The following is a 115,343-nucleotide window of genomic DNA, read 5'->3' on the forward strand; positions in this document are numbered from 1 at the left end:
TCTTTCTAAATCAACTATAGAAAAAATTGAAGTATATATTCCAAAAAAAGATGAACAAGAAAAATTGATGGGTTTACTTTCAGCCTTAGATGGAAGGATTCAAACCCAAAACAAAATAATTAGGGAATTAGATGTATTAAAAAATGTAATTTCACAAAGAATCTTTTCACAAGAATTAAGATTTCAAGATAGTAATGGATGTGATTTTCCTGCATGGGAAACGAAAAAATTAAAAGAAGTCTGTGATATAAATCCAAAAATCAAAAGTGTTCCGAACTCATTTTATTATATTGACTTAGAGAGTGTAGTAAATGGCCGTTTATTAAAAGAAGATAGAATTTTAAAAAGCGAAGCACCGAGTAGAGCTCAAAGGGTTTTAGCAAAGAATGATATTCTGTTTCAAATGGTTAGACCATATCAAAAGAATAATCTTTTTTTTGATAAAAAAGGAGAATATGTTGCATCAACTGGATATGCACAAATCAGAACTAAACAAAGTTCTCGATTCATTTACCAATACTTACATAATCGAAGATTCGTTGATAAAGTTATTGAAAGATGTACAGGAACAAGCTATCCAGCTATTAGCTCTACTGATTTTGGGAATATTGAAATAGATTGTCCAAGCCTCTCCGAACAAATCAAGATTGGTGATTTTCTTGCATCAATTGACACTAAAATAGATTTGGAAAATCAGCTTTTAAAAAAAATACAAGATCAGAAAAAACACTTGTTAGCAAACCTGTTTATATAAACAAATTTTGAAGTAAATATTGTTTTTGAACGTGATACTTTTTTAAAAGGACCTTTTCTATTTCGATCTTTTCATCTATTGAGAAAAGAAAATCGACGATCAGCGTTTGTTCGATCAACGTAGGAATGGGTAAAGTCAATTTAGATAATCTAACAGGTGCAATACTTAAAACTTTCGATCCATGAGCCTCCTTTTGTATTTGCTGCCTTACTTTTTCAGATCGGAATAAATATCCGCAAAAACCTATAGCGAAAATATTTTTTAGAGGTCGAGCTAATATAGTATGTAACCCCGATAATGTTTTCTGATCTTTTAAATTTACAATCTCAATACTTTTGCCTACATCCTTCAAATCTTCTGAAGCGTCTGCCAATATCAAATCTCCGACTTGGCAATAACTTTCTTTATTTATACTATTAGTGTTCACTTCAAGATTAATATATGGGGTATGTTCTTTTTCGACATTAAATAAGGTCCGATATTGGGTATGTATGTCGCCGTAATGAATATTTTTTATTATCCCTTCCGAATAGTTTAATTTTTCTCTTGAATAGGAGTTGGTTACTTTAAATTCAAAAACGTCTCCCATTTTTGTTTTATCCCATTCGGGAAAGACGTTCTCATCCGCCTTTTTAAATCTGAGTTTTCGACTAAATATTTCTTTAGTGAGAATTTGCATTAAAGTTTGTAGCTCTTCAATTATTTTGTTTTGAGTTTCGATACGTTTATTGAGAAGCGAAAGAAAAGAAGCAATTTTTAGCTGTTCACCAGCTACGGGCATTTTAAGTATAATCTTTTTTATACTGTCAAAGTTCAACCCTTCTCGACCACTGCCGGTTTGTAAGCTTTCAAAAATTGACTGCCCTTTAGCTGAGGAGAAAATCGGTTGGAGAAATCGAGGATTATAATTTTCTTTTAATCGAATGATGCACACATGCTGATTTACATTACCCAATGCAAAATCATCTGGAACCACACAACTACGTCCCAATGACGCACCAGTAATGTTTAACAAAATATCATTCGGTTTAACCACGCTGTTTTTCATCGTGGCATTTACCTCTTCAGAAATATAAACTGGATTTTCAAGTTCTAATTTTTCATTATTGACATTTTGACTTCTTATAAAAACTATGCCTTCAGACAGATAAACAGATTCTCCGCCTAATGGAGTTTTACCGCTATTTATTTTTTCAGTGATGTCTACCAGTTTTATCTCTTCCCACTTCTCAGTAAACCCTGGGAATCTCAAATTTGGAACCTTAAGGAAAGAACTTCCTGTTTTTAAATACTCTTTTTTACCTTTTGAGATTAATAATAACTTTTAAATCAATCTCATGAACGAACAAAAAACAATTGCCCAAGTAATTAATCTATGGAAGACCGACAAAAAACTATATGTTAAAAAGTCAAGCTTCTCAGCTTATGTACTTTTAGTTGAAAATCACCTGTTACCCGCTTTTGGCGACAAAAAAACAATTGAGGAAGCCCAAGTCCAGGCTTTTGTACTTCAAAAATTGGAACAGGGACTAAGCCAAAAGACTATTAAAGACATTTTGATAGTGTTAAAAATGGTGTTAAAATTCGGGGCCAAAAACAAATGGTTGGAGCATCAGCCATTCGATATCCAATTTCCTACAGAGAGGGAGAAACACAACATTGATGTACTGAGCAGAACGAACCAGAAAAAAGTGATGAGTTATATAGAAACACACTTTACGTTTCGCAATGTAGGTGTCTATATTTGTTTAAGTGCGGGCATACGCATTGGTGAAGTTTGCGCCCTTACATGGGAAGATATTGATACCGATAATGGTGTTATAAATGTAAGAAAAACAATACAACGGATTTATTTGGTAGAAGATGGCGACCGCAAAACAGAATTGATTCTGGATACTCCTAAAACCAAAAACTCGATCAGGGAGATACCTATGAGCAGGGATCTACTGCGAATGTTAAAACCTTTAAAGAAAATTGTAAACAATTCTTTTTTTATATTAACTAACGATGCGAAACCTACCGAGCCCCGAACTTATAGAAGCTATTATAAAAATTTAATGAAACAATTAAATATGCCCGATCTGAAATTTCATGGCTTACGACATAGTTTTGCCACCAGGTGTATCGAAAGCAAGTGCGATTATAAGACAGTCAGCGTGCTGTTAGGGCATTCAAACATTACTACTACGTTAAATTTGTATGTACATCCTAACTTAGAGCAAAAGAAAAAATGTATAGATCAAATGTTTAAGGCGTTAGGGTAACTAATTTGCCGGTTCGTAATTGGCTGTATTTGCTATCTTTAAAGGCTTTATCATAAATATGCCAAAACAATCCGAACAAATATTAGAAGAACAATTGATAACCAACTTGAAAAAGTTAGGTTATCAATATGTTTTATTATCCAATGAGTTAGCGTTGGTTCAAAACCTAAAAACACAGTTAGAAAAGCACAACAATATTAATTTTTCAGTTGGCGAGTTTGATAAGGTACTCAACATCCTTAACAAAGGCACTATTTTCGAGAAAGCCAAAACATTGCGCCAAAAACAGCACATTATTCGCGACAATGGCGAAAACCTTTATTTTGAATTCTTAAACACCGACCATTGGTGCCAAAATCAATATCAGGTAACCAACCAGGTTACACAAGAAGGGAAATACGTAAACCGGTACGATGTCACCCTTCTCATCAATGGGTTGCCATTGGTTCAAATAGAGCTAAAACGTAGGGGTTTGGAAATGAAAGAGGCTTTTAATCAACTTAATCGTTACCAAAGGCATTCATTTAATGCCAATTACGCCTTGTATCAGTACGTACAGGTATTTGTAATAAGCAATGGAGTAAATTCTAAATACTTTGCTAATAACCGTTACCAAGACTTTAAACAAACTTTTTATTGGACTGATAAAGAAAACAAACGCCTTACCAATATATTAAGCGACTTTACCGATGCTTTTTTAGAGCATTGTCATATCAGTAAAATGATATGTAAATATATCGTGCTTAACGAAGCCAATAAAATACCGATGATATTGCGCCCGTACCAATATTATGCTGTGGAGGCATTAATTGAACGGGTAAAGATCAGTAATAAAAATGCATACATCTGGCACACTACAGGTTCCGGAAAAACTCTAACATCATTTAAGGCCAGTCAAATATTGATGAATCTTCCGCAGGTTCATAAAGTGGTTTTTGTGGTTGATAGAAAAGATTTGGATTATCAAACCGCTAAAGAGTTTAATAGCTTTCAGGAAGGAAGCATCGATGGTGCTGACAATACCAATAATCTGGTAAAGCAGTTTACCGACACCTATGCTGACAAAAAGGGCGAGCATAAAAGTTCAAAACTTATCATAACAACTATTCAAAAACTAAATACTGCAATCAGTAAATTAAGATACGAAAGTAAAATGGCTAACTTAAAGGATAAACGAATCGTGTTTATCTTTGATGAATGCCACCGCAGCCAATTTGGCGAAACTCACCAACGTATAAAATCCTACTTTAACAACAGCCAATTATTTGGTTTTACAGGAACGCCAATATTTGCTGATAATGCTAATAAAAATGAATTAGGCAAGCGCACTACAAAAGATTTATTTGAAGATTGTCTGCATAAATACGTGATCACAGACGCTATTCGTGATGAAAATGTATTAAAGTTTTCGGTCGAATACGTAGGTAGATACAAACATAAAGATGGCCGTGAAACTGCTATAGATATTGAGGTCGAAGATATTGATACAAGGGAGTTAATGGAAGATGAAAATCGCTTAACAAAGATTACGGACTATATCATCGCGCATCATGACCGAAAAACACAAAGCAAACGTTTTACAGCGATGTTCTGTGTGGATAGTGTGAAAACATTGATTAAATATTATGGCCTTTTTCAACGTAGAAAAGAAGAGGGAGCCCATCAATTAAAAGTAGCTGCTATTTTTAGTTATGCGAATAACGAAGAAGATGCCGAAGCGAATGGTTTTATCCCCGAAGAAGTTTCGGTAGTTCAGGAACCGCAAGCTATTTACAATTTGCGACCACACGCCAGGGAAAAGTTAGACGAGTTTATTAATGATTACAATCAAATGTTTGGCTGTGCCTACAGCACGAAAGACAGTGAAAGTTTTTACAATTATTACAATGATATTTCCAAGCAGGTAAAGGACGGTAAAATTGACATATTGTTAGTGGTGAACATGTTTTTAACTGGTTTTGATAGTAAAACGTTAAATACGTTATACGTAGATAAAAACCTTAAATATCATGGTTTAATCCAAGCATACAGCCGTACCAACAGAATATTAAATGAACAAAAATCCCAAGGAAATATCGTTGCCTTTCGTAATCTCAAAAACAGAACCGATGAAGCTATAGCCTTATTCAGTAACAAGGATGCTATTGAAGTAATCATTATGCAGCCGTACGAGGATTATGCAAAAGAATTTGAAGAAGCTTTTGAAAAGCTAAAGGATATTACATCATCGCCAAATGATGTAAATGATCTACAAAGTGAAGATGACAAGCTGGAATTTGTAAAAGCCTTTCGAAATTTGATGAGGCTTAAAAATATCCTTACCTCTTTTGCGGATTTTACCTGGAATGATCTGCAAATGCCTGAGCAGGAGTTTGAGGATTTTAAAAGTAAATATCTTGATATTTACGAAGGCACCAAAGAAACGAAAGAAAGGGTCTCTATTTTGGAAGACGTAGATTTTGAATTAGAGCTTATACATCGCGACGAGATAAACGTAAATTATATCATTCAATTACTGATTAAACTCAAGTCACAGAATAAAGGCGATACAGAAAAGACGAAAAGAGAGATTGCTAATTTATTGTCTACTGAAACTACGTTACGTAGTAAACGTGAATTGATAGAACGTTTTATCGAAGAAAACCTACCACTGATTTCAGATACTGATGAAGTGACTACAGAATTTGACAGATACTGGGATAAAGAACAGAAGCTGGCTTTTGAAAAAATAATCATTGAAGAAAATCTTTCAAAGGCAAAAACAGAAAAATTGATTGAAGATTACCTTTTCGCAGAAAGAGAGCCATTAAGGGATGATTTACTGGATCTAATTGAAGGGGAAAAGCCAAGCATACTACTACGTAAAAAAAGAGGAGATAGTATTTTAATACGCATAAAAGATTTTGTAGAAACCTTTATTAACGGGATGGTTGGTTAAGTTAATCATCTTATATGTATTAAGGGAATCAAATAACTTGATTATCTGATTTGTTTTAAAGTTGTGTTAACCAATTAATAAGATGACAAGACCATATTTGAATTTTAGTATACAGGAGCTTGAGAATCGTTACATAGTTATTCACGACAACAAATCGGAGATAGAAGTCTTATTACGTGAATTGGATATCCGTACCACTTCACGTGCTAAAAAGTTATCTGAACAAGCTCGGCGTCGTGTGCAAGAATTATCATATGTAAAACCGTTTGTTAAAATTAAAGACGTTGTGTTACCTATAGGTCTTCCTGTTGACTTTCCACCGTTTATTGAAGTCAAACAAGTAAATAGTGACATTAACGCAGTGCGGATTCTTAACGCGTGGACGGCGCTAGAAGTATTATCTCCACAATCATTTCTTAAACCTGAACAATTGGCTCAGAATGGTGACCGAACATTAATTAAGTCGGCAGGGATTGGGCTCTTGCCTTGGGATGGCGACGGAGAAAAATCAAAGCCGGATTACAAGCTGTTTTATCATATCGTATTGGGCACAGTTAAAATGCCGGAAGCTGTCGCTGCGTTAATGGAGAAGTTTCCTGACAGTCGCGCAGAACGCCCTGTAAAGGCTGGCGAAGCCGTACTTGCTTCCTTATTGGTGGATCGTAATGGTTTTCTGGTAGATGAAGGTGCAGCGGTTATATCCAGTTTCGGTTGGGGGGTATCAAATGTTCTAAAAGGAAATCTTCGGCAACTTGGCGATTGGGCCGTGGTTGAGCCGAAGTTGACAAGCGATTTCTATAATTTTATTAATCGAAAGGATGACGAAGGAAATCCCTTGTCAGTTAGTAGTGCACTGATTGGGCAAGCCTACCATTGGATCAAAGAAAAATTCGATTTGCCAGATGGTTTGTTGAAGCAAGCTCCTTTTACGGTGAAGGTTTATCATTACATGCGTAACGCTGGACCGCCCGACCCATTACTACTAAATAGTTTTTTTGTTGCGGATCTTACTGCCGCAAAACAAGCATTTTTATCGGGTAAGCCTACATCCAATCTTACCCGTTATCTCGGAGGCTTGGTTCCCGATAGAACTTACGATTTGCTTGTCGAAAATGATATTCTCGAACAGATCGTAGCACCAGAGAACTTCCCTCCAGCCCGCTGGCCGGGTAAGGGTAGGCACCCTTTGGTACTGTTACAACAGGCAGCTGTGAATTTATCAGTAAATGGATTGAGGGGTAATGGTATTTTGCCGGTCAACGGCCCTCCGGGAACAGGTAAAACTACTTTACTGCGCGACATTGTTGCAGGATTGGTCACAGAAAGAGCAAAGCAAATGGTATCTTTTAATGATCCTAAAACTGCGTTTACTCACTCAGGCGAGAAAATTAATGTCGGAAATGGTTGGCTACATTTATATCAATTAAATGAGCGCTTAAAAGGGTTTGAGATGTTGGTTGTTTCATCTAACAACAAAGCGGTAGAAAATGTAAGCGCAGAGTTACCTTCGCTTGATGCTATTGCAGATGACGCGACCGATCTTCGATACTTTAAGACACTTTCTGATGCGGTTCATCAGAAAGAAACTTGGGGAATGTGTGCCGCCGTCTTAGGTAACGCGCTCAACCGGGCGACTTTCATGCAGCGTTTTTGGTGGGATAAGGAAACAGGTTTCCGTACCTATTTGGCCGCGGCATCGGGCATCTCGCAGAATTGGGAAGAAACGGATTCAAAAACCGGCACTGTTCGCATAAGAACGCCGCATATTATTGAAGTAGAAAATGCGCCAGCTAGTCCTGAACTGGCCTTGGTTGCCTGGCATCAGGCACGTCAACAATTTCAATCGGTTTTGCAGGCTGTTGAAGATAGGAAAGCAGAATTAGCAATCGTTCGGGCGAAGGTACGTTCTCTTCCGCGATTGATGACTGAAGAAAGAGACTTGGCAAAGGCAGCAAGTACAGCAGCATTAAATTTGGAACATGCTCAGGCTGATCTGCACAACGTAAGTAGTCTCTTAGCATCAACCATAATTCGGAAACAGCGGGCAGAAAACCAGATTACAGCACATCGTCAATCGCGACCGAGTTTTATCGCACGGCTTTTAAATACTACTCGTTTCGTAGAATGGAAAACTGTTAACCAAACTTTACTGAAAGATTTGTCGGATATATTGGAAATGCAAGTAAGGCAACTTAAAAGTGAACAAGATGTTAAGTATGAACTTGCAAAACGGAAAGATCAATCTCTAAAAGCCACAAAGGCAAATAAGGATACTTTGAAAGTATTAAGTGATGCACAAGCGGTGATTGCGCAATTTCAGTCAAAAAGCGGAACCCATCTGGTCGATGCCGATTTTTGGCGCAAACCTCATGCCGTCAAGCAGCTGACATCGCCATGGTTCGACGCTGCCGACCAGCGTTTACGTGATGCATTATTTATTGAAGCTATGAATGTACATAAAGCATTCATTGATGCCTCGGCACAGTATTTCCGGCATAACCTCGGCGTTCTAATGATGGCATTATCAGGGAAAGACTTTTCTGATACGAAAAAGCAAGTTTTATTACAGGACATGTGGGCCTCTTTGTTTCTGGTTATCCCATGTATTTCTACAACATTTGCATCAGTTGGCAGGATGATGAAAGAACTGCCTCCAGAATCTTTAGGCTATCTTTTAGTGGATGAAGCCGGGCAAGCTTTGCCACAAGCGGCCATTGGCGCCCTGATGCGTACTAAACGAGCGATCATTGTAGGCGATCCGGTTCAGATTGAACCTGTTGTGAGTTTACCAGATAGTCTAACACGAAGCATTTGTGGTGAATTTTTGGTAGAAGCAGATCGTTATAACGCGCCGGAGGGTTCAGTACAGACATTAGGAGATCAAACGTCTGCTTTTGTCGCTGATTTCGTGGCTCCTGGAGCCGTCCGCACGGTCGGAGTGCCTTTATTAGTACATCGGCGTTGTGCCGATCCGATGTTTTCGATTTCAAACAAGATCGGTTATGGTGGGCAGATGGTTCAGGCAAAGCGCCCTTTATCTTCATCAATACGAGATTTGTTCGGCCCTTCACGTTGGTTTGATATTGCAGGTCAAGCACAAGACAAATGGTGTGCTCAGGAAGGTGATTGGGTGATAGGGATGCTGCAACAATTGAAAAGCTCGGGTATAAAGCCCGATCTCTATATTGTAAGTCCTTTTGTAATAGTCGCGGATAATTTACGTATGCTGCTTCGTCGTACCGGTATCCTGCATAACTGGGTCGATAACCCGGAAAGTTGGCCATCGGAGCGCGTAGGCACTGTACACACAGTACAGGGCAGAGAAGCGGAAGCGGTGATATTTGTTCTGGGAGCACCGCTTCCCGCACAAAGTGGCGCTCGGAATTGGGCTGGCAAAAAGCCTAATTTATTGAATGTCGCAGTAACGCGATCAAAAGAGGTACTATATGTTGTTGGAAACAGGAGTTCATGGAAATCTGCTCACCTTTTTCAAGAATTACACAGGAGCCTTTCGGATATACTGTAGTTAAAATTAAATACTTAGTAAAAGGAGCAAAATAATCATAGATCTGACAACAAAAGCTTCATTAATTGGAAGACATATTGAATGAAAAACTCTGTTGATACTGTCATTCAAGATTTGTAAATAAAAATTGTGAGTTATTAACATTTTTTACTATATTATATATCTGTTACTTATTTGTTACTAAAACTCTGTAACTTTATGATATTCAGCCAATTGGTAGTTCCTGTATCGGAAAATAGTCAAACCTAAATCTTCTTGAATACTAACAATTGGTCATCAAAGTCTTCAGGCTGCTTATAATTTGCAGTTTAAAATCACAGATGAAAAGGGCTGCTTATGCCGCTTGTTAGGGATAGATCATAATCTAAAATATGAATTTTCTCACCTGCCCTGAGCGAGTTTTTAGCCCTTCCTAACAATAGAATGTTTTTGCATTGGTAGCCAGGAATTTCTCTATGGAATTATCGCAAATTAAAATTATGTTTATTAGAAAGTTTTAATGCAAATTATGCTACACCAAAAGACTTTTGCCCGGTAGGGCAGTAGTAATTATCAGCCCGTTTCTCCGGCGGCCTGTATTTGGTGATTTTTGAAACTGCCTGTTAATTATATATGAGCAGTTTATGCGGTCATCTTATATCGCATTATAAAAAGTAGCTAAAATAAGCCTATACAAGGGTAATATATGATAAAGCAACAAAGCCACAGGGATTAAATTTGTTGAAACGATTAAATAGATCTATTTAGCTCATTTATTCGGTTAGGAGATAGCTATTTACATTAACTGTAAAATTTACGCATGGCGTATTAGTTTTTTGTCTCGGTATCCTACGCTATAAACTTTAAATAATAAGATATGATGTAACCCAGGCAAGCAGGCTAACCTGCAATCAACAGCGGTGCGTTAGCACATACAAAACAATATTTAAAACTTAACCCTATATTAATGAGAAAACTTATACTTTATCTTGTACTGAGTTGTATATTATATACTTTACCCCATCTATCGTATGCGCAAACACCCATCAGAGTGGCACAGGGGCAGGTAAATGATGCTGAAGGCAAATCGGTAGCCGGTGCAACAATATCAGAAAAAGGTGTACCTGCAAACGGCACCATTACTAATGCCGATGGCCATTTTGAACTTAAGCTTAAAGGCCAGCTTAATACTTTGGTTATAAGCCTGCTTGGCTATAAGCGGGTAGAAGTAAAGGCTACCGAAAAAAGCACTACTTACACGCTCCAGATTGATGAGCATTCCTTAAATGATGTTGTTATTGTAGGCTACCAAAGCCAGAACCGGAGAGAGGTAACTGCTTCGGTATCCTCGTTAAAAGGTAAGGACATTGCAAATATACCCGCAGCCAGTTTCGATCAGATGCTGCAGGGCAGGTTACCTGGTGTTAGTGTACTTTCCAGTACCGGTGAGGTGGGCGCAAAGGCTAATATCGTAATTCGCGGATCAACCAATGTTGATTTTGGAAATGCCAATGGCGGTAATTCCGGCCCTTTGTATATTATAGATGGGATTATATTTGATGTGAATGCCATTGGGACAGCTTATGGTAACAACAACCCGCTGGCTTTAATCAATCCGGCCGATATAGAATCTATAGATGTACTGAAAGATGCTTCTGCGGCGGCCATCTATGGTGCCAGGGGAGGAAACGGGGTTATAATTGTAAAAACCAAACAGGCTAAAAGAGGCAGGCCGCAAATATCTCTTTCGGCGTTTGCAGGGGTAACTACATCGCCAAATTTAATTAAGGTAACAACAGGCGCTGCAGAACGCGCTTTAAAATTAAAGTTGTTATATAATCAACTTGGGTATAATAATATCCAAACAGGTGTAATACCAAGGCAATTAACAGATAGCTTAAACCCGGCTTTTAATAATGATGTAGATTGGCAGGGGCTGTTAATCAGGAAAACTACACTTGTAAATAGCCAAAGCGCTGCGATTGCCGGTTTTGCAGGTACAACATCATACCGTTTATCAGTAAACCATTATAATGAGCAAGGGGTATTAAATGGTTATGGCTTAGACAAAGTAACCCCGCATCTTAACCTGAATATCCAACCATTCAAAAAAATGTCTCTTGCGGTTGATCTGTTAATGAGTTCGCAAACGCAAAGCCACGGTGTGGGCGGTGCCGGTGCTAATTTATTCACCGCCTGGAATTTCCCAAGCTCATTTTTGCAGTTAAGCCCGGAACAGGTGGCCGTTTACAGCGGTAAGAAAAGTTACTACGATGATAACAGGACACTTACCCTGGTAGGATCTGTTAATTTGACAGATACATTGTCTAAAAATTTAACATTCAACAGTACTTACGGCGCAACAAACTATATTGATAAGTATGATTATTTTTCGCCGCAATTACTTAACGGTACGCTAAACACTGCTTATAGTAATGTTAGCAGTAGCCCGTCATGGTCGTTCGAGAATTTTCTTCAATACAACAAGGATTTTGGCAAACACCGTTTTATTTTTGCTGCCGGAGGCTCGCTTTACAGTTATGAAAATAATTATAATTACTCATCAGCAGCGGGTATCAATATTTCAGGTATCTATACTGTTCAATCTGTACCGCCGGGTATTAATTTAAATACCAATACCAGTTATTTGCGTAAAACCACACAATCATATTATGGCAGGATAAATTATGATTATGCAGGTAAATATTTGTTTACGGCCAGTTTCAGGAGGGATGCCACATCCATTTATAGCCCCGAATACAGATGGGGAACCTTTCCGGCTATGGCCGCTGGCTGGATAGCCTCAGATGAGTCGTTTTTTGCTCCCCTAAAAAATGTGGTTAACTTTTTAAAATTCAGGGCAAGCTATGGTATAGTTGGTAAAGACCCCGGTCAATGGTATTCAAAGTACCAAACATTAACTAATGATGCAAGCGGTTTTGCCAGTACCAATGGCACCATTAACCCCAACGGTTATCTGGGGGGCACACCAACTACCTACAATGGCACTACTGTAGTTTCACCATTCCCGTATTATAATTATTTTTTAAGCTCCGGTGTGCAATCAAGCAACAGCGTACGTTGGGAAAAGGATGCTCAGATAGATTTTGGCGGCGATATAGAATTGTTTAACAGCCGCGTGAACATCACGGTAGACTGGTACCGCAAAGATGCTAAAGATGTGTTTTTTTATAATGTACCGGCACAAGCAACAAGTGGTTATAAATTCTATTCGGGTAATTATGTCGACATCCGTAACCAGGGTTTTGAATTTGCTGCAAATGTTAATGTTTTGGGCCCTAAATCGCCATTTAAATGGAATTTTAATTTTAACGTATCCATAAATCAAAACATGGTTACCAAACTGCCCAATAATAACCGGGATTTTCTTTTTGGCGATTCGTGGTTCTACAAAACACTTACATTGGGCGAGCCTTTGTTTAGCTACAGGGTGTTTCATACTAACGGTGTTTATGCAACTAACGCTGATGTGCCAACAGACCCTACCACCGGGAAAAAACAAACTTATTACGGTGTGCCCCTGCAGGCAGGCGATCCTAAATACGTTGACGTAAACGGCGATTATAATATTACCAATGATGATAAGTACATAGCCGGTAACCCAAACCCCAAATACACAGGTGGCTTTGGCAGTACCTTTAATTATAAACGTGTTACTTTAAGCTTTTTTGCCTCGTTTGTTGCGGGTCGTAAAATATTGAACGGCTCCTTATCTGATGCCCTTAACGGAACCCGTAACATTGGTGGTTGGGGCACTATTGGCGGCGTAGCCACTTATACCAATACCTTAAACCAATTTTGGCAGTTACCGGGCGATAAAAGTACTTATGCGCGCCTGGTATATCCCAACGGATCGCAAACCGACCCGTGGAATATCGGTACAGACTATTTTATCAGGGATGGCAGTTTCATCAAATTAAGGAATGTATCGCTTGGGTATGATCTGCCTGATAAATGGATCAGATCATTAGGCCTTAAACGCGTAAACGTGTACGTTTTGGGGGATAACCTGGCAATCTGGAAAAAGGCAAAGGACATTGCAGACCCAGAACTGGTTGATCCGACCACCGGTTCCTCTAATGTGATCTATCCAACCGCCGCTAAATATACATTAGGTTTTAACATTGATTTGTAGGGTGGGGTACAACCTAAACTTGCCTGCCACATTCTTTAATCTAAAACTTTAACAATCAAAATAACGTGAAAATGAAAGCTAAATATCAACTATTATATGTAGCAGTGATACTGTTATTATTCACTTCCTGTAAAAAGTTTCTTGATCAGATGCCCATCAGTACGCCAACAGATCAAACTACCTGGCAAACAGAGGGCGACGCCAATGCCGGGGTTGCTGCCAGTTATTCGCTGCTTAGGTCGGCCTTTAATGCATCGCTTGCTTATTACAGCTATGGAGACCTTGCCTCCGGCGAATTTTTAACTGCCGAAGATCCGTCGTTCAGTAATGTGCTGAATGTGCGCTGGGGCACAGCCGTACAAAGTTCTTTTACCTATGATCCGCTTTTAAAATTACGGATCTATACACCGTTTTATACCGCAGTTGCGCAAAGTAACCGTTGCCTTAATAAGATCAATAACATGCCGTTAAGTGTTTTTACAGGGGATAATACAGTATCACAAACTGCAGCAAAAAACAAGTATCTGGGCGAGGCTTATTACACCAGGGCTTTTGCTTATTTCATTATGTGCCGTGTTTGGGGGGATGTTCCGCTTGTATTAGAGAACACCGAGGCCACTGTTAACCAGCAATACGGGCGAACCGCACAGGCTGTAGTATTAAAACAAGCTATAGATGACCTGTCTAAAGCTACACAGTATTTAAATTTAAAAGATAATTCGTCGCCCGATAGGGCGGTGCGTGCCGATAAAGGTGCTGCATATGCTTTACTTGCGCATATCTATGCCTGGATGGGAGATTATGATAACTGCAGCCTTGCATGCGACAAGGTGATCAATTCCGGGTCGTACAGCCTTACCAATGCTGCAAATTTTATGGATATTTATAAAGGCCAGTCGCAGGAAAGTATTTTTGAGATAGCACAAAATAATATAACTGAAAGCATTGATGCCAATAATGCTTATACCCTTGCAGGTGCAACGCTTACTACGCCTTACATTAAGCGTACGGTGCCTGCCTGGGTGCTCGACGGAAGCAAGGTAACCGCCTTATATACCGATACCAACGATGTGCGTTTAAAAAAAGGATTCGTAAAAATTTCAAGCGGTACTACATCATTTTACGAGTGCATCAAGTACGCAAACATTGTAAATGTAAATGGTAATCCTAATTACCAGGCATCCTTAAACAATATCGTAATTTTCAGGCTGGCGGATATCCAGTTGTTAAAAGCAGAAGCACTTTGTGCAAAATCATCTGCCGAATATAGCTCTGCCTTATCAATCGTTAACAACTTGCGGTTGTACCGTGGTGCAGCCCCTATAACGGGTGTATCTGGTGCTGATGTGTTACAAGTGGTTAATGACGAACGCGGGCGCGAACTGTTTTTAGAAGGGCATCGCTTTTATGATCTGGTGAGATTAGAAAGGGTAAATCATTTACAGCAGTTTGATAATATCTCATCAGCTGAATTTGCTGCAGGCAAATACTACTGGCCGCTTGACCCAACACTGTTTATAAACAATTCTCAGCTTACACAAACCCCGTTTTGGGTTGGTAAAGTGTTTAATTGATATCTGATTTAAATAATAGAAGCTATGAAACAAATTATAAAAAGTAATATACCGGTTGTATTGGCTATTTTCCTGGCGTTTGGTATGGCGGCTTGTAAAAAAGACGCATACTTAACAGACGGGGGCTTAAGTAAAGTTAAAACCTCTTACTCTACCTATGATTATCTTAAAAATAATCAGTATCACCAGTTTGATACGGTAATGACACTTATCGATCATTATCAGTTAAAAAACACCGTAAACAATGCCAAAACGTTTTTTGCATTTACAGACATGTCTGTAAACTTACTGATGAAGTCGTTAAAGGTCACTACCATCGATCAGCTTACAGATTCGGTAAGTGCCAAGCTTTTTACCCAGTACATGTTTAATAAAACTATAACACTTGATGATGCTACGCTAACTGCTGTGCCTTACACTAATGAAGTAGGTTCCGCAGCGCCATCTGCAATTAAGAAGGTAAGTACAGGTGTGCCGGTTTATCTGGCCAATAGTGCGCCTGTTTTTAATTATTTCACGCTGGAGTATGTTAAGATCAACGGTGCCGTAGACGGTTCGGCAGGTACACCTGCTAATGATCTGATAGATCTGGTTTTGCAGTGCCAAACCACCGGGATACAAACCAGTACAGGTACAACCCTGCATGTATTGGTAAATAATGCAGCGCTCAACAAATTATAATAATGATATATACCCTATAAAATCATAACATGATGTTAAAAAATACAAAGTTGGGATCTGTGGTGCTTATGCTCTCCTTTTTCCTGTTAATTGTGTACGGTTGCCAAAAAATACCCAAAGGATTTATAAGCGATAGTATATTTTATAATCTTAACCCTTTTACAGTTTCGCAAGGGATTACAACCGTATCAACAGGTTTGGTTATTGATGGGTCTACAACGCCTATGAATGTTAAACTTTTAGTCGTACGGGATATGGCCACAGGTAAAGATGCTGCAAACATATTATTAAAGCCCGATACCATAAGGCTTTTTAAAGGCGCAGTAGATTACAATGACTCTACAGAAGCTATGCTTAATCTTAAATTAAAAGATAGCACGCTTGCGCCTTTTAGCATAAATAATATTGGCGGCAGGATGCAATTTACCCAGGCAACTAAGTTTGTACCTGTTGGTAATTATAATTTCGATATTGAGGTTTCTAACATCCGGGGTACAAAGATCATTAATAATGCCTGTAAAATTATTGTGCAGGGTGCATCGCCCGATACGCTTAGTTATTTAGCTTACAATCAATCGGATAGTAAATTTACAAGTTTTGTTACTAAGTCGGCTTCGTTATTAGATGTTAAAATAACGCATAACGCCGCCGGGCCGGATAAGATCATATACGTATGGAAAGACAAGAACGGAAAGCCGTTTGATCCATCTAAGGGTGAAGTAACAGCCCGGCCGGGGCGCCCTACCTGGGCAGATTGGGACCCATATTATCCTCAGTTAAAAACCGATACTTCTTTTGAATACCGTTACCCTTCGGGCGTGCCACAAATGCCTGTATTTAGCGCCGCAAAAAAGTATCCCGGTTTTGGAACAGGAATTACCTATTATTCTGTAGCCGGTACACATAATGATCTGGGCGTAAATGCAAACACTACATTTACCATTAACTATAATCTTACCAAGGGGACTTTTGTGGTAGTTATTACCGTGAAAGATCTGGTAAGGGTGCCTTAAACACTCTCTTTAAAAAATGCCAGAAGCTGTTTGTATAAAAGCAAACAGCTTTTTTATTGAGTTGTATTTTTTTGTTTGCAGCATAAATATGTACGCACCCTAATTCAATACTATTATAGATAGAGTTATTTAGGTCGCTGCTTTATCATCAAATAAGCTATACTAACCAAAGCGTTATACATCTAATGTGTTAAAATAGATTTACAACGTGCTAAAATCTTGCTGTTAACAGGCTATCTGGCCGTTTAATTTTGATTGCCAATTATTTAACAATATCAATTATTAATATTAACTAATTCAAACTTAGTGTTATGAAAAGCAATTTCTTTTTTGTTCTGATGATTATCTCCTGCTATGGTTTTTCGGCATGTAAGCGGGATACTATCTCACCCGTTGTGCCAAATGCCGGTAATGATTCATTAAAGCTTGCGGCCACATCAAAAACAATTTATTACCCGGCAAGCGCATTCCTGGTTCCGGCCAATAACGATTATACTAATAGTAACAGCGAATTTAGCAATTCAAGAAAATCAGAATCTGCTAATCTGGCCATGTTTTGGGCAAAGGAGTACGGTAGCGACCCATCCACCTATTCAGATGCAACGCAAAGGTTTAACCCCGCAACTGCATTAACTGCCCTGGAGCGATTTTATACCTGTTACCGGGATACGTTAAAATTTGTTCAGAAAGGAAACTCCTTAACCGACCAATACAAAATGCTGACTTATGCCTTTTACAGCAGCACTGACGGCACTGCATACGGCGGTGGCGTTGATAATAAAATAGGTGTGTTATGGACACCCGGTGTCAGGATGAATGCAGCTCCTTATGGTGCACTCGCCCATGAACTTGGGCATTCTTTTCAATACATGGTACATGCAGACGGGGCGTGGGGATATACCACAGTGCCATCCGGAAGCAATAGCCAAACAATTTTTGAAATGACCTCGCAGTACATGTTGTTTCAAAACTATCTTAACTGGATGACTTTTGAGAATTACCACCTAACAAGTTTTATGCAACAAACCCATTTGGCATTTTTACATGAAGATAATCAATATCATTCTCCATATGTGTTAGAGTATTGGTCTAATAAAAGAGGGCGGGATTTTGTTGGCAAACTATGGCGCAGCGCAATACAGGGGGAGGACCCTGTATTAACCTATCAAAGAATAACAGGCTTAAATCAGGCGCAATTTAATGACGAAATGTTTGATGCATACAGGCATTTTATAACCTGGGATATGGCCCGGATAGCCATCGCCGCTAAACCCTACGCGAATCAGCATGTTAGTACACTAAACGCTGCTGGTAACGGCTGGTACAGAATAGCCGAAAGTAATTGTCCGCAAAACTATGGTTATAACGGTATAAAGCTGAACGTTCCTGCCTCTGGAACTGTTTTAACATTAAACTTTCAAGGGCTTGCAGGAGCCGCCGGATACAGATCAATAAAGGTAGATAAAGCAGGTTGGAGATATGGGTTCTTAGCGGTAAAACAAGATGGTACAAGGGCGTATGGAACAACCTATTCAAATGCTACAGGTACTGCCACTTTTACTGTGCCAGCCAATACGAGTTACTTATGGCTAATTGTGAGCGGAGCGCCAACGCAGCATTGGGAACACCTTAATGATGGGCAGGTAAATAATGATGAGCAATGGCCTTATCAAGTGAAAATAACCGGTACCACTATTAATAGTGCGATGATCAAATAAGATAGTTTTTAATAAATGATCAGAATAAATTAATTAACAGGCATTGCGTATTGCAATGCCTGCTTTTTTTAAATAGAATGGTTTACTGGCAGATGATTTTCTTTAAATACTTTTAAAAGTAGGTTTTGGTTAATATGCAATTATCTTAGGCTAATTTACAACCAAACCGGAGCGTGGCTGAAGATATCTTTACTAATTGATTATTTATAACCTCAATTGTAAAAACTATGTACATTAAGCCATTCGTAAAAAAAGTGTTGCTGACGCATTTGCTCCTGTTCGGAACAATACTCACGGTTCTTGCTCAAACAGCGTTAAAGGGCCATGTGGCAACTGAAACTGGCACTGCAGTGCCAGGAGCCGTTGTAAAAATAAAAGATAAGCCGGGCGTGACAATAACAGATGCAAACGGAAATTTTTCTGTAAGCTATTCAAAGCCGGCTGCACTAACCGTAAGTGCCATGGGTTACGCTGCATTCGAAACGGTTTTAAACGCTCAAACGTCGATAGAGATCGTACTGAAAGAGCAAGTTACACAGCTTAATGATGTGGTGGTTACGGCTATAGGGGTTAAACGCGAAAAACGCTTGCTTACCTACAGCACACAGGAAATTAAAAGTGAAGAATTAACACGTGCCAAAGAGCCCAATGTGATAAACGCCATGACGGGTAAACTTTCTGGGGTACAGATCACGTCATCATCAGGCACGGCCGGCTCATCAACAAGGATTGTGGTTCGTGGGGCTGTATCTGTAAATGGCAATAACGAAGCGTTATTTGTGGTTGATGGAGTGCCGGTAGATAATTCAGAAACGGGTAATATTGGTGGTGGTGCTGCCGGTGCGGGCAGCAGCAGGATAATTGATATTGACCCTAATAATATAGAAAGTGTAAACGTTTTAAAAGGTGCTGCTGCAACAGCTTTATATGGTTCAAGAGGCGCCTCAGGGGCGGTGCTAATCACCACTAAGAGCGGTTCGCTTAATAAAAAAGCATCTATAACGTTTACTTCTGATTATTCTTTTGAAAAGGGTTTATTCCCCCAAAATCAACATTTATACAGCCAGGGTACCGGCGGTGTATTTTACAACGGGGAAGATCGTAAAACCAGCGCATCGTGGGGAGCCCGGATGGACACGCTTTTGATAAACGGTAAAAAAGCCCCTGTTTATGATCCTTTCTCTTACTTCAGAACAGGCCATACTACCAATAACACGTTAAGTATTGGTGGCGGCAACAACAATTCTACCTACTTTATTTCCTACTCCTACTTTAATCAGCAGGGCATTTCACCTAATAACGATTTTAAAAGACATTCGTTTTTCACAAAATACACCACCAATATTGTAAAAAACCTTACTACTACCTTTCAACTTGGCTATACAAATTCTGCTCAGGAACGCTTGCCGGAGGGGGCGAGTAACGGGCCGTTATTTGTAGTGCTTGTGCAACCCATTTCATGGAACCCATATCCTGTACTTAACCCGGATGGTACTCAGCGTTTATACAGATTTTCCAGAAATGCGCCGCTCTGGACGCTGGATAACATAAGTAATACTGCCATTGTTAATCGTTTTTTACCCGTAACAACTTTTAATTACACAGCCAATAAATGGCTTACGGTTACAGAAAGGTTAGGAGCGGATATTTATACGGAACAAGATAAATATACAGAAAATCCCAGTGCCGCCATTGGTTTAAAGGGGCAGATCAAAGACCAGGTGATCAACTATCGCCAATTTAATCATGATTTGATTATCAACGCCAATCAAAAATTCGGAAAGTTTGATCTGAACCTGTTATTGGGTAATAATTACAATTCTATTTATTCGCAATACACCAATCTTACAGGTACGGGGTTGGTCATAAAAGATTTTTACAACGTGTCTGCCGGTTCAACTTTAACAGGGTCTGAAGGGCATAGTTCTCAGCGTAAGATCGGTTTTTATTCGCAGGCTAATATGGAGTATGATAAATTCCTAATCTTATCCTTAACAGGCCGCTATGATGGTAGCTCGGTACTTTATCAGCAAAAACAATTTTATCCTTACGGGTCAGTTGCCGGTGGGGTTATCTTTACACATTTCCTGCCCGAAAATGTAACTCAGGTATTAAATTTTGGTAAGGTGCGCCTGTCTTATGCAACGGTTGGTAACGATGCGGTAGGTCCTTATTCGCTTAATACACCGTACATTCTGGCCGGAAGGAATACCAACGCAGGCTATTTTCCATTCCCTTACCAGGGCCAGCCCGGCTTTTTACAAAGCGCAACATTAGGCAATCCCTACCTGCAAAACGAAAAGTTAAAAGAGTTTGAAACAGGTTTAGAGCTTAAATTCTTAAATAATCGCATCAGTTTTGAAGGTTCTTATTTTAACAGAAAATCAATAAATGGCATTATACCAGGCATACAGATTTCTAACGCCACAGGCTATGGCGGTACAACAGTAAACTCGGCCAGCATAAGTAATAAAGGTGTAGAGCTTTTGTTAAATGCAACTCCTGTACAATCAAAAGATTTTAGCTGGGATGTATCTGTTAATTTTACCCGTATTAGAAATAAAGTACTTGAAATTAACAACGAAAAGGGCATCACTCAATTAGGAAGGGTTATTGTTGGGCAACCTTATAATATTTTTTATGGTGTAAGATATAAGCGAAATGCCGGTGGCCAAATGTTAATTGATGATGCCGGTCTTCCTGTTGTGGATTCTGAGCAAGGTGTAGTTGGTAACGCAAACCCTGATTGGACTGGCGGTATCACCAATTCATTTAGGTACAAGCAATTTGGTTTAAGCTTTTTCTTTGACGTAAAAATGCATGGCGATGTACAAAATGATGTAGAAAGTGTAGCGTTTTTTTACGGAACAGCAAAAGTTACCGAAAACCGCGCACCATTTGTAGCAAGCGGCGTTAACGAGACCACCGGTTTGCCAAATACGGTAAAGGTAGATGCACAAACTTATTATCAAAGCAGGCAGTATGAATCATCTATTCAGGATGGTACTTATGTAAAGTTAAGAAACGTAAGCCTGTCTTATCAGCTATTGCCGGCCACCATTATCAAAACACCTTTTAAAAGTGCGTCTTTAACGGTTACCGGCAGAAACCTGTGGATTTACAGCCCGCACTTTACCGGTGCCGACCCGGAGGTTAGCTCTTACGGAAGTTCAAACGGGGCACAGGGTATATACGCTTTTTCTACTCCAACAGCCCGGTCATTTAATCTTTCTTTAAAACTTGGTTTTTAAGTTTTTTATTAAAATATAAGATAAAACAAATGAAAAAAATTTATATATGTTTCGCATTGCTGTTGGTGATTACCGGTAGCTGCAAAAAAGTACTGGATATTAATAACGATCCAAATAATCCGAACGATGTTCAGGAGCCCTTGTTACTGGCACCGATTGAGTTGAATATTTCAGATCAGATATATGCCGGGAATGCAAGCACCATTGTGCAAAATTTTATGCAGGTGATAGCTGCCAATCAACCCAATCCCGGCTTGTGGAATTACCAGCTTTTTAATATTGATATGGATGGCGATTGGTATAATTTTTATGTAAATGCCTTAAATAATTTAAGAATTTTAGATACTAAAGCAACCGCTAAACAAAGCTATAATTATGCTGCTATCGCCAAAATTCTATCAGCTTATACCTTAGGTACAGCTACGGATATTTGGGGAGACATACCTTATTCTGAAGCTTTAAAGGGAAGTAATAATTTAACACCAACTTATGATAAGCAGGAAGATATCTATAAAGCTGTGCAGGCCCTTTTAGATAATGGAATTGCAGATATCAACAAAAATAGTATTACGATACCTGGTGGCGACGACTATTTTTACAAGGGTGATATGGTAAAATGGAAAAAGCTGGCATACACTTTAAAAGCACGTTATTATATGCACCTTGCCAAGGCACCGGGTTATACCGCCGCCGCGCAGGCTGATCTTGTACTAAATGCGCTTAACAATGGTATGGCTTCTAATGATGATGATTTAACGTTTAAATATACCGGGTCTGCCGGTGGTGAAAACACGATCAATCTCACATTTTCGCCGGTTACCACATATGTGCTTAATTCCACCTATGTAAACGGTTTTAAAAGCAGGAACGACCCACGGCTTACCAAGATCATTAAGCCCGCAGCATCTACAAACCTTTACAACGGGCGTACAATAGGCGAAGTTACTGGTGATCTGTCTACCTACTCTTATCCCGCTGATTTTTATGCAGGCGCAGAGTCACCCAATTATATTATGAACTTTTCTGAAGCTTTATTTCTTAAGGCAGAGGCATTATTTATTAAATCAGGAGCAGCAACGGCTCAACCTGTTTATCAGGCTGCAGTTAAATCAAATTTGGCTAAATTAGCAGTAAGTGATGCAGATGCAGCCACCTATCTTAGCCAAAGAGGCACGTTAACAGCCACTAACGCTATCCAATTGATCATGGAAGAAAAAAGCATCGCGAATTTTTTTAATATAGAAAATTTTACCGATTGGAGGCGAACCGGTTATCCTGCTATTAATAAGGTAAATGGTGCATTATCTGAAATACCAAGGCGGCTACTTTATCCACAAAGCGAGATATTAACCAATGCCCGGCCGCAGCAAAGCGCTAAACTTACAGACAGGCTTTGGTGGGATGTTCAATGATCTGCAAATTGCTGACAAGTTAAATTTGAAATGTAAAAACAACCCGGATGACTCTAATCATCCGGGTTGTTTTTTACACATAGCAATTATAGTATAACTAAAGCCAGTCATCTAAAATTGGTTTGCCAGGCATATTTCGTTTTGATGCAGATAAGGCAGCTATCTTTATTACTCTGTTTGTTGCTGTAACTCATCTTTTATTCCTGTTGTTACATGTTAGCAGCTATATTTTGGATGAATTTTTGAAATATTACATAAAAAAGGAGGGGTTGATCTTTAAAGATCAACCCCTCCTTTTTTTTACTTGGTTAAGTTTATTTAACCGCCCATTCATGGATGCCGGTAGCATTATCTACCGGTAGCTGTATCACCATTTTTATTGCTGTGGTAGTTATAGGCTCAAATTTTACTACGTTAAAAGCATCCTTACTTATGGTGTAAGGGGTGGTATTTTTTACCGGGATCCACTGCCCGTCTTTTTGGTAAAATAATTTATAAGATGCCGGAATACGGCATCCGCCCCATGGCCCGTCATCATACCAATACACCTTTGATTCGCCGATGGTTTGTGCAGCATCAAAATTGTACTGTACAAATTCAGTGGTGTTTTTAGCCGGCCACCAATGCATGTATGGGTAGTTGGTGTCTTTAGAATCCGCCGGGTCATACTGGTCTTTAATAGCATTAAACATCCGCTCGTTGGCAAGTGATGCGCTCACTTTGCTTCTGCTGGCAATAGTTGGCGCCGGTTTTGGCCTTGCAGCAGATGCCTCGTAGGGTATCCACACGGTCATTTCGCTTGGCCCGCGGTTTGCCCAGGCGTAATAAGGGATAGCTTTGATCTGCTGGTCTGTTTCTAACAGGCTATCGCTTTTTACCTGGCGTTTGGTGCTTTTTCCATCGGCGCTGATAATATCTATTCCATTTAAAAGGTCGGCCTGATAATTTGCCTTTGCAATAGCGTTTTTGTCGATCAGAATATTCTGCACCAGGCTGTCTTTATTATCCGGGCCTTCCAGGCAATAAACAATAGGGCCCTTTTCAAATGCAAAACGGCCGCGGTCGTCCCGCACATTTGAGTTGGCAATTACTTTTTCTGTTTCCATTGGCAGGTATAAGCTTACCTTGTCGCCTTTTTTCCAGCTTCTGTTTAACACGGCATAGCCTTTTTCTGTAGTAAAATTAACGGCTTTGCCATTTACCGATAGTGTTACAGGTAACTGGGTTTTATTCATGTAACTATACAGATCGCCCGGTACCGGCTGTTGTTTTGCCCATCCGGGGATGCGTAAACGTAAGGTGAAATTGCTTAGTTGTTCGGGGTTGATGGTAAAATCTATTTTTCCTTTCCATGGATAATCAGTCGACTCCACAATATTAACCTTGCCTGATGTTAGTTGAATTGTGCTTACGTTACTCATAAACAAATTCACATACAGGTTATTGCCGTTTTTGGCGTAAACATAACCGGGCAATGAGGGCAGAAAGCGGGTCATGTTGCTGATGCAGCAAGCGCAGCTGATCCAGGCGCTGCGCTGGTGCTGAAACATAGAAGCCAGCGGGTTAGGGTAGAAGAACCGGTCTCCGCTTAAAGATACGCCTGATAATAGGCCGTTGTACAAAGTGCGTTCTAAAACATCAATATATTTTGAATCGCCATGTAACAAAAACATCCTGTTATTCCAGTACACGTTCCCGATAGAGGCGCAAGTTTCGGCATAGGCCGACATGTTTGGAAGCTGATAGGCCTCGCCAAAGGCTTCTCCGGCACCGGTAGCACCAATACCACCTGTGATGTAAAGCTTTTTATTCACCACATCAGTCCAGATATCGTCAATAGCAGTAAGGTACTGGGTGTTGCCTGTAAGGGCGGCTATATCTGCCATACCGGTGTACATATAGGCAGCCCTTACGGCATGGCCTTCTGCTTCATGCTGATCCACCACTTTTTTGTTTGCCTGGTTGTAAGAATCTCCTTTAGGCCCCCTTACATCCAAAAAGAATTTGGCAAGATCAAGGTATTTTTGGTTACCTGTTACCCGGTACATTTTTGACAGGCCGATCTCTACTATCTGGTGGCCCGGGTATTCCTCTAATTTGCCGGGGCCAAATACTTTTACCAGCAGGTCGGCATTTTTAATGGCTATGTTTAATAAGGTGCGTTTTCCGGTAGCCTGATAATGGGCTACTGCAGCTTCGTATAAATGGCCGCAATCATACAATTCATGGCTTAAAATCTCTTCTTTTTCCCAGCGTTTATCACCTATCCATTCGTGTGGCTTTTTAGCATGCACGGTGCGGAACGTATAAAGATAACCATCGGGTTCCTGGGCAGCGCCAATAATATCAATAAGCGAATCAATTGCGCTTGAAAGTGCCGGGTTACTTTTATTTTGTATAGAATAAGAGGCCCCTTCAATCGCTTTATATACATCTGTATCATCAAAAGGGAATTCGCTTAACTTATCGCCGGGGATGCGTTTAGCTGCCCGCAGAAAGTTATCCATACGGCCATTTGCTTTACATTGCGCCAATACGTATGGTATGGTTACCCTGGCGTTCACTTCCATTTTTGGTTGCCAGAAATTGTCATTTACGTGCACATTAGTAAAAGCTACCGGTTGTATGGGGTAATCTTTCTGCTGCGCAAAAACGTTGGCCGTTAAGCTTAACAGGGTAAGGGAGAGCAATCCTGTTTTTGCATTCTTTTCTATCTTCATTTTTTATTTATATAATATTTTAGTTAATCCTTTATAATACGGGTGCCATAAACCGGCCCTGCGCTATTATCTTTTTTGGGCAGCAGTTTTATGGTTATTTTTTGTTTGCCTTTGGTTAATTCTATAGGTATTACGTAAGGTATTTCATAAAAGCGGCTTTCTTTGTACTTATTTAAATCTTCGGTGTCCAGCTTAGTGCCGTCAACTAATATATCAAACACCCGGCCCCGGTTATCCATACCCCAATAGGTATTAATAAGCGTATTTTGTAAGTTAGGGTCAACCTTAAGTTCATATTGAAGATACCCTCCATTTTCTGTCGACCGCCATTTCTTTTGATGATCTTCTCCTGTTATAGCATTTTCTCCGCTAAAATTATGGTCGCGCTCCGGCTGCATTTCTCCAATCCGCAAAATATCGGTGGTTTTCAGTTCCTGTTCCTGTTGCTTTTTCTTTTTGGCATCATATGCTTTTTGCTGTATTGCCCAATCCTCCGGTGTAAATACATCCCAATATACCGAGTAATATTCATTTTTTGTTTGGTTGAAAGGTATCAGCCTTACTTCATCGGGCCGCGAGATATTCAGGGTGCGGAACGATAATTGTTTTTTATCAACCATCTGCAGCCACTTATTAGGGTCTTTTTCATTCGTTACAAAAACAGGTACCCCTTTAAGCGGGTCGGGTTCCTGATCTCCAAGCACACCTGCAAGTAAAACAGGCCCGTAAAAAACAGCCATGCGGGATGCATTGTCAGGCATAGGTTCTACATGTATTTGTTCCGGAGTGGTGTAACCTATTACATCGTTGTTACGCCATGTGCGTTTAATAACCAGGTATCCTTCCGTATCCGGGGAAACCTGCTGTATTTTTCCATTTACGGTTAAGTTGTACCCTGTGGTCCAATTTGGTTTTCTGATCCTGATAGCAAAGGTTGCAGGTTTAGCAGCAGTTATTTTGAATGTAATATGATCATTAGCCGGTAAACCACCCTGCTGTGTGATTTTAACGCCCTTATCGCGCCAGGTTAATACCGAAGGAATAAATAAATTGATATACAGGCTGCCGTCTGCCCCTCTGAAGTATATGCTTTCATTATATTTTACATGGTTTTCCATTCCCGATCCTACACAGCAGGTAAAATCATCAAAAGGGGTGCTGTAATGCTTGGTGCCACCCATCCGCAAAGGCACAAAGTAACACATCATCCCTGTTTGGTGGTTTTGCGAGGCAAGGATATGGTTATAGAGTGCCTTTTCATAATAATCCATCAACTGTACAGAGGGGTTTACCGCAAACAAATGCCTGGTTAGTTTAAGCATATTATAAGTATTGCAGGTTTCCGTCGTGTTTTCGGTTAACTGGCTGTTCAGTTTACCAGGTTCTCCCAGGTATTCATAATTGCTGTTTCCGCCGGTTGCGTAGGAGTGATTACGCACAACGGTTTGCCAAAAAAAGTCGGCTATGGCTTTATCTTTTTTATCACCGGTAAGCTCAAAACGCCTTGCACTTGCTATAACTTTCGGTATCTGTGTATTGGAGTGTTTACCGGGCAGGATGTCTTCTTGCTTGGAAAGCGGATCTAAAACTTTTTTATCATAAAATTTGTAGGAAACTTCAAGATACTTTTTATTACCGGTTAAGGCGTACAGATTTGTAAGCGTTTCGGCCATGCCGCCATACTCGCATAGCAGCATTTGCTGCAATTTCTCATCATTCAGGTTTTTAATGGTTTTTCCGGTCCAGTTTGCCAGTTCTTCTGCCTCCTTTAACGCTTGTTTATTATGGGTATATAGATAAGCATCCAGTAAACCAGCCATTACTTTATGTACTGTGTACCATGGCGACCAGCCTCCGTTAAGGTCAAATCCTCTTGATCTGATGTTGCCTTTAGCTACCTCGGCCCAAATCGAATCCTCTTTGGGGATAGCGCCAATATATCCCGTTTTGCGGGCGGTTTGGCAAACCCCCAATTCCTTTACCATATAATTTACACGGCGTAAATACTCGGGTTTGCGGGTTGATGCATAATGCATTGAAACGGCTGACAGGTAATGGCCAAGTGTGTGCCCCGCCAGGCCGGATGATTCCCAGCCCTCATATTGTTTTGCTTTTTGTTTTAAGCCGGAATGTGTGCGAAAGGCAGACAGTAAGCGATCAGGTTCCAGTGATAACAGGTAAGATTCATCAACTTCCATAGCCTGTTTAAAAGGGCTCTCTAACAATTTTACGTCGGTTAGATCAAACGAGTAGGCTTTAATTGCTGTTTGCATATTTACCTTCATCCTTTTATCACGCCATTCGGGTACATAAGATTGCGCCTGTAACACGCCAATGTGCATGCCCATGGCCATTGTACAGCATAAAACTATTTTCCTGTTGATCATAAATTTTCTGTTTTCAGTTTATTTTCCAATCACTAAATTATCTTAATGATTTGGATGTTTATGAATGATAATTTGCCGGTATAAGCAGGATTTTAACATAATTGATCATTTGCAACCCAAAAAACAAGTTAAACAAGTTCCCCGTCTGCATTAAGCACATATTGTATCTGCAACTTTAATTTTGTTCCTGGATATTAATGATAGCTATAGTTTGCCATTGATATAATAATAGCAATGATTATATCAATCAACTCCTTTTTGGCCATATTAAGTATTGCATTAGCAATATATTACCCCTTTGTAATTATAATTTACCTACTTGATGTTAATATTTTGTAAATAAAAAATATTAACTGTAGATTGAACATTTATAAACCAAATATTATGAAAGTATTACAGTTCACCATCCCTGTGCCTCATGATAAAAGTGTAATAGCCGAAAAGGTTTGCCAGGCACATCACTACCCTTATTTACACCGGCATAAAGAAATCCAGATCACCTGGATACAAAAAGGAGAGGGCACATTGATTGTAGGAAATAATATGCATGATTATCAACCCGGTGATATGTTTTTGATCGGCGCAAATATGCCGCATGTTTTTAAAAGCAACCCCGAGTATTTTGTACCAAACTCTGGTAAAAGGATAGAGGCGCTGACCATATTTTTTAATTTCGACGGGGTGTTATCTCATATGTTTAACCTCCCGGAGATGAAACATAGCGCCCATTTTATTCAACAGCACCAGCAGGGTTTTAAACTGCCCGATCATTTAACTTATAAGGTATCTGAGGCTATGCTTCTTTTGCAAAAAGAAAACGGCCCCGACCAGCTGATTGCATTTTTTAACCTTATTAAATATCTTACAGCCATAAAAACCAAGCTCGACCCGCTATCCACTTACGGTAATTTGCCAGAGATCACCGAGAATGAGGGGATCCGGATAGGTAATATCTATAATTATATTATACAGCATTATGGCGAGGATATTACCCTGGAAGATGTGGCTAAGGTAGCTTTTATGACACCAGAATCTTTTTGCCGCTATTTTAAAAAGCATACGGGGCATACATTCGTGGCCTTCCTGAACGAGGTGCGCATTAACGAGGCTTGTAAAAAGCTTATTAACCATCGTTTTGAAACCATTAATACCATCGCCTATAAATGCGGGTTTAAAAGTATCACCAATTTTAACCGGGTGTTTAAACTTATCATCAGGAATTCGCCGCGTGGCTACCTTGATAATTATCATAATAATATTGTAAGGCTTTCGCGTACGGCAAGCTAACAGCCGGTAACTATATATCCAATTAAACCTTTATAAATGTTTGCATCTTTATTTAAAAACTTCATCATTTTTATATTCCTGCCGTGGCTGATATTGTTGTCTTATCGGGTAAAGGCACAGCCGGGTCAAAAACCTTCTGCGCTTTATGAACAGGCCAGCGAAGTATCTGGCAAAGTAATTCAGTATGGTTTGGATATAAACGCTGTTAAAGATTTCTATTCTCCATACAGCGTTAATCTTCATGGCGAGGATCAGTATGTTTTACACGGGCTTAACTCGCCCGAGCAGAGAAAGAGGCTTGTTGAAATAGATCATGATTACCTTAAACAGCTCGAGATGTCAGATTTTGAGGGTATCAGCATTTACGGGCAGGTTGATTATCTGCTTTTAAAAAAACGCATCAACAATGATCTTTACGATCTTGAAAAGGAGGATAAGCAGTATTTGGCGGTATCTAAATATTTAACCTTTGCAAATGATATTTACGCGTTAGAGCAACAACGCCGCCATGGCGCTTTTACAGATGGCGAAAAAGTTGCGTTACAGCTTACAGCCACTCTTAAACAACTAAAAAACGATTCTGTACAGTACAGCAAACTACCGTATATAGATATGGCTTTGGCCAAAACAATGCAGCAGGCGCTGCTGGGGTTAAAAAGCCGGCTGGCCGGTGTATATGATTTTTATAATGGTTATGATCCTATGTTTAGCTGGTGGGTGCCAAAGCCCTACCAGGTGCTTATTAATTCAATTGCCGCCTACAGTAATATGGTTTTAAGCAAAGGGAAGCTTGCAACAACCCAAAAGCCCGATAGCAGCGGGATAAAGGGAGTGCCCATAGGCCGCCAGGAGCTGATGAGGCAACTGCAGGCAGAAATGATCCCTTACACACCGGATGAATTGATTGTATTAGCCAATAAGGAATTTGCCTGGTGCAATAAGGAAATGCTAAAAGCATCCCGGGAGATGGGTTTTGGGGATGATTGGAAGAAGGCTTTGGAAAAAGTAAAGAACAGTTATGTGCCTGTAGGGCATCAACCAGAGCTGATCCTGAAACTTTATAATGATGCTGTGGGCTTTATAAAAAGCCGTGATTTGATCACCATCCCTCCGCTGGCAGAAGAAACCTGGGGTATGGTAATGATGTCGCCGGAGCGCCAGCTGGTCAATCCTTTTTTTACAGGAGGTAAAGAGATCAGTATATCTTATCCAACCAACACTATGCAAATGCAGGATAAGCTGATGAGCATGCGCGGTAATAATCCCTATTTTTCCAGGGGGACGGTGCAGCATGAGCTTATCCCGGGCCATAACCTGCAATATTTCATGAATTCGAGATACAAAGCTTACCGACAGGATTTTGCAACCCCTTTTGCAGGCGAGGGGTGGGCGCTTTACTGGGAATTATTATTGTATGATAAAGGTTTTGCCAAAACCCCGGAAGAGCGTGTGGGTATGTTATTTTGGCGAATGCACCGGTGTGCCAGGATAATATTTTCTCTTAATTATCATTTAGGGAACTGGGCACCGCAACAATGCATTGATTTTTTGATCAACAGGGTGGGCCACGAAAAAGCCAACGCCGAAGGGGAAGTAAGGCGGTCTTTCGAGGGCGGTTACAGCCCTTTGTACCAGGTTGCCTATTTACTTGGAGGGCTTCAGATCATGGCCTTAAAAACCGAATTGGTAGATAGTGGTAAAATGAGCTATAAAAGCTTTCATGATGCCGTAATGAAAGAAAATCTTATTCCGGTTGAAATGTTGCGTGCTACACTTACAAACCAACATTTATCACGTGATTTTACCACCAGCTGGAAATTTTACAACTTTAATTAGGCTAAATTTTATTCAAGCAATCATATTATCATGCGTCGTAAAGATTTTTTTTGCAGCCTGCGGATCTTACTTTTATCAGGTCTTTTATTTCAGATAAACTTTATTTACGGGCAAAACAGCAACTTTATTCCACTTACTACAGCAAAGTTTTCTATAGGTAATAATGCCGCATGGGCGCAACCGGCCTTTAATGACAGCAGCTGGAACGACTGTAAATTAGGTGATACCTGGCAAACCCAGGGCTTTGCAGATTACCATGGCTTTGCCTGGTACCGCATCCATGTTAACATCCCGTCTGCGTTAAAGAATAAGGCTGTTTGGCAGGATAGCCTGCGGATATTTTTGGCCCATGTAAATGATGCCGACGAAACCTTTTTAAATGGCGTACTAATAGGCAAAACCGGCGCCTTTCCTGAGGATAAGGGTGGGTATGTAAGCAAATGGCCTGCAGTACGTAATTACTGTTTGGCGGTAAATAATCCTGCTATATTTTGGGATAAAGAAAACGTAATTGCAGTTAAGGTGTACGATGGCGGCGGCTCTGGCGGTATATTTATGGGCACCCCGTTTGTAGATATGCTGGAGAAGTTTGACGGGATAGATTTTAAATTATCTGATATAAATTTTAATAGCAGCCCCCGGACCGAAAGAAAATTATCGATTACAAATAAATTTAATACTACGGTAAGCGGTGTGTTTCATTATCGGGTAACTGATGAGGTTAACGGGAAAATTATTGAACAACGGTCGATACCCGTGTCTCTTGCTCCCTTTTCTGTGCATGATTGTTCCTTTTACTTCCCGCACCGGGAGGGAATTAAGCTATTGTATGATTTTAAAGAGAACCCGTCCGGAAAAGTAAAGAGCTTTGCCGAAACCGCTCCTTACATTTTAACACCGCAAGAAAAACTCCATCCCGTTATCAACGCGCCGGATGTGGTAGGTCTGCATCCTGGTTCTCCGTTTATTTTCCGCATCCCTGTAAGCGGTAAGCGGCCCTTTAAATTTACATTGAAAAACCTGCCCCCCGGCTTGCATGCTGATTTACATCAGGGTATCATCACCGGTATGGTCAAGCAAAAGGGCAATTACATAGCCAAAATATTTGTAAAGAACAGCCATGGCGCAGATTCAAAAAGTATTGCCATTAAAGTTGGGGATCGCCTTGCGCTGACTCCCCCGATGGGGTGGAACAGCTGGAATTGCTGGGGCTTGGGTGTAAGCTATGATAGAGTGAAAAGTTCGGCTAACGCTTTGATCGAAAAGGGGCTTGCCGATTACGGATGGAATTATATTAATGTGGATGATGGATGGCAGGCAAAAAACAGATTGGCATCGGGCGAAATTTTACCCAACGAAAAATTTACAGATATGAAAGCTTTGGGTGATGAATTGCATAAAGAAGGGTTGCGGTTTGGTATTTATTCTTCGCCGGGTAACAGTACCTGCGGTGGTTTTCTGGGTTCTTTAGGGCATGAAAGGCAGGATGCCAATACTTATTTTAAATGGGGGGTAGATTACCTGAAATATGATCTTTGCAGTTATTCTGATAACGTTGCAGGCGATACTACATTGTTAGCACAGCAAAAGCCATACATGGTGATGCGCGACGCCCTTAAGCAGCAGCAACGCGATATTATTTACAGTATTTGCCAATATGGTATTCATGACGTTTGGAAATGGGGCGATGCTATGAACGGGAATTTATGGCGCACAACCGAAGATATTACCGACACCTGGGAAAGCTTATACAATATCGGCTTCAGCCAAACAAATAATGCAGCATACGCCCATCCCGGCGGGTGGAACGACCCTGATATGCTGATTGTGGGCCGTGTTGGCTGGGGAGAGGGACTGCACCCATCAAATTTAACCCCGCACGAGCAATATACACATATCAGCTTATGGAGCCTGTTATCAGCCCCGTTACTGATAGGTTGCGATATCAGTAAGCTTGATGATTTTACGCTTAACCTTTTAAAAAACCGCGAAGTTATTGCCATCGATCAGGATGTGCTGGGGAGCCAGGCCATCCGCATAAAAAACCGCGATCAAATTCAGGTTTGGCAAAAAAAGCTGCATGCAGGGGGCAGGGCTATCGGTATATTTAACTTAAGCAATGCTTATAAAACCTATCGCTTTACCATACCCAATGCCCGTAACAAAAGTTACCAGATAAGAGATGTTTGGGCGCAAAAAAATATACCGAATAAAAGCGGCACTGTGGTGTTTCAAATTCCTCCGCATGGTGTAAAACTAATTAAAATATAGTTGCTTGCTGTTTTAGGGTAATTAGTTGCCATTACAGGCTAATTTGTGCCGGTCGCGGTCGCTGCTTACCCTTAAATTAGCGTTAAATTTAACAAGATGAATTCTGTTTTTAGATCCGTAGGTGTATCAGTACTTTACATTGTAATTTTTGCAGGCACATGTTTTAGCCAAAAGGTTTTAACTCCTTACATGCCGTCACATCAGCAATTGCTTCAATCTTACCAGGCAGCAGATCTGCTCGATTCTGCATTGAAAAAAGTTGCTGTAGTAAACCGGATAAAGCCAAACTGGGCGCCGGCCGGCAACGGGTTTTGGTATGCTAAGGCTTTAAATAACAATGATGTAAGTTATTTATTTGTAAATGCATCAACCGGAGATAAGCGGCAGCTTTTTGAAACCCAAAGGCTTCGCGAAGCTTTAGAGAAGCTTACCGGTCTTAGCCAAAAAGAACGTTTTTGGATCACAGATATGTTTACCGGAGATCAGGATCGCAGCATTACCTTCAAGGTAAACGATAAATGGTTTTACTGCGATTTAAAAAGCTATAAATGCATGCCGGCAACTGATACTACAATGAAGCATTACGACCCGGAAGCCCCGCTTCAAACCCGCCGTTACAGGTGGGAAGAATGGACAACCGATTCGGCTTCGGCTGATAAAAAGCGGGTAGCTTATATAAAAAATGGCAACATCTACATCAAATCGTTGTTAAATCAGGCCGAAGTTCAATTAACCACAGATGGAACAACCGATAAGCCATGGGGAAATGTAACCTGGTCTCCGGATAATAGCCATGTGGTAGCTTACCGTATAGACCCCAGAAAGTCTAAAAACGTGTATTATGTTCTAAGTTCGGTACCGGGAACAACCCGCGGCGAACTAAAGTCTCATGAGTACGACCAGCCCGGTGACGAGTTTACAACCTACCAGCAGTATCTGTTTAATGTGGATACCCGTACAAAAATTAAAACAGAAACCGATAAAATTGATTTTTTTGGTGCACCGGTGCTGCATTGGCGCAAAGGTAACAGCCGGTATTTTACTTTCGAGAAAGCGGATAGGGGGCACCAGCGTTTCAGGGTTATACAGGTAGACGTTACTACCGGTGCAACACGCAATATTATTGACGAAAAGACCAAAACCTTTATTTACGAACAACGCATATACACCTATTACTGCCCCGATACGCATGAGATAGTATGGATAACGGAGAAAGATGGCTGGCGGCATATTTACCTGGTAGACGAATTAACGGGTAAAGAGAAGTTGGTGACCACGGGTAACTGGGTGGTAAGGGATATAGACAGTGTGGATACCAAAAAAAGAATGATATGGTTTAAGGGCAGCGGGAAAAATGCAGCAGAAAATCCTTACAATATGCATTTTTACCAGATTGGCTTTGATGGTAAAAACCTGGTAGACCTTACGCCCGAGAAAGGTAACCATCAGCTTAGTTACTCGCCGTATAGAAAATATTTTATCGATACCTATTCCGAAGTGAATACTGCACCTGTAATTGTTCTGAAAAGAATGGGCGCTCCAAAAGCGGTGCATATGTTAGAGCATTCGCCGGTTAACGATTTGTTGGCTACTGGTATTAAGCTGCCGGAAGTTTTTGTAGCCAAGGCAAGGGATGGTAAAACTGATATTTGGGGCGTAGTTTACCGGCCCGCTAATATGGACCCTGCTAAAGCTTACCCCGTGATAGAAAACATTTACGCAGGCCCGCAAGATTCATTTGTGCCCAAAAGCTTTTCGGTGATCAACGAGATGCAAAGTATAGCACAGTTAGGGTTTATTGTGGTACAAATAGATGGCATGGGTACGGCAAACAGGTCTAAGGCTTTTCATGATGTTTGCTGGCATAACCTGGCGGATGCCGGGTTTGAGGATAGGATTTTATGGATGAAGGCGCTTGCCGCCAAATATCCGCAGGTAGATATAGCAAGAGTAGGCGTTTACGGCACTTCGGCCGGTGGGCAAAATTCCGCAGGCGCGTTGTTGTTCCATCCTGAATTTTATAAAAGTGCCGTATCTGCATGCGGCTGCCACGATAACCGGATAGATAAGCAATGGTGGAACGAACAGTGGATGGGCTATCCGGTTGGCCCTCATTACGAAGCACAGTCCAACATTACCAATGCCGGTAAACTAACCGGAAATTTGCTGCTGATTGTTGGTGAAGCTGATAATAATGTACCGCCCGAATCAACATTCAGGTTTGCAGATGCGCTCATTAAAAATAATAAGATGTTTGATCTGCTGGTAGTACCGGGTATGGGGCATAGCGACGGCGGTAAATATGGCCGTTTAAAAAAGAGAGACTTTTTTGTGAAGCATTTATTGCAGGCAGACCCGCCGGAAAGAAACCGGGGCGAAAAGGCCGTTTTATAATTAACGATATAGGTTTTGATAGTGTATCGTTCTATGCCGTTAAATCCTTGTCTTATTATTTTTGATAACTTATAATTATGTATCGTTTCTTTACAGTGGTTCTTTTTTTAAGTATCTGTTTTTTAGGTTTTAAGGCCCGTGGGCAGCAAGCAACCGAAAATAAAGCAGGCAGTGGTAACCCGCTGCTACCGGGCTATTTTGCAGACCCTACCATCAGGAAATTTGGCGATACCTATTACATATATGCAACAACAGATGGCAATGGCGGGGGGCATGGCCCATCGCAGGTCTGGGCATCTAAAGACTTTTTGAACTGGCGCATGCAAGATATGAACTGGCCCGGTACCAGGTATTATTGGGCGCCGGATGTTATTAATGCCGATGATGGCAAATACTACATGTATTATTGCCAGCCGGTAGAGATCTACGGCGCATCCTCTACAAGCCCCGTTGGCCCCTGGGCACCGCTTTTGCCGGATGGCAAGGCTATCATCCCCAATTATTTTATCCCGGGGGTAATAACTTTAGATGGGCAAACCTTTAAAGATGATGATGGAAAAATATATATGTTTTGGGGAACCTGGGGCATCTATCCGGATCATGGCTGCGGTGTAGGCTTGTTAAACGCTGATATGCGTTCTTTTGCAAAAACCGCCAAAATACCTAATATAGTTGCCAAAGAATTTTTTGAAGCACCGTTTATGTTTAAACGCAAAGGCATCTATTATTTAACCTATTCTTCGGGCGCATGCGAAAACGAAACCTACAGGGTGCAATACGCTACCAGCAAAACCGGGCCTATGGGGCCGTTTGTATTTGGTAAAAATAACCCGGTATTAGCCACCAACGCCGATGGATCTGTACATGGGCCGGGCCATCAATCGGTTGTACAGGTTGGTAACGATTATTACATGGTTTATCATCGGCATAATAACCCCCATTCCAACGGCGGCTATCACAGGCAGGTGTGCGCAGATAAACTGGTTTTTGACGGGGATGGGAATATCGAAAAAATGGTCCCTACACATTCCGGGGTTGGGCTGCTTGGTAAAAATACCATCACATCTCCAAACCTGGCTTACCAAAAAGCAGTAACCGCCTCGTCCAGTTACAGTAACAACTATTTGCCGGCTTTTGCAGTGGATGATAACAATGGAACCTTATGGAAACCGGCCGACAATAGCACTAAGCCTGCACAGCTAATTATTGACCTTGGAAAGCAGCAGCCTGTAAAACAAATTTTAACATCATTTGAATACGCAACCTGGTATTATCAATACTATATAGAGGCATCTGCAGATGGCAAAAGCTGGACGATGTTTGCAGATAGAAGGCTTAACCACCGGCACGGTTCGCCAATGGTAGATAACGGCAACAGTAATGCGCGGTTCATACGCCTTACTATCAGCGATACGGAATACCCCGGCTTATATAAAGCTTTGTGGAATATAAAGGTGTATGGCCGGGAAGTGATCAAAAGCGACACGGCCCTGTATGCTAACGGCAACAAGCAAAAAAATAAAGATGCCAATGCTATGGATAGTGCCGGGATTAAAAACAGCATCGCCAAAGATCCCAAAATGCCGTTGATTGATATCGATGCCGCTTCGTTACCGCTAAAAGCATCGGTTATTGCGTGTACAAATAATGGCAGTTGCGGCGGCGTGTTTAAAACAGATGGCAAACCGCCCGTAGTTGATATTGTTGCCGGTAAAAAGGCATTCGTTTTTAACGGCACCCAATCTTTACAATCTTCGGCCGGGGTGCCGGTTTCGCTTTGGGGTAATAACAGCTATACCGTTGATTTTTGGGCTTATTGCAAAGTATTAAAGGATGAAAACCCGTTAATTAGCTGGACTGACGGCGACGGTGACCACACCGGCGCTACTTTTGGATATGGGGATAATAAGGCTTATGGGGCAGCCCAGCATTTCGGCGTATCCGATTTTCCGTATGCTGCTACACCCGGGCCAGAAAAATGGCATCACATTGTAATTACTTTTGATGGCAGCTTTGAAAAGGTTTTTGTAGATGGTTTGCTAAACAATCAAGAAAATAAAATGCTTTTTTTAAAGCCCACCGGTAAATTTGTTATTGGTGCAAAAATGGATAGTTCTGCCTATTTTTCGGGCGCGTTATCAGCGCTTAAAGTTTATGATTATCCCGTGGCAGATGCTGCTATTGCCAAAACTGCGGCATTAAATGTACCGGCAGATGTGGCCATATATCTTGATGCAGCAAAATTAAACTATGGCCCCGTACAGCTTTGGCCCAACGATGGCGATACAGGCGGCGGCTTTGCGGCTAAAGCCGGCGTACCCCCAATGGTAAAAGATGTTGATGATAAAATTGCGGTAGCGTTTTCTGGCGGGCAACAACTGCAGTTTAATAAGGCAGCTGCCGGTGTTTTAGGCAATACTATGGCGTATAGCATTGCTTACAGCATTTACAATAGCAGCCCGCAACAGGATAACGCCCTTAACGGCTGGTTTACAAACACGGCTAAAAATGATAAATTACTAAGTGCAAAGATGTGGCATTACGTAGTTAAGTGTTTTGACGGTAAATTGCTTAAGCACTATGTAGATGGTTACTGCATCGCTACCACACCGGTTGCCAAAGCCGAAAGTATTGCGGAGTTTTTGAGCATAGGGAATTTAAATAAAGACAAAACTGATGCACAGGTGGCTATATCGAGCCTGGTATTGTACAGGCACAGCTTGTCACCGCCTGAAATTGAAGAATTAACAGGTGATTGGAAAAAGAACAGGCATCCTCTTTTGGCGATCAGGCCATCGTTTAAGATAAGCCCGCATGCCATTACACCCGGCATCGTTCAAATGGAGGCCGCTACAGCCCCGGAAATAAAAACATCGCTTCAATATAACTTTATCGAAAAAGATGGCAAGGCCAAGCCCAGCGGTTGGGCAAACAGCCCGGTTTATACCGCTTATGGCCTTGGCCCTAATCAGCAATATCATTATCTGGTTAAAGTAAAGGATGATTTTGGGAATGTTAGTTCGGTTTCGGCTGCTTTTTTGGCTAATACATCAACCCGTAATTTTTTAACCCGAACAGATAATTTTACCAATCCAAGAAATTTTATCACTCAGGGTACCTCCGGTACGTTATGGCAGGGCTTAATGGGTTTGAGCGCTGAGGCACAATCAAAAATAAAGGTGGATAGTGGCAGCCTTTTATTACAATCAAAAGGCACCAATTGGGATGGTAACAAGCCATACGGGCCATTTTTATACCAGCAGGTACAGGGCGATTTTGTTGTTGAGGTAGAGGTTATTGATTTAAGCGGCTTGCAACAAAAAAAAGTGACGGGCAATAACGATATTGGAATAATGGTTAGGAAAAAGCCCTTTACAGATACTGTTGTAACCGACGAGCAACTCATTCAAAACAGCATATTCCCGGCCTGGAACTGCGGTAACTTATTTACAAACTTTAAAAACGGGCAGCGAATGCAGGTAAATACACAGGCAGGATGGAACTACGATAGATTCCTCCAGATCCAGAAAGCCGGCGAATTATTCTACATCCGTAAAAGCAAGGATGGGATATCCTGGACAGATATGCCTAACAGCCCGGTTACCCGGCCTGATTTGAAAAGCGCCCAGCTCCAGGTAGGGCTTTATCAAAGTTCTTATGGGCCGCAGCAATCGTACGCACGTTTTGCAGGGTATAAGCTATATATACTGAAATAAATGTGTAGCAAGCATACCCCTATCAAATGTATAATTGATAGGGGTACTGCGTTAATTATTTAAAGTACCAGCAAAACCAGGATATGTGCGCCGGTCATTACTATGGCGCCTAATTTTAAAAATTGCCAGGCGCTTACTTCCAGCCCTTCGCGGCGTAAAGCCACCAGCCATAGTATCGTAGCTAAAGATCCCGTCATTGATAAGTTGGGGCCTAAATCAATGCCAATCAGCGTAGCACTTTTTACCATATCGGGTACGTGGCCTGCCTGTATCACGTTGCCGGCAATTAAGCCTGCGGGCAGGTTATTCATTAAGTTACAGGCAAAGGCAGTACTTAAGCCGCTAAACCAGGCTGCTGCATTAACATTGGTAGCTGCACTGTGCTGCAAAATTGCAGTAAGCCTTTCGGTGAGGCCGGTTTTGTTTAAGCCTTCAACAATTACAAATAAGCCTGCAACGAGTGGCAAAACCGCCCACGAAACGCCCTTAATAACCGTCCATGGGTTTTTACGTGCGCTTAATATAACTATTGCCGATGTAAGCACACCGGTTATGGCTGTGGGTAAACCCAGCTGTATATTCAGGGCCGATGATACCAGTAAAATTATGGCGGTAGCGCCAATCCCTATCATTGCAGTTTTGCCGCCTGCAGATAGCTTTGGCAAAGTGATATTCGTTTCTATCTTCTCTGTCAGATCATGGCGCTGGGTAGCGAATAGTAAAAAGTAGGTAGCTGCAACTGATACCACAGAAGGGATCAAAAAGTGCGACAGCCATGCTAACAAGGTGGGCATATGGTCGCCATAGATCACCAGGTTGGCCGGGTTAGATATAGGCAGTACAAATGATGCCGCGTTTGCTATAAATGCGCATATAAACAGGTAGGGTAACGGTTTATCAACTTTGGCAGCTTTAACGGCAGCTGCAACAGCAGGGGTAAGCACTACCGCAGTAGCATCGTTTGATAAAAAGGCTGTTACAACAACTCCCACCAGGTAAATCAATAAAAACAACCTTTTAGGCGATCCCTTTGCCATACGCGTTGCATGCGCTGCAAGCCAGTCGAAAAGTTTTTCTTCCCTGGCCGTTTCGGCCAGCAGCATCATACCGGTTAAAAACAAGTAAACATCTGTGCCTTTTGCTACGCCGGTAAGGCCGTCATTAAATGTAATTAACCCAAAAAGTATTAAAATAACTGCGCCTGTTACCGCCCAAATTGCTTCAGAAACTTTAAACGGGCGGATGATGACCCCGGCAATGGCTAAAAATGAGATGATCCAGATAAATATGTTAGTCATGTAAAATAAGCGTAATGATTTTAAGATGGTTTGCCGTTGCTGTTGGGGCCTAATTGTGTGCCAAATATGCCGTTTTCCGGCCATACGCCAATGCTGTCAGCATCGCTTCCGTTGCAGATACGCTTTGGTTGATGATTAGATGCCCCGCGCAGTTCAATAGTATGTATGCCCGGCCGGCCGCTTTCATCAGTGGCCATCACTGTTAAGGCAGAGGCATCGGTATGGGTTATCTGAGCGGCCCAGGTGATTTTATCTTCGCACAGGGTCATGATGGTCCATTCTTGTTTGTCTGCACGGCATTTTACTTGTTTCACGGTGCGCCGGCCAAAAACAACCGCGTGTACTTCAATAAATTCGTTTTGCTGCGGCAGGCTATCTGGCTGTAAGCGATGATCGGCAGGCGAGGTGATCATCACAAACGGAAAGGCATCGTGCAGCGGTTTAAAGCGCCAGCCTACGCTGCCGTTATCTACAGACACTAAGGAGTAACCCACCGGCCCTTCTTCTATCTGCCCGGTAGAGCGTGTGGCTGCAAATATGGTTTTCCCGTTATTAGCCAGGTCATTATAGTGGGTGTGGCCCATATCTACCAGCAGTACATCATTTGCATATAGCACATTGTTAAGCAGCCGGGCTTCGTTGCTGTCCTTTAAATCGGCGGGGTAAGTATGTGTAAAAACTACGGTTTTTTGATCGTTGCTTTTCGCATTTTCTAAATGGCTGGTAAGCCATTCTGCCTGCGGCTTACCCAGCCTGAAATCTGGCCCGCCGCTGCCGGGCCCGCAAACGTCTAAAAATAAGCAATTAATACCTTTAATGTTTAGTGCCTTAGGTAGCTGTTGTGCCGGTAAGGTATGGTAAAAATTGGCAAGGCTGCCTTGTTCCATATCATGGTCGCCGGTAATGATATGTACCGGAATGCTCAACATTTTTAAAGCCGTGGCTATTAATTGATACTGTTCGGGCAGGCCGTTATCTGCATTATCGCCGGGCAGATAAACAAAGTCGAGTTTATTGCTGCATTCCGTTTCAATTTGTGCAATAATGGATAGCAGGTCGATATAGTTCTGTTCTTTAGCGCTGGTGATGTGGAGGTCGCCTATGTGTGCATATATCATCGGGGTAGGTACGTTCATGGCAATATCAGGCTAAGTTTAACTTCATATCTTTATTCCCCGGCTTTTCATCCGCACACGATACCGTTTCTGGCATCATAGCCCAAAAAAGAAGAAAGGCAACCAGTGCTAATGCCGATAATACATAAAAGCCAAAATTAAAACCGCTTGCCTTTACAATGTACCCGCTGATGACGTTGCTTAACGATGCGCCCAAACCTATGGCGGCGGCCAGTATCCCCTGGGCAAAATTATCCTTGCCGGTACCGCAAAACAGATCGGATACGATAAGGATAGAAACCACGCTGAATATACCGCCGGCAACACCATCCAGGATCTGGATACTCACCAGGTAAATGGCCCCTTTACCGAAGGTGTAGAGTATGCCGCGAATGGGCAGGATAAAAAAGGCGATCATCATCAGTTTTTTGCGCCCGGTTGCAGCCCACCTGCCGCTCATGAAAGACATAGGCACCATTACCAGCTGTGCCAGTACGATACAGGCCGACATGTAAAGCGAGGCGTTGGAAGTGCGCGCCTTGCCCAGTTCCTGACCTACCAGGGGCAGCATGGCCGCATTGGCAAAATGGAACAGTACGGCAGAGAACAGCAGGATCAAAAAGCCTTTGTTTTTGAGCATATCTAAAAACGAGGTTTTTTTAGGTTCCGTGCCTTTTTTATCCCCGGCAGCGCTTGCCGCTTCGTGGTTGATGTCTTCCTCTTTGATGGATAGCGAGAATATGATACTCATAAGGCAAAACAAGGCCAGGCCATAAAATATGCCTGCATTATGTGTTAACTTACCCAATACACCAATTAATATTGCCGAAACCACGTTGCCTGCATGGTTAAAGGTTTGGTTTTTACTTATGGTGTTATCAAAATTATTACGGCCGGCTATCCCCATGGCCAGGGCAATTAATACCGGTGCAAAAAATGCTGCCGCCACGCCAATGGCTATCTGGCAAATAATAACCGCATAAAAGTTTGGAAAAAACAACATGCAAAAACCGGCTATGCCAATGGTGATAGAAACCACCACAATGCCTAAGCGCTTTTTTTTACTTACATCGCAAAGCCAGCCGGCCGGCGATTGTGCAATTACGGTTGCAAAGCTCATTGCGCCAATGGCCACACCAATTTGCGACGGGTTCCAATGCAGGTTGGAGGCCAGGTAAACAGCCAGAAACGGGCCGAGGCCTGTAGCTACATCTGCCGCAGAAAAATTGAGCCAGTTGAGGCAATTGAGGCTATGCTTTTTAGTATTAGTAGGGGTTTTACTATTCATAAATTAAATTGATGTTATAACATATTTGATATATTTGAGAGGATAACCACACGCCTGTAATAATGTTTAGTGGCATGTTATATATGAAGAAAAATTAATATGGCCTTTTATTAAAGGCCCGAAACGAAACGTGCAATGTTTATTATATAATGCTGGAACGGGCTGCCGTTATACCAATGGGTACCAAGCCGCGTTTAGGTAGTGCCGAAGCGGGCAAAATTCAGATATAACTATGAAAATAATTACCAATAGCCTGTTCATCGGCTTATTGATGATGTTGTTTACTACACTTGCCGGTGCGCAGGAAATCCCCGTAAAAATCAGCAGTATCAGGTCATCAAAAGGAAGCGTTGTGGTAAGCGTGTTTAAGGATCAGGCAAGTTTTGATCAGGAAAAACCTTATAAGAAATTTACTTTCGATAAAACATCGGTTAACAACGGGGCGATGACAGTAAAGTTAGCTATCGAGCCCGGCATTTATGGCATCACCCTGTTTGACGACGAAAACGGGAATGGAAAGATAGACAAGAACTTTATTGGCATACCCAAAGAAGGGTTCGGGTTTTCGAACTTTTTTATGGAAAAGCTTAAAAAACCAGGTTTTAATGATTTTAAGGTTGATGTAAAAAACGTACCTAATATCCAGATCAGGGTAAAATATCTATAGCAGCAAATTAAACTATGCCGAATCTTATGCGCGCTTATTTTTGATGTTTTGCTGTATCCGGGCCTTGTGGCAGTGGGGCGCCGTTTACGGTATCCTGCTGGGTAAGGGTAGAGTCGCCTACGGTACCAGCGCCGGCCGATCCGGTGCCTGATCCTGGTGCGCCGTTCCCATCGTTAAGTCCTTTAGTACTGTCTGATGAAGAAATATCACTTTTGCCGCTTGTACTTCCGTTTCCTTTACATCCCCCTATAGCTACGCAAGCAGATAGCGCGCCGATAATTATTAACTTTTTCATAGGTTAAAGCTTTAGTAACTGTTGTTTAAACAGCAAGGTTTAAAGAGTGTTTTAATTATTGATTAATAATATTTCTTTATTTAATATACTTTCAGATATGCGGCGGATTATTTTGTGGCAAATGATACGTAAGCCTTTTGGAAAGCAGGTGCACCTTTAAGTTTTCTACAGCAATATAGTTATCGGTGTTGGTATCATAAACATTTGAAGCGGTAATACCGTTCCCGTCAATAACAATAACAACGCCGCTGCCTATAATTTCGGCTTCTTTTCCGTTGCGTACAATAATCGCCGTATTTTCTTCAATACCGATGCCTATGCAGGTTGGGTTGGTGGCAACAACCTGTGCCATTCTAACAAACCTGCTTCTGTCTACAAAGTGTGTATCTATACATACATCCTTCAAAAATTCCAGGCCTACCGTTATTTTTACTTCGCCGGTAAGCTGCTGTACATTTTTATTGCCTGCATAAATCATCGGGGTCGACATGGCCATTGCGCCTGCGCTGGTGCCGCCAATTACTATTTTTTGGTGTATGTATCTGTTTTTCAGCAGCAGCAGTAAATCTGTACCGCCATATATCGAAGTAAGTTTTAGTTGGTCGCCTCCTGCAAAAAATACACCGCCGGCATTATTTAAACGGTCTTCAAAGTTGTTTTTAATGGCATCAAGCCTGCTGGTATGATGGATATGGCCGATATTTTTTACCCCTAAATTAACAAAGGCCGATCTGTAATCCTCAAATAATTCTTCGGGTACAGAACTGGCCGTAGTGATCACTTCTATCACACCATCCTTACGGTCCATAAGGTCGATAAAACCTTTCAGGATCTCTGGCGGCCGGTTCTTATCATCCGGCCCGTCTTTGCTTTCGTGCCCGCCTATTATCAATAATGTGCCGGTTGGAACAGGGCAGTTATTATTTTTTTCGCTCACTATTCATCCATTTTTATTTTATGAGAATGATTTTATCAGATGATTTGTTTTTACTTATTATTAATTTATTATCTTATTAAAACAATTTTGTATGAATATCTATTTTCTTATTAAACAAAATAAGAATATGCGAGCAGTGCTGAATTTAATCAGAGATTATCATCATACCAATAGCCTTAAACATATTTACCGGGTTAGGGCAGTAAAAATTCCGGTATTACTGCTGCTGTCTGGCATTGCCACAGCTGCATGCTATGTACTTGTTAACGGCGCTGCGGCAAAGCCATCAGCTCCGCCGGTAATTACCAGGGGGAAAGTAAGCGTTTGCGGACCGGCACAAAGTTTTAACAAAAACGGCAGGTAACTGATGGGGAAGGCATACCAATATACCAACCCGTTAAGATCATTTTGGATGGCGGGGTACGAGTGTTCTGATAAATTAAATGCCGGCCGCCAGCGGGTTGATCTGGCAACGATAACCGGCCATTTAGATAGGGTAGATGCAGACTATAAACTGCTTGAAGCTTATGGGATAAAAACCGTACGGGAGGGCATAAGGTGGAGTTTTGTTGAAACAAAGCCTTATCAATATGATTGGGCGGTTGTAAAGCAGATGATAAAAAGCGGCAGGGATAACAACATCCAGCAGGTTTGGGATCTTTGCCATTTCGGCTTTCCGGATGGGCTATCGCCGTTAGACGACGATTTTACTCCGCGTTTTGTAAGCCTCTGTAAAGAATTTGTGAAGTTGTACAGGGCTGTAGCCTTAGATGAGGAGCTTATTGTAACACCTATAAACGAGGTGAGCTTTTTATCGTGGTTAGGCGGCGAGGCCGCAGGTACGGTACCCTACCATACCAACAATGGCTGGGCAGTTAAGTATCATTTAATGAAAGCTTTTATTGCGGGCGTTGCCGCTATGCGGGCAATAGACCCCACCATCCGCATCTTAACCACAGAACCTTTGGTTGATATGGTGCCCCAATTGCCGGTTACCGCAGAAAGCGAACTGCAGGCGCGCTATCAAAACGAGCTGCAGTACCAAACCCTGGATATGTTATGCGGCAGCATTTGCCCCGAACTTGGCGGCAGGCCCGAATATCTGGATATCCTGGGTTTTAATTTTTACTACAATAACCGGTGGGTGGTTGGCAGTGCGGAGTTTTTACCCTGGGTTAACGAAGATGACGACCCCAGGTGGAGGCCCTTAAGCGAGATGCTGGCCGGGGCATACCAACGCTATAACAGGCCCTTTGTGATCACGGAGACCAGCCATCCGGGCGAGCACCGCCCCAACTGGATGGCCTCGATTACCGAAGAATGCGGTATTGTACACTCATTGGGTTTGCCGCTATGGGGGGTATGCCTTTACCCGATCATTGACCGGCCCGACTGGGATAACCTTACTTGCTGGCACCACCCGGGTTTATGGGATAACTTATCCGGTAACCCGGCAGAGCGCATACTGCACCAGCCTTATGCCAAAGCCCTGCACAGCGCAATAAGTAAAATAAATAGCGGCTTAAGTACGCCAGATCCGCATCCGGATGCCGGGGAGATAGCGGATGCAGACTTACAATACAAATTATATTAATTACACACAGGTGAAAAAATACGATTATTTAATAGTGGGCAGCGGTTTGTTCGGCAGCGTATTTGCCCACGAGGCTGCAAAGCGGGGTAAACGGTGCCTGGTGATCGATAAACGGCCACATGCAGGCGGCAATATCTATTGCGGGCGTAAAGAGGGTATCAATATACATCAATATGGCGCGCATATATTCCACACCAATGATAAAAGCATCTGGGAGTATGTAAACTCATTTGTTGAATTTAACCGCTATACCAACAGCCCCATAGCGTTTTATAAGAACGAGGTTTACAATATGCCCTTTAACATGAATACCTTTTTCCAGTTATGGGGGGTAAAAACACCTCGGGAAGCTAAAGAGATCATCCGGAAACAAATAGATAGCCTGGATATTAAAGAACCGGCTAACCTCGAAGAGCAGGCCCTGTCGCTGGTTGGGGTTGATATTTATGAAAAGCTGATAAAAGGCTATACCGAAAAACAGTGGGGCAGGCCCGCTACCCAGCTGCCTGCCTTTATCATTAAACGTTTACCGGTTAGGTTAACTTATGATAATAATTACTTTACAGACCGGTACCAGGGCATCCCGATAGGTGGTTACAATAAACTGACCGAGGGCCTTTTAAAAGGTATAGAACTGCAACTGGGTGTTGATTATTTTGAACACCGCAAACAATTTGATGCGCTGGCTAACTACACGGTATTTACAGGGAAGATAGACCAGTACTATCATTACAGGTACGGGCAGCTGCAATACCGGAGTTTAAGATTTGAGCATCAAACATTAGATACCGATAATTATCAGGGCAATGCTGTGGTGAATTATACCGAGGCAGAGGTGCCCTACACCCGCATTATCGAGCATAAGCACTTTGAGTTTGGCACGCAGCCAAAAACCGTTATCACAAAAGAGTATCCCGAAGAATGGACGGCAAACAAAGAGCCTTATTATCCCATCAATGATGAACGTAATAACACCATTTTTAAAAAATATAAGGCATTGGCCGATAAGGAAACTGATGTAATATTTGGCGGCCGTTTAGCCGAGTATAAGTACTATGATATGCATCAGATCATCGGCTCTGCGCTGAAAAAGGTATCCGGTCACTTTGATGCACCTGTTTTACAAACCTGCTCCAATTTTGTTTAAATTAATTAATATATAATTTATTAATTATTAGATAAAAAGGCATTGTAATTGCGGCCTAATTAAAAACAACAATAATGAAAGTTACAGGAATTAAAAAAAAGCAGCATGTATTTGCCGATTACAGCTATGTACCGCTTGTGTTAGCAGCGCCTAAAATTGCCGGTTTTAAACACAACTTACCGGCGGCGGTTGTATGCCGCTCATTTGCATTAACTGCTTTAGCTTATAGCTTGTGTACAAAAGCCAGCTGGGGCGTAATAAAGCTCATCCCCTACAAGGTACACGCCGGTTTAGACGTGGCCTCGGGGATACTGGCATTTGCTGCCGGCGCAATGCCGGGCATCCGAATGATAAACCTGCCAGAAACACCTTTATACTGATGGGTATTACCGGCCTTGCAGTAGGCGTGCTTTCGCTGCTTGGTGCTAAAAGCACTAATAACCACAACAAATAATGTAATGTAAATATTAATTAACAATAAATCAGAATGATATGTTAGCAATGAATTACCGCGGGCCATACCGCGTCAGGGCAGAACAAAGGCCAATGCCCGAGATCCTTCACCCGGAGGATGCCATCGTAAGGGTAACCAGAACCTGCATTTGCGGGTCAGATCTTCATTTATATCACGGCATGGTGCCGGATACGCGCGTGGGCTCCACTTTTGGCCACGAGTTTACCGGTATAGTAGAGGAGGTAGGCCCGCTGGTGCAAAAGCTAAAGGTTGGCGACCAGGTGCTGGTGCCGTTTAATATTGCCTGCGGCAAATGTAACTTTTGTAAACAAGGCCTGTACGGCAATTGCCACGAATCTAACCCTATGGCTACTGCCGTTGGCGGCATTTTTGGCTATTCGCATACGGCGGGCGGGTTTAATGGCGGGCAGGCAGAGTATGTGAGGGTGCCTTATGCAGATTTTGGCCCAACCGTTATACCACCCCAAATGGACCCCGACGATGCCGTTTTGTTGACCGATGTTGTACCAACCGGGTACCAGGCAGCAGAAATGGGCGGCATAAAAGAGGGCGACACGGTGGTTGTCTTCGGCGCCGGGCCGGTGGGTATTATGGCTGCGCGTTGTGCCTGGTTCTTTGGGCCATCCCGTGTAATTATTATCGACCATGTTGACTATCGCCTGGAGTTTGCCAGAAATTATGCCCATTGCGAAGCCTACAATTTTAAAGAAATGGCAGACCCCGTAGTGTTCTTAAAAAAAGCGACAGACTGGTATGGCGCCGATGTATGCATCGATTGTGTGGGCTGCGAAGCCGAAGGGAATACTTTGCAAACGTTTAGCGGGCGGGTGGCCTTAATGCAGGCCGGGGCAGCAACAGCCTTGCAATGGGCCATTAATTCTGTTAAAAAAGGCGGTATTGTATCGGTTGTGGGCGTTTACGGGCCGCCGTTTAACCTGGTGCCTTTTGGTAATATTCTTAATAAGGGTATAACGGTAAGGGCTAACCAATCATCGGTTAAACGGTTATTGCCAAGGTTGATAGACCATGTTATGGCTGGCCGTTTAAACCCTAAGGGGCTTATTACCCATCGGGTACCATTAGAAGAGATCTCTGATGCCTACCGCCTGTTTTCATCAAAACTTGATAACTGTATAAAAACCGTGCTGATCCCATCGGCCAAACATTAAATATCATGAAAGCTAAGAACGAGGAATACAAAAATATCCCCGGCTGGGGCATGGATGCCGACCCGGAGAACGAACCTACCTACCCGATGAAAAACTACACGGGAGATGACCATAAACGCATTAATTACGAACGCTCTGAACAGCAGCCACAAACGGTTGAGATACTGATGTCTAAAGAACGGCCTGTGATAACCAGGGTGTTCGGCACATCGGCACCGCCCTCCGGCCTCAGCGGCGTCATCCGCAGGTATGCTTTTCAGCACAGTGAAGACAGGTACCGGCACTGGGTGCCGCTTATACTGGCCGACCGTATCAATATGTTTGAAGGATTGATAGATGATATTAAGCAGGGCCGGTTGCCTAATATCATCAAAGAACGCGGCCTGGCTATGGAATGGAAATATAACCGCACCAACGTTATTAAAAAAGCAGTTGAGTTGGCCGCTACCGGTATAATCTTGTATGCGCTTTTTAAAAGGAAAAAGTAACAGGGCAATAAGCGGTTGCCTGGTTTAAAGCAGCAGTATAATTTATAACTCAATATCATGGGAGCAGTATGAACAGATACGAGATCCATTTAAAGGATATCGAACGAATATTATTGGGGCAAGCGCCGCCCATATTCCTGCTCGAAGTGTTTTTTCGGGCATTAGTAACCTACACCCTGTTACTGTTCATTGTACGCTGGCTGGGTAAACGAATGACCGGGGAACTCACACTGATGGAAATGGCGGTTATGGTAACCCTGGGGGCAATCGTATCCACCCCTATGCAGGTAGCAGAGCGGGGTATTTTGCAGGGCCTCGTGCTGCTGCTATGTGCTGTAGGTTTACAGCGGGGGATCAGCTACCTGGGTTATCGTAGTCATAAAATAGAGAACCTGACACAGGGAAGGCCGTCGCTAATGGTTAAGGATGGCGTTTTTCAGCTAAGGGTAATGGAAGATGACCGCATCTCCCGCGAACAGCTGATCGCGGAATTAAGGCAGCAAAAAATATTGGGCCTGGGCGCTGTAGAACGGGTGTACCTCGAAGCCACCGGCACATTCTCTGTTTATCAGTATGATAAAAAACAGCCCGGACTGCCGCTTTACCCAAAGGGAGACGAGGTGATAAAAGAAGAAGGGCAGGGTATGATAAAGCCCGAGCCTGATTTTGACGCATGTGTTAATTGCGGGGCGGTTAAGCAAAAAAGCAGGGCAGGCGCCTGCAAAAACTGTAATTACGATCAGTTTACAACAGCAGTAGTGTAATGAATAAGCAACAAATCAAGTTAATGGATTTTAGGCGGATCTGGTTAGGAGATGTGCCCGTTGAATTTTACCTGGAATTGATCATCAGGGCGTTATTTGTGTACCTGCTGCTGATGGTTGCCATGAGGCTTATTGGCAAGCGCATGTCATCGCGCCTGGGCCGTACAGAACTGGTGGCGCTGGTAACGCTTGCCGCCACCATCGGTATCCCCCTTACCGCGCCGGAACGCGGCCTGCTGCCGCCTGTAATTATTGCCATTCTTGTAGTGATCATCAGCCGCTGGATAGCGGCAAAAGCATTTAAAGACCAAGCCTTTGAAACGTTTGCGCTGGGCGGCATAAGCACACTGGTAAATAACGGCGTAATGGATCTTGACACGATGAAGAAAGTAAGGCTAACGCGCGAACGCCTGGTAAGCCAGTTACGGCAAAGCGGCATCAAACAGCTTGGCGAGGTAAAACGCCTTTATATGGAAGCCAACGGGGGCTTTACGCTTATCCCAAATGAAAAACCATCGCCCGGCCTTTTTATCATCCCCCGGTGGGACAATGAACTTTACCGGCGCTTTATAAGGGATGATAACCGCCTTACCTGCGAAAATTGCGGCTTTACGCGCCAAAAACCAATAGAACAAAATAAACAACAGTGTAAAATGTGCGGGCATAATACGTGGACACCCGCAGTAACTAAATCTTAAGCCAATGCAACAACAAGTAACAACATGGGCGCTTAACGCATCCCCAAAAATTTTAAATGATAAAAGTGACCCGATATACCGGCACCAGGCCGGCCCTCTAAAATTTAAGATACAATTACTGGATGATTCGTTGTGGATCATTACCGGGGTAAATGATAAAAGTTGTACGGCCTTCCGTACGGCTTTTGCACCGGGCGGGATGACGGTGGATAAAATTGATGAGTTTGATAAGGGTGTAAATATAAAGCTGACTGGAAACAGCGGTGAGTTTAACGTAACTGTTGATTTCCCTGCGGGTGAGCATCCTGTTTTGCATTATCTGGTTAAGTTTAAGCCAAAGGCAAGCCTGTGTTTGCCGTTTTGGCCAAAAGATATATTGTTTGTAAAAAAAGGGGAGGAGCCGGAAGAAACGGATGGCGAATTATTTGTTAAACAGATAGGGATCCGTAGCGGGGTGGTTTATGCGGGTATAAAAAAACCGGGTAAAGGTTCGTTCCTGTATTTTCAAAACCTTACATCCCTGAATGATTATTGCATAGAAACAGAAACATCAGTTGCCGAAACGGTTGGCGGTAAATGGCCGGAATTTGGCTATTCGTTACCGGTTACTAAGGATAAACCATTGCCCGCCGGCATAGAATTTATTATTTCTGATGCCTATGTTTCATTCAGTACACAAACACCGGCAGATCAGTTTGAGGTTGCTAACGGCTATCTGGATCATCTTGCCGCTATTTACAAACTGATACCCAAGCCGAAAACCAAATACCAGCCTTTTCAGCAAATTGTTAATTATTCGTTAGCAGATCTGGAAAGTAATAAAGGCTGCTGGAGCCAGCATAAGGGCTGCTCGTACCTAAACGCTTACGTATGTGATTACAGCACCCCGCCCGAAATAATGGTGCAGTTAGCCGTATTACTGCCCATTTGGGATTACCAGGATTGGAAAGGCGAGCAATTTACTGTCGCTAACCAGATCTATGATAACATCCAAACTTTTTGGAATGATGAGTTACAAACCATTAAGCGCTGGCTGCCTTCTGTAGAAGATGAGCTGGATGAATCTGAAGAGCAAAAGGTACCTAACACCATGGATTCCTGGTACCTGCACCACCCGCTGTTAAACCTTGCCCGTATGGCCCTGGCGGGCGATGAAATGGCAAAAGATCTTTTTTTAAGATCTATAGATTATGCCATAAAGGTGGCCCATCATTTTAATTATGAATGGCCGGTGTTTTATAACATGAAAACGCTGGAGGTTTTAAAGGAAGAAACCGAGCCCGGTATGGGCGGTGAAAAGGATGTGGCCGGTGTATATGCGCAGGTAATGCTGCAGGCCTGGGACCTGACGGGCGACAGGCGCTTTTTAGAGGAGGCTAAGGTGGCAGCCAAATCGCTTATTAAGTTTGGGTTTGATATATTTTATCAGGCTAACAACGTAGCATTTTCAACTAAAGCTTTTTTAAGGCTTTATAAAGATACCAGCGATAAAGTGTATCTGGACCTTTGCCACTTGTTTGTTGCCAACATGCTTAAAAATGTTGCCATTTGGGAATGTGAGTATGGCTATGGCAAAAACTTCCCTTTGTTTTTCGGCCTTTTCCCGCTTAATAATGCACCCTATCTGGCTGTTTACGAAGAGCAGGAATGCTTTGCATCTATCCACGATCTGCTGGCCATGGCCGAAGGTACCGATTTTTCTGAAAGCGCAAGGCTGCTGCTTGGCGAGTATGTTAAGTATATGACTAACCGCGCGGTATATTATTACCCGCCTATGCTGCCAAAAGATATGCTATCCGAAGAAACAAAAACCGGTGAGATAGACCCTAAGCTGTGGATAGCATTGGAGGACATACATGATGGCTGGGAAAAAGCCGGCGTTGTAGGCCAGGAAGTTTATGGCGCGGGGATGTGTTTTGGGATTGTACCGCGGCACTACACCCGCATACCGGGCCAGGATTTTATGGTTTATATAGAATACCCTACAGGGCGTAAAAAAATAACGGAAGATACCTTAACCATAAAAGTATTAGGCAGCAAAGAGTTTACCTGCAGGCTATGTATTGTGCCGGTAAATGAGGATACAAAGCTGCCGCAAATAAATATTTTGTGCGGCAATAGTAACGATCAGGAGCAATTTGATCATCAGCCGCTTAATACGGGTAATACAGAATTTACGGTACACGGCGATCAAACCATTATTATTAAATGGGCCGCTGATAAAAATAAACGGAAACAATTAAGCTATGGAGCAAAAAATGAAAGCAGCGTTTAAAACGCTTGAAGGGACTTTTGAGCTTGGCGAGGCCAAAGCCCCCGAAATTACACAGCCCGACTGGGTGATAGCAAGGGTTAAGGTTGCCGGCATATGCGGTACCGACCTAAGGCACTGGAAAATAGAAGAACCCGAACTGAAGTGCAAGATAATGGGGCACGAACTATCTGGCGAGGTGGTAGAAGTTGGCCCGGCGGTTACCCACGTAAAACCGGGCGACAGGGTAGTTATTGAAACCTTGCTTGGTGATGATACCTGCGAATGGTGCAACATACAGCAATACAATATTTGCCCCAATTTATACCCGGTACGCATGAAAACCATATCGCAGGCTTTTGCGCAATACGTGGCGGGGCCATGCCGAAAGTTCTACAAACTGCCGGATCATGTAAGTTTTGAAGAGGCTACACTGCTGGATACCTTTTCGGTATGTATGCATGCCATACAGTTAAGCGGCATCAAAATAAACGATAAAGTGGTGGTTATTGGTGCCGGATGCATAGGCCTGGGGCAGCTGCAGCTGGCCAAAGCCTGCGGTGCCGATGTGCTGATCACCGATAAGGTAGCTTCGGCGCTAAATGTGGCCAAAGATTTAGGGGCCGATGAGATTGTTCATACAGATACGGAAGACGCGCATAAAAAAGTAATGGAGTTTACCGGCGGGCGCGGTGCAGATATTGTTTTTGAATGCGCAGGCGGGTCGGCAATGCCCGTTACTTTGCCCCAGGCGGTTTCATTTACGCGTATTGGCGGCAAGGTGGTGGTAGTTGGCGGCTTTGAAAAAGACCAGAAAAAGATTGAACTGGATTGGGCGCAAATGCAAAAATCAGAGATAAAGCTGATCCTCAGCGCCAGTTATTCTTATTGGGGAATATACCCCGAAATGCAAATGACGCTTGACCTGCTGGCCAAAGGCAAGCTGAATGCCCAAAAACTGATCACACATAGTTTTGCTTTGGATGATATTAACCAGGCCTTTGATACCGCCCGGAAAAAGGAAGAAACAGGGGCCATTTTTGTGGCGCTAAAAATATAAACATTTAATAATTAAGCATATGAATACAGCTGATTTAGATTTAAATACCCCCGCCCAACTGAATGGTATGGGGGTTATGATAACCGGCGGTACAACCGGCATTGGCCGGGCCACCGCTATTTTACTGGCGCAAAAAGGCGCTGATGTATTAATAGTTGGCAACAGCCAGGATCATTTGGATGATACGCTGAACAGCATGCAGCAGGCCGGGTTGCAAAGCCGGTGTACCGGCATCAAGGCCGACCTGGCAACGGCAGATGGCATACAGCAAATTTTTACAAAGGCAGATGAAGTACTTGGCAAAGTAGATGTACTTATTAATAATGCAGCGTTGGCGCATCAGGATGTAAACGATGGTAATTACGAGGATTGGGAGCGGGTTATAAAAACCAATTTGCTTGGCTATATCGCCTGCACCAGTTACGCGGTTGACCGTATGGCGCCCAATGGGCGCGGCCATATTGTTAATGTAGGATCGATGAGTGCAGATGTACGCGAAAAGGGCAGTTCGGTTTATGTGGCCACAAAGGCGGGTATCCAGGGCTTTTCTGAAGCCCTGCGTAAAGAAATTAACGAACAAGGCATAAAAGTTACGCTGATTGAACCGGGCGCAGTGGGCACAGATATGCAGCCTGCTGCCCCGGAAGAGCAGCAGCAAAAACAAAAGGACCTGGAGATGCTGACGGCCGAAGACATTGCAGCCGCCATTGTTTATGCGCTTGAACAACCACTGCGCTGCGATGTGGTAGAATTAAAGTTAAGGCCTCACTTACAAATTATTTAATGGCGGGAATAAAAGACGAATACCGCTTTTTTTGCAGCCAGCCCCGGGCCATGCGTACGCTGCTGCTTACTAATATGGCCTATGCTTTTGCAATACCCGTTATCGAATTGTTTATCGGTGCTTACATCATCAGGAAATCTGATGATGTAAGCCTGGTTATGGTTTATCAGCTGGCACAGGGGTCGGGTATCCCCGTTACTTTTATCCTTAACGGATACTTACTGCGTATTATGCCTATTGGCTGGCTTTATGCCGCCGGGATGATCATCAGCGGGCTGGATATGGCTGTTATGATGCTGCTGCCGCAGTTAGAAATGGCCGGCATAGCACTTATCGGCTTTATTATGGGGCTGTCTTACGGTTTTTTTTGGGCAAACAGGGTATCGCTTGCTCTTACCAGCACGCGTGATACCAACCGCAATTACTACTACGGCCTCGAATCATTTTTTTTCACGGTGGCCTCTATCATCATGCCTTTATTGGCGGGCTATTTAATTGCGGCTACGCAAAAGCTGGGATGGCTTGGCGGTAACATTAACGGCGCATACCGCATACTTACCGGCCTGGTTATACTGCTCACTTTAACAGCATCATCCATTGCCATTCGCGGGAAGTTTAAAAACCCGCCGAGTGCGCGTTTTATCTACTTTAAATTTCACCGCCTTTGGAACAAGCTGCTTGCCATGGCTGCGCTTAAAGGTGTTGCCCAAGGGTTTATAATTGCAGCACCGGTTATGCTGATCATGAAACTGGTAGGCAGCGAGGGGTCTGTGGGTTCTTTCCAGTCTGCAGGGGCTTTGCTATCGGCGGGGATGCTTTATATCCTTGGGCGCAAAACGTCCTCCAGGCATCGCAACGCTATCTTTACAGCCGGGTTGGGGCTGTTTGTAATAGGGGCGGTGGTAAACATGCTTTTATTTAACGCTGCCGGGGCTATTGTATTTGTTGCCTGTATGGTATTCTCGCGCCCGCTGCTTGATCTGGCTTACTTCCCTATACAGCTTGGTGTAATTGAATGTGTTGCCTCTAAAGAACGCCGCAATCAGTTCGCCTATATCTTTAGCCATGAGGTAGGCATATACGTGGGGCGTTTGTTTGGCTGTATGTTATTTATCCTTGTGGCCCGTTTTATAAATGAGGATGCTGCTTTGCGCTATGTGCTGCTGGCCGTTGCGGTAGTGCAGTTTGCATCTATACTGGTTGCCCGGTCTATCCAGAAAGATCAGGAATGGTGCGAGGTATCAGGCGGCGAGCCGATAGTGCCCCAGCAATTAAAAGAACCGGCCGAACTTTAAAGCCTTGCAAGCCTAAACAAACAGGCCCATACTTTTGCAGGGTATTTAAATTAACAAAAAAGAGCTGATCGTCAGCTCTTTTTTGTTAAAAAACTAAACTCTATTTATCGTAAGCGATGCCTAACTGATCTGCAATTTGCTGTATTGCCGTGTAGTGCTGCCTTAATATGGGCAGCGTTTTAGCAGCAAAGGCTTTAAGGTCGGGGTCGGGCAGGGTTTGGGCGGCATGTTCAAACAGCATTACCGTTTTTTTGTGGTCTTTAACCATCATGTTTACATAGCTTCTGTCAAAATCGGCCCCTTTGCTTGTTGTCAGCATGGCATCGGGTGCAACAAGGGTTGGCGAAGGTTCGGGAATGTTCCAGTTTTTAGCCGCTACAATTGATTTGAGTTCGGTGTTGGCTTTGGTATGGTCCGTGATCATCTGAGCGCCAAATTTTTTCACTTCATTGCTTTTGCCTTTTTGCGTAGCAAGTTTCCCGGAGTTTACTTCTGTAATGCCCCCTTTGGCTGCATGGGTTACAAATTAATAACAGCCGTATCGGGTTGGGTAGTTTGTGCCTGTGTACTGATCCAAAAAACAAAGGGCGAGCAGGGTCATTATAATTTTTTTCATTGATGTTTTAAGTAGATGGTTAATAAATGGATAGTAACAGCATGGCTAACCAATGCTGTTACTATAATTAACGTTGCGGGGTAGTGCCCGATGCTGCAGCAGTATCCTGCCTGTTGGCGCTGGTATCCCCGGCAGCGGCACCGGCCTGTGATGATGCGCCGCTTGTTGTACCCGAGTCTGCCCCCGTTGCCGAACCGGTACCGGTGTTGCTCCCGGTGCTGTCCTGGCTCATCGAACTGCTGTCGGTAGTGCCTTGTTTATTGCTGCCGCTGCAGGCAGCAAACAGCGTAAGGCTTGCACAAATGGCTGCCATAAAAAAGCATTTTTTCATAGTTGTTTATTTTGTTGTTATTTGTTTAAAAAATTATCTGTTCCCTCTTTCATCGAATAACTCCAGGTGATACAGAGGCGAATGAGCGGTAAATAAACCCGCAAATAATGATAGCATCCCCAGTAGCAAATGCGGTAAAAACACAAAGTGATAAAAACCGTATATCCATGGGGCCGCAATAAGTATTATACCGGCAAACATATCTATAACCAAATGCAGCTGCATCGGGAAAACCTTGTACAACCCCAATGGATGATTGCTGAAGATGGCCATAAGCAATTGCATACTGCCAAGTAACAGGGGCAGGTACAAAGGCGCGCCGCCCAGGCTTGCAAAGCCGAATACCCATGGGGATGCTGCTGTTAACAGGCCGCCTGTATAATCTAAAATACCGTGTGTTTTTAAAGAGATCAGGGGTTTCATAATTATCATTGGTTCATGCTGTCTGTTATAAAGTGCCTGCAATTGCAGGCACCCATAACAGTATCTAACTAAAAATGAAAACAGGTTTTAATTTTATTACGGTAATATGGTATCCTTTATATTTTCTAATATCCCTTTGCCTTCGCTACCGGTTAACTGCTGCTCCTGGGCATAACCTTTAATATCTGGCGGGCCCAGTACCGGCTCCTGGCCCTGGGGCTGTGCATGTACAAATGTAAACTCGCCCTTGCCGTCAATAGATGGTCCGCTTGCCCACCGGCCGTCCGGCGCTTCGGGCCTTTCTATATTTGTGCTTACAAAGGCATACTCAAACGCCCTGATCTGGTCACTCATCGGGAAGGTATTAGGGATGGGCAGGTTTGCGTTTACGCCACCCAGATCCTCAATAACCGCCAGCCATTGATTTTGGTGCATGGTATCCCTTGCTATTAAAAAGGCCAGCATATCTTTCATACCGGGGTCATCGGTTAATTCCCAAAGGCGTGTAGCCAGCACCCTGCCGGTAGATTCGGCCATTACATTGGCATACATATCAGCTGCAATATTGCCGCTGCCTACCACCCACGAGCCATTGAACGGAACACCGTTACTATCCACGGCCATGGCCGCCAAACCCGATGACAGCACATGCCTGGGGTCCATTCCGCCCATAATGCTGCCAACAATGGGGTTTTCGCCCGCAATTTTATCTTTCAGATCATTGGTAGCGCCTTCCAGGTTCAAGGCAACGGCGGTACTTAGCATTTCGATATGCGAGATCTCTTCGGTACCGGTATCCAGCAGCATATCGCGGTATTTTACCGGCCCGCGGCTGCCCCATGCCTGAAAAAGATATTGTAGGCAAACCCTTATTTCTCCTTCAATCCCACCTATAGCCTGTTGCAGTAATTTGGCATAGGCCGGGTTAGGGTTTTCTACACGTACCTGGTACTGTAGCTTTTTGTCGTGATAGAACATTATTTAACCTCCTTTGATTATGATGTGACTTTTGTTGCTTTAAAAAAGACCGGGTAAAATGGACAGACTTATGCTGTAAAGGAGCGGGTGCGAATGTTATTAATTATACAACATGTTGCCTGTAATTATGTTTTACAAATTAATAAAATTAATTAAAAAATATTAAAAAAGGATATTTAACTATTTGATTAATTATAAATTAAACATTTTTAAATCTGGATAGTTTCTTAATTGTGGTGATACACTGGTTTACCCCAAGTATTGCCGCTGATAGGATAAGGTATTAGTATCAATAAATATGACATGGTTAAACAAACAAACCCCTATCTGGATATGGGTGCTTGGTATGGGGATCTTGTTTCTGGCACTTTTTGTTTTGTGCTGGTGGCTGTATCATAAAAATTAAATAGCAATAGTATGGCAACAGAAAACAATATGGCCCCGGGCCAGCAAAATGCCCCCGAGAATGGCAAAACAGTTTACCGGCCCGATCAGGCAGATGGCAGTGAAATTATCAGCGGGGCCCGGCAGGAGGATCAGTTGGATAAGCAAAAGCAAAATGCAGCCAGCCAGCCTGATGAACATCAAACCGGCGCCTCCCCATCAAAAAATACGCTGACACAGCAGGATTTTGCCGGTGAAGTGAAAACCTTTAGTCCCCCGCAGGCCGGGCGCCCTGCGCTCGAAACCGAAGATGGTAAGAACAATGGCGCCCTGCCCGAAGCTTTTAAAAACCAAAAAAGTAATCACCCCTAAAAATAAGATCATGGATAACAGCACAGGATATGTAAAGGGCCAGAAGGTGATCACCCCGGCTGGCGAAGGCCAGGTATTGGATGTTGCCGGCGATGAGGTAACGGTGCAATTGGAATCTGGTGTGGAAAAAAGTTTTTCGGAAGCGGATCTGCAAGATGATTCTGACGCCGGATAGTAAGATCTTTAAAATAAAAATGATAAAATATGGCAGCAAATAACGATCCGACAAAAAAATACAGTAACGATGCGTTTCCGCAACAGCAGCAGGATACGCCCGGTACCGAGCAGCAGATGAGCCCCAAGGCCGATCATGGAGAAACGTCTTACTATGGCTGTAACAAACTTGCCGGCAAAAAAGCTATCATAACGGGTGGCGATTCGGGCATTGGCAGGGCTGTAGCTATTGCTTTTGCCCGCGAAGGAGCAGATGTTTTGATCGCTTACCTGGATGAGCACCGGGATGCAGCAGAAACCGCTGGTTATATTGAAGCTGCGGGCAAAAAAGCCGTACTGGTTAGCGGCGATATTTGCGAAGAGGCCCATTGTAAAAAGATAATAGATACCGCTGTGGCCGAATTGGGCGGGGTAGATATCCTGGTTAATAACGCCGCTTTTCAAATGTCGCGCAACTCTTTACAGGAAGTATCTGCAGCAGAGTGGGACCGTACCTTTAAAACCAATATTTACCCCATGTTTTACCTGTGCAAACTGGCCGAAGAGCATTTAAGGCCCGGCAGTGCGGTTATCAACACTACTTCGGTAAATGCCTATAAGCCCCGGCCAACGCTTATTGCTTATGCGGCTACTAAGGGGGCCATACAAAACTTTACCTCCAATATGGCGCAGCTTTGGGGCGAAAAAGGCATCAGGGTTAATTGTGTAGCCCCCGGCCCCGTCTGGACGCCGTTAATACCGTCTACCATGTCTGCAGAAGAAGTAAGCTCGTTTGGGCAGGATGTGCCTTTACAAAGGGCCGGGCAGCCTGCAGAATTAGCGGCAGCGTATGTGCTGCTGGCATCTGATGATGCCAGCTATATCTCGGGCGCTACCATACAGGTTACGGGTGGTTCGCCAACTATATAATTATGTATTAAAGCCATGAAAAAGTTAACAGCAATATTATTAATAGCCGTTAGTGTAACTGCTATAGCCTGCAAAGGCAACCCGCAGGGGGCAATGGGGGCCAATGATAAGCCCGATACCACCGCCTTTGATAAAGAAGATGATGAAACCGGCCGGCCGGCAGCTACCAAAAACGACACGACCGATAAAAATATCGGCCCCGGTAATGATAAGAACCACGTTGCCGATTCGGAGCATAAAAAAAAGCACTGATAAAGCTATTGCATGCCGCCCCGGCAAATTTGTTTTGATGTTGCCGGGGCACAAAGCGGGTAACACCTGGTAGGGTTACCCGCTTTATTTTTAATCTGATGGCCGGTACACAGGCCTTTTATTAACTATTTTAAAGCCCGGCTGCGCTCAGCTTCAGGCGGTTTTAGTTGATGGTTCTATGTCGAAAGAAAAATCCGAAATGTCAAAAAGTATAATTTAATTACAGCATCCCCGCAATGTTAACCTGGCCAAAGCGGCAATATTTATAGTATAGATTAAATAGTTTCCTTGGATACGGATGGCTTTTAAAAACGTAGTTAAATTATCATAAATAGGCTGTCAGGGATAGGGGATTTATAAATATCAAAATGTATAATTCATATTCTTGCTATTCTCATATTATTGTTACATAATATGATCGCCGCCCTTAAAAATAAAGTTCGAGATATTTCGATATCAAAAAAATTATATTTTACCATCGCTATTATGGGCCTGCTGATCATCGTTGAGCTATGTTCCCTCTTTTTTGCCATTACCACATTATCTTCTGTAAGGGCATACGTAGCAGGCGAAGGCTTATGGTCTAAAGCGCAAAAAGATGCCCTGTTTAACCTGCACGTATATGCTTACTCGCATGATGAAAAGGATTACGCCGCTTTTGAGGAATTTATAAAAGTACCGCTGGGCGACAGAAAGGCACGGGTAGAACTGGAGAAGCCAAACCCCGATCTGGTTAATGCCCGGCAGGGGCTGCTGGAAGGCCGCAACCATCCGGATGATATAGACGGGATGATAAAGCTGTTGATGCGGTTTCATAACGTGTATTACCTGGACAAAGGCTTTAAGGCCTGGACAAAGGCCGAGACGATGCTTATCCGGCTTTTGCCTATCAGCCAAAAGCTGCATGCCATGGTAAAGGCTAAGGCTTCGCAAAAACAAATTGATGTTTTAGTGGCGCAAATAAAGCGTGTAAATGCAGAAGTTACCCGGTCTGAAGATGAATTTTCGTTCACCCTGGGCGAGGGCGCACGGTGGCTGGAGGGCCTTGTGCTGCGAATTTTGCTTACGCTATCACTCACTATCGGCACTACCAGTATCCTCATCACCGTATCGGTAAGCCGGGGTATCGAGCGGGGCATTAATGCCATTATTGATGGCGCCGATTTAATAGGGCAGGGTAACCTGAGCACCCGCGTTAAAATTTATGCCAATGATGAAATTGGGATGCTTGCTGCCTCTTTTAACCACATGGCTGCCGGGCTGGAGCGTAATATAACCGACCTGAAAGAAACGGAGGAGAAGTTGATTCTGGCAAAGAAAAAGGCCGAATCATCTGAAAAGGCCAAACGCATCTTTTTGGCCAACATGAGCCACGAGATCCGTACCCCGATGAATGCGATACTTGGCTTTGCCGGCTTGCTGCAGGAATCTGACATGGATGAAGAGCAGCGCCGGTATATCGATATCATCAGGCAATCGGGCGGTAATTTGCTGGTGATCCTGAACGATATCCTTGATTTTTCAAAAATTGAGGCAGAAAAAATATCTTTTGATTCTGCACCGTTCCATCTTAGGGATATGGTAAGCTCCACCATAGAATTGCAGGCAGAAAGGGCCACGCAAAAAAGCATCAAACTCATCGCTCATTTTGATGACCGCATCCCCAGCATTATTTGGGGTGATGCGGTGCGGCTTAACCAGATCCTTTTAAACCTGATATCAAACGCAGTAAAATTTACGGTTGAAGGTGAAATAAATATTTTTGTTAACCTGATTGAAGACAAAGCCGAAGAGGCGTTGATAGCGTTTGTGGTTAAGGATACGGGTATAGGCATCTGCGAGGATAAGCAGGAGAAGATATTTGAGGTTTTTGAACAGGCATCCACAGCCACATCATCAAAATTTGGCGGCACCGGCCTGGGGCTTAGTATTGTAAAAAAACTGGTTGAAATGCAGGGCGGCAGGGTTAGTGTTAAAAGTATGCCCGGTAAAGGCTCGGTATTTAGCTTTACCATGGCCTTTAAAAAAGAAGGCAGTAACGATACGCAAGATAAAAAAACCGAAATATCTTTAGTAAAACATACAGATGATTTACAGCAAGGTGAAAATAAGCGCGTATTGGTGGTAGAGGATAACCCCATCAATAGTTTGCTGGTAACAAAAGTGCTTAAAAAGCAGGGTTATGAAACTGATCTGGCCGAGAACGGAAAGGTAGCTATAGAAAAATATGAAGTAAATGATTACGATATTATTTTGATGGACCTGCAAATGCCCGAGATGGACGGCTACGAAACAACTATCCACATCCGTAAGTTGGCAGGCTATAAAAAAAATATCCCCATTATTGCCATGACGGCCCATACCATTAAAGGGGAATTTGAGCGCTGTATAGCAATTGGAATGAATAATTTTATATCCAAGCCTTTCCAGCCGAATGACCTGTATGAAAAAATGAATGCGCTGCTGCAAAAAGGTTAAAATATAAATTGCTGAATGGTTGCCCGGCCCATTGCTTGTACCGGTGCCCCATCCATTTTGGCTGCCGGTTACATGGTATTGCTGCTGCAGGTAGCACATAAATAATATTGGCTTAACTTTAGTAACTTTTTCGATATTTAGTTTCGCTAAAAAATGCCAGTATGTTTAAGATAACAAAAGTTTCCGCATTAATTTTATGGTGCCTGTTTTGGGCTGTAAGTTCGTTTGCCCAGCAAAAAGTTAAAAAGGCGCTGTTCATCATTGCAGATGGCATCCCGGCAGATGTTATTGAAAAGCTACCCACGCCAAACCTTAATGCTATAGCCAAACAAGGTAAATACCTGCGCGCCCATGTGGGTGGCGATAAGGATGCCTATAACCAAACGCCCACCATATCTGCAGTGGGTTACAATAGCTTGCTTACGGCTACCTGGTTTAATAAACACAACGTGCCCGATAATGATATTAAAAACCCTAACTACAATTATCCAACCATCTTCAGGCTGTTTAAAGATCAGTACCCTAATAAAAAGATAGCGGTATTTTCCAGCTGGCTGGATAACCGCACCAAGCTGGTTGGCGATGGTTTGGCTGCTACCAATAACCTGCATGTAGATTACCACGCCGACGGTTTTGAACTGGATACCATCAACTTTAAGCACGATGACGAGAGCGCCTATATGCACCGGATAGATGAGATGGTAATTGACGAGGCAGCGGCAACGATCAAAAAAAATGCGCCCGACCTAAGCTGGGTGTACCTGGAATATACCGATGATATGGGCCACCGTTATGGCGATAGCCCGCAGTATTATGCTGCTATACAAATGATGGATAAGCAGGTAGGCCGCATTTGGGACGCGATACAATACCGCCAGAAAAACTTTAACGAGGAGTGGGAGATATTTATCACTACAGACCATGGCCGTGATGAGCGTACAGGCAAGGGCCACGGCGGCCAGTCTACCCGCCAGCGCAGCACCTGGATGGTTACCAACGCCAAAGGCCTTAATAGCTATGCCAGGTATTATTACCCCGGTATTGTAGATATTGCGCCAACCATTGCCCGGTTCATGAACATTACTATCCCGGTAAGATACAAACGGGAGATTGATGGTACACCGCTAACCGGGCCCGTTTCTGTAGCCGAAGCTAAAGCCAACCTGGTACAGGGCAATATAGATGTAAGCTGGAAAGCTTTAAACAAAGGCGAAAAAGTAAAGATCTGGGTAACTGCTGCCAACAATGTTAAGGAAGGCAAGCCCGATACCTACAAGTTTTTAGGCGAATACCCTGCCGATGCCGAACATGCGCTGGTATCTGTTAAAGATATGCCCTCAAACTTTTATAAGGTGGTGATAGAGGGGCAGTATAACACACTGAACCGGTGGATAACGCCCGAGGTGAAGAAATAGATCAAATTAGTGAATCAGAGAAAAGGCCACCGGGATTATTCCGCGTGGCCTTTGTTGTTGATCGTATCAGGGGTATTAAATCTTGCAGCGATGATCTGCTCGCATAGGCCGAAAGATAGCGTCATGCCGTTGCCGCCCAGGCCGTTGATAATGGTAACGCCGGGTTCGGCATCTGCTACCAGTTCGGTTTGGCCGGTGGTCATTTTTGCGTAAATGCCGTTCCAGGTTTGTATTACACGGGTATCTTTAAAGCTGGTAAAGGTTTGCAGGTATTTCAGGATCATCTGGTTAATGAAATCCTTATCAAACGGATCGTGCACCAGGCCGTACTCGTGCGAATCGCCGATGGTTATTTCGCCGGTATTGTTTTGCGCCGCCATCACATGGATCCCCCATTTCAGGTGGTCGGCATATTGCTCCTCATACCGTTTGCGCAGATCGGCCAGGGCGGGGGCCGATTGAAAGCCGGGGTAATGGATCATGCTGAGGCTGCCGCATAGGGCCGGGCCAATGCGCCAATTATCCGGCTGGGCGGCCACCCGCAGCATTTGCAGTTTGCATTTGGTGATGTTAAATGAGGCGAACAATTCCGGGTACAGGGTTTCAAACTCTATACCGCTGCAAATAAAGATCTGGTCGGCGTGATATTTTTTGTTGCCCGATGTTACGGTTGATCTTTCTACCTGGCTGATAGCCGTATTCCAGTAAAATTTTACACCGTGGTGTTCGGCCAAATACCTGGCAACGGCACCGATAGCCTGGCGTGCCTCCACAATCATTTCGGTGCCGCTCCATAAAGCGCCTTTTAATCCGTTTGGGTTTGCGCCCGGCGCTTTTTGTAAAGTTTGCGCAGGGGTAAGCAGTGCGCAATCGCGATGGGGGGCGTTTATAGCCGCATATTGTTCCATTACGTGCAATTCATCGTCATAGTAGGCAAGGTGTAAAGAGCCCACTTCGTCATGCCAGATGCCGCCTTTTACGCAGGTTTCTTTCCAGATGCTGCGCGATAGCATGGCGCGTTCAAAAAGCGGCCCGGTGGGCTGCCCAATCGGCCAAACCATCCCAAAGTTGCGGATAGATGCGCCAACAGCACGTTCGTTACGTTCAAAAACGGTTACCTGGTATCCTCTGGTAGCCAGGGCGCGGGCGGTTGCCAGCCCTACAATGCCTGCACCAATTACAATGGCCGACGGTTTACTCATATGGCAGAAAATTTTAATTCGGTTTTTGATTCCTTGCTTTTGCGGGCCGATTGTAAAAAGTATATCAGCGATAATATACCGCAAATACCGCCTACAAGGGCAACAATAGTTACACCTTCTTTAAAAAAAGTGCCCCAGCTGATGTTTGGGCGGCCCAGTTCTTTCACCAATAATATACTTACGCTGCCCAGGTAACCCATAGAATCGGCCAGGTACATCACAAAGCCAACATTGCTTTTGTAATGGAAGGTGGCTATCATCCGCTCAAAAAATATGGCGTTGTAGGGTACATAACCCAGGTAAAGGCCCAGCCCGGCCATGGTCATCCAGTTAACTGCACTGATCATTTTTAGCGAGTACATCACCGTTGAAGCGCCTATTAATACACAGCCGCCGATAATAAACAGGTGGATGATGCTGAATGCACGCAGGTTTTTCCTGACGAGGATCAGCAAACTCATGGCAACCAGTACGATAACGGATATTTTGGTGTCGATTTTGGTGTAAATGGTACGGTCTTTAATGCCCAGGCTGTTCCAGATCTCTACCTCAAAATTATCACGGATATCGCGCATTATGGTAAGCAGCACATAGATGATAAGCGTTAAGATAATGCCCGGTAAAAAGCGGGTGATAAACAGCTTCCGTTCCTGCGCGTTCATGGGCAGGCGTTCGGCACGCAGGGCTTTGTCCTGCGCGGTTTGCGGGGGCATCAGCTCCAGCATCAGCACAAAAAGTATTAAGGGCAGGGCAAATAAAGCGCCTGTTAAAAAGGGCATGTTGTATTCGCTTACATGGTAAACATGTATCAGTGTTTGCCCGATGGTTTTTACAAAGCCCGAGCCGAATATAAGACTGATAGACAGCACCGCCGCCATAAACTCGGTAGAGCGGCGGCCTTCCAGGTAACCAAAAACCAAGCCCCATATCAGCCCCAGCGGGAAACCGTTAATGAACAGGAAAATAATATTGTAAGGCGCAGGCACCAAAGCAAAACCTAATAAGGCCAGCCAGGCAATCCCAACCAGCACCAAAATAGTTAAGCCGCGTTTGGCCCCCTTAACCTCGGCTATAAAGCGGATGCCGTAAAACTTGCTGAGGGTGTAACCCACAATTTGGGCTATTACCAGCCAAACCTTATAATCTACATGCAAATATTGCTGCCCGGGGTAAGTGCCCGCCGCAAATGCCTTGCGAAACGCATACATAGACGTATAAGCACCAAATGCAGCGATAGCCGCTAAAACGGATATTACAGCATACGGCCACCTGGCAACCTGCTCCCTTAATTTGTGGGTTAAAGCCATGCTGCTTAATTAATGATGTTGATTACATCAGCTATATCATCAATAATATGGGTAGGGTTGTAGGGTTGCAGTTGGGTGCGGGTGAAGGCGCCTGTGGTAACGGCAATCACGTATTTGCAGCCTGCGTTTTGCCCCTCGCGGATGTCTACCTCGGTATCGCCAACTTTGGCAACTTCCAATGGGTCAGTCACGCCGGCAAGTTTCATGAGTTGATGTATCATGGCAGGGTGGGGGCGGCCTTCGGGTACCTCGTCAGATCCTATCAGGTAGTCTATCAAACCTCTTTCTTGCCATTGCAGGCGCTCGATAATCGTTTGCGCAATATCTTTAGAAAAACCGGTGTTGATGCCAATTTTTATACCAGATTGCTTTAGTGCTTCAATCGTTGCCTCGGCATGGGGTAGTGCTTCTAACACCGGGGCGGTTTGGTAGTAATTGATCATCAGGCTGATAAATTCCTGATGGATATCTTTGATCAGCTTCGGGGTTATCTTTTGGGCATCCGGCTCGTGCTGCTGCAGCATTTTGGTAATAGCGATGCTTTTTTCATAACCCATTAAAGGGTTAACATCAGCCACTGTTACCTGGTAACCGTATTTTTGCATGGCCGCGCTAAAGGTATCGGCTACTTTATTCTCGTCTTTGACCGTGGTACCGGCCATATCAAACACAACAAGTTTTATAGGCATTGCTAAATATATTTGTTTAGCAATATTAAACTTTGTTTATTAATTATAAACCATATTTATGTTAAGCTATCTTTAAATTTAATTCTGATCTTCAAAAAAATAGATAACCAGCATAATGGCTTTTTCCTTGCCGTTGTTTTGGGGGGTGTGGGGGATGCGGCCGTCAAACAGCATCGAATCGCCCTGGTTCAGGGTATGGGTTTCTTCGTCAAACTGGTATTGTACCTCTCCGCTCAGGATATACTTATACTCAAAGGCCTCGGTTTGTACCTGGGGGCGGTGCGCATTGGGCTCCAGCTCCAGTATCACAATATCCACAGTAGATTTTTTGATAGACTGGGTAAAGATGCGCTGATAATGGAAGCCTTCGGCATGTTCCTTTTCAAAATGGTGGTAATCGGCCTTACGGCGTATGATCAGCGGCAGTTTGTTACCATCGTGGTTAATATCCTTAAAAAAAGCGTTCAGGTCAATCTCCAGCGCCTTAATAATATCTATCAGTACGATCAACGAGGGGATGGTGCGGCTGTTCTCTATCTGCGAGATCAGCCCTTTGCTTACCTTGGCACGAGAGGCCAGTTCCTGTACGGTGATGTTCTTTTCGCGGCGGCGGTCTTTAATACGGTTACTGATCTGTATCAGTACATCATCTTCCATGGGTAGTTAACATTTGTTGAACGCCGGTAAAGTAGATAATAAATTTAAACGCAGCAAGGTATTTAGCGTAATTTAACATCGTGCAAATTAGATGATGCAAACTTAATTTTAGGATAACATTAAGGCGCTTTTTTTGCCGTAAATATATTACTAATATGGCCACAACTGCATTTACCAGCCCCGAAGAAATTGTTGACGAAGTTTTTGCCCTGTACACGCAGCACGGCGATGAAGACTATATTGGCGAGCCGGTATCGCAGCTGGAGCACATGTCTCAGGCGGCCATGCTGGCCCAGGCCGAAGGTTATGATGATGAGGTGGTGCTGGCGGCTTTTTTTCATGATATTGGCCACCTGTGCGCTGCCGGTGCCGAGGTGGGCAGTATGGATGGTATGGGTAATATTGACCATGAAAAGCTGGGTGCCGATTATTTACTGGCACGCGGTTTTTCGCCGCGCCTGGCCAACCTGGTAAACGGCCATGTAATTGCCAAACGCTACCTCACCTATAAACACCCCGAGTATTTTGAAAAACTATCGCCGGCCAGCAGGGCCACCCTTAATTTTCAGGGCGGAGTGATGAGCGCCGAAGAGGCCGCCCGGTTTGAGCAAAACCCGGATGCCGATCTCATCATCAGGATGCGTTACTGGGATGATGAGGCTAAACTGCAAAACACGCCTGTTAACAATGTGGCACAATTAAAGGCGATGGCGGTAAGCCACCTTAAACGCAGTTTATAGCTGTTTTACAGCGCGGTGTTAACTTATTTTAACCCCTGTGTATCGGCGCTGTTATGAATGATGATGCCGCTTAATTTAAAATCAACAAAGGATTAAAGTTTACTTAATTTAAACTTAGTTTACAAATAATAAACAAAGTTTAGAATTGCCAAATAATTCATCACACAAATTATTTGCAGCAATGAAACACTTTTACCCCAATTTAAAAAGGCTTGCACTCATTATCATGTGCTGCCTTACGCCCCTTATTTTGTTTGCCCAAACAAAAATTACAGGCACCGTAAATGACGAAACCAAACAGCCCCTGCCCGGCGTAAGCGTTATGCTTAAAGGTACCGGCCAGGGCACCACTACCGATGCTTACGGCCGTTTTATCATCAATGCCAGCCCCGGCCAGGTGCTGATATTTAAATTCCTGGGCTTTGCAGACCAGGAAGCCATTGTGGGTACCGGCAACAGCATGATCGTGAACCTTAAGGGCGATAATAAAACACTTAACGAGGTGGTGGTAACCGCCCTGGGTGTTAAAAAAGAAACCCGCCGCATAGGTTATGCCGTATCAACCGTAAAAGGCGAAGACCTTACCCTTGCCCGCGACCCAAACCCCATTACCGGTTTAATTGGTAAAGTGGCAGGTTTATCAGTAGGCCCGTCGGCAGAGCTTTTGGGTGCGCCAAACGTGGCTATCCGTGGTAACAGCATATCTTTATATGTGGTAGATGGTTTCCCAATCAATACCGATACCTATAACATCAGCCCGGACGATATTGAGACCTATACCGTATTAAAAGGCCCTGCAGCAGCGGCGCTTTATGGTAACCGCGCCTCTTACGGTGCAATACTCATCACCACTAAAAAAGGTAACAAAAACAAAAAAGGCCTAACGGTTGATATCAACAGCAGTACGGTAGTAAACAAAGGCTTTTTAGCTTTCCCGCGTGTACAGCATAGCTATGGCGCAGGCGAAAATACCTTTTATGAGTTTGTGGATGGTAAAGGCGGTGCACCGGGTGGTGTAGATGCCGATTACGATATCTGGGGCCCATACTTTAACGGCCAGCTGATTAAGCAATATGATAGCCCGGTTATTAACGGCGTGCGCCAGGCAACACCATATACCGCGCGTGGTGCCAATAACCTCAACAACTTTTTACGCACAGGCTACCAAACCAATAACAACGTAGCTTTAAGCGCAAACGGCGATACTTATACCGTACGTTTCTCTGCATCGCAGCAACACCAAAACAGCTACATACCAGAGCAGTACCTGGATATTGCCAATGCCAACATCTACGCATCGTTTAACCCAAACCCACGCTGGAAATTTGAGGGTAACGTAAACTTTAACCGCCAAACTACCGATAACTTTCCGGATGTGCAGTACGGCCCCAACAGCCTGATATATAACCTGGCTATATGGACAGGCGCCGACTGGGATGTTACCGCACCGGATATTAAAGCGATATGGCAGCCCGGTAAGGTTGGCATTCAGCAGCAGTTTGCCGAGTACACCCGTTACCACAACCCCTGGTTTATGGTTAAGGAGTGGACCCGCGGCCATTACAAAAATGATGTGTACGGGTATTTATCAACCAACTACAAAATCAATAATAACTTAAACGCAACCTTCCGTTCGCAAATTGATACGTACAATATTTTACGTACCGAAAAAATGCCTTTCTCGGCCCACCCATACGGCCGTGAAGGTAACGAAGGCGATTACCGCGAAGACAGGCGCGACCTGTTTGATAACAATACCGAGTTGATGCTGAACTATGATTACACGGTTAAAAAATTCTTAAACCTATCCGGTTTAATTGGTGGTAACATGCGTAACCTCAGCTACAAATCCAGCTGGACATCTACCGACTACCTGAGCGTGCCCGGTGTGTATTCCTTCAGTAACTCTAAAAATGCTATCCAGTCTACCAGCTTTTATTCGGATATGCGTGTATTAAGCGCCTACTATTCATTAGATGCCAGCTTTGGTAAATACGCAACCATATCCAGCACCGGCCGTATCGATAAATCATCGGCATTTGCAGTGCCTACCACTTATTATTACCCAAGCTTATCGGTAGCTACCGTCATATCCGATTATGTAAAGATGCCCGATTTTATTACCTTCTTAAAAGGCCGTGCATCATTCTCTAACATCCGCTCGGATGCTACCGCAACAACAATTGGCCCTGCGCCGTTCAGTTCTATCACCGTTTATGGCGGTGGCACTGCTGCATCGTTATTTAACAACCCGCTGGGTTATGGCTCTACCTATACTTCGCCATACAACGGGCCGGATTATTCTTTAAAATCTACCTACAACACCAGCAAGCCGTATAACAACCAGGCTGCAGGTTACGCATCCGATTATTTATACCAAAACGGCATCAAAACATCAACCCGTGTAAACTACGAGGAAGGCTTTGATATTAAGTTTTTGCAAAACCGTTTAGGCTTTAGCGGTACGGCTTTCCAGTATATAGACGGGCCCAGAATTTTGCCGAACCAGATCTCTACGGCAACCGGCTACACTATTGAATACATTAACGCACTTAAAACCAAAAAAACAGGTTACGAGGGATCTTTAAGCGGTGCGGTTTTCCAAAACCCCAAAGGCTTTAGCTGGAACGTGTTATTAAACATAGCCACCTACAAAGAGGTGTATAAAGAATTGCCAAAAGGCCAGAGCGTTTATGCCACCTTTTTTAAAGCCGGCGACCGTACCGATAAATTATACGGCAGCGCATTCGTAAAAACACAGGACGGCAAGATCATTAACGATGCTGCTGGCAAACCCCTGGTTAACCCGGTATTACAGTTTTTAGGCAACGAAACGGCTAATTACAGCTGGAGCATCTACAACAAGTTTCAATACAAAAGCTTTAGCCTGGGCGTACAGTTTGATGGTTCTGTTGGTGGTGTTATTGTTGATTATATGCACAACAAAACCATGCGTGGCGGTGCCAATGCCGAAACCGCCGAAGGTGCACTGGGCGCGGCCCGCTACCAGGATTGGGCTAACTACGGTAAAGCCGGTTACAAAGGTACATACGTTGGCGAAGGTGTAGTGGTTACCAATGGTACCGCAATCAATTATGACTCTAACACGGGCGCTGTGCTTAACTACAGCGGCCTGCAGTATGCCCCAAACACACAGGTTGCCTTTGTGCAGGATTATGTAAGTAAATACTATGGTGTGGATGAGGCCAACCTGATGAGCAAAACCTTTACCAAACTGCGCGAGGTAACCCTGGGTTTTGATTTCCCTAAACAGATGCTTGCCAAATCTTTTATCCAGAAAGCATCCGTATCGGTATATGGCCGTAACCTGCTGTATTTCTACGGCGATAAACGCTTTAAGGATGTAGACCTTGACCAGTATAACTATGCTACGGCTTCTACCGGTTTGCAATCGCCAACGGTGCGCAGCTTTGGTTTAAACTTAAACGTATCATTCTAAACAATTACCATCAGTATCATCATGAAAAAGATATTTAAAATATATGTATTGCCGGTAGTTATGCTGCTATCGGTAACGGGTTGCAAAAAGGGTTTCGACGAACTTACTTTAAACAACAACAAACCCAACAGCGTGCCGGCATCGTTATTATTTAACGGTGTGCTAAACAGCATTGCCGAACTGCCCGACGGCCAGAAAGAAATTTATGCGCAGTACTACCTGTATAACTATGATTATTATGGTAACAACCGTTATGATTTTGGCAGCGGCGACGATTACTACACCACGCTTAAAAACGTGGTAGAGATGGAAAAACAGGCCGCTGCTACCGGTGGCGGTGCTATAAACCCCTACGAGGCTTTGGGCAAATTTTTCAGGGCATACCTGTTTAGTAAAATGAGCCTGGAAATGGGCGATATCCCGATGACCGAGGCACTAAAAGGAATAGATAACCTGGAACCAAAGTACGATAGCCAGAAGGCAGTGATGCTGCAATCGTTAGAGTGGCTGGATAGCGCTAATGACGATTTGGGTAAAATGATTGCAAACCCCAACAGCTATGGTACAGGTGCGGGCGCCGTTTTAAGTAACGATATTTATTTTGGCAGCGACCTATCCAAATGGCAAAAAGTGGTTAATGCTTTACAGGTGCGCCTGTTATTGCAGTTAAGCAAAAAAACATCAGATGCCGACCTGAAAGTTGCCACCCGTTTTGCCAATATTATTAATACGCCTGCCAAATACCCTTTAATGGCCGGCAATACAGATAATATGCAATATATATTCCTGTCGCCCAATAACTACTACCCGCAAAACCCCAATAACTTTGGCCAGAGCGGTTCACGTAAAAATACATCGGCAACTTATATCAGCCTGCTTACCAGGCTGAAGGACCCGCGCGTATTTGTTACGGCAGAACCCGCCCGCGACCTGGTTGACAACGCCAAACAAAGCCCTACAGATTTTGCATCATTTGTTGGTGCCGATGCCGGGCTTGATTTGGGGGTGATGTACAATAACGCAGGTTTGCAAAAATATTCGTTCATCAACCGTAAGTACTTTTACGCCACCTACACCGGCGAGCCGAGTGTACAGATAGGTTACCCGGAATTGATGTTTAACATTGCCGAAGGTATTAGCCGCGGATGGGCAACAGGCGCCAATGCCGAAACTTATTACCAGGCGGGCATCAAGGCGTCGATGGAATCATACAACATACCGCAAACCGGTAACTTCATCGCTTACTTTTACCGCCCCGGGTCTGATGGTGTGGATAAGGCTAAAAATTACGACAGCTATACCATCACAGCCAACTTTACTAATTATTACAACCAGGCGGGTGTTAAATACACAGCAGATGCCGCAGGTATCACCCATATATTAGAGCAAAAGTACCTGGCGCTGTTTCGCCATTCGGGTTTAGAATCGTACTTTACCTACCGCCGCACCGGTATCCCAACTTTTACTACCGGGCCGGGCACAGGTAACGGAAGCCGTATTGCACAGCGTTTTAAATACCCTTCTGCCGAGCGTACATCCAACGTAAAAAATTACCAGAGTGCACTTGCCAGCCAGTATGGCGGCAATGATGATATCAATGGTGTGATGTGGATATTGAAATAATACCTTAAAAGCAACAAGCAGGGCCGCAAGGCCCTGCTTTGTTTAAAATTAATTTTTATGAAAAAAATAGCAATATTGGCGGCCTGCGCATTATTAAGCGCACAGGCATTTGCACAGGTAACTAAAACCAAAAACCTGGTTGTAGTTACCCTTGATGGCATGCGCTGGCAGGAGGTGTACCGCGGTGCCGATTCGGCCATGATCAGTTCTAAATACACAACAGACCAGGATGAGGTGCGCAAAAAGTACTGGGCGCCAACGGCAATCGAGCGCAGGGCGCTGCTGTTCCCCTTTTTATGGTCGGTAATTAGCAAACAGGGGCAGCTGTATGGCAACCGTGATATGGGCAATAAGGATGAGCTATCTAACCCATACCATTTCTCGTATCCGGGGTACAACGAGATCTTTACGGGCTTCCCGGATGCGCGGATGAATACGAATGATGCGATCACCAACCCCAACAAAAATGTGCTGGAGTATATCAACCGGCAAAAAGGCTTTGAAGGCAGGGTTGTGGCGTTCTCTTCGTGGGAGCGTTTCCCGCAAATACTGAATACCGGGAGATCGGGCCTGCCGGTGTATTCCGGTTATGCCGATCTGAAGAATGCAGATGCCAGCCCGCGTTTAAAATACCTGAACGAATTGCAGCATAACGTTCCGCCATACCTGGGCGATTCTACCCGGCTTGATTTTATTACCTATGAATTTAGCAAAGAATATATTAAACAGTATAAGCCCCGCGTACTGTACATGGCTTTTGATGAAACCGATGATATGGCGCATGCCGGTAACTACAAGTTTTACCTGGACAGGGCAAAGCAGGAGGATGGCTACATTAAAGACTTGTGGGACATGATCCAGGCAGACCCTTTCTATCAAAACAATACCACGCTGTTGATCACTACCGACCATGGCCGCGGCGACGAGCCGATAGATAAATGGCGCGACCATGGTACGGAGGTAAAAGGATCAGAAAACACCTGGTTTGCCGTAATAGGGCCGGATACGCCGCCAACCGGTGTAATAGCAACGCCAACCACAACTTACCACAAACAGCTGGCACAAACCATGGCGCAATTGCTTGGGTTTGATTTTAAGGCCAATGCCGGGCACCCCGTTGGCGATGCCATTAAAACGGTTATGAAATAACAAGATAAAAAAACTGCTTTTTTGAACGAAGCAAACGAGTAGGGCGCTGGCCGGCAGCAAACCAAGGGTTCGATTCCTTTCCCTACATCCACATCTATTGAATTTTTATGACCAAGATGGATTACCTGGTGGCGGGTATCTTTGTGCTTGTTATTATCGGCCTGGCGCTTTGGGTTTTTAAGGTAGACCAAAGTGAAAGGAGCAGGCTTCGCAAAATGCTGCCGGGCTACCGCTTTTACCGCAAACGCATCAAAAAAAACAACCCTAATATTTAAGGATCTTTTAACAGAAAATGTTTTTTTCGTGCCTGCCGGCGGCGGCTTATCTGGTGGCACATCAGGGGCGTTTCGGGGGCGTTTAAAAGTGATTTAGGGGCGTTAAAATGTTTGTTTTAGCTTGCCTTGTGCGGGTTGCAATTGTTACTTTTGCGCGTGCCCGTCAACAAAAAAAACACATCGCCACCCAGGAAAAAAACCACCCCGCGGAAGAAGAAAAAGGCTCCTTCACGGGTAAGGTACTACGTTGGTTTAGCTGCTTTATTACTACTGCTGTCGCCGTTTTATTATGGCTACATTATCAAAACCGCATCATACACCTGGCGATGGGTGAGGGATCTGGGCGAAGATGCTAATTATCACACTTACAGTAGCTTTGGTATTAAAATACCCTCAAATTACGAGGTGCACGGTATTGATGTATCCTACGCACAGGGCAAAATAAACTGGCAAAAAGTTAGCCGGATGGAGGATGATGGTGTGCGCATCCGTTTTGCATTCATCAAAGCCACCGAAGGTTTATTAACGGTAGACCCATATTTTAAGCGTAACTGGAAAGAGGCTAAAAAGGTTGGGATCCCCTGCGGGGCCTACCATTTCTTCAGGCCGAAGAAGAGTGGGTTGTGGCAGGCCCGTTTCTTTGTGCAAAATTCATCATTGCAAAACGGGGGCCTGCCGCCAGTGGCCGATGTAGAGCGGCTTGACGGCAAATCGCCTGCTGCCATGCGTAAAGAGCTGAAAGATTTTTTGCGTTATGTAGAGAACAAAACAGGCGAAACGCCCATAATATACACAGGCATAAGCTTTTATAACGATTACCTGGCAGGTTATTTTGATGATTATCCGCTATGGATAGCCCACTATAACCGCCAAAAACTAAACGTAAGCGCTGCCACCAACTGGAAATTTTGGCAGCACTCGGAGACCGGGCATGTGAACGGCATAGGCCACACGGTTGATTTTAATGTTTTTAAAGGTGATAGCCTGGCCTTTAAACGTTTTGTATCAGCCAATTAATTAGCCTGCAAAAGCAAAAAATTACCTATATTCAACCCTTGTTTTACAAAGATAGCGGTATAGTGTCTTTTTATGATTCGCAGATACATTTTAAGCTTATTATTTACTTTTTTACTGCCTTGTGTATGCATTGCCCAGCTTTCAGAGATCAGGCAATTGCAGGAGCAGCTTAAGCACCCCAAAGATAGCCTTGATTATCTCCGTAAGCTTAATAAGATCGGGCTTCTTATCCACCTTAAAAATGCCGACAGCAGCTTTTATTATGGCATACAGGCCAACGGCCTGGCCGACAGGCTGAATGATCCTAAAGAGAAATCAAGTGCCTTATCTAATATTGCTACAGGTTTGCTGTTAAAAGGCCTGTACAGCCAGGCTTTACAGTATTTTGGCAAGGCTTATGTTGTATGCAAAGCAAATGATTTTAAGCCCGAGATGGCAGGCGGACTGATGAACCAGTCTATAGCATACAGTTTTATAGGTGATAGTATTAAAGTTATACAATTTGCCATCAGGGCAAACCACCTAACCCGCGCGTATCTGATGCATGATTCTGTTGCCAGCATGCTTTTGGCTAACTATGTAGAATTGAACAGCAAACTGGCCAAAGATTCTGTTACCTGGTATTTAAGCAATGCCGAAAAAGTAGCCAACCGGTTTAAGGATAAACGGGCAATGGTATTTATAGGGCAGATAAAGGCCACCCGTTTAATTAATAATAACCAGCCACAGCAAGCTTTGCCTTTAATACGGTATAACCTGGCAGTTACGCGTGCCAATAACTGGGATTATCACGAAATGGAAGCCCTTAATATTCTGGGCAGTTATTACCTGGCAATTAATAAAACAGACAGTGCCTTAGCTGCCTATAAAATCATCTACAATAAGGCCAAAGCCAATAATTACGTTTACTGGCAAATTGATATACTAAAGGCCATAAGTAATTGCTATAAATTAAAAAACGATAAGGCAGGCGAATACAATACTGCGCAGTTGCTGATCAAAGCACTTGAGCAGGATAATAATGCCAATAGCAGTTTTTTAGGCGATTATATCAAATACAACCAGGCACAGGATGAACTTAAAAAGTTGAGTTTATCTGAAATGTTAAACCATAAAAAAATAATATGGCTTGTTGCTGCCTGTATTGCCGGCAGCATGGTGATCATATTGCTGATATGGTTTTACATTAAGGTTAATGCACAGGCCGCAAAATTAACAGAATTGAATGCAACCATTACCGGGCAAAACCAGGCGTTAAAAGAATCTGATATTTTTAAGAGCAGGCTGCTTTCTATGCTGGCGCATGATTTCAGGTCGCCGCTAAACTCAACCATTGGTATGGTGCAATTGCTGAAGGACCACGAAACGATGGATGTTGATGAGGCCGCAGGGTTGTACAAGCTTATAGAAACCGACATTAACGAGGTATTGCTTACCTTTGATAACATACTGCAATGGACCCGTAAACAACTAACCGGCTACACAATGGAACCGGTTAAAGTAAATTTAAGGGAGAGTATTACAGAGGCTTTCGGCTTTTTTCATGAGCAGGCCAACGCCGGGCAGATTACCCTGGTTAACGAAGTGGATGCCCGGATCGCACCGTTTACAGATCTTGAGATCATCCGTTTCATAAACCGTAACCTGTTGCATAATGCCATTAAATATTCGCCGGCAGGGGGGCGCATAACTACCGTTTCGGCCGTAACCAAAGATGAGATCATGATTAAAATTAAGGACGAGGGATCCGGCCTTTCTGATAGGTTGCTGAAAGAATTATTTACCGGTAAGGTATCGGATACAAATGATAGCACCCAGGGCGCCGGGCTGGCCCTTAATATTTGCGCAGAATTCATACAAAAGCTTGGCGGCCGCATTTGGGCGGGTAACGGGCCTGCAAAGGGCGCCGAATTTTCTTATACCATACCGCTTACGGCAGCAAGCGGCCCTGTTGTTTAAATTGATAAAAAAATCGTTGATTTGCAGGAGCGAATGTTTGCCTTTACGGGCGCTGCAAATCGCATAAAGATTTTTAAATTATGAAATACACAGCATCACGCTTGTCGGCAGGTAACAAGCTTTTCCCGGCAGAAATAACTACCGAAGAGAGTGGTATCACCATTAAAATTCCGGGCCTGTTTAGCGGCGATACCACAAGCATTGCTTATGACAGTATATCAGCAGTAGAGATCGATTCACCATTGATCGGCTATTCTACCATCCGCTTTTACCATAGCGGTAACAAGGTTGAGGCGCATGGCTTTTCTAAAAGCGACGTAAACGATATTAAGGCTTTTATTGAAGCCGGGCGCAAAAGGGCGAGGGGGTAATTAATTCATTAAGGTTTTGCTGCGGGCAGGTCAAAGCAAAAGCAGGTACCACCGCCCGGCCTGGTTTCGAAATTAATGGTGCCTTTGTTCTGCATCACCATGTCCCTGCACAGTATCAGGCCCAGGTGGTTGCCTTTTTCACCCTGCGTGCCTGTGCTTAAGGTGTGCTCCAGGCTAAACAGTTTTTCGCTTTCTTCGGCGCTGATGCCCGGTCCGGTATCTTTAATACAGATCATGATGCGGTCATGTTTAACATAAGCATCAAAAATAATTTCGTCGCCCGTGCTGCAAAACTTTATACTGTTTGATAGCAGGTTGCGCAGCACAAGGTTTATCATATTCCGGTCTGCAAAAGCTTCCAGATGCCCGGGGGCAATATTGCTTACCCTAAGTTTCTTCAATTCTATTTTGGTAGTAAACAAACTGATGTTTTCGTTTATACTGCTGCTAACATTAAAGTTTACAGGATTTACCTGGAGGCCTTCCAACTGGTTTTTAGACCATTCCAGCAAATTATCTAAAAAGTTACCCGTTGTAAGTATCGTATCCTCCAGTTTAACCAGCAGTTCGCCAAGTTCTTTTTCGGCAATATCGCCCTCGCGGTAAATGGCCAGCAGGGTTTGCAATGTACTTAAGGGGCTGCGCAGATCATGAGATACGATGGAGAAGAACTTATTTTTAATATGGTTTAAACGTTCCAGTTGGATGTTTTGGGCGTTAGATAATTCCATTTGGGTATTTATCTCCTTGTTAAGCAGGGCCAGTTCGTTATTGATCAGGGCAATCTCTTCTTTTTGTTTGGTTAAAAGTTTGTTGATTGCATGTTTGGATTGGTTACGGCGATACAAAACACCCAAAAACAGTATGGCAGATGCCAGTACGATACACGTTGCAATAATAACGGTACTGTATTTATTGATCTTTAACAGGTAATCGGAGTTTTTTGCAGTGATTGCCAGGTTGCTTTTTTCCAGATCGGCATTTTCGCTTCTCATCCTGCCCATCTCAATCAACGATACATCCTTTATCATTTGCTCTTCCCGGATGCTGTCTTTCGTAAGCACATATTCGGTTTGGTACTTCAGGGCATTTTTAAGGTCGCCCTTTTTTTTGTAGGCAATAACCAGGTTGTTCAGCGCCTCGTAGCCTACCGTTTTTGATTTAACAAAGCGGGCAAGGTTTAAGCTTTGGTTACCATAATCAATAGCTTTATCGTAATTATTACTGCTGTTGTAAGCGTCTGCAATTGAGTTTAGCACGTTGGCCTCAAAATATTTGTCGCCAAGTAAGCGCATGTTTTTTAAGGCGGTATCTAAACTGGCAAGCGCGGCAGCATATTTTTTTTGTTGAATGTAGGCCCTGCCCAACCCTAAACGCGAAATGCCAATGCCGTTAATATCACCTATTTTTTGGCGTATCATCAGGCTTTTATTAAAATACTCAATTGCTTTTTCAGTATCGTGTGCCGCCATATAACAATTACCCACCGAGTATAGCGCCGAGGCTATCCCCATATCGTTTTTAAGCTTGGTGTAGCCGGCAAGGGCCTGTATAAAGTAAGTTCTGGCAATTTCTGTCCTATCCATATCGTAATAAATAGAACCTATATTAGTATAGCATTGGTTAGCGCCAAAATCATACTTTAAACGCCTGTAAACAGATAGTGCTTTAAAATAACTGTTAATGGCTTCGCGGTAATCATTAAGCCTGTTGTAGGCATAACCTATATTGGCCATTGCCCTGGCTTCTGTTAAAGGGATATTATATTGTTTGGCGTAATTGTATCCCTTATTAAAATAAATAAGCGCACTATCAATTTTACTGCGGATGCCGTAGGATATGCCTATATGCACATAAGAGTCTGCCAGGGCTTCGTGGTTATTTAGTTTTAAGGCAAGCTCCTGGTAAATTTTAGCGTAGTGGAATTTCTTTTCGGGGTTTACCGATGAATAGGCGTTGGACAGGTTTTTAAATAACGTTAACCGCGCCGTATCCGGCATGGTTTGTTTCAGTTTTGCCTCCAGTTGGTTTACCTTGGTTATTTGGGCAAAACATGGGTTAATACAGGCAAAAAGCAAAACCAATATCCATAGTGTTATAAATTGCTTGATGCTTTGATACAGGTTAGGCATTAACATATATTTAATCGGGTTAAAATATTAATAACCCAATAATTTAATTTTACGGGTAAATATAGTTAAATGTTATAGGTTGTGTTACGCAGTTAACCAAATTATGATATCATACATCAGTTAGTTTAATATTAGTTACAAAGTAGGGTTATATAGGTAATAAATATAGCTTTAAGGTTAAAGTATGATATGCCGGTAAATAAACATTCTGCTTATTAGTTTGTACTTATGGATATCCTCAAAACCATGAAAAAATTACTTGCCCTATGCTTTGTTATGATATTGTTCGCTTTCAAGGTGTCAGCACAAAGTTTTAGCGCCCAAGACTTTAACGCCAACCTGGGCAAAACTAAAACCCTGTGCGATGTGGTATCATCTGTAAAAATATTCAGCGATACACTTACCCTTATTAATATGGGTGGCAATTATCCTAACCAAAAATACACCATTGCCGTAAAAGGTAATAAAATAACGCTGGACTGGGCTAACTTAAAAGGGAGGACGATGTGTGTTACCGGTGTGTTCGAGATGCACAAAAACCGACCCGAAATTGTTGCCGCACAGCCCGGCCAGATAGAGGTGAGATAAATAAGTTTATTCATTTACATTACAACCAGGGGCTATAATAAAATTCATAGTTTAATAAGCTATATCCAAACAAAACAGTACTTTCATTTAAGTAGCAATTAGTTGCTTACGGCGTGTGTGGTTAATTGATAGTTACGTGCTGGTGCTGGCTTTAAACAAATATTAAACCTTTGTTTAAATGAAAAATAAATGAATTTTTTTGCGCAGGCTTGTTACGTAAAGAATTTAAATTTATATCTTAAACCCGATTTAAAACCGGCATAAAGTACAACAGGGGGTAATTGATAAGATGCCCTACTTATTTAGTTTAATGGATATTCTTACCCAAAATAAGTATAACAATATTGCTCCGGATGATGTGTTTATACATCATTTGTTTGAGGAACAGGCAAGGCAGCATCCGGATGTTATTGCGGTACAGTATGGTGACGATAAAATAACCTATGCTGAATTTAACGCAAAAGCTGATGAACTGGCAAAAGCCGTTATGGCTACAGCACCGGCTTCGCTGGTTGTAGGCGTAAGTTCTACCCGTTCAATTGCTACGATGATAAGCTTGTTTGCCATACTTAAAGCAGGCAAGGCCTATTTGCCTTTAGACCCCGCCTTTCCGACGGACAGGCTGCAGGATATTGTGGCCGATTGCGGTATGGATACCATCCTGGCGCCGGATAAAGACCGGGCGGTATTCGGCGGGATTATAAAAAACATTATTGCTACAGATGAGCCCGTTTCTGCAGACAAACCTGCAACTGAAGTGGCTAAAACCCGTGTAGCCTATATTATTTACACTTCGGGTTCTACAGGCAAGCCAAAAGGCGTTTGTGTGGCGCACCATGGGCCGGTTAATTTAATTAAGTGGAACCAAAGCATCACCCCGTATTTGGGTATTGGCCACCGTACCCTGCAATTTTCTCCGCTGATTTTTGATGCATCGGTGATGGAGATATTTTGTACGCTATGCACCGGCGGCACACTGGTTTTAGTGCAGGATGAAGTACGGATAGATCCCTTAAAACTTTTAAAATATATAGATGAGCAGCAGGTTGAACGGATCATCATCACGTTTGTTGCCTTACAATATTTAACAGAAACTGCCGATGCCGAACAGTTTTTCCCGGCATCGTTAAAAGATATTATCAGTGCCGGCGAGCAGCTAAAGGTCACCCCGCAGATCCTCCGCTTTTTTAAGGCCCTGCCGGGATGCATATTTTATAACATGTACGGCCCAACCGAGGCCAGCGTATGCAGTACAGCCCTTAAAATGGAAGGCCCGCCGGATGAATGGCCCCTGCTGCCCAACATAGGTAAACCGATAGATGAGGTAGGCATCCACATGCTGGATGAAAATTTAAAGGAAGTGCCCCCGGGCGAACAGGGCGAACTTTGCATCAGCGGCATCAGCCTGGCAGAGGGGTACCAAAACCGCCCCGACCTTACTGCCGATAAATTTGTAAACTGGACCGACGATAAAGGACATACTATTAAAGTTTACCGCAGCGGCGACTTGGGCTTTTACTTGCCCAACGGTAACATCGAATACATGGGGCGCAAAGATACCCAGGTAAAAATTCGCGGTAACCGGGTAGAGATAGGCGAGATAGAGGTATTGCTAAATCAGTTGGATGGCATCCAGCAATCTGTTGTGGTTGCGCGCGAGGATGTGCCCGGCCAAAAGCGTTTGGTAGCTTATGTAATTGCATCGGGCGATAAAAAGGATACCTCGTACCTGCGCGATAGCATCGAACAGAAGCTGCCCGAGTATATGATACCTTCGGCATTTGTTTGGGTAGATGGCTTTAAAGAGACCACAAGCGGTAAAATAGACCGCAATGCCCTGCCTGCGCCGGATACGCAAAGGCCCGAACTTTCGGTACTATACAAAGCACCCGCTACCAAAGCAGAGAAGCATGTAGCCGCCCTATGGAGCGAATTATTGCAGCTGGATAAGGTTGGCGCCTATGATAACTTTTTTGAATTGGGCGGTAATTCCATTCTGGCGCTTAAAACGGTTGCGGCCCTAAAAAAGCTGCATAATTATACCTTGCCTATAACCAAGCTGTATCAATATCCAACCGTAAATGGTATTGCCGGCTTTATAGATGGTAATAAGGTTGTAGCAAAAATAGCTGCAAAGCCCAAAAAGGATAAACAGAACACCGATATAGCCATAATTGGCATGGCTGCCCGTTTCCCGGGGGCCAATACCATAGCCGGGCTTTGGCAGGTACTTACCGAAGGGCGGGAGACCATTTCTTTCTTTACCGATGAAGAGATCGATAAAAGCGTGCCTTATTCGGTTAAAACAGCATCAAATTATGTTAAAGCGCGTGGTATAGTAGAAGGTGCCGAAGGTTTTGATGCTGCATTTTTTGGCGTTAACCCCAAGGTGGCCGAATTGATGGACCCCCAGCACCGGGTATTTTTAGAACTGGCCTGGGAAGCCCTAGAAACCAGCGGCCATCTGCCCGGTAAATACGATAGCCCGGTTGGCGTTTTTGCAGGGGTAGGTAACAATACCTATTACACCAATAACGTCATCTCCAATACAGAAAAAATTGAAAATGTTGGCCGTTTTTTAACAGCCACTGTTAACGAAAAGGATTATATAGCTACACGCACCGCTTACGAGTTGAATTTAACCGGCCCGGCAGTAAGTGTGCACTCGGCATGCTCTACCTCACTGCTGGCTATTGCACAGGCGGCAGATAGCATCCGTAACGGGCAGTGCAGTGTGGCGCTGGCGGGGGGCGCATCCATCAGTTCGCCCATAAAAAGCGGGCATTTGTACCAGCAGGGCACCATGCTTAGTGCCGATGGGCATTGCCGGTCGTTTGATGCCGAGGCAGATGGCACCGTGTTTAGCGATGGTGCCGGTGTAGTGGTTTTAAAGAGCCTGGAAGAAGCCGAGCGCGATGGCGATACCATTTACGCCCTGTTAAAAGGCGTAGGTTTAAATAACGATGGTGGCGGCAAAGGCAGCTTTACCGCGCCAAGCGCCGCCGGGCAGGCGGGCGCTATTGCTATGGCCATTGCCGATGCAGGTATCAACCCGGTTACCATTTCTTATGTAGAGGGCCACGGCACCGCTACAAATTTAGGCGACCCGATAGAAATAGAAGGCCTTAACCTGGCCTTTGGCAAACAAGATAAAAACCAGTATTGCGCCCTGGGTTCTATTAAAAGTAACATGGGCCATTTAGTGGCTGCGGCAGGTGTGGCGGGTTTTATTAAAACAACGCTGGCGCTTTATCATAAGCAGATCCCGGCTACGCTGCACTTTAAAAAAGCCAACCCGAACATTGATTTTGAGGATAGTCCGTTTTTTGTAAATACCCAACTGACCGATTGGCAAACCGAGGGTAAACGCAGGGCAGGGGTAAGCTCCTTTGGCGTTGGTGGTACCAACGTGCATACCGTGCTGGAAGAGTATATCCGGGCAGAAGAACCCTTAGTGGAAAGCCGCCCGTTGAGTTTGATCGGCTGGTCGGCCAAAACGGGTACCAGCGCATCCAAATGGGCAGACAGGTTATACTACTATCTGCAGGATAACCCGGATGTTGATGTTGCAGATATTGCCTACACGCTGCAAACCACCCGTGCCGGTTTTAAAGAACGTAATTTTATCCTGGCTGCCCACAGGGACGACCTGATGGAAAAGCTGACCAAATTCAAGCGCGATCCATCCAATTCCAAAATCTTAAAAGAAAAGGCTGCCGAGGTGGTATTCATGTTCCCCGGCCAGGGGGCGCAATATCTTAATATGGGCCACGAGATTTACAAGCAGGAGCCTGTTTTTAAGGCAGCGGTAAACGAATGCGTTAATTTACTAAAAGGCACCGGCCATGAGCATTTACTGGATATCATTTATACCGGTGCATCTGCGGAAGCAACAGAAAAGTTAAAAAACACCTATTATACCCAACCGGCAATATTTATTACCTCGTATGCCATGGCAAAGCTATGGATGAGCTGGGGGATAGCACCGTCGGTATTTACAGGCCATAGCATAGGCGAATTTGTAGCTGCACATTTTGCAGGTGTATTTAGCCTGCCGGATGCCTTAAAGCTGATAACCGAACGTGCCAGGCTGGTAAGCCAGGTAGCCGAAGGCGATATGCTGTCGGTACGTACCAATGCCGGTGAGTTAGAAAAGATCTTGCCGGGCAACCTTTCCATAGCCGTTATCAATAGTAACAAGCTATCGGTAGTAGCAGGCGAAAAGGATGCCGTTGCCGCCTTTGCCAAAACGCTGGAGGAAATGGGCATCCCCGGCAGGTTGTTACAAACCAGCCATGCTTTCCACTCGGCGATGATGGATGGCATTGTGGAACCGTTTGAGCAGGTGGTAAAAACAGTACAATTAAATGCGCCGGTTAAACCCATCGTATCTACCGCTACAGGCAAATGGCTTAGTGCCGCCGAAGCGACCGACCCGGCTTACTGGGCATCGCACCTGCGTAAAACCGTACGCTTTGCATCTGCAATTGATACGCTGGCAGAAGAGGGAGGCCGCTTGTACTTAGAAGTTGGCCCCGGCCGCACCCTGGCAACGCTAACCGCCCAGCAAACTGCCGAAAGCCCGGTGCCTGCAGTTGCCGGTATCGAATTGGCAAACGATCAGCCCGAGTATCAATCGGTTATTAAAGCCATTGGGCAACTATGGCTAAACGGAGTAGAGCCAAACTGGAAGGCATTTTACGGGGATGGGCGCAAAAGGCTTAATTTGCCTGCTTACGCCTTCGATCATAAAAAATATTGGGTAGAACCTGTTGCATATAACACCACTGCAACCGTAAATTACCAACCGGAAGAAATTGTGCCGGATGAACCACAAACAAACACAGCAGAAACCATAACACAGAATAACGTAATGAGAAAAGATTTGCTTGCCGACAAATTGCAGGAGATATTTGAAGATGCATCGGGTATTGAAATTGATAACGCTTCTGCGGATGTAAGCTTCCCCGAGATTGGTTTCGATTCGTTATTATTAACGCAGATAGCTACTAATCTTAAAAAAACATTTAATGTACCGGTAACCTTCCGTAAACTGTTTGAAGAGTATAACTCTATTAACCTGCTGGCCGATTTTCTGGATAAAAGCCTGCCCGCAGGTGTTTTTGAACCGGTAGCGGCGGCACCACAGCCCAAAGCGGTGCAGCAACCGGTTTACAGTAATGGAGCCATGCCACCGCCGGTGCAAATGCCGGTTTACAGTAATGCAGCCGTGCAAATACCGGGTATGCCTTTTGTGCCTGCAGGCGGTAATGATATGGCCCTGAGTATGATAAGCCAGCAGCTGCAGTTACTGGCCAGCCAGATCTCGCATTTACAAGGCGGGGCACCCGTGCAGCAAATACAGCAGCCTTACAGTAACGGCGTACCACCTTCGCAATTAAAGGGCGAACCCGTTGCACCGCCGGCATTAGACCAGGAACCGGATATCAGCCCGGAAGAAATGGTGGAAATTAAAAAGCCATTTGGCGCTACCGCCCGTATAGAAAGAGTGGTACAGGGGCTGGATGCCAGGCAAATGGATTTCCTGGCCGATCTGACCAGAAAGTATAACGAGAAAACTAAAAAAAGTAAAGAGCAAACGCAGCAACACAGGCCATACATGGCCGATCCGCGTGTGGTAAGTGGTTTCAGGCCGTTAACCAAAGAGGTGGTTTACCCGATAGTGATCAACAGATCTAAAGGCAGCCGCCTTTGGGATGTTGACGGTAACGAATATATTGATGCGTTAAACGGCTTTGGCTCGAACATGTTAGGCTACCAGCCCGATGTGTTGAAAGAGGCAATTTTAGCCCAGATAGAATTAGGGTATGAAATTGGCCCCCAGCATGAACTTGCCGGCGAGGTTTGTAAAATGATGTGCGACTTTACACAGCATGACCGTGCCGCACTTTGTAATACGGGTTCTGAAGCCGTATTGGGCGCCATGCGCGTTGCCCGCACCGTTACCGGCCGCCCTTTAATAGTGGCGTTTAGCGGGGCATACCACGGTATTATGGATGAGGTTATCGTTAGGGGCACCAAAAAGTTAAAAACGGTGCCTGCCGCATCCGGCATCCTGTCGGATAACGTGCAGAACATGCTGATACTGGATTATGGTACAGATGAGGCCCTGCGCATCATCAAAGAACGTGCAGATGAGATTGCCGCTGTATTGGTAGAGCCGGTGCAAAGCCGCAGGCCGGAGTTTCAGCCTATTGAATTTTTGAAAAAATTAAGAGTAGTTACCGAGGATGCCAAAGTGTGTTTGGTGTTTGATGAGGTGATCAGCGGGTTTCGTTTCCATCCCGGCGGTACACAAGCTTTGTTTGGCGTTAAGGCCGACCTGGGTACTTATGGTAAAGTTATTGGCGGCGGTATGCCGGTAGGTGCTATTTGCGGTAAAGCCGAGTACATGGATGCGCTGGATGGTGGCTTTTGGGCTTATGGTGATGAATCTGTACCGGAGGTAGGGGTAACCTATTTTGCGGGTACTTTTGTACGCCATCCGCTTGCACTTGCTGCCTGTAAAGCATCTTTACAATACATGAAAGACCGTGGCCCGGCCCTGCAGGAAAAGCTTACTGGCCTGGCTACCCGTTTAAAAAATGGCATGGATGCTACCTGTAAAAAAGAAAACCTGCCATTAACCCTGGTTGGTTACGCATCTTTATGGCGTTTAAAATTCCTGGAGGATATTCCTTATAGCGAGTTGCTTTTTACACTTATGAGGCTGCGGGGTATCCACGTTTTGGATGGTTTCCCTTGTTTTATGACGGATGCACATACCGAGGCAGATGTTGACACCATGATAGCGGCATTTAACGATAGTATAGCCGATATGATAGCCGCCGGATTTTTTAAAGCACAAACTGGCACACCTGTTGTATCTTTGGTTAACCCGGTTACGCCATCTGTAACCACTGCTGCCGATGCGCCTGTGGAAGGGGCAAAGCTTGGCCGTGATAAAGATGGTAACCCTGCATGGTTTGTGAGGGATGAAAATAACCCGGGGAAATATATACAAATGGATATAAACGGTAAGTAATTTGGATCAGACGGCTACATATAATCCCCAGGTTAGCACTGACGAGTTTGACCCTTTTGCAGGGCCCGAAATACTGTTGGTTGCACCGGCCACCGAGCCGCAGATAGAGATCTGGACATCATGCCTGATAGGGGGCAACGATGCCAGCTGCGCCTATAATGATTGCGCAACTATCGTACTTACAGGGGCTTTTGATAAGGATGCGATGCTGAAGGCTTTACAGGCGTTAACAAACCGCCACGAAGCTTTACGTACCGTATTTAGTGCTGATGGTGCCAATATCATTGTTTATAACAACCCCGAAATAAAGGTAGATTACCACGACCTGTCTGCCCGGGATGATGAGCAGAATAAACTTTTTATTAAAAATTATAACCGCCAGCTGGCTATTACGCCGGTAGACCTGGTTAACGGCCCGTTGTTTAAAGTGGCCATACTAAAGCTTAATTACGACGAGCATCAGGTAATTATGCTGATGCACCATATTGTTGTAGATGGCTGGTCGGTGGGTATAATTATGCAGGATCTGAGTAAACTTTACTCGGCCTTTGCGCAGCAACAGGCCCCAAAGCTGCCGCCTGCACCACAATTTAGCCAATATGCTATTGATGAGATAGCAGCATCGCACACGGCAGAACATAAAGAGACCGAGCAATACTGGTTAAACCAGTTTAAGAGCAGCAGCCATTTGCTTGACCTGCCTGCGGATAACCCGAGGCCATCGCCGCGTACCTATAAAAGCAACCGCGCCGATTACAGCCTGGATACCACCCTGGTGGGCGATTTAAAGCAACTGGCCCGCAAAGCCGGGAGCAGTTTTGTTACTACCATTATGGCCGCTTTTGAGGTGCTGCTGCACCAGGTTACCGGGCACGATGAAATTATTATAGGCCTGCCTGCCGCGGGGCAATCTGCTACGGGTAATTTTGGCCTGGTTGGGCATTGCGTAAATTTGTTACCGCTGCGCAGCTTCCCCAATGGCGAAAAATCGTTTACAGCGTATTTAAAAGAGCGTAAAAGCCCCGTGCTGGATGCTTACGACCATCAGCAATATACCTTTGGCAGCCTGCTAAAAAAATTGAATATCCCAAGGGATGCAACACGTTTGCCGCTCATCCCTGTAATATTTAATATCGATATCGGGATGGATGATGGGATAGATTTTTACAATCTTAAGCATCGTTACATCAACAACCCGCGCGAGTACGAAACCTTCGAGATCTTCTTGAACATTACCGATCATAAAGGTATGCTCACCTTTGAGTGGTCATACAATTCGTTGTTGTTTGAGCCGGCCACCATCACCCGCTTTATGAACGAGATGGAGCATTTGCTGCGCCAGTTTGTAAAATCGCCAGATATGCCTATTGGTAAGCTTGCAGTGATGAATGCTGCCGAGATACAGCAGCAACTGGCTAAATGGAACGATACCAAAGTTAATTATCCGAAAGAAAAACCACTTCACCAGATCATCAGCGAAACCGCAGCGCAGCATCCAAACAGTATAGCGTTAAAGTTTAACAAACAGCAGCTTACCTATAAGGAGTTAAACCAGCAGGCTAACCAGCTGGCGGCCGTATTGATAGAGAACGGCGTAAAAGCCAGGGATAAGGTTGCCATATCGCTGGATAGATCTGCCGAGCTGCTGGTAGCTTTATTAGCCATTATTAAAGCCGGTGCCACTTACATCCCGCTCGACCCGATATTCCCCATCAACCGCATCAACTATATGCTGGAAGATTCGGCTGCGGTAGTGCTGCTAACCTCTTCGGCTTATAAAGGCCAGTACGTATCCAACGCCAAAGAGGTTATCCTGGATGATATTTGGGCAGGCATCAAAAATTATCCAACTACAGATCCTGATATAAAAGTAACAGGAGCAGACCTGATCTATATCTTATATACATCCGGCTCTACCGGGCAGCCAAAGGGGGTGCAGATAAAGCACCACAACGTAGTTAACTTTTTGTATAGCATGCAAAAGCAGCCCGGGCTTACCCCTGCCGATAAGCTGCTTGCCGTAACTACCATCAGCTTTGATATTGCCGGGCTGGAACTTTGGCTGCCGCTGATAACCGGTGCCCAGATAGTAATGGCCGATGCTGCTACAGCAAAAGATGGTAATGCCTTGCTGGATATTATCAAAAAAGATAAAATTACCGTAATGCAGGCCACGCCCTATACCTGGCGCATTATGCTGGAGGCAGGTTGGGATAAAGAACGGGTTAAAGTTATCTGCGGTGGTGAAGCCCTGCCGATGGACCTGGCGCAGCGCATACTGGATAAGGCATCATCGTTGTGGAATGTTTACGGCCCGACAGAAACTACCATCTGGTCTACCTTAAAAGAAATTACTGCGGATGATGGTTTTATCAGCATTGGTAAACCGATTGATAATACGCAGATCTATATTTTAGATAAATATCAAAATCCGCTGATAGCCGGCGCCGCCGGCGAGATCTATATCGGTGGCGAGGGCATTGCGCATGGTTACCTTAACCAGCCCGAATTAACGGCAGAAAAGTTCGTTTCAGATCCGTTTTTAGGCGAACCAGGGGCGAAAATGTACCGTACCGGGGATCTGGGAACATTCCTGCCGGATGGTAACCTGATGTACCTGTCGCGTATTGATGCGCAGGTAAAGATCCGCGGGTACAGGATAGAAACCGGCGAGATAGAATTTAACCTGGCTAAGGAAGATGCCATTAAACAAGCCGTAGTTATTGCCCGCGCCGATAATAATGGCGTAGATAAGCTGGTGGCCTATGTGCTTTTGAAGGAAGGCGTACAGCAAGCCGAAGATAACAGCGAAATTATTCAGCAATGGCGTACCAACCTGCGCGCATCAGTGCCGGATTATATGGTGCCGGATAATTTTGTGGTAATAGATGCCATGCCGATGACACCTAATGGCAAGGTAGATAAAAAAGCACTTGCCGCACGTGATATAGCCGTAGCAGATGCAGCAGCTTATGTTGCCCCTCGTACGGATGTGGAAAAGCTGGTTGCCGATATCTGGACAGAGTTTTTAGGTGTTGAGCAGGTAGGTATTCATGATAACTTTTTTGAACTGGGCGGACATTCGTTAATAGCTGTAAAGGTAATGGCCCGGATAGAGAAAGAAACGGGTAAACGTTTGCCGCTGGCCATTTTATTTGAAAACTCTACAGTAGAAAAACTGTCGCTAATGCTGCAGATGGATGGTAAATCTATCGTTTGGGACTCTTTGGTGCCCATTAAGCCTACCGGCAAAAAAGTACCTATTTATATTGTGCATGGCGCGGGGCTGAATGTATTACTGTTTAATACGCTTGCTAAACATATGGACCCTGAGCAGCCCGTTTACGGTTTGCAGGCCAAAGGTTTAAACGGTGTTGACGAACCGCTAAACAGGATGGAGGATATTGCCGCACATTATATTTCGGCCATCCGTGCGCAAAACCCCGATGGGCCTTATGCCTTGGCCGGTTTCTCTTTTGGAGGGATAATTGCCTTTGAAATGGCCAAACAGATGGAAGCGCTTAATAAAGAAGTGCGTATGCTGGCTATGTTTGATACTTACGCCTACCGCACCCCGCACTATGACCAGTGGCTGGTAAAAAATGTTAAACGTGGTATGTACTTTGGCCGTAAGATATGGCATGCCATGCTATTTAAGGATGGTTTCCAAAAAACGATTACTACACGGGCGAAGGCCTTTGAACGCGGAGCCATCAGGCTTTTATGGAAACTTAAGTTTGGAACCGAACAACAGCAAACAGGCTTTTTTGGCTACTCGCATAAGATAGACCAAATGAATAACGAAGCACAAAAGCATTACAAAATAATGCCTTACAATATCTCTGTAGAGCTTTTCCGTGCAGAAACCCGTTCGTTTTACCTGGATGATTATACCTATTTGGGTTGGAAACCATATGCTTTAAAAGGTGTGAATATTCATAATGTACCGGGCGAGCACAATACATTATTTAAAGAGCCTAACGACAAGGAATTTGCCCGCATATTGCAGGAATGCCTGGATAAAATCAATTATTAACCGGGCTTTGGGCGTTATTATAAACCGGCAATTAAATGATATAACCTGGCAAACCGTACTGCCGGATATGTTTGTTACACGTAATAATGAGGTGCATATATGGCGTGTATGCATTAGCCAAAACCTTAAGCGCTTAGAACGGTTTGAAGCGTTGCTTACTGCGGATGAAACCGTACGCGCAGGCAAATACAGGCAGCAAAAAGATACTTATCGCTTTATAGTGAGCAGGGGGATGCAGCGTATTATTTTAGGCCGCTATGTGAACACGCCGCCTGCACAATTGAAATTTATTTTAGGCGAAAACAAAAAGCCCTGTTTGATGAGCCAGGATGGTAACACTATCCATTATAATGTTTCGCATGCGGGGGATTGGATTGTGCTTGCGGTTGCTACATTGCCTGTAGGTGCAGATGTGGAATATGCCGACGCTGCTTTTTCCTTCCAGGAGATCTTAGCGGATAATTTTAGCAGGGAAGAAGTTGCTTATATTAACCAGGATAACGCTGCACACAGGTTTTATACCCTTTGGACACGTAAGGAAGCCATACTTAAAGCCACAGGGCAGGGCATAGGCGAGCATTTATCTATCACCCCGGCGCTTAACGGAACGCATCTACTTAATGCTTCACTTACCGGCGCTGATAAAAACTGGCAACTCCGTAGCTTTAACTTATACCCGCAATATGCCAGTACAGTTGTTGTAGAAGATGCCGGCCAGGATTACCTTTTTTTTGATACCGCCTCATTCTGAGGGTAATAAAGAAGGCAAGCTATCCTGTGCTACGGGTTTATACGCCGTGATTTCTTTGATCTGCAAATTTAGTTTTTGCCACTTTTTAGGATCCTTAACAGCAATTTGCGTGGTATCAGCCGCACTATAAAAATCAAGGATGCTTTTTTGTAACTGCGGGGTAACATTTTTATATTGTTGCTCCTGTAGTTTCTCTAACAATTCGGCAAAAGTTTTATCTGCCAGCGGGTATTCACCTAAGCGGGTAGGGTTACCGGTATCAAAATCAATATCGGGCAATACAAGCATATTATCGGCGGCCTGGCTTAGGGCAACTTTGTAGTTTTTAATAATGGTATCAAAGCTTATGGCAAACAGTTTTTGCCCCTGCTCTCCGGGTGATTTAAATTTAAGGGTTTTTAACGGGCCAATTTTGGGTAGTATGCTAATAAAGAAAACCGCCACTTTTGCAAAAAACTTAGATTCGTGCCGCTCTTTGCCAAACTCCAGGTTAAAGGATCGTTTACTCATTTTGTATTGAAATTTACGAACTGTAATACCCGGGTTCATTTTCTCAATATCGGTTTGGTTGGCTTTATAGGCTGATTTTGTAAGCACGGGAAACAGGTTACGCACTCCCCAGCGCATGGTGTTGATGGATGAATTGATGTTGGAGAATATCGACCCTAATTTACGCCCGTAGGTTTGATAAAAGGCCCTTTCCAATACCGGTACAGATATGTTGAAACCGATGAAGTCATGATAGCCTGCTGATGTGTAGCCCTTTTGGCCTATCTGCAATACGTCATAAGCAAACTCCATACGGCTATGCGACGTGTGGTCGTCATTGTAGGTAACTACATCGCCAAATTTTTTTTGCAGCTTGGGGTAAATGATAGGCACATTTAAATTGGTTGACATGGAGTGCCCATATTTATCAGCCATATAATGAGATAATGCGCCCATAGCAAAGGCATATTCATTCAGATTTTGGGCATCGTTTATCAGGTTGATGATAAAATCACCGCTGCGCACATAATGCAGCAGATCGGTAAAAAAGCCATTACCAAAAGGCATGTAACCCATATCTGCAACAATAGCGCCGCCATAAGCATAAGAGTGCGCTTTTAACAGGTCTTCGCGGGTTGCATTCGGGTACTTTTGTTTCAGAAGCGGTATAGTGGTTGATTTCCATGACGCATCTATAATAGCCTCATGCGCCAATATAGAGTAGGCTTTTGAGCTTGCACCTAAAAACACCATAATGGTAACAACCAGCAAATATTTAAGCAACTGAGTGGGGGCGGCTAACATGTATTTAATCTATTCCACATTAACGAGAGTAGGTGTATAAAGGTTTTAACTATCCGTTTTATGGTATAATTGTTACTTAAACCTCTCGCGTTTTCTGGTAAAAAGCCTGATGAGAGTTGTTATCTCCTTTCATTATATACGCCAAATTCTGCCACGGATACTTCTCCATCTGCCTTGTCTATGCTTACTCTTACTTTACTGCCCCAAACACGGCTAAAGCGGTGGATCTTCACGCGTGCCGTGGTGTTACCAGTTAGTATGGGTTTCCACACGCCGTTTTGCAGGTATTCTACATGGTAAGCGGTTATATTCGGTTTTTTCTCGGTAATTGCTATGGCGTTAAACTCTGTGTCGTGCCCAAAATCTATTTCGTACCAAGGGTTTTTAACCGCAGTGTTAGATACCCATGATGTAGTGAAATCATCATCATTAGCAAAATCCATAATGTTCATGTCATCACTCCAACTAGAATTAGATGGCTTGTTTTTAGCCAGGTTGCTCGAAATAATGGGTGCACCGGTTGCTGCCAGCCTTGGCGCCGGGCCATCGTTATTCCAAAGTTTACCTATTTCTTTTAGTGCAGCCAAAGCATTTTCATCAAAAAGGCCATCGCGGTTGGGTGCAACGTTCAGGATAAAGTTACAGTCGGCCTTATTTAACGTAGTCAACTCGGCTACCATTTTGCTTGGCTCTTTTACCGGGGTGGCAGGGAAGTTTGTTTTCCAAAACCAGCTGCTTTGCAGCGGTAAACAAGCCAGCGAAGGCATAATGTTATTATCTTTTGCTAAACGCTGCCCGGCACCCATTTCATAAGTTTTAATATCGCTGTAAAACAGGCCTTCTGCCGGATACTTTGCCCCGTTTAAATCCATCAGCACGCAATCCGGCTGGATAGATTTTACAAGGTGGTACACATCCTCAAAATTAATATCATCATAGCTTATTCTTGACCATGGCGCATCCCATCCATCTATAATAATAGCTTCTATTTTTCCGTATTTGGTTAGCAGCTCTGTTAGCTGTGCCTTTACCATCTCGAAATGTTTTTGTGTAATGTTGTGCGGGCGCAGTTTATGGTGTGTATCCAGTATGCTGTAGTACAGCATAACCTTAAGGTTGTTTTTACGAAAAGCATCTACATATTCTTTAACCACATCGCGTTTCAACGGGCTGTTCATCACATTGTAATCGGTTGTTTTTGTATCCCAGATGCAAAAGCCGCTATGGTGCTTGGTGGTAAGGCAGCCATAGCTCATGTTGGCGCTTTTAGCGGCTTTAGCCCATTGGTCGGCATCCAGTTTTGTAGGATTAAACGCCGATGTAGGCGTTTCCGGGTCGGGCCAGTCGGCATCCATATAAGTTGGAATGTTAAAGTGGATGAACATCCCGAATTTAAGATCGACAAACTTTTGCTGTAAAGCGGTGTAACCGGCATCAGCGGTGGTTTGTGCAGCTGTTTTTAATAATATACAAGCCAGTAACAGGGTAGTAGTAAAAAATTTTTGCATGGGGGTAGCACTTAATGGATATCCCAAAGTAACAGTAATTATTGATTGCTAAAATATTAATCAAAAAAAAACGCCCGACCAAAGCGGACGGGCGTTTCATATAGCTTATATATACTATGCGTTCTGGATAGAATTATTCCAGTCGTTAGCTGTGCTTTTTACTTTTGATTTGGCAGCGTCTGCACCGTTTTCGGCATAGTTTGCAGCTTTTGATTTTGCTTCGTCATAAGCATCCTGTGCATCATTTACTGCACCGCTGAATTTTGACTTTACAGAATCAACTGCATTGCTGCTGTATTCTTTAATACTATCGGCAGTGTTTTGCGCTTTGTTTTTTGCTTTATCAACCAGGTCGTTCACGTAATCAGCAATATCGCCTCTTAGTTCTTCACCTTTTTCTGGCGCTAATAATAAGCCTAAAGCGGCACCTGCCGCAGCACCCACTAAAAGTGCTGCTATAATTTTTGCTTGGTCTTTCATGTTTTCTAACTTTTTAGTAGATGATTTTATATGTAGATTAACAAATACCATACCGTACTGTTGCCAAAAATTAAATAAGGCATATTTGAATATATCTTATCCTATTAAGATAAGATATTCACACAAAGGCTATAATTTAATGTTTAAGGGGTTATGGATGTGACGTATTTAATAGATTATGCCCGGTCGGTACATTTCAGGAAGGTGTTTTACCTTATAAGTATTGTACTGGTAGCTATACTACTTGTACTTAAATACAAACTATTGCCACAAATAAACCGGCGGGAAAATTTAACACAGCGCATATTAAGGCGCATTTTTGATACGCTCGTTGTACTAACATTCTGCACGATGGCCGTGGCATCAATATTTTTTTGGATGAGCGGGAATGAATAGGGGGCATCCGCCAAAAAATGGCTGTAAAAAAAACATCCGCCTTTTGGGCGGATGCTTTTTTGTAACATTAGTGGATTAATATATAATTAAACAACCTTTACGTTTACTGCGTTTAAGCCTTTTCTTCCGTTCTCTACTTCGAACTCAACTTTATCGTTTTCACGAATTTCGTCGATCAGGCCTGTTGAATGAACAAATACGTCGGCACCACCACCATCAGGGGTAATAAAACCAAAACCTTTTGTCTCATTGAAAAATTTTACTGTTCCTTCTTTTTGCATTATTTTATTTATTAAAAGCCGCAAGGTAGGTATAATAATCCACAAACAAGCAAAATGTGGCAAAGCCTTGTTATATTATGCAGTATCAGGCAACTACTGCCAGGTGCCGACTATGCAAAGTGTTTTCAGAATCTTTTACAATACCGCGAATCTTCTCATCGAGTTCATTTACGGTAAGTTCCATCATATCAAAATAGTTAAAGCTTACATTTTCCATTTTTATCAGGTCCATAATGCCTAACAGCGATGCTACAGGCCGGCGCAATTCATGAGATTGGATGATGGCAATACGGTTAAGCGCCTCGTTCTGTACGTTGATATAAGCTTCCTGCTTTTTATGTTGTGTAATATCAGTAGAGTTTATGGCAACCCCGATAACTTCGCCCTCGTTGTTGGTAACCGGGATGAATGAGGTGATCATCCAGCAGGCAAAAGGAGTGTTTGACATTAGTTTCCATTCGCGTTTTACCGCACGGCCGCCTAAAGCAATTTTACTGTATTTTTTAAATTGGGTAACTATGGCCGGGTCTGTATAATCCAGAATTTTATCCCCATTACTTAACTGGTGGCTATAAGTATTGCGGATAAATGCGGCAGCCGATCTGTTATAAGCAAGAACCTCAAAATTTTTACCGATAAGCAAGTGAGTGTCTTTACTACTATCAAATATGGCTTTCAGCTTAAGTTCCGAATCTACAATGGCTTCAGATTGTTTATATTCTCTTTCGCGTTGTTCGGCAAGTACTTTCAGGCTCCAGTTCAGCTCCATTAGATTTACCACCTGTTTAGACATCACCTGTAAAGCATTTTGCTGATGATCTGTTAAGCTGCGTGGCTGCATATCAACTACGCATAAGCTGCCAATAGCAAAACCATCTTTGGTAATTAAGGGCGAGCCGGCGTAAAAGCGCACATGAGGGTCGCCGGTTACCAATGGGTTTTGGTTATGATCGTTATCCTGCTGCAGATCGTAAATTACGTTGACGCCCTTTTGCTGAATAGTTTTATTACAAAACGACATACTGCGCGGGGTGCTGGTAACTTCGGTGCCTGCTGATGCCTTAAACCACTGTACTTCGTTATCAAGTATAGTTACCAGGGCAACAGGGGTACCGCAAATTACAGATACAAGTGCAACGATGTCATTCAGATCTTTGGTAATACTATCGTCCAGGTTTTTAAACCTGTCTACAGCTACAAGGCGTAGTTGCTCATTGTTTTCCATTTGTGGCAGCGGGTTTAATTACCAGTTATTAGCTAATTAACTGTGTCGCTAACATTTATACGTGGAAATATAAAAAAGGTTTACACGTAATGTTAACGCAATAATTATTAATAGGGCAATAAAAATACGAAATAAATATGTTTACGGATTTTGATAAAGACTATAAAATCCCGCAAGAATTAACTTACGGGATTATGATTGGAGTGATATAATATTTTATTTAACGGATTGAGATTAATTATCCGGAATAAACAGACAACACCTGATCGCGCAGGTTATAATTAGATGCCATTACTTCGCCGTATGCGCCGGCCGTGCGGATAGCTATCAGATCCCCGCGATGAGATTGCGGTAGTTCTACATCCTTACGGAAGCAATCGGTACTTTCACATATCGGGCCTACCACATCGTATTTAATTTCGGATTTATCTTGATCCCTGATCCCTGATCCTTTTGTTAAATTTTCTATCGAATGATAAGCCTGGTAAAGCATAGGCCGCATCAGTTCTGTCATACCGGCATCCAGTATCAGGAAGTTTTTCTTCTGTCCGTTTTTTACATATAGCACCCTTGCTATTAGTGATGCCGACTGCGCTACCATAGCCCGGCCCAGTTCAAAGTGAACCTCCTGGCCTGGTTTTACGCGCAAAAATTTACTAAACACCTCAAAATAGCTTTCAAAGTTGGCTATACCATTAGTATCGGGGTTGTAATAATCTACACCCAGGCCGCCGCCGGTGTTTAAGATCTTTATCGCAAAGCCATGATCTTCGAACCAATCCTGCATTTCGTTGATACGGATACAAAGGCTGCGGTAAACTTCCATATCCGTAATTTGCGAACCTATGTGAAAATGGATCCCTAAAAATTTAAGGTTAGCACATTTACGCAGCGTTTCGGCTACGTCATTCAGCTGCCAGGTATTGATACCAAATTTGTTTTCATCCAGCCCCGTGGTAATAAAATGGTGCGTATGCGCATCCACATTAGGGTTAATGCGGATGGCAATGCCTGCTGTTTTACCTTTAGCGGCAGCCAGGTCATTAATAATTTCCAGTTCCTGTACCGATTCTACATTGAAGCAAAATATATTAGCATCCAATGCCAGGTTAATCTCTTTATCAGATTTACCTACGCCTGCAAAAACTACTTTGCATTTATCAAAACCGTGTGCTATGGCAGCCTTTACTTCGTTACCACTTACGCAATCGGCGCCAAACCCGTATGATTGTATGGTTTTTACAACTTGGGGATTAAAATTAGCCTTCATGGCGTAATGCACATGGAAACCATATTTTGATGATGCATCCCTGCAGGCATCAAGCGTATTGCGCAAAACATCCATATCGTAATAATAGAATGGTGTTTCTGTTTCATTAAAGCGTTGTATCGTATTGTTGTTGAACATGTAGCCCCCTCTAAATCTCCCCCGACAGGGAAGACTTTTAATTGTAATTGAATATTTTTTAAAGCCCTCTCCTTCGGAGAGGGTTTGGGTAAGGCATCTTAAAACAGCCTGCTATGCAAGCTCCTCAGCACCTCTACCTTTTCTTCTGTTTTTACCAGTACAGACATGTTATGGTCGCTGCCACCGTATGATATCATTCTTACCGGTACGTGTTTAATGGCTTCCAGCACACGGGCTGCATAGCCGTGCTTTTCGGCGCCGAAATCGCCAACCACGCAAATAATAGTGTGGTTAACATCAATCTCTACCGAACCAAATTTACCCAGCTCGGCAGTAATTTCGCCCAGGTAGGTAGTGTCATCAATGGTTAAAGATACCGCCACTTCTGATGTAGTGATCATATCTATAGATGTGCGGTAACGCTCAAACACCTCAAATACACGCCGTAAAAAGCCATGCGCCAGCAGCATACGGCTGCTCTGGATCTTAATGGCCGTAATGCCATCTTTTGCAGCTATCGATTTTATTTTATCCTTTTCGCTGGTATTGGTTATCAGCGTACCGGCAGCCTGCGGGTCCATGGTGTTCAGCAAGCGCACCGGGATCTTATATTTTTGCGCCGGGAACACACTTTGCGGGTGCAAAATTTTTGCACCAAAGTAAGCCAGCTCGGCCGCTTCATCAAACGATAGTTGCGCAATGGGTTTGGTATTGTTTACGATGCGCGGGTCGTTATTGTGCATGCCGTCAATATCTGTCCATATCTGTACTTCTTCGCTGCGGATGCCTGCACCAATTAATGATGCTGTGTAATCGCTGCCGCCGCGGCGCAGGTTATCAATTTCGCCAAAGGCATTACGGCAAATAAAGCCCTGGGTAATAAACAGGTTTACATCGGGGTGTTTATCTAATAGCGGGTTAAGATGTGTGGTAATGTGATCAACAACCGGCTCATTATCCTCATCGGTTTTCATAAACGCTAACGCAGGTAATAAAACTGATGGCACACCAATCTCTTTAAGATAGATATGATATAACGCAGTAGAAAGTAGTTCGCCCTGTGCTAAAATAATTTTATCTTCTATTGGGGTAAACAGGTCGTTGGCAAAACTGCTTAATAATTTAAAATGATAATCAATAACTCCCTTGCCTTGTTCAAATGTTTCGGGCTTTTTTAGAAGGTCTTTAATAACAATTTCGTATTTGTCTTTTAACGCAGCAACTAAATTTGCAGCTTTTGCCTTATCGTTTACAAGGTAGGCCTGGCCTATTTCTACTAAATTATTTGTGGTGCCAGACATGGCCGATAATACCACGATCTGCCTCTCCTGAGGGTTGATTATATCCAGCAGCTTCTGCATGCGGCCGGCACTTCCGACTGATGTTCCGCCAAATTTTAAAACTTTCATTATTTGTTTCCGTTTACCATAAAACATTAATATTCTTGTATGAATATTGAGGCGCTAAAAATAGGATTTTAAACCACTTATATCTAAAATGAGCAAAATAAAATTTGGAACAGATGGCTGGAGAGCGATCATTGCCGACGACTTTACTGTAGAGAACGTAAAACGTGTTGCTTATGCAACCGCATTGTGGCTAAAACAAAACTTTGAGAACCCATCTGCCGTGGTAGGTTGCGACCCGCGTTTTGCAGGGCCAATGTTTGCAGATGTTACCACAGCTGTGCTTGCATCGCAGGGTATTAAGGTATTTCGTGCCGAAAATACCTTTGTATCAACCCCTATGATATCATTGGGTACGGTGCGTAAAGAAGCATCGGCAGGTATAATCATTACCGCCAGCCATAACCCGCCGGCATATAACGGGTATAAAATAAAAGCTTTTTATGGTGGCCCGGCCACGCCCGATGATATTGAAAAGGTAGAGTCTCAGATACCGGATACATTAACTGTGGAGTTAAAATCTGTAACCGATTATGTTACCGAAGGCCTGGTAGAATATATCAACCTGGAGGATATGTATGTAGAGCATGCCGAAAACAGCTTCGATATACCGGCCATTCGCGACAGCGGCTTACAATGGGCTTATGATGCCATGTACGGTGCAGGGCAGAACGTAATGCGCCGCCTGTTTCCGGATATTACGTTTTTGCACAGCGATTACAACCCAAGCTTTGACGGCCAGGCACCCGAGCCTATTCAGCGCAACCTGCAGGAGTTTGAACAATTGATCAAGTTGTCTGAAGGAGAAATTGCATCTGGTTTGGTTACTGATGGCGATGCAGACCGGATTGGCTTGTATGACGGCGACGGCACGTTTGTAGATTCGCACCATATATTGCTGCTGCTTATCCACTATATGCACAAGGTTAAAGGCGAAACCGGCGAAGTGTATTCTACCTTCTCGTGTACCAGCAAGATCCAGAAACTTTGTGATGCTTACGGATTAAATAATACGGTTACCAAAATTGGGTTTAAATACATTTGCGACCTGATCGTGAACAGCGGCAAAACCTTTATGGTGGGCGGCGAAGAATCTGGCGGTATTGCAGTTAACGGCCATATACCAGAGCGCGATGGCGTTTGGATAGGTTTGATGATTTGGGAGTTTATGGCCAAAAGCGGCCGCAGCTTAAAAGATCTGGTTCAGGAAATTTATGATGTGGTTGGTAAATTTGCTGTAGAGCGTTACGACCTGCATGTTACCGAAGAAAAGAAACAAGCCATCATCAGCAATTGTAAAAGCGGTATCAGCAGCTTTGGTAATTTAAAGGTTGCCCGTACGGAAGACCTGGATGGGTTTAAATTCTTTTTTGAGGATGAAACCTGGGTAATGATCCGCCCATCTGGCACCGAGCCTGTTCTGCGTGTATATGCCGAGGCGCCAACCACTGCCGAGTCTTTTAAAATATTAGATACCGTTAAGGCAGAATTATTGAAGTAAAACCTGTTTTTATATATTTATTATCTTTAAAGGCTTGCTTAGGCAGGCCTTTTTTACAGCCATAAAAAACGCCCGGCCATACAGCCGGGCGTTTTAGTTAAAGGCATTATAAAATCGCTTATTTTACTTTAGGCGCCCAGGTATTATTACCTGGGTCGGCATCTACAAAAATGCCGTTATCTAACGTAACAGATTTAAGGCTTTTACCTCTTTCTGCTTTAAACGTTATAAAAGCTTCTTTTTGGTTTTTCTCCCAAACGGCTGGTGTTTGGTGTATTGTTTTGGTGCTGCCATCTGCATAGGTAATAACCACATCAAACGGAATGGCAAAACCACCAATGTTGCTTACTGTTAAAGTGTAACCATCTTTACCGGTTACGCCGGTTTTTACTGCAATATCGTTATAGTAATTGGTGAAGAACCAGTTATTAAAAAACCAGGTTAAATTACGGCCGGATACGTTAGTCATCGAGTTAAAGTAATCCCACGGGATGGGGTGCTTACCATGCCACCTATCCATATAACCATGCAGTGCTTTTTTAAACAGATCATCGCCCAGCATATCTTTTAAGGCCAGGTAGCTTAAGGATGGCTTGCCATAAGCATTGTTGCCGTAACCGGTTGTTAATTCGCTGGTTTGGGTAATAACAGGCAGATCCTGGTTAGATGAACGGTTGCCGATCCATCCGTTAATACGAAACTGTTTGTAGAAGGCGTCGGCTTTTTCTTTACCTTTTTCGGCAATGCCTATCAGGTATTCTAAAGTAGTGGCCCAGCCCTCGTCCATAAAGGCGTAGCGGGTTTCGTTAATGCCCATATAAAAAGGGAACCAGGTGTGTGCTATCTCGTGGTCCTGCACCAGTTGGGCAAAGCTTGGGTCGCCCATTTGGCTGTCATTTACCATCATTGGGTATTCCATATCTGCAAAGCCTTGGAATGCAGTCATTTTAGGAAACGGGTAAGGTACACCCGGCCAGTTATGGCTAAACCATCCCAGGGCATTACGGCCATACTGTACAGATTGTTTAAAGTCGGTACCGGCTGCAGAATATGCAGCCTGCATGCTTGCCCTCCTCCCGGTTTTGTTATCCACAATTACACTGCCTGCATCCCAAATATAATGGTTGCTTAAACCAACAGCTACATCGCTAATGTCGGTAGCGGTCCATGTCCAGGTATTCATAGCGTTTTGGGCGGTAACCTTGTTGCCGGTAACCTCGTCAATAGTAGCCACATGAATGGTGCTGTCGCTGGTCATTGATTTTTGCAGGCGGGCAGCATATTCTTTTTGTAGCACCTTTGTTGGGTTTTGTAAAGTGCCCGTAGCCCAAACTATAAAGTTTTTAGGTACGGTAACGTTAAGGGTATAATCGTTAAAATCGTTGTAAAACTCCTGCGCATCGGTAAAGGCAACGCGGTCCCAGCCGTTGTAATCATCATAAACAGATACACGGGGATAAAAGTAAGCCAGGTAATAACTGGTGCTGTCTATCTGCCCTTCGCGGCCGCTTTGTTTTGATGCATCAAAATGCCAGGCAATATTTATCTGTACAGAATCATGCGGCATCAAAGGTTTTGTGAGGCTTACCGCTTGATTGGTTGATGCAGCCTGTGCATTGTTCCAGGGTTTTTTTTGGCCCGATATTATAAATGTATCTATTTGCACGCCGGATGTTAAATAATCAGGGCTGGCGTCACTCATCCTTGCTGATCCGGGGCGATGGATGTTCAGGATGAGTTTCATATTCAGCCTTTTCAGCGTATCCGGGCTGTTATTAAAATAAGTAATGGTTTCCGTGCCTTTTACGGTACTAAGGGGAGGCGCTGCCGTGATAGAAATATTGTAGCGTGCATGGTTTTGCCAGTATTTGGCGCCCGGTTTTCCATCGGCGCTACGGGTACCTTTGGCAAAAGCCCTTTGAATATCGCGCGGCATATAAAGGCTTTGCGCCTGCAATTGTAACAGCGCAAAGCTGCAGGCCGCCGTTATCAGTAGTTTTTTAAGCATAATAAGTAATTGATTTTGGTGTGAAAACGAAACAAATGTAGAATATATATCAATATAGCTTATGGTAATTAGGTAAACGAATTGTTACAATCATCACTTGTTTCACTGGATTTAATTTTTTTTCTTTGTATTAGTTATTTTAGTAGGGGTATTAAATAACTATTAGGGAGCCGGGCTTTATGCCCGGCTTTTTTATTTCTGGTCGGGCGTAATGTATTCCCTGGCTATTAGTGTAAAAAGCTGATCATTATCTGCCGATTCATCAAAGTTTTCTACCAGCAACTGCTTCACCTCAGTGTACTTCAGCATTTTAGCAATCATAATCAGCATCCGGTACGAAGTAATATTAATATGCTCTAACACCTGAATGTACAGCATGAGGTCCAGATCATTAAGCAGGGGCACATTTTGGTCGTCATCCAGGCAAAACTCATCTTTAATAATCGATTTGATGGGGTTGCAGATCTCGGCCGATGGTGTTTCGCCTATCAACTTATAAACATCTTCCATGCGTTCTATCTGTTTTTTTACATCTCCGCCAAATTCGCCTATAGCCAGTTGGAGTGCCTTAAAAGAGGCCAGCTTTAGCAGTTCATCCGTACGTTGTTGTAAAAAACGTTTGCCGTTGTAGATGCGGGTTAAGTGGTGTAAAAATATCTGCTTTAAAAAAGCATCATTTGGTGGGTTTGGGGTATGGGTAGCCATATTACTTAACTAATTGTGAGTGTGCGTTTAATCGTTTTCTTTAGCCAGGTAACAGCTAAAGAGATTTCTTTGCTAAAGGTAAATTAATTTTTGCTGTGTGGTTTATTAATTTTTGGTGCTTATTATTGTAGTATGAGATATAAATTAGGTGATTTTGTGCGGTTTGTTGATGAAAAGCTGGAAGGTTATGTAACCAATATTATTGACGAGCAAATGATAGGCGTTACTGTTCAGGGTGATTTCGAGATCCCCGTGCTGGCCAGCAAAGTTACTTATGTGCATGGGCACGGTGCCGAAAGCCACGATGAAGAATACGTTGCCGAAATTAAACAGCCCGCAGGCGAGTTTAAAGCTAAAGGGGTGCATGTTGCCGTAGTTGCCGATGCCAAGGCCAATGGCTTGGTACACCTATATATTGTTAACGAAACATCATACCAGTTACTGGCATCACTTACTATCGAACAGCAAAAGCAGTTTAAAGGGGAATTTGCCGGCATGATCGAGCCGCATGGCGTTGCCAAAATTTATTCAGCTAAACTGGCCGACCTGCAGTTGTGGCCGAGGTTTATATTCCAGGTATTGTTTCATACCAAACAAAATCAGCCATCGGTTAATCCGTTAAACTTAAGCGAGCAGTTTAAGGCGAAAGATTTTTCGGGTGCCAAAAAGATAGTTCCGTATATTAAACAGCAGGGCTGGATGATTCAACTGGATGAACCTGAACTGATAATCGACCCCGAAAAATTAAAGGAAAGCTTTTTTAAACCTGCCGAAGAAAAGCAGCAAACTGTTGCCAAACCCGTAAGTGAACTGGATCTGCATATCGAAAAGCTGCGTGATGATTATCAATTTTTAAGCAGCAGCGAGATCCTCAACATCCAAACAGATCACTTCAAAAAAGCCCTTGATGCGGCCATTGTACATCAGATGCCCGATATTACCTTTATACATGGCACGGGCAACGGCATCCTGAAACATGAACTGCATAAACTGTTAAGTAAGCACCCCAAAGTACAAACCTTTATGGATGCCCGTAAAGAAAAATTTGGCTATGGGGCAACTAAGGTGATTTTAAAGTAAAACTTTATGTTATATCCTTTTCGTAGATGTATATTTTAAAATATTAATCGTAATATTGCGATTAATATGGGATTGACTAAAACAGCAATTTTTACCGATGAGCAAAACAGGCTGGCTATGCAGTTAAAGGCCATAGCACACCCGGCGCGTATTGCCATATTACAGCATATCATTAAAGCAAACGCCTGTATTTGCGGCGATTTGGTTGGCGAGTTAGGCTTGGCGCAGGCTACAATATCACAGCATTTAAAAGAGTTAAAAAATGCGGGCCTTATACAAGGTACAATAGAAGGGGTAAGTGTTTGTTATTGCATTGAACCGATGGCCTGGAAGTATTTACAGCACCAGATAAACAGCATGTTTGCATCTTATAAAGGTGGCAATAGCTGCTGCTGAAATTTTTTAACCAAATCAATCGTAATATTGCGATAATTAAAAATTATGAAAAATATATTAGTACTATGCACCGGCAATAGTTGCCGCAGCCAGATTGCAGAAGGGTACCTGCGCCATTTTGCAGCTGATAAGGCAACAATTTACAGTGCCGGGATAGAAACACATGGCGTTAACCCCCAAGCGGTAGCGGTAATGGCCGATGACGGGATAGATATATCGGCACATACCTCAAACCATGTGGATGAATATTTAGCCGTTCCGTTTAACTATGTGATAACCGTATGCGATAATGCTAACGAGGCTTGCCCATATTTTCCGGGTGATGTAAGGCGCCTTCACTATAATTTCCCAGATCCTGCTAAAGCAACAGGTACGCCTGATGAGGTAATGGCTGAGTTTAAACGCGTACGTGATATGATCAAAATTTACGCACAGAATTTCATCGCCGAAAACGTTAAAAAACATGACAGTAAATAACTGTGCGCCTGCGGCCGGTCGTAAAAAGTTGGGCTTTTTGGATCGTTATTTAACCTTGTGGATCTTTTTGGCTATGGCTGTTGGGGTAGCTATGGGCTATTTTATTCCCTCGTCATCGGGCTTTATCAATTCATTTTCCACCGGTACTACCAATATACCTTTAGCTGTTGGGTTGATACTAATGATGTATCCACCCCTTGCAAAGGTGAAGTACGAGAATATGGGCGAGGTATTTAAGGATACCAAAGTACTTGGCGCATCATTGTTTTTAAATTGGATAATTGGCCCGGTATTGATGTTTATACTGGCAGTAATATTTCTTAAAGATCATCCTGCGTATATGACCGGGCTTATTCTGATTGGATTGGCCCGTTGTATTGCCATGGTAGTGGTTTGGAATGAACTTGCCGAAGGCAACCGAGAGTATGCAGCCGGGTTGATCGCTTTAAACAGCATCTTCCAGGTGTTGCTTTATAGTGTGTATGCTTATGTATTTATTACTTTGCTACCTCCCTTATTTGGATTACAGGGACTTGCCGTAAACATAACTATTGCAGAAATTGCCAAAAGCGTAGGCATCTATTTAGGCCTCCCTTTTGCACTTGGCATCATCAGCCGTTACAGCCTTATTAGCTTAAAAGGTAAAGATTGGTTTGATACCCGTTTTGTACCTTTTGTATCGCCCATAACTTTAATAGCCCTGCTGTTTACCATTGTGGTAATGTTTAGCTTAAAGGGGCGGCTTATTGTACAGATCCCTTTAGATGTGGTGCGCATAGCCTTACCGCTCATTATTTATTTTGCTGTTATGTTTTTCATTAGTTTTTTTGCCGGTAAATATTTTGGAGCAGATTATTCGCGCAGCACATCTATTGCATTTACAGCTACCGGCAACAACTTTGAATTGGCTATAGCGGTTGCCATCGGCGTGTTCGGTATCCATTCCGGCGAGGCCTTTGCGGGTGTTATTGGCCCGCTGGTAGAAGTACCCGCCCTTATTGCGCTGGTTAATGTGGCTTTTTGGCTACGTAAAAGGTACTATTAACTAACATGAACCTGGCCTGACAAACAAAACCTGCCTCGCTGCTATTTTAGTTTTATAAAAATTACAGCAAATGAGTAAAGTATGGTTTATAACAGGCTGCTCCACCGGTTTCGGGCGCGAGCTGGCCAAAGAGGTGCTGGCAGCCGGTAACAAAGCTGCAGTAGCATCGCGCAATACCGAAAATGTTAAGGATATCATAGCCGATTATCCGGATACTGCCATAGCAGTAAAGCTGGATGTTACCAAAAGTGATGAAATTACTGCCGCTGTTGAGCAGATCAATCAGCAGTTTGGGCGGATAGATGTATTGGTGAATAACGCGGGTATAGGTTACTTTGGCGCTATTGAAGAAAGCGAAGATAATGCCGTGCGCAATATGTTCGAGATTAACTTTTGGGGACTGGCAAACGTTACCAAAGCAGTATTGCCAACCCTGCGTAAGCAAAGAAGCGGGCACGTGGTGAATGTGGCCTCTATAGGCGGTTTGGTGGGTTTCCCGGGTGTGGGTTTTTACAATGCCACTAAATTTGCCGTAGACGGTTATTCAGAAGCTTTGGCCAAAGAAACCGCGCCATTGGGCATTAAAGTAACCGTAGTTGCACCAAGTGGTTTCCGTACCGATTGGGCAGGCCGGTCGGCAAACGACAGCCCTGTTGTGATAGACGATTACAAGGATACCGCAGGTGCAAACAAAGATACCATACGCGGTTATAGCGGCAAGCAACCCGGCGACCCGGTACGTGCCGCCAAGGCAATTGTTAAAGCTATTGATGATGCCAACCCGCCACTGCATTTATTGTTAGGCGCAGCCGCTTTGAAGGGTGCCCGCAATAAATTGGATGTACTGAAAAAAGATTTTGATGCCTGGCAGGAAACAACTACAGGTGCCGATTTTCCGCAGGAATAACAGGCAGTTAGTAACAACCAACAGCGGCGGCAATTTGCCGCCGCTGTTGGTTTTAAAATTCAAATATTACCCCAATGGTAGGCAATACATTGCCGTTCTCGTTATTCAGTAGTTTTGATTTAAACCGGCTTGGGTCGCCGGGTGCATCCTGTACAGCCCCCGATGCGTCACGATCTGGCACCAGGTAAGCTTGCAGCTGGTATTTATTATAGGTAAGGTTTTGGATATCCAGGTAAACGTTAAGCGTGAATTTACGGAACGGATACTTTTTATCAACCCTTACATCTACCTGGTAAAAATCTTTTAGGCGTTGCGTGTTCAATTGCTGCCAGTTGGGTATGCCTTGCGGAAAGATAGCATAATTGGTTTTTAACGTTGATGAACTGATATCATATGGCGTGTATGGGCCGCCGCCGGTATATCTTAATTTTGCGCCAACCTCCCAATTGCGCTTAAATACCTTGCCGCCGGTTATGCTCAAAATATAACGGTTGTTCCACGATGATTGTACATACTCGCCACGCTTGTCCTGAAACTCGCTGCGAAAAAGCGTTAGCGCAAATATGCCGTAAAAGCCTTTGTTTAACCTTTGCTGTGCAAAAAATTCAACCCCGTAGCTGCGGCCTTTGGTAAAGCCGGTAACCTGTTGGTTACCTACTACGCCAAAATCGGCGCCCAGGTTAGCCAGCGGGATGCTATCGCCCAGCACTTTAACTATTGGGTAGTTTTTGTATAGTTTGTAAAATCCCTCTACCGTGAATTTAGTGTTTTTTAAGGTATTGTATTCAAAGCCTAAAACCACCTGTTTGTTAGCAATATAATCAACATTGCGGTTAGCCAGTGCGCCGTTGCCATCGCGGTAGCCCAAAACGGTGTAGGCAGGCAACTGATAATATATACCCGTGTTAAAGTTTAAGCTGAATTTATCTGTAAAGTTGTAGGATGCCGAAATACGCGGAGAGAGCGTGCGGCTCAGGTTGTTCATTTTTGATGAATAATTATTAGCGTCGGCCCTTAGCCCGGCAGAAAGGCTCAACCTGTCTGCTAAGTAAGCGCGGCTAACCTGCCCAAATATGCTATACTTTATAAAGTTTATTTTAGATGTATAGATGTTACTGCCAAACGGGAGCAGGTTAAATGTATTGGTATTGTATTCGGCAGTTTCGGCGCCTGCCCCAAAGTTGATACGGTAACCGTTGGTACTGCTCACGTTTTCAAACCTCAGCTTGTTTTCTATCTCCTGCGACGTATAGTCGAGCGTTTTGGTGCCTGCCTCGTTATTATCCTGGTACTTTTTTGCTTTATTGTTCAAAAAATCGCGACTAAGCACAACCAGCGAATAACCGTTATTCCGGAAGTTTTTATAGGTAGCCCCAACGGTATAATTATCCTGCGAATTTACCGGGATATTAGCCAGCGTGTACTGGTTGGCTTCCGTATTTTCGGCATTCAAATTCAACTTGAACCTATCTACAGCGCCAAGGCCCAGTATGGTAAGCTCATTCTTTTGGTTGAATTTAGTTTTTACCTTAAATTGGAAATCCTGGTAGGATGGAAGGAATGGCAGGCCAAGCAGTTTAAATAGTCCCTGCAGATACGAATATCTGTACGAAGAAATAAAGGTAGTTTTTTTGCCCAGCGGCCCTGCAAGTGAGGCGGCCAGGTCGCTTGAACCTAAAGTGACAGTAGCATTGTGCCTGTCGGCAGGGCCGTCTTTTTGTTTAAATTCAAAAACAGAACTTAAGGCATTACCGCGGTTAGCCGGGAAAGCGCCGGAGTAAAAATCAACTTCATTTATAAAATCTACATTAATCAGGCCAACCGGCCCGCCGGATGAGCCCTGTGTGGCAAAGTGATTGATATTAGGGATTTCTACACCATCAATATAAAAACGGTTTTCGTTTGGTGCGCCGCCGCGGATAATGATATCGTTTCGGAAACTTACCGGTGATGATACGCCCGGCAGGGATTGGATCACTTTGCTGATGTCGCGGTTGCCGCCGGGGTTACGTTTAATTTCTGTAGAACCGATGGTACGCAGTGATACCGGGCTTTCCAGCGTTTTGTTAAAGCGTGCGGCTGATATTTTTACCTCGTTCAGGTTAACGGCATCCTCTTCCAGGCTGATATCGGTAACGGCAGTTTTGGCATTGGTTACCTGTATATCAAAAAGTGTTTTAGGCCGATAACCCACAAGCGAAGCTTGCAGCGTATAATAACCCGGTGTAAGATCTGTGATGCGGTAATTCCCTAAGGAATCTGTAGTAACTGCCGTTTGCGTGCCTGCAATGATTATATTAACACCTTGCAGGCGGTTATTGGTTAGTGCGGTGGTAACCGTACCCCGTATAATGCCTGTTTGCGCAAATAATAAAACAGGTATTTGCATTAGTAATACAATAAGTAGGCGTTTATTCATAGATGGTGTAAAGATGGCATTTTGCTATCTTAATTACTAATAGGTGATTATTATGTCGATATGATCAGAAAATTATAATTAGGTATAAATCTATCTTTGGCATGGAATATGTTATTTAATAGTTAATTATTATAAACCATTAAATAATAAATACCATGAAAAAGATAAGTGTAATAATGGCCACGGCCTTTGCAGCATTAGCTTTAAACGCTACGGCGAAGAGCCACAAAGTAACTTTATCAGATAAGGCTTTATTGGATGCCGGTAATTTAACTACCAGCTTAGATACCGTACCAAAAACAAAAAGGACAACCCCAACACGATCAACATCACCAACACGTACTACCACACCAACCACGCCGATGAGCCCAACCAGCCCAACGTCGCCAAACCCAACTAATCCGTCTTATCCAACAACACCAACCAGCCCAACGGCGCCAACCAGCCCAACTAACCCTACCGTACCAACAAGCCCAACGGCACCAACCATGCCAACCAGCCCAACAACACCAACCAGCCCAACAAGCCCAACGGTGCCTACACAAAGCCCAACCGTGCCTACGCAAAGCCCTGCAATGCCAACAACACCGCAAACAACGCCGCGTAGCACATCACCAACAACTACCCCTGGTTCTACAGCGCCTGCCTCTACTGGTGGAACGCCACGTACAACAGGTAAATAATACAGTACAATAAGTAAAATGCGAGGGGCCGGTACATGCTAAACATTGTACCGGCTTTTTTATGTTTGATCCCTACCCTGTAAAGTATTTAGCTTTATGATAAACCATTGTAAAAGCAGCCTGTTAAATGATGTATCAAAACAATCCACTATGGCAGATATTGCTAAACGTTTTTCGCAAAACCCCTTATTATCCCCTAAAGATCTGCAGCCAAGCGCAAAAGGCCTGCATATTGCCTGCCTTTTAAACCCCGGCGTATTTAGGTTTAATGGTAAAGTTTGGTTGCTGGTGCGCGTTGCCGAACGGCCCGAGCAAAGCGAAGTGCATGTATCCTTCCCGATATTGACCGCTACGGGCGAAACCACTATTATGGAAATAGCGCTTGATGACTCGGACCTGATAGCTACCGACGCCCGCGTGGTGCGTTATAAGGGTGTAGATTACCTTACCACGCTATCGCACCTGCGTTTGCTTTGCAGCGATGACGGTGTAGCTTTTTACGAACCCGAGGGTTACAAAAAACTGTTTGGCAACGGGCCCTTGCAAACCTTTGGGATAGAAGATTGCCGCGTTACCTTTTTAGAAGATAAGTATTATTTAACTTTTACGGCTGTAAGCGATAGTGGGGTAGGTGTGGGTATGCGCACCACAACAAACTGGAAGGATTTTAAAAATTATGGCATGATATTGCCGCCGCATAATAAGGATGTAGCCATATTTGAAGAGAAAATAAAAGGCAAATATTACGCCCTGCATCGGCCAAGCAGCGTAGATATTGGCGGTAACTATATCTGGATAGCCGAATCGCCGGATGGTGAACATTGGGGTAACCATAAATGCATTATTAAAACCCGCGGGGGCATGTGGGATAGCGGACGCGTTGGCGCAGGCGCTGCACCTATTAAAACCGAAAAGGGCTGGCTGGAAATTTATCATGGCGCCACCAAAGAGCACCGCTATTGCCTGGGAGCAGTTTTGTTAGATCTGCAGGATCCATCAAAAGTTATTGCCCGTACTAAAGACCCGATTATGGAACCTACCGAGGCTTACGAAACAACGGGCTTTTTTGGCCATGTAGTATTTACGAATGGCCATGTGGTAGATGGGGATATCATCACTATTTACTATGGTGCAGCCGATGAATTTGTATGCGGGGCAAAGTTTTCTATCCGGGAGATCTATGCAGCAATGGGTGTTTAATTAAGCCTTTTTGGCCCAATAGGCGATTGGATAGCTTTATACAGGCAAAACTAAAACGTTTACGTACTTTGCTTTAAAAATCTATCAAAAATCTTTAATACATTGCCCTATGAAGAATTTTTTAGATGAAGACTTTTTGCTGCATTCTGATGCCGCCCTTCAACTGTATCATGATTATGCCAAACAACTGCCCATTATAGATTACCATTGCCATTTACCCCCCGAACAGATTGCCGGCAATATTAATTTTGCTAACATTACCCAGGCCTGGTTATACGGCGATCATTATAAATGGCGCGCCATGCGCGCGAACGGTGTAGATGAAAGTTACATTACCGGCGGCAAGGCAGATAAAGACAAGTTTGAGCAATGGGCGGCTACCGTACCTTA

General features: G+C 43.6%; 83 protein-coding genes and 1 pseudogene (1 of these 84 running past the window's edge). 57 read left to right on the forward strand and 27 right to left on the reverse strand.

All coding sequences use genetic code 11. The features are described 5' to 3' along the window. Positions 1-754 (forward strand): restriction endonuclease subunit S (locus E2R65_RS11225; protein WP_204986300.1); only part of this gene is annotated, 754 nt, incomplete at its 5' end. On the opposite strand, the gene E2R65_RS11230 is transcribed toward E2R65_RS11225, so the two are convergent. After that, positions 747-2,006 (reverse strand): restriction endonuclease subunit S, encoded by a 1,260-nt coding sequence (locus E2R65_RS11230; RefSeq protein ID WP_134336582.1) that lies wholly within the window; start codon positions 2,004-2,006, stop codon positions 747-749. The two genes, E2R65_RS11225 and E2R65_RS11230, sit on opposite strands and share 8 nt — an antisense overlap. A gap of 85 nt (positions 2,007-2,091) precedes the next feature. Here E2R65_RS11230 and E2R65_RS11235 point away from each other — a divergent pair, with 85 nt between their 5' ends. From E2R65_RS11235 to E2R65_RS11280, 10 genes are all read left to right on the forward strand, one after another. Beyond that, positions 2,092-3,018: a tyrosine-type recombinase/integrase gene (locus tag E2R65_RS11235; RefSeq protein WP_134336583.1), complete on the forward strand. Its 927-nt coding sequence runs from the start codon at positions 2,092-2,094 to the stop codon at positions 3,016-3,018. Positions 3,019-3,037: 19 nt separating this feature from the next. After that, a complete protein-coding gene (locus tag E2R65_RS11240) occupies positions 3,038-5,956 on the forward strand; it encodes a type I restriction endonuclease subunit R (protein ID WP_204986301.1) in 2,919 nt (972 codons plus the stop codon). Positions 5,957-6,038: 82 nt separating this feature from the next. Next, positions 6,039-9,482 (forward strand): DEAD/DEAH box helicase, encoded by a 3,444-nt coding sequence (locus E2R65_RS11245; protein WP_134336584.1) that lies wholly within the window; start codon positions 6,039-6,041, stop codon positions 9,480-9,482. Positions 9,483-10,428: 946 nt separating this feature from the next. Then, positions 10,429-13,617, forward strand: a complete 3,189-nt coding sequence (locus E2R65_RS11250; RefSeq protein WP_134336585.1) for a SusC/RagA family TonB-linked outer membrane protein — start codon at positions 10,429-10,431, stop codon at positions 13,615-13,617. A gap of 71 nt (positions 13,618-13,688) precedes the next feature. After that, positions 13,689-15,191: a RagB/SusD family nutrient uptake outer membrane protein gene (locus E2R65_RS11255; RefSeq protein WP_134336586.1), complete on the forward strand. Its 1,503-nt coding sequence runs from the start codon at positions 13,689-13,691 to the stop codon at positions 15,189-15,191. Between the two features lie 24 nt (positions 15,192-15,215). Further along, positions 15,216-15,872, forward strand: coding sequence for a hypothetical protein (locus E2R65_RS11260; RefSeq protein ID WP_134336587.1), 657 nt, complete (start codon positions 15,216-15,218; stop codon positions 15,870-15,872). A gap of 29 nt (positions 15,873-15,901) precedes the next feature. Continuing rightward, a complete protein-coding gene (locus E2R65_RS11265; RefSeq protein ID WP_229704623.1) occupies positions 15,902-16,885 on the forward strand; it encodes a hypothetical protein in 984 nt (327 codons plus the stop codon). Positions 16,886-17,196: 311 nt separating this feature from the next. Further along, a complete protein-coding gene (locus E2R65_RS11270) occupies positions 17,197-18,603 on the forward strand; it encodes a DUF6055 domain-containing protein (RefSeq protein WP_183500361.1) in 1,407 nt (468 codons plus the stop codon). Positions 18,604-18,929: 326 nt separating this feature from the next. Next, positions 18,930-21,854 carry a SusC/RagA family TonB-linked outer membrane protein gene (locus tag E2R65_RS11275; RefSeq protein ID WP_204986302.1) on the forward strand — a complete coding sequence of 975 codons (2,925 nt, stop codon included), beginning with the start codon at positions 18,930-18,932 and terminating at the stop codon, positions 21,852-21,854. A gap of 29 nt (positions 21,855-21,883) precedes the next feature. Continuing rightward, positions 21,884-23,266, forward strand: a complete 1,383-nt coding sequence (locus E2R65_RS11280; protein ID WP_134336589.1) for a SusD/RagB family nutrient-binding outer membrane lipoprotein — start codon at positions 21,884-21,886, stop codon at positions 23,264-23,266. Positions 23,267-23,580: 314 nt separating this feature from the next. Here the strand turns inward: E2R65_RS11280 and E2R65_RS11285 are convergent, their stop codons facing one another. Together E2R65_RS11285 and E2R65_RS11290 are read right to left on the reverse strand one after the other, a co-directional pair. Then, entirely contained in the window at positions 23,581-25,986 is a 2,406-nt protein-coding gene (locus E2R65_RS11285; RefSeq protein ID WP_134336590.1) for a glycoside hydrolase family 127 protein, read from the reverse strand. A gap of 23 nt (positions 25,987-26,009) precedes the next feature. Beyond that, entirely contained in the window at positions 26,010-28,373 is a 2,364-nt protein-coding gene (locus E2R65_RS11290) for a glycoside hydrolase family 127 protein (RefSeq protein WP_134336591.1), read from the reverse strand. A 384-nt stretch (positions 28,374-28,757) separates the two neighbouring features. On the opposite strand from E2R65_RS11290, the gene E2R65_RS11295 reads away from it, so the two are divergent. The 5 genes from E2R65_RS11295 to E2R65_RS11315 all read left to right on the forward strand — a co-directional run bounded on the left by E2R65_RS11295 (position 28,758) and on the right by E2R65_RS11315 (position 39,877). Next, complete coding sequence (locus E2R65_RS11295; protein WP_134336592.1) at positions 28,758-29,660, forward strand: AraC family transcriptional regulator; 903 nt, start codon at positions 28,758-28,760, stop codon at positions 29,658-29,660. A gap of 36 nt (positions 29,661-29,696) precedes the next feature. Further along, positions 29,697-31,496, forward strand: a complete 1,800-nt coding sequence (locus tag E2R65_RS11300; RefSeq protein ID WP_134336593.1) for a DUF885 family protein — start codon at positions 29,697-29,699, stop codon at positions 31,494-31,496. 30 nt (positions 31,497-31,526) lie between these two features. Next, positions 31,527-33,767, forward strand: coding sequence for a glycoside hydrolase family 27 protein (locus E2R65_RS11305; protein WP_134336594.1), 2,241 nt, complete (start codon positions 31,527-31,529; stop codon positions 33,765-33,767). Positions 33,768-33,956: 189 nt separating this feature from the next. Continuing rightward, positions 33,957-36,161: a S9 family peptidase gene (locus E2R65_RS11310; protein WP_240043118.1), complete on the forward strand. Its 2,205-nt coding sequence runs from the start codon at positions 33,957-33,959 to the stop codon at positions 36,159-36,161. Between the two features lie 77 nt (positions 36,162-36,238). Next, a complete protein-coding gene (locus tag E2R65_RS11315; RefSeq protein WP_134336596.1) occupies positions 36,239-39,877 on the forward strand; it encodes a family 43 glycosylhydrolase in 3,639 nt (1,212 codons plus the stop codon). Between the two features lie 59 nt (positions 39,878-39,936). On the opposite strand, the gene E2R65_RS11320 is transcribed toward E2R65_RS11315, so the two are convergent. From E2R65_RS11320 to E2R65_RS11330, 3 genes are read right to left on the reverse strand one after another with little or no spacing between them, the layout of a single operon-like run. Next, entirely contained in the window at positions 39,937-41,175 is a 1,239-nt protein-coding gene (locus E2R65_RS11320) for an arsenic transporter (RefSeq protein WP_134336597.1), read from the reverse strand. A gap of 20 nt (positions 41,176-41,195) precedes the next feature. Further along, positions 41,196-42,311 carry a metallophosphoesterase family protein gene (locus E2R65_RS11325; RefSeq protein ID WP_134336598.1) on the reverse strand — a complete coding sequence of 372 codons (1,116 nt, stop codon included), beginning with the start codon at positions 42,309-42,311 and terminating at the stop codon, positions 41,196-41,198. A gap of 7 nt (positions 42,312-42,318) precedes the next feature. Continuing rightward, a complete protein-coding gene (locus E2R65_RS11330) occupies positions 42,319-43,578 on the reverse strand; it encodes an MFS transporter (protein ID WP_134336599.1) in 1,260 nt (419 codons plus the stop codon). Positions 43,579-43,810: 232 nt separating this feature from the next. Between E2R65_RS11330 and E2R65_RS11335 the strand changes: the two genes are divergently transcribed. After that, positions 43,811-44,245 carry a DUF2141 domain-containing protein gene (locus E2R65_RS11335; RefSeq protein ID WP_134336600.1) on the forward strand — a complete coding sequence of 145 codons (435 nt, stop codon included), beginning with the start codon at positions 43,811-43,813 and terminating at the stop codon, positions 44,243-44,245. Between the two features lie 34 nt (positions 44,246-44,279). On the opposite strand, the gene E2R65_RS11340 is transcribed toward E2R65_RS11335, so the two are convergent. After that, a complete protein-coding gene (locus tag E2R65_RS11340; RefSeq protein WP_134336601.1) occupies positions 44,280-44,540 on the reverse strand; it encodes a hypothetical protein in 261 nt (86 codons plus the stop codon). Positions 44,541-44,631: 91 nt separating this feature from the next. Continuing rightward, positions 44,632-45,477, reverse strand: a complete 846-nt coding sequence (locus E2R65_RS11345; protein ID WP_204986303.1) for a cyanophycinase — start codon at positions 45,475-45,477, stop codon at positions 44,632-44,634. A 127-nt stretch (positions 45,478-45,604) separates the two neighbouring features. On the opposite strand from E2R65_RS11345, the gene E2R65_RS11350 reads away from it, so the two are divergent. From E2R65_RS11350 to E2R65_RS11405, 12 genes are all read left to right on the forward strand, one after another. Then, complete coding sequence (locus E2R65_RS11350) at positions 45,605-45,841, forward strand: hypothetical protein (protein ID WP_134336603.1); 237 nt, start codon at positions 45,605-45,607, stop codon at positions 45,839-45,841. Between the two features lie 3 nt (positions 45,842-45,844). Beyond that, complete coding sequence (locus tag E2R65_RS11355) at positions 45,845-47,071, forward strand: glycoside hydrolase family 1 protein (protein WP_204986304.1); 1,227 nt, start codon at positions 45,845-45,847, stop codon at positions 47,069-47,071. A gap of 10 nt (positions 47,072-47,081) precedes the next feature. Further along, positions 47,082-48,218, forward strand: coding sequence for a UDP-galactopyranose mutase (gene glf / locus E2R65_RS11360; protein WP_134336604.1), 1,137 nt, complete (start codon positions 47,082-47,084; stop codon positions 48,216-48,218). Between the two features lie 74 nt (positions 48,219-48,292). Continuing rightward, positions 48,293-48,598, forward strand: a complete 306-nt coding sequence (locus E2R65_RS11365) for a hypothetical protein (RefSeq protein WP_134336605.1) — start codon at positions 48,293-48,295, stop codon at positions 48,596-48,598. A 112-nt stretch (positions 48,599-48,710) separates the two neighbouring features. After that, positions 48,711-49,862 (forward strand): zinc-dependent alcohol dehydrogenase, encoded by a 1,152-nt coding sequence (locus tag E2R65_RS11370; protein ID WP_134336606.1) that lies wholly within the window; start codon positions 48,711-48,713, stop codon positions 49,860-49,862. Positions 49,863-49,867: 5 nt separating this feature from the next. Further along, the gene (locus E2R65_RS11375) at positions 49,868-50,350 is read left to right on the forward strand and encodes a hypothetical protein (RefSeq protein WP_134336607.1); all 483 of its coding nucleotides are present in this window, start codon (positions 49,868-49,870) and stop codon (positions 50,348-50,350) included. 68 nt (positions 50,351-50,418) lie between these two features. Continuing rightward, positions 50,419-51,114 (forward strand): DUF421 domain-containing protein, encoded by a 696-nt coding sequence (locus E2R65_RS11380; RefSeq protein ID WP_134336608.1) that lies wholly within the window; start codon positions 50,419-50,421, stop codon positions 51,112-51,114. Next, positions 51,114-51,812, forward strand: a complete 699-nt coding sequence (locus E2R65_RS11385) for a DUF421 domain-containing protein (protein ID WP_134336609.1) — start codon at positions 51,114-51,116, stop codon at positions 51,810-51,812. Before E2R65_RS11380 ends, E2R65_RS11385 begins: the two co-directional genes overlap by 1 nt. A gap of 4 nt (positions 51,813-51,816) precedes the next feature. Then, positions 51,817-54,087 (forward strand): hypothetical protein, encoded by a 2,271-nt coding sequence (locus E2R65_RS11390; protein WP_183500355.1) that lies wholly within the window; start codon positions 51,817-51,819, stop codon positions 54,085-54,087. Next, positions 54,059-55,123 (forward strand): zinc-dependent alcohol dehydrogenase, encoded by a 1,065-nt coding sequence (locus E2R65_RS11395; RefSeq protein WP_134336610.1) that lies wholly within the window; start codon positions 54,059-54,061, stop codon positions 55,121-55,123. Before E2R65_RS11390 ends, E2R65_RS11395 begins: the two co-directional genes overlap by 29 nt. A 19-nt stretch (positions 55,124-55,142) precedes the next feature. After that, entirely contained in the window at positions 55,143-55,907 is a 765-nt protein-coding gene (locus E2R65_RS11400; protein ID WP_134336611.1) for an SDR family oxidoreductase, read from the forward strand. Beyond that, positions 55,907-57,202 carry an MFS transporter gene (locus tag E2R65_RS11405; RefSeq protein ID WP_134336612.1) on the forward strand — a complete coding sequence of 432 codons (1,296 nt, stop codon included), beginning with the start codon at positions 55,907-55,909 and terminating at the stop codon, positions 57,200-57,202. The genes E2R65_RS11400 and E2R65_RS11405 overlap by 1 nt, the downstream gene beginning before the upstream one ends. 100 nt (positions 57,203-57,302) lie before the next feature. On the opposite strand, the pseudogene E2R65_RS11410 reads toward E2R65_RS11405, so the two are convergent. The 4 genes and pseudogenes from E2R65_RS11410 to E2R65_RS11425 form a co-directional block, all read right to left on the reverse strand. Further along, positions 57,303-57,716: pseudogene (locus E2R65_RS11410) on the reverse strand (DUF4142 domain-containing protein); the annotation flags it as partial. A 169-nt stretch (positions 57,717-57,885) separates the two neighbouring features. Further along, the gene (locus E2R65_RS11415) at positions 57,886-58,149 is read right to left on the reverse strand and encodes a hypothetical protein (RefSeq protein ID WP_134336614.1); all 264 of its coding nucleotides are present in this window, start codon (positions 58,147-58,149) and stop codon (positions 57,886-57,888) included. A gap of 33 nt (positions 58,150-58,182) precedes the next feature. Beyond that, a complete protein-coding gene (locus E2R65_RS11420) occupies positions 58,183-58,572 on the reverse strand; it encodes an SPW repeat domain-containing protein (RefSeq protein WP_134336615.1) in 390 nt (129 codons plus the stop codon). A gap of 96 nt (positions 58,573-58,668) precedes the next feature. After that, positions 58,669-59,550 carry a manganese catalase family protein gene (locus E2R65_RS11425; protein ID WP_134336616.1) on the reverse strand — a complete coding sequence of 294 codons (882 nt, stop codon included), beginning with the start codon at positions 59,548-59,550 and terminating at the stop codon, positions 58,669-58,671. 417 nt (positions 59,551-59,967) lie between these two features. On the opposite strand from E2R65_RS11425, the gene E2R65_RS11430 reads away from it, so the two are divergent. The 6 genes from E2R65_RS11430 to E2R65_RS11450 all read left to right on the forward strand — a co-directional run bounded on the left by E2R65_RS11430 (position 59,968) and on the right by E2R65_RS11450 (position 65,534). Then, positions 59,968-60,306, forward strand: a complete 339-nt coding sequence (locus tag E2R65_RS11430) for a hypothetical protein (protein ID WP_134336617.1) — start codon at positions 59,968-59,970, stop codon at positions 60,304-60,306. A 10-nt stretch (positions 60,307-60,316) separates the two neighbouring features. Further along, a complete protein-coding gene (locus tag E2R65_RS19630) occupies positions 60,317-60,481 on the forward strand; it encodes a hypothetical protein (RefSeq protein WP_158285260.1) in 165 nt (54 codons plus the stop codon). Positions 60,482-60,510: 29 nt separating this feature from the next. Beyond that, positions 60,511-61,389: a glucose 1-dehydrogenase gene (locus tag E2R65_RS11435; protein WP_134336618.1), complete on the forward strand. Its 879-nt coding sequence runs from the start codon at positions 60,511-60,513 to the stop codon at positions 61,387-61,389. Between the two features lie 15 nt (positions 61,390-61,404). Beyond that, complete coding sequence (locus tag E2R65_RS11440; protein ID WP_134336619.1) at positions 61,405-61,641, forward strand: hypothetical protein; 237 nt, start codon at positions 61,405-61,407, stop codon at positions 61,639-61,641. A 414-nt stretch (positions 61,642-62,055) separates the two neighbouring features. Then, a complete protein-coding gene (locus E2R65_RS11445) occupies positions 62,056-64,119 on the forward strand; it encodes a response regulator (RefSeq protein ID WP_134336620.1) in 2,064 nt (687 codons plus the stop codon). Between the two features lie 161 nt (positions 64,120-64,280). Further along, positions 64,281-65,534, forward strand: coding sequence for an alkaline phosphatase family protein (locus tag E2R65_RS11450; protein WP_134336621.1), 1,254 nt, complete (start codon positions 64,281-64,283; stop codon positions 65,532-65,534). Between the two features lie 35 nt (positions 65,535-65,569). On the opposite strand, the gene E2R65_RS11455 is transcribed toward E2R65_RS11450, so the two are convergent. The 4 genes from E2R65_RS11455 to E2R65_RS11470 all read right to left on the reverse strand — a co-directional run bounded on the left by E2R65_RS11455 (position 65,570) and on the right by E2R65_RS11470 (position 69,389). Further along, positions 65,570-66,736 (reverse strand): TIGR03364 family FAD-dependent oxidoreductase, encoded by a 1,167-nt coding sequence (locus tag E2R65_RS11455; RefSeq protein ID WP_134336622.1) that lies wholly within the window; start codon positions 66,734-66,736, stop codon positions 65,570-65,572. After that, the gene (locus E2R65_RS11460) at positions 66,733-68,043 is read right to left on the reverse strand and encodes a DUF5690 family protein (protein WP_134336623.1); all 1,311 of its coding nucleotides are present in this window, start codon (positions 68,041-68,043) and stop codon (positions 66,733-66,735) included. The genes E2R65_RS11455 and E2R65_RS11460 overlap by 4 nt, the downstream gene beginning before the upstream one ends. 5 nt (positions 68,044-68,048) lie before the next feature. Further along, positions 68,049-68,732 carry an HAD-IA family hydrolase gene (locus E2R65_RS11465; RefSeq protein WP_134336624.1) on the reverse strand — a complete coding sequence of 228 codons (684 nt, stop codon included), beginning with the start codon at positions 68,730-68,732 and terminating at the stop codon, positions 68,049-68,051. A gap of 78 nt (positions 68,733-68,810) precedes the next feature. Continuing rightward, complete coding sequence (locus E2R65_RS11470) at positions 68,811-69,389, reverse strand: helix-turn-helix domain-containing protein (protein WP_134336625.1); 579 nt, start codon at positions 69,387-69,389, stop codon at positions 68,811-68,813. A 155-nt stretch (positions 69,390-69,544) separates the two neighbouring features. On the opposite strand from E2R65_RS11470, the gene E2R65_RS11475 reads away from it, so the two are divergent. The 8 genes from E2R65_RS11475 to E2R65_RS11505 all read left to right on the forward strand — a co-directional run bounded on the left by E2R65_RS11475 (position 69,545) and on the right by E2R65_RS11505 (position 79,983). Continuing rightward, positions 69,545-70,129: an HD domain-containing protein gene (locus E2R65_RS11475; protein ID WP_134336626.1), complete on the forward strand. Its 585-nt coding sequence runs from the start codon at positions 69,545-69,547 to the stop codon at positions 70,127-70,129. 181 nt (positions 70,130-70,310) lie between these two features. Further along, on the forward strand, positions 70,311-73,589 hold the full coding sequence (locus tag E2R65_RS11480) for a SusC/RagA family TonB-linked outer membrane protein (RefSeq protein ID WP_134336627.1): 3,279 nt from the start codon (positions 70,311-70,313) through the stop codon (positions 73,587-73,589). Positions 73,590-73,610: 21 nt separating this feature from the next. Further along, positions 73,611-75,212 (forward strand): SusD/RagB family nutrient-binding outer membrane lipoprotein, encoded by a 1,602-nt coding sequence (locus tag E2R65_RS11485; RefSeq protein WP_134336628.1) that lies wholly within the window; start codon positions 73,611-73,613, stop codon positions 75,210-75,212. A 57-nt stretch (positions 75,213-75,269) separates the two neighbouring features. After that, positions 75,270-76,361, forward strand: coding sequence for an alkaline phosphatase family protein (locus E2R65_RS11490; protein WP_134336629.1), 1,092 nt, complete (start codon positions 75,270-75,272; stop codon positions 76,359-76,361). Positions 76,362-76,468: 107 nt separating this feature from the next. Further along, entirely contained in the window at positions 76,469-76,636 is a 168-nt protein-coding gene (locus E2R65_RS19635; protein ID WP_158285261.1) for a hypothetical protein, read from the forward strand. A 156-nt stretch (positions 76,637-76,792) separates the two neighbouring features. Further along, positions 76,793-77,653, forward strand: coding sequence for a glycoside hydrolase family 25 protein (locus E2R65_RS11495; protein WP_229704621.1), 861 nt, complete (start codon positions 76,793-76,795; stop codon positions 77,651-77,653). 72 nt (positions 77,654-77,725) lie between these two features. Next, complete coding sequence (locus E2R65_RS11500; protein ID WP_134336630.1) at positions 77,726-79,612, forward strand: sensor histidine kinase; 1,887 nt, start codon at positions 77,726-77,728, stop codon at positions 79,610-79,612. Positions 79,613-79,692: 80 nt separating this feature from the next. Then, positions 79,693-79,983: a hypothetical protein gene (locus E2R65_RS11505; protein WP_134336631.1), complete on the forward strand. Its 291-nt coding sequence runs from the start codon at positions 79,693-79,695 to the stop codon at positions 79,981-79,983. An 8-nt stretch (positions 79,984-79,991) separates the two neighbouring features. Here E2R65_RS11505 and E2R65_RS11510 read toward each other — a convergent pair whose 3' ends face one another. After that, positions 79,992-82,115, reverse strand: a complete 2,124-nt coding sequence (locus E2R65_RS11510) for a tetratricopeptide repeat-containing sensor histidine kinase (RefSeq protein WP_158285262.1) — start codon at positions 82,113-82,115, stop codon at positions 79,992-79,994. A gap of 228 nt (positions 82,116-82,343) precedes the next feature. Here E2R65_RS11510 and E2R65_RS11515 point away from each other — a divergent pair, with 228 nt between their 5' ends. The 4 genes from E2R65_RS11515 (at position 82,344) to E2R65_RS11530 (ending at position 94,535) form a co-directional block, all read left to right on the forward strand. Continuing rightward, positions 82,344-82,703 carry a hypothetical protein gene (locus tag E2R65_RS11515; protein WP_134336633.1) on the forward strand — a complete coding sequence of 120 codons (360 nt, stop codon included), beginning with the start codon at positions 82,344-82,346 and terminating at the stop codon, positions 82,701-82,703. Positions 82,704-82,992: 289 nt separating this feature from the next. Beyond that, complete coding sequence (locus E2R65_RS11520; protein ID WP_229704620.1) at positions 82,993-89,748, forward strand: polyketide synthase; 6,756 nt, start codon at positions 82,993-82,995, stop codon at positions 89,746-89,748. Between the two features lies 1 nt (position 89,749). Then, complete coding sequence (locus E2R65_RS11525) at positions 89,750-93,784, forward strand: non-ribosomal peptide synthetase (RefSeq protein WP_134336634.1); 4,035 nt, start codon at positions 89,750-89,752, stop codon at positions 93,782-93,784. A 7-nt stretch (positions 93,785-93,791) separates the two neighbouring features. Next, positions 93,792-94,535, forward strand: coding sequence for a 4'-phosphopantetheinyl transferase family protein (locus E2R65_RS11530; protein WP_158285263.1), 744 nt, complete (start codon positions 93,792-93,794; stop codon positions 94,533-94,535). Here E2R65_RS11530 and E2R65_RS11535 read toward each other — a convergent pair. The 3 genes from E2R65_RS11535 to E2R65_RS11545 form a co-directional block, all read right to left on the reverse strand. Beyond that, on the reverse strand, positions 94,527-95,828 hold the full coding sequence (locus E2R65_RS11535) for a zinc dependent phospholipase C family protein (RefSeq protein ID WP_134336636.1): 1,302 nt from the start codon (positions 95,826-95,828) through the stop codon (positions 94,527-94,529). The genes E2R65_RS11530 and E2R65_RS11535 overlap by 9 nt on opposite strands. A 119-nt stretch (positions 95,829-95,947) precedes the next feature. Beyond that, positions 95,948-97,336, reverse strand: a complete 1,389-nt coding sequence (locus E2R65_RS11540; protein ID WP_134336637.1) for an alpha-L-fucosidase — start codon at positions 97,334-97,336, stop codon at positions 95,948-95,950. A gap of 114 nt (positions 97,337-97,450) precedes the next feature. Further along, the gene (locus E2R65_RS11545) at positions 97,451-97,816 is read right to left on the reverse strand and encodes a YtxH domain-containing protein (RefSeq protein WP_158285264.1); all 366 of its coding nucleotides are present in this window, start codon (positions 97,814-97,816) and stop codon (positions 97,451-97,453) included. A gap of 153 nt (positions 97,817-97,969) precedes the next feature. Here E2R65_RS11545 and E2R65_RS19640 point away from each other — a divergent pair, with 153 nt between their 5' ends. Continuing rightward, complete coding sequence (locus tag E2R65_RS19640; protein ID WP_158285265.1) at positions 97,970-98,212, forward strand: hypothetical protein; 243 nt, start codon at positions 97,970-97,972, stop codon at positions 98,210-98,212. Between the two features lie 86 nt (positions 98,213-98,298). On the opposite strand, the gene E2R65_RS11550 is transcribed toward E2R65_RS19640, so the two are convergent. The 4 genes from E2R65_RS11550 to E2R65_RS11565 form a co-directional block, all read right to left on the reverse strand. After that, positions 98,299-98,493, reverse strand: coding sequence for a cold-shock protein (locus tag E2R65_RS11550; RefSeq protein ID WP_067057762.1), 195 nt, complete (start codon positions 98,491-98,493; stop codon positions 98,299-98,301). 85 nt (positions 98,494-98,578) lie between these two features. Continuing rightward, positions 98,579-99,718: a GAF domain-containing protein gene (locus tag E2R65_RS11555; RefSeq protein ID WP_134336639.1), complete on the reverse strand. Its 1,140-nt coding sequence runs from the start codon at positions 99,716-99,718 to the stop codon at positions 98,579-98,581. A gap of 238 nt (positions 99,719-99,956) precedes the next feature. Next, positions 99,957-101,126 carry a diaminopimelate decarboxylase gene (gene lysA / locus E2R65_RS11560; RefSeq protein WP_134336640.1) on the reverse strand — a complete coding sequence of 390 codons (1,170 nt, stop codon included), beginning with the start codon at positions 101,124-101,126 and terminating at the stop codon, positions 99,957-99,959. Between the two features lie 98 nt (positions 101,127-101,224). Continuing rightward, the gene (locus E2R65_RS11565) at positions 101,225-102,535 is read right to left on the reverse strand and encodes an aspartate kinase (protein WP_134336641.1); all 1,311 of its coding nucleotides are present in this window, start codon (positions 102,533-102,535) and stop codon (positions 101,225-101,227) included. Positions 102,536-102,623: 88 nt separating this feature from the next. Here E2R65_RS11565 and E2R65_RS11570 point away from each other — a divergent pair, with 88 nt between their 5' ends. Next, positions 102,624-104,033 carry a phosphohexomutase domain-containing protein gene (locus E2R65_RS11570; protein WP_134336642.1) on the forward strand — a complete coding sequence of 470 codons (1,410 nt, stop codon included), beginning with the start codon at positions 102,624-102,626 and terminating at the stop codon, positions 104,031-104,033. Positions 104,034-104,151: 118 nt separating this feature from the next. Here E2R65_RS11570 and E2R65_RS11575 read toward each other — a convergent pair whose 3' ends face one another. Together E2R65_RS11575 and E2R65_RS11580 are read right to left on the reverse strand one after the other, a co-directional pair. After that, the gene (locus E2R65_RS11575; protein WP_134336643.1) at positions 104,152-106,041 is read right to left on the reverse strand and encodes a M1 family metallopeptidase; all 1,890 of its coding nucleotides are present in this window, start codon (positions 106,039-106,041) and stop codon (positions 104,152-104,154) included. A gap of 192 nt (positions 106,042-106,233) precedes the next feature. Then, entirely contained in the window at positions 106,234-106,746 is a 513-nt protein-coding gene (locus E2R65_RS11580; RefSeq protein ID WP_134336644.1) for a DUF892 family protein, read from the reverse strand. A gap of 132 nt (positions 106,747-106,878) precedes the next feature. Here E2R65_RS11580 and E2R65_RS11585 point away from each other — a divergent pair, with 132 nt between their 5' ends. From E2R65_RS11585 to E2R65_RS11605, 5 genes are all read left to right on the forward strand, one after another. Next, the gene (locus E2R65_RS11585) at positions 106,879-107,826 is read left to right on the forward strand and encodes a Smr/MutS family protein (RefSeq protein WP_134336645.1); all 948 of its coding nucleotides are present in this window, start codon (positions 106,879-106,881) and stop codon (positions 107,824-107,826) included. A 66-nt stretch (positions 107,827-107,892) separates the two neighbouring features. After that, on the forward strand, positions 107,893-108,222 hold the full coding sequence (locus E2R65_RS11590) for an ArsR/SmtB family transcription factor (RefSeq protein WP_134336646.1): 330 nt from the start codon (positions 107,893-107,895) through the stop codon (positions 108,220-108,222). 45 nt (positions 108,223-108,267) lie between these two features. Then, positions 108,268-108,699 carry an arsenate reductase ArsC gene (locus E2R65_RS11595; protein WP_134336647.1) on the forward strand — a complete coding sequence of 144 codons (432 nt, stop codon included), beginning with the start codon at positions 108,268-108,270 and terminating at the stop codon, positions 108,697-108,699. After that, a complete protein-coding gene (arsB, locus tag E2R65_RS11600; protein ID WP_134336648.1) occupies positions 108,686-109,744 on the forward strand; it encodes an ACR3 family arsenite efflux transporter in 1,059 nt (352 codons plus the stop codon). Before E2R65_RS11595 ends, arsB begins: the two co-directional genes overlap by 14 nt. 70 nt (positions 109,745-109,814) lie before the next feature. Next, a complete protein-coding gene (locus tag E2R65_RS11605) occupies positions 109,815-110,651 on the forward strand; it encodes an oxidoreductase (RefSeq protein WP_134336649.1) in 837 nt (278 codons plus the stop codon). Positions 110,652-110,703: 52 nt separating this feature from the next. Here the strand turns inward: E2R65_RS11605 and E2R65_RS11610 are convergent, their stop codons facing one another. Further along, positions 110,704-113,070, reverse strand: coding sequence for a TonB-dependent receptor (locus E2R65_RS11610; protein WP_134336650.1), 2,367 nt, complete (start codon positions 113,068-113,070; stop codon positions 110,704-110,706). A gap of 155 nt (positions 113,071-113,225) precedes the next feature. Between E2R65_RS11610 and E2R65_RS11615 the strand changes: the two genes are divergently transcribed. From E2R65_RS11615 to uxaC, 3 genes are all read left to right on the forward strand, one after another. After that, on the forward strand, positions 113,226-113,753 hold the full coding sequence (locus E2R65_RS11615; protein ID WP_134336651.1) for a hypothetical protein: 528 nt from the start codon (positions 113,226-113,228) through the stop codon (positions 113,751-113,753). Positions 113,754-113,849: 96 nt separating this feature from the next. Next, entirely contained in the window at positions 113,850-114,953 is a 1,104-nt protein-coding gene (locus E2R65_RS11620) for a glycoside hydrolase family 130 protein (protein ID WP_308472291.1), read from the forward strand. 109 nt (positions 114,954-115,062) lie between these two features. After that, a protein-coding gene (gene uxaC, locus E2R65_RS11625) for a glucuronate isomerase (protein ID WP_134336652.1) crosses the window boundary here: on the forward strand, positions 115,063-115,343 show its start. Its footprint extends 1,126 nt past the window's final position; only the first 281 of its 1,407 coding nucleotides appear in the window; the start codon lies at positions 115,063-115,065; its stop codon lies off the right edge, out of view.

The organism is Mucilaginibacter phyllosphaerae (assembly GCF_004378255.1).
Lineage (GTDB): Bacteria > Bacteroidota > Bacteroidia > Sphingobacteriales > Sphingobacteriaceae > Mucilaginibacter > Mucilaginibacter phyllosphaerae.

Bases quoted from the DNA above. Each gene is read 5' to 3' on its own strand.
- lysA (WP_134336640.1), bottom strand. From the start codon at position 101,126: ATGTTCAACAACAATACGATACAACGCTTTAATGAAACAGAAACACCA.
- E2R65_RS11245 (WP_134336584.1), top strand. From the start codon at position 6,039: ATGACAAGACCATATTTGAATTTTAGTATACAGGAGCTTGAGAATCGT.
- E2R65_RS11460 (WP_134336623.1), bottom strand. From the start codon at position 68,043: ATGGCTTTAACCCACAAATTAAGGGAGCAGGTTGCCAGGTGGCCGTAT.
- E2R65_RS11390 (WP_183500355.1), top strand. From the start codon at position 51,817: ATGCAACAACAAGTAACAACATGGGCGCTTAACGCATCCCCAAAAATT.
- E2R65_RS11515 (WP_134336633.1), top strand. From the start codon at position 82,344: ATGGATATCCTCAAAACCATGAAAAAATTACTTGCCCTATGCTTTGTT.
- arsB (WP_134336648.1), top strand. From the start codon at position 108,686: ATGACAGTAAATAACTGTGCGCCTGCGGCCGGTCGTAAAAAGTTGGGC.
- E2R65_RS11430 (WP_134336617.1), top strand. From the start codon at position 59,968: ATGGCAACAGAAAACAATATGGCCCCGGGCCAGCAAAATGCCCCCGAG.
- E2R65_RS11315 (WP_134336596.1), top strand. From the start codon at position 36,239: ATGTATCGTTTCTTTACAGTGGTTCTTTTTTTAAGTATCTGTTTTTTA.
- E2R65_RS11565 (WP_134336641.1), bottom strand. From the start codon at position 102,535: ATGAAAGTTTTAAAATTTGGCGGAACATCAGTCGGAAGTGCCGGCCGC.
- E2R65_RS11555 (WP_134336639.1), bottom strand. From the start codon at position 99,718: ATGGAAAACAATGAGCAACTACGCCTTGTAGCTGTAGACAGGTTTAAA.
- E2R65_RS11475 (WP_134336626.1), top strand. From the start codon at position 69,545: ATGGCCACAACTGCATTTACCAGCCCCGAAGAAATTGTTGACGAAGTT.
- E2R65_RS11255 (WP_134336586.1), top strand. From the start codon at position 13,689: ATGAAAGCTAAATATCAACTATTATATGTAGCAGTGATACTGTTATTA.
- E2R65_RS11505 (WP_134336631.1), top strand. From the start codon at position 79,693: ATGAAATACACAGCATCACGCTTGTCGGCAGGTAACAAGCTTTTCCCG.
- E2R65_RS11420 (WP_134336615.1), bottom strand. From the start codon at position 58,572: ATGAAACCCCTGATCTCTTTAAAAACACACGGTATTTTAGATTATACA.
- E2R65_RS11295 (WP_134336592.1), top strand. From the start codon at position 28,758: ATGAAAGTATTACAGTTCACCATCCCTGTGCCTCATGATAAAAGTGTA.
- E2R65_RS19640 (WP_158285265.1), top strand. From the start codon at position 97,970: ATGGATGTGACGTATTTAATAGATTATGCCCGGTCGGTACATTTCAGG.
- E2R65_RS11605 (WP_134336649.1), top strand. From the start codon at position 109,815: ATGAGTAAAGTATGGTTTATAACAGGCTGCTCCACCGGTTTCGGGCGC.
- E2R65_RS11375 (WP_134336607.1), top strand. From the start codon at position 49,868: ATGAAAGCTAAGAACGAGGAATACAAAAATATCCCCGGCTGGGGCATG.
- E2R65_RS11290 (WP_134336591.1), bottom strand. From the start codon at position 28,373: ATGATCAACAGGAAAATAGTTTTATGCTGTACAATGGCCATGGGCATG.
- E2R65_RS11395 (WP_134336610.1), top strand. From the start codon at position 54,059: ATGGAGCAAAAAATGAAAGCAGCGTTTAAAACGCTTGAAGGGACTTTT.
- E2R65_RS11270 (WP_183500361.1), top strand. From the start codon at position 17,197: ATGAAAAGCAATTTCTTTTTTGTTCTGATGATTATCTCCTGCTATGGT.
- E2R65_RS11285 (WP_134336590.1), bottom strand. From the start codon at position 25,986: ATGAAGATAGAAAAGAATGCAAAAACAGGATTGCTCTCCCTTACCCTG.
- E2R65_RS11405 (WP_134336612.1), top strand. From the start codon at position 55,907: ATGGCGGGAATAAAAGACGAATACCGCTTTTTTTGCAGCCAGCCCCGG.
- E2R65_RS11480 (WP_134336627.1), top strand. From the start codon at position 70,311: ATGAAACACTTTTACCCCAATTTAAAAAGGCTTGCACTCATTATCATG.
- E2R65_RS11415 (WP_134336614.1), bottom strand. From the start codon at position 58,149: ATGAAAAAATGCTTTTTTATGGCAGCCATTTGTGCAAGCCTTACGCTG.
- E2R65_RS11485 (WP_134336628.1), top strand. From the start codon at position 73,611: ATGAAAAAGATATTTAAAATATATGTATTGCCGGTAGTTATGCTGCTA.
- E2R65_RS11400 (WP_134336611.1), top strand. From the start codon at position 55,143: ATGAATACAGCTGATTTAGATTTAAATACCCCCGCCCAACTGAATGGT.
- E2R65_RS11615 (WP_134336651.1), top strand. From the start codon at position 113,226: ATGAAAAAGATAAGTGTAATAATGGCCACGGCCTTTGCAGCATTAGCT.
- E2R65_RS11575 (WP_134336643.1), bottom strand. From the start codon at position 106,041: ATGCTTAAAAAACTACTGATAACGGCGGCCTGCAGCTTTGCGCTGTTA.
- E2R65_RS11570 (WP_134336642.1), top strand. From the start codon at position 102,624: ATGAGCAAAATAAAATTTGGAACAGATGGCTGGAGAGCGATCATTGCC.
- E2R65_RS11620 (WP_308472291.1), top strand. From the start codon at position 113,850: ATGATAAACCATTGTAAAAGCAGCCTGTTAAATGATGTATCAAAACAA.
- E2R65_RS11380 (WP_134336608.1), top strand. From the start codon at position 50,419: ATGAACAGATACGAGATCCATTTAAAGGATATCGAACGAATATTATTG.
- E2R65_RS11260 (WP_134336587.1), top strand. From the start codon at position 15,216: ATGAAACAAATTATAAAAAGTAATATACCGGTTGTATTGGCTATTTTC.
- E2R65_RS11385 (WP_134336609.1), top strand. From the start codon at position 51,114: ATGAATAAGCAACAAATCAAGTTAATGGATTTTAGGCGGATCTGGTTA.
- E2R65_RS11470 (WP_134336625.1), bottom strand. From the start codon at position 69,389: ATGGAAGATGATGTACTGATACAGATCAGTAACCGTATTAAAGACCGC.
- E2R65_RS11250 (WP_134336585.1), top strand. From the start codon at position 10,429: ATGAGAAAACTTATACTTTATCTTGTACTGAGTTGTATATTATATACT.
- E2R65_RS11335 (WP_134336600.1), top strand. From the start codon at position 43,811: ATGAAAATAATTACCAATAGCCTGTTCATCGGCTTATTGATGATGTTG.
- E2R65_RS11280 (WP_134336589.1), top strand. From the start codon at position 21,884: ATGAAAAAAATTTATATATGTTTCGCATTGCTGTTGGTGATTACCGGT.
- E2R65_RS11435 (WP_134336618.1), top strand. From the start codon at position 60,511: ATGGCAGCAAATAACGATCCGACAAAAAAATACAGTAACGATGCGTTT.
- E2R65_RS11350 (WP_134336603.1), top strand. From the start codon at position 45,605: ATGCGAGCAGTGCTGAATTTAATCAGAGATTATCATCATACCAATAGC.
- E2R65_RS11310 (WP_240043118.1), top strand. From the start codon at position 33,957: ATGCCGTCACATCAGCAATTGCTTCAATCTTACCAGGCAGCAGATCTG.
- E2R65_RS11450 (WP_134336621.1), top strand. From the start codon at position 64,281: ATGTTTAAGATAACAAAAGTTTCCGCATTAATTTTATGGTGCCTGTTT.
- E2R65_RS11440 (WP_134336619.1), top strand. From the start codon at position 61,405: ATGAAAAAGTTAACAGCAATATTATTAATAGCCGTTAGTGTAACTGCT.
- E2R65_RS11550 (WP_067057762.1), bottom strand. From the start codon at position 98,493: ATGCAAAAAGAAGGAACAGTAAAATTTTTCAATGAGACAAAAGGTTTT.
- E2R65_RS11490 (WP_134336629.1), top strand. From the start codon at position 75,270: ATGAAAAAAATAGCAATATTGGCGGCCTGCGCATTATTAAGCGCACAG.
- E2R65_RS11545 (WP_158285264.1), bottom strand. From the start codon at position 97,816: ATGAAAGACCAAGCAAAAATTATAGCAGCACTTTTAGTGGGTGCTGCG.
- E2R65_RS11370 (WP_134336606.1), top strand. From the start codon at position 48,711: ATGTTAGCAATGAATTACCGCGGGCCATACCGCGTCAGGGCAGAACAA.
- E2R65_RS11365 (WP_134336605.1), top strand. From the start codon at position 48,293: ATGAAAGTTACAGGAATTAAAAAAAAGCAGCATGTATTTGCCGATTAC.
- E2R65_RS11445 (WP_134336620.1), top strand. From the start codon at position 62,056: ATGATCGCCGCCCTTAAAAATAAAGTTCGAGATATTTCGATATCAAAA.
- E2R65_RS11425 (WP_134336616.1), bottom strand. From the start codon at position 59,550: ATGTTCTATCACGACAAAAAGCTACAGTACCAGGTACGTGTAGAAAAC.
- E2R65_RS11235 (WP_134336583.1), top strand. From the start codon at position 2,092: ATGAACGAACAAAAAACAATTGCCCAAGTAATTAATCTATGGAAGACC.
- E2R65_RS11580 (WP_134336644.1), bottom strand. From the start codon at position 106,746: ATGGCTACCCATACCCCAAACCCACCAAATGATGCTTTTTTAAAGCAG.
- E2R65_RS19635 (WP_158285261.1), top strand. From the start codon at position 76,469: ATGACCAAGATGGATTACCTGGTGGCGGGTATCTTTGTGCTTGTTATT.
- E2R65_RS11500 (WP_134336630.1), top strand. From the start codon at position 77,726: ATGATTCGCAGATACATTTTAAGCTTATTATTTACTTTTTTACTGCCT.
- E2R65_RS11540 (WP_134336637.1), bottom strand. From the start codon at position 97,336: ATGCAAAAATTTTTTACTACTACCCTGTTACTGGCTTGTATATTATTA.
- E2R65_RS11585 (WP_134336645.1), top strand. From the start codon at position 106,879: ATGAGATATAAATTAGGTGATTTTGTGCGGTTTGTTGATGAAAAGCTG.
- E2R65_RS11595 (WP_134336647.1), top strand. From the start codon at position 108,268: ATGAAAAATATATTAGTACTATGCACCGGCAATAGTTGCCGCAGCCAG.
- E2R65_RS11330 (WP_134336599.1), bottom strand. From the start codon at position 43,578: ATGAATAGTAAAACCCCTACTAATACTAAAAAGCATAGCCTCAATTGC.
- E2R65_RS11455 (WP_134336622.1), bottom strand. From the start codon at position 66,736: ATGAGTAAACCGTCGGCCATTGTAATTGGTGCAGGCATTGTAGGGCTG.
- E2R65_RS11340 (WP_134336601.1), bottom strand. From the start codon at position 44,540: ATGAAAAAGTTAATAATTATCGGCGCGCTATCTGCTTGCGTAGCTATA.
- E2R65_RS11305 (WP_134336594.1), top strand. From the start codon at position 31,527: ATGCGTCGTAAAGATTTTTTTTGCAGCCTGCGGATCTTACTTTTATCA.
- E2R65_RS11320 (WP_134336597.1), bottom strand. From the start codon at position 41,175: ATGACTAACATATTTATCTGGATCATCTCATTTTTAGCCATTGCCGGG.
- E2R65_RS11300 (WP_134336593.1), top strand. From the start codon at position 29,697: ATGTTTGCATCTTTATTTAAAAACTTCATCATTTTTATATTCCTGCCG.
- E2R65_RS11265 (WP_229704623.1), top strand. From the start codon at position 15,902: ATGATGTTAAAAAATACAAAGTTGGGATCTGTGGTGCTTATGCTCTCC.
- E2R65_RS11520 (WP_229704620.1), top strand. From the start codon at position 82,993: ATGCCCTACTTATTTAGTTTAATGGATATTCTTACCCAAAATAAGTAT.
- E2R65_RS11535 (WP_134336636.1), bottom strand. From the start codon at position 95,828: ATGTTAGCCGCCCCCACTCAGTTGCTTAAATATTTGCTGGTTGTTACC.
- E2R65_RS11355 (WP_204986304.1), top strand. From the start codon at position 45,845: ATGGGGAAGGCATACCAATATACCAACCCGTTAAGATCATTTTGGATG.
- E2R65_RS19630 (WP_158285260.1), top strand. From the start codon at position 60,317: ATGGATAACAGCACAGGATATGTAAAGGGCCAGAAGGTGATCACCCCG.
- E2R65_RS11325 (WP_134336598.1), bottom strand. From the start codon at position 42,311: ATGAACGTACCTACCCCGATGATATATGCACACATAGGCGACCTCCAC.
- E2R65_RS11510 (WP_158285262.1), bottom strand. From the start codon at position 82,115: ATGCCTAACCTGTATCAAAGCATCAAGCAATTTATAACACTATGGATA.
- E2R65_RS11610 (WP_134336650.1), bottom strand. From the start codon at position 113,070: ATGAATAAACGCCTACTTATTGTATTACTAATGCAAATACCTGTTTTA.
- E2R65_RS11590 (WP_134336646.1), top strand. From the start codon at position 107,893: ATGGGATTGACTAAAACAGCAATTTTTACCGATGAGCAAAACAGGCTG.
- E2R65_RS11465 (WP_134336624.1), bottom strand. From the start codon at position 68,732: ATGCCTATAAAACTTGTTGTGTTTGATATGGCCGGTACCACGGTCAAA.